This window comes from Pseudomonas sp. LBUM1648, from assembly GCF_059716145.1.
In genome coordinates this window covers 1-113394 of sequence record NZ_CP166808.1, presented here as the reverse complement: position 1 = coordinate 113394, position 113394 = coordinate 1, and the positions used below count along the sequence as shown (strand labels likewise).

General features: G+C 59.6%; 110 protein-coding genes (1 of these 110 only partly in view). 56 read left to right on the top strand and 54 right to left on the bottom strand.

Features of this window, described 5'->3' with window-relative positions:
* The 3 genes from ACA043_RS00550 to trpB all read right to left on the bottom strand — a co-directional run.
* Positions 1–172: the 5' end (the start) of an anti-virulence regulator CigR family protein gene (locus tag ACA043_RS00550; RefSeq protein ID WP_497658419.1), read on the bottom strand. Its footprint begins 284 nt before the window's first position; only the first 172 of its 456 coding nucleotides appear in the window; its start codon is at positions 170–172; its stop codon lies beyond the left edge, outside the window.
* A 122-nt stretch (positions 173–294) separates the two neighbouring features.
* A complete protein-coding gene (gene trpA, locus ACA043_RS00545) occupies positions 295–1107 on the bottom strand; it encodes a tryptophan synthase subunit alpha (protein ID WP_187680752.1) in 813 nt (270 codons plus the stop codon).
* The gene (gene trpB, locus ACA043_RS00540; protein WP_187680751.1) at positions 1107–2339 is read right to left on the bottom strand and encodes a tryptophan synthase subunit beta; all 1233 of its coding nucleotides are present in this window, start codon (positions 2337–2339) and stop codon (positions 1107–1109) included. The genes trpA and trpB overlap by 1 nt, the downstream gene beginning before the upstream one ends.
* A 113-nt stretch (positions 2340–2452) precedes the next feature.
* Between trpB and ACA043_RS00535 the strand changes: the two genes are divergently transcribed.
* Entirely contained in the window at positions 2453–3370 is a 918-nt protein-coding gene (locus ACA043_RS00535; RefSeq protein ID WP_497615842.1) for a LysR family transcriptional regulator, read from the top strand.
* Here ACA043_RS00535 and ACA043_RS00530 read toward each other — a convergent pair.
* Positions 3343–3669, bottom strand: a complete 327-nt coding sequence (locus tag ACA043_RS00530; RefSeq protein ID WP_042556998.1) for an ElaB/YgaM/YqjD family protein — start codon at positions 3667–3669, stop codon at positions 3343–3345. The genes ACA043_RS00535 and ACA043_RS00530 overlap by 28 nt on opposite strands.
* A 156-nt stretch (positions 3670–3825) precedes the next feature.
* On the opposite strand from ACA043_RS00530, the gene ACA043_RS00525 reads away from it, so the two are divergent.
* Positions 3826–4041: a dodecin gene (locus ACA043_RS00525; protein ID WP_003187305.1), complete on the top strand. Its 216-nt coding sequence runs from the start codon at positions 3826–3828 to the stop codon at positions 4039–4041.
* Positions 4042–4169: 128 nt separating this feature from the next.
* Positions 4170–4394 carry a DUF1161 domain-containing protein gene (locus tag ACA043_RS00520; RefSeq protein ID WP_401270763.1) on the top strand — a complete coding sequence of 75 codons (225 nt, stop codon included), beginning with the start codon at positions 4170–4172 and terminating at the stop codon, positions 4392–4394.
* Positions 4395–4472: 78 nt separating this feature from the next.
* On the opposite strand, the gene ACA043_RS00515 is transcribed toward ACA043_RS00520, so the two are convergent.
* Positions 4473–5474 carry an LLM class flavin-dependent oxidoreductase gene (locus tag ACA043_RS00515; RefSeq protein ID WP_187680748.1) on the bottom strand — a complete coding sequence of 334 codons (1002 nt, stop codon included), beginning with the start codon at positions 5472–5474 and terminating at the stop codon, positions 4473–4475.
* 241 nt (positions 5475–5715) lie between these two features.
* Here ACA043_RS00515 and ACA043_RS00510 point away from each other — a divergent pair, with 241 nt between their 5' ends.
* The gene (locus ACA043_RS00510) at positions 5716–6147 is read left to right on the top strand and encodes an OsmC family protein (RefSeq protein WP_401270766.1); all 432 of its coding nucleotides are present in this window, start codon (positions 5716–5718) and stop codon (positions 6145–6147) included.
* Positions 6148–6407: 260 nt separating this feature from the next.
* Positions 6408–6665 carry a DUF1161 domain-containing protein gene (locus tag ACA043_RS00505; RefSeq protein ID WP_489881407.1) on the top strand — a complete coding sequence of 86 codons (258 nt, stop codon included), beginning with the start codon at positions 6408–6410 and terminating at the stop codon, positions 6663–6665.
* Positions 6666–6671: 6 nt separating this feature from the next.
* On the opposite strand, the gene ACA043_RS00500 is transcribed toward ACA043_RS00505, so the two are convergent.
* Both ACA043_RS00500 and ACA043_RS00495 read right to left on the bottom strand, forming a co-directional pair.
* Complete coding sequence (locus tag ACA043_RS00500; protein ID WP_497658418.1) at positions 6672–7091, bottom strand: PA0061/PA0062 family lipoprotein; 420 nt, start codon at positions 7089–7091, stop codon at positions 6672–6674.
* Positions 7092–7131: 40 nt separating this feature from the next.
* Positions 7132–7554 (bottom strand): PA0061/PA0062 family lipoprotein, encoded by a 423-nt coding sequence (locus ACA043_RS00495; RefSeq protein WP_497615836.1) that lies wholly within the window; start codon positions 7552–7554, stop codon positions 7132–7134.
* A 58-nt stretch (positions 7555–7612) separates the two neighbouring features.
* On the opposite strand from ACA043_RS00495, the gene ACA043_RS00490 reads away from it, so the two are divergent.
* On the top strand, positions 7613–8689 hold the full coding sequence (locus ACA043_RS00490) for an aminopeptidase (protein WP_497658417.1): 1077 nt from the start codon (positions 7613–7615) through the stop codon (positions 8687–8689).
* Positions 8690–8744: 55 nt separating this feature from the next.
* Here the strand turns inward: ACA043_RS00490 and ACA043_RS00485 are convergent, their stop codons facing one another.
* Positions 8745–9395, bottom strand: coding sequence for an HAD family hydrolase (locus ACA043_RS00485; protein WP_401270776.1), 651 nt, complete (start codon positions 9393–9395; stop codon positions 8745–8747).
* Positions 9396–9423: 28 nt separating this feature from the next.
* Complete coding sequence (locus ACA043_RS00480) at positions 9424–9969, bottom strand: gamma carbonic anhydrase family protein (RefSeq protein ID WP_187680741.1); 546 nt, start codon at positions 9967–9969, stop codon at positions 9424–9426.
* 89 nt (positions 9970–10058) lie between these two features.
* Here ACA043_RS00480 and prlC point away from each other — a divergent pair, with 89 nt between their 5' ends.
* The 3 genes from prlC (at position 10059) to ACA043_RS00465 (ending at position 14539) form a co-directional block, all read left to right on the top strand.
* Complete coding sequence (gene prlC / locus ACA043_RS00475; protein WP_497658416.1) at positions 10059–12110, top strand: oligopeptidase A; 2052 nt, start codon at positions 10059–10061, stop codon at positions 12108–12110.
* A complete protein-coding gene (locus ACA043_RS00470; RefSeq protein WP_489881412.1) occupies positions 12107–12397 on the top strand; it encodes a YheV family putative zinc ribbon protein in 291 nt (96 codons plus the stop codon). Before prlC ends, ACA043_RS00470 begins: the two co-directional genes overlap by 4 nt.
* A gap of 111 nt (positions 12398–12508) precedes the next feature.
* Positions 12509–14539, top strand: coding sequence for a M3 family metallopeptidase (locus tag ACA043_RS00465; protein WP_497658415.1), 2031 nt, complete (start codon positions 12509–12511; stop codon positions 14537–14539).
* Between the two features lie 9 nt (positions 14540–14548).
* Here the strand turns inward: ACA043_RS00465 and ACA043_RS00460 are convergent, their stop codons facing one another.
* Complete coding sequence (locus ACA043_RS00460) at positions 14549–15193, bottom strand: dual specificity protein phosphatase family protein (RefSeq protein WP_401270785.1); 645 nt, start codon at positions 15191–15193, stop codon at positions 14549–14551.
* A 303-nt stretch (positions 15194–15496) separates the two neighbouring features.
* Between ACA043_RS00460 and ACA043_RS00455 the strand changes: the two genes are divergently transcribed.
* Genes ACA043_RS00455 through ACA043_RS00445 form a run of 3 tightly spaced genes read left to right on the top strand, consistent with a single transcriptional unit; the run spans position 15497 to position 19345 of the window.
* Positions 15497–16243: a gluconate 2-dehydrogenase subunit 3 family protein gene (locus ACA043_RS00455; RefSeq protein WP_497658414.1), complete on the top strand. Its 747-nt coding sequence runs from the start codon at positions 15497–15499 to the stop codon at positions 16241–16243.
* A gap of 3 nt (positions 16244–16246) precedes the next feature.
* Entirely contained in the window at positions 16247–18031 is a 1785-nt protein-coding gene (locus tag ACA043_RS00450; protein WP_497658413.1) for a GMC family oxidoreductase, read from the top strand.
* Between the two features lie 12 nt (positions 18032–18043).
* A complete protein-coding gene (locus ACA043_RS00445; protein WP_401270792.1) occupies positions 18044–19345 on the top strand; it encodes a c-type cytochrome in 1302 nt (433 codons plus the stop codon).
* Positions 19346–19398: 53 nt separating this feature from the next.
* Here ACA043_RS00445 and ACA043_RS00440 read toward each other — a convergent pair whose 3' ends face one another.
* Positions 19399–19641, bottom strand: a complete 243-nt coding sequence (locus ACA043_RS00440; RefSeq protein WP_401270794.1) for a hypothetical protein — start codon at positions 19639–19641, stop codon at positions 19399–19401.
* Between the two features lie 285 nt (positions 19642–19926).
* Between ACA043_RS00440 and ACA043_RS00435 the strand changes: the two genes are divergently transcribed.
* The 4 genes from ACA043_RS00435 to ACA043_RS00420 all read left to right on the top strand — a co-directional run bounded on the left by ACA043_RS00435 (position 19927) and on the right by ACA043_RS00420 (position 24209).
* On the top strand, positions 19927–20472 hold the full coding sequence (locus ACA043_RS00435; RefSeq protein ID WP_497658412.1) for a hypothetical protein: 546 nt from the start codon (positions 19927–19929) through the stop codon (positions 20470–20472).
* A gap of 101 nt (positions 20473–20573) precedes the next feature.
* Positions 20574–21626 (top strand): PA0069 family radical SAM protein, encoded by a 1053-nt coding sequence (locus ACA043_RS00430; protein WP_401270799.1) that lies wholly within the window; start codon positions 20574–20576, stop codon positions 21624–21626.
* Positions 21627–21863: 237 nt separating this feature from the next.
* Entirely contained in the window at positions 21864–22592 is a 729-nt protein-coding gene (locus ACA043_RS00425) for a carbonic anhydrase (RefSeq protein WP_187680730.1), read from the top strand.
* Positions 22593–22682: 90 nt separating this feature from the next.
* Complete coding sequence (locus tag ACA043_RS00420; protein ID WP_401270802.1) at positions 22683–24209, top strand: SulP family inorganic anion transporter; 1527 nt, start codon at positions 22683–22685, stop codon at positions 24207–24209.
* Between the two features lie 72 nt (positions 24210–24281).
* On the opposite strand, the gene ACA043_RS00415 is transcribed toward ACA043_RS00420, so the two are convergent.
* Positions 24282–24932, bottom strand: coding sequence for a hypothetical protein (locus tag ACA043_RS00415; RefSeq protein WP_401270804.1), 651 nt, complete (start codon positions 24930–24932; stop codon positions 24282–24284).
* A 369-nt stretch (positions 24933–25301) separates the two neighbouring features.
* On the opposite strand from ACA043_RS00415, the gene coxB reads away from it, so the two are divergent.
* The 4 genes from coxB (at position 25302) to ACA043_RS00395 (ending at position 29608) form a co-directional block, all read left to right on the top strand.
* On the top strand, positions 25302–26429 hold the full coding sequence (gene coxB, locus ACA043_RS00410; protein WP_489881419.1) for a cytochrome c oxidase subunit II: 1128 nt from the start codon (positions 25302–25304) through the stop codon (positions 26427–26429).
* 82 nt (positions 26430–26511) lie between these two features.
* Entirely contained in the window at positions 26512–28098 is a 1587-nt protein-coding gene (ctaD, locus tag ACA043_RS00405; protein WP_042556974.1) for a cytochrome c oxidase subunit I, read from the top strand.
* Positions 28099–28143: 45 nt separating this feature from the next.
* Entirely contained in the window at positions 28144–28695 is a 552-nt protein-coding gene (locus tag ACA043_RS00400) for a cytochrome c oxidase assembly protein (protein WP_497658411.1), read from the top strand.
* 25 nt (positions 28696–28720) lie between these two features.
* A complete protein-coding gene (locus ACA043_RS00395) occupies positions 28721–29608 on the top strand; it encodes a cytochrome c oxidase subunit 3 (protein ID WP_187680726.1) in 888 nt (295 codons plus the stop codon).
* Positions 29609–29615: 7 nt separating this feature from the next.
* Here the strand turns inward: ACA043_RS00395 and ACA043_RS00390 are convergent, their stop codons facing one another.
* Positions 29616–29819, bottom strand: coding sequence for a twin transmembrane helix small protein (locus ACA043_RS00390; RefSeq protein WP_003220344.1), 204 nt, complete (start codon positions 29817–29819; stop codon positions 29616–29618).
* Between the two features lie 70 nt (positions 29820–29889).
* Between ACA043_RS00390 and ACA043_RS00385 the strand changes: the two genes are divergently transcribed.
* Genes ACA043_RS00385 through ACA043_RS00365 form a run of 5 tightly spaced genes read left to right on the top strand, consistent with a single transcriptional unit; the run spans position 29890 to position 33798 of the window.
* Positions 29890–30630, top strand: coding sequence for an SURF1 family protein (locus tag ACA043_RS00385; RefSeq protein ID WP_401268312.1), 741 nt, complete (start codon positions 29890–29892; stop codon positions 30628–30630).
* Positions 30596–31189, top strand: a complete 594-nt coding sequence (locus ACA043_RS00380; protein ID WP_489881421.1) for a PA_0111/PP_0108 family redox-active disulfide protein — start codon at positions 30596–30598, stop codon at positions 31187–31189. The genes ACA043_RS00385 and ACA043_RS00380 overlap by 35 nt, the downstream gene beginning before the upstream one ends.
* A 10-nt stretch (positions 31190–31199) precedes the next feature.
* On the top strand, positions 31200–32279 hold the full coding sequence (locus tag ACA043_RS00375) for a COX15/CtaA family protein (RefSeq protein ID WP_401268306.1): 1080 nt from the start codon (positions 31200–31202) through the stop codon (positions 32277–32279).
* Positions 32267–33166: a heme o synthase gene (cyoE, locus tag ACA043_RS00370; protein ID WP_497658410.1), complete on the top strand. Its 900-nt coding sequence runs from the start codon at positions 32267–32269 to the stop codon at positions 33164–33166. Before ACA043_RS00375 ends, cyoE begins: the two co-directional genes overlap by 13 nt.
* The gene (locus tag ACA043_RS00365) at positions 33163–33798 is read left to right on the top strand and encodes an SCO family protein (protein ID WP_497658409.1); all 636 of its coding nucleotides are present in this window, start codon (positions 33163–33165) and stop codon (positions 33796–33798) included. Before cyoE ends, ACA043_RS00365 begins: the two co-directional genes overlap by 4 nt.
* A gap of 241 nt (positions 33799–34039) precedes the next feature.
* Here the strand turns inward: ACA043_RS00365 and ACA043_RS00360 are convergent, their stop codons facing one another.
* The 3 genes from ACA043_RS00360 to ACA043_RS00350 all read right to left on the bottom strand — a co-directional run bounded on the left by ACA043_RS00360 (position 34040) and on the right by ACA043_RS00350 (position 36568).
* Positions 34040–34810 (bottom strand): MetQ/NlpA family ABC transporter substrate-binding protein, encoded by a 771-nt coding sequence (locus ACA043_RS00360; RefSeq protein ID WP_497658408.1) that lies wholly within the window; start codon positions 34808–34810, stop codon positions 34040–34042.
* A gap of 76 nt (positions 34811–34886) precedes the next feature.
* Positions 34887–35561 (bottom strand): methionine ABC transporter permease, encoded by a 675-nt coding sequence (locus tag ACA043_RS00355; protein ID WP_187677300.1) that lies wholly within the window; start codon positions 35559–35561, stop codon positions 34887–34889.
* On the bottom strand, positions 35561–36568 hold the full coding sequence (locus ACA043_RS00350) for a methionine ABC transporter ATP-binding protein (RefSeq protein ID WP_187677299.1): 1008 nt from the start codon (positions 36566–36568) through the stop codon (positions 35561–35563). The genes ACA043_RS00355 and ACA043_RS00350 overlap by 1 nt, the downstream gene beginning before the upstream one ends.
* A 259-nt stretch (positions 36569–36827) precedes the next feature.
* Between ACA043_RS00350 and katE the strand changes: the two genes are divergently transcribed.
* Positions 36828–38969: a catalase HPII gene (gene katE / locus ACA043_RS00345; RefSeq protein WP_497658407.1), complete on the top strand. Its 2142-nt coding sequence runs from the start codon at positions 36828–36830 to the stop codon at positions 38967–38969.
* Positions 38970–39044: 75 nt separating this feature from the next.
* Here the strand turns inward: katE and ACA043_RS00340 are convergent, their stop codons facing one another.
* Genes ACA043_RS00340 through ACA043_RS00325 form a run of 4 tightly spaced genes read right to left on the bottom strand, consistent with a single transcriptional unit; the run spans position 39045 to position 41844 of the window.
* The gene (locus ACA043_RS00340; protein ID WP_497658406.1) at positions 39045–39758 is read right to left on the bottom strand and encodes a PA5502 family lipoprotein; all 714 of its coding nucleotides are present in this window, start codon (positions 39756–39758) and stop codon (positions 39045–39047) included.
* A 37-nt stretch (positions 39759–39795) separates the two neighbouring features.
* Positions 39796–40584, bottom strand: coding sequence for a zinc ABC transporter permease subunit ZnuB (gene znuB / locus ACA043_RS00335; RefSeq protein ID WP_346608834.1), 789 nt, complete (start codon positions 40582–40584; stop codon positions 39796–39798).
* Complete coding sequence (znuC, locus tag ACA043_RS00330) at positions 40577–41362, bottom strand: zinc ABC transporter ATP-binding protein ZnuC (RefSeq protein WP_401268292.1); 786 nt, start codon at positions 41360–41362, stop codon at positions 40577–40579. Before znuC ends, znuB begins: the two co-directional genes overlap by 8 nt.
* The gene (locus tag ACA043_RS00325; protein ID WP_007911760.1) at positions 41362–41844 is read right to left on the bottom strand and encodes a Fur family transcriptional regulator; all 483 of its coding nucleotides are present in this window, start codon (positions 41842–41844) and stop codon (positions 41362–41364) included. The genes znuC and ACA043_RS00325 overlap by 1 nt, the downstream gene beginning before the upstream one ends.
* Before the next feature lie 66 nt (positions 41845–41910).
* On the opposite strand from ACA043_RS00325, the gene ACA043_RS00320 reads away from it, so the two are divergent.
* Positions 41911–42831, top strand: coding sequence for a zinc ABC transporter substrate-binding protein (locus ACA043_RS00320; protein WP_187677295.1), 921 nt, complete (start codon positions 41911–41913; stop codon positions 42829–42831).
* A 90-nt stretch (positions 42832–42921) separates the two neighbouring features.
* Here the strand turns inward: ACA043_RS00320 and ACA043_RS00315 are convergent, their stop codons facing one another.
* Both ACA043_RS00315 and ACA043_RS00310 read right to left on the bottom strand, forming a co-directional pair.
* The gene (locus ACA043_RS00315) at positions 42922–43875 is read right to left on the bottom strand and encodes a homoserine kinase (RefSeq protein ID WP_497658405.1); all 954 of its coding nucleotides are present in this window, start codon (positions 43873–43875) and stop codon (positions 42922–42924) included.
* 60 nt (positions 43876–43935) lie between these two features.
* Positions 43936–44226 carry a DUF2782 domain-containing protein gene (locus ACA043_RS00310; RefSeq protein ID WP_187677293.1) on the bottom strand — a complete coding sequence of 97 codons (291 nt, stop codon included), beginning with the start codon at positions 44224–44226 and terminating at the stop codon, positions 43936–43938.
* A gap of 74 nt (positions 44227–44300) precedes the next feature.
* Between ACA043_RS00310 and polA the strand changes: the two genes are divergently transcribed.
* Entirely contained in the window at positions 44301–47105 is a 2805-nt protein-coding gene (polA, locus tag ACA043_RS00305; RefSeq protein WP_497615801.1) for a DNA polymerase I, read from the top strand.
* Between the two features lie 283 nt (positions 47106–47388).
* Here polA and yihA read toward each other — a convergent pair whose 3' ends face one another.
* The gene (gene yihA, locus ACA043_RS00300; RefSeq protein ID WP_401268283.1) at positions 47389–48045 is read right to left on the bottom strand and encodes a ribosome biogenesis GTP-binding protein YihA/YsxC; all 657 of its coding nucleotides are present in this window, start codon (positions 48043–48045) and stop codon (positions 47389–47391) included.
* A 217-nt stretch (positions 48046–48262) separates the two neighbouring features.
* Here yihA and ACA043_RS00295 point away from each other — a divergent pair, with 217 nt between their 5' ends.
* The 7 genes from ACA043_RS00295 to ACA043_RS00265 all read left to right on the top strand — a co-directional run bounded on the left by ACA043_RS00295 (position 48263) and on the right by ACA043_RS00265 (position 55557).
* Entirely contained in the window at positions 48263–48535 is a 273-nt protein-coding gene (locus tag ACA043_RS00295) for a c-type cytochrome (RefSeq protein ID WP_497658404.1), read from the top strand.
* 32 nt (positions 48536–48567) lie between these two features.
* On the top strand, positions 48568–49179 hold the full coding sequence (locus ACA043_RS00290; protein ID WP_187677289.1) for a c-type cytochrome: 612 nt from the start codon (positions 48568–48570) through the stop codon (positions 49177–49179).
* A 200-nt stretch (positions 49180–49379) separates the two neighbouring features.
* The gene (locus ACA043_RS00285; protein ID WP_497658403.1) at positions 49380–50021 is read left to right on the top strand and encodes a thiol:disulfide interchange protein DsbA/DsbL; all 642 of its coding nucleotides are present in this window, start codon (positions 49380–49382) and stop codon (positions 50019–50021) included.
* Positions 50022–50035: 14 nt separating this feature from the next.
* Positions 50036–50914, top strand: a complete 879-nt coding sequence (locus ACA043_RS00280) for an endonuclease/exonuclease/phosphatase family protein (RefSeq protein WP_497615796.1) — start codon at positions 50036–50038, stop codon at positions 50912–50914.
* Entirely contained in the window at positions 50911–52983 is a 2073-nt protein-coding gene (locus ACA043_RS00275; protein ID WP_497658402.1) for a GGDEF domain-containing protein, read from the top strand. The genes ACA043_RS00280 and ACA043_RS00275 overlap by 4 nt, the downstream gene beginning before the upstream one ends.
* Positions 52984–53084: 101 nt before the next feature.
* Complete coding sequence (locus ACA043_RS00270) at positions 53085–53867, top strand: N-acetylmuramoyl-L-alanine amidase (RefSeq protein WP_401268273.1); 783 nt, start codon at positions 53085–53087, stop codon at positions 53865–53867.
* 73 nt (positions 53868–53940) lie between these two features.
* Positions 53941–55557, top strand: coding sequence for an EAL domain-containing protein (locus ACA043_RS00265; RefSeq protein ID WP_187677284.1), 1617 nt, complete (start codon positions 53941–53943; stop codon positions 55555–55557).
* On the opposite strand, the gene ACA043_RS00260 is transcribed toward ACA043_RS00265, so the two are convergent.
* Together ACA043_RS00260 and algB are read right to left on the bottom strand one after the other, a co-directional pair.
* The gene (locus ACA043_RS00260) at positions 55554–57344 is read right to left on the bottom strand and encodes a KinB sensor domain-containing domain (RefSeq protein ID WP_497658401.1); all 1791 of its coding nucleotides are present in this window, start codon (positions 57342–57344) and stop codon (positions 55554–55556) included. The two genes, ACA043_RS00265 and ACA043_RS00260, sit on opposite strands and share 4 nt — an antisense overlap.
* Before the next feature lie 10 nt (positions 57345–57354).
* Positions 57355–58701 carry a sigma-54-dependent response regulator transcription factor AlgB gene (gene algB, locus ACA043_RS00255; RefSeq protein ID WP_305440665.1) on the bottom strand — a complete coding sequence of 449 codons (1347 nt, stop codon included), beginning with the start codon at positions 58699–58701 and terminating at the stop codon, positions 57355–57357.
* 427 nt (positions 58702–59128) lie between these two features.
* Between algB and ACA043_RS00250 the strand changes: the two genes are divergently transcribed.
* The 5 genes from ACA043_RS00250 to ACA043_RS00230 all read left to right on the top strand — a co-directional run bounded on the left by ACA043_RS00250 (position 59129) and on the right by ACA043_RS00230 (position 63615).
* The gene (locus tag ACA043_RS00250; protein WP_497658400.1) at positions 59129–59413 is read left to right on the top strand and encodes a hypothetical protein; all 285 of its coding nucleotides are present in this window, start codon (positions 59129–59131) and stop codon (positions 59411–59413) included.
* A gap of 72 nt (positions 59414–59485) precedes the next feature.
* Positions 59486–59650: a DUF1328 domain-containing protein gene (locus ACA043_RS00245; RefSeq protein WP_003177151.1), complete on the top strand. Its 165-nt coding sequence runs from the start codon at positions 59486–59488 to the stop codon at positions 59648–59650.
* Positions 59651–59652: 2 nt separating this feature from the next.
* A complete protein-coding gene (locus tag ACA043_RS00240; protein ID WP_187677280.1) occupies positions 59653–60117 on the top strand; it encodes an inhibitor of vertebrate lysozyme family protein in 465 nt (154 codons plus the stop codon).
* A 707-nt stretch (positions 60118–60824) separates the two neighbouring features.
* Complete coding sequence (gene gltP / locus ACA043_RS00235; RefSeq protein WP_305440660.1) at positions 60825–62156, top strand: glutamate/aspartate:proton symporter GltP; 1332 nt, start codon at positions 60825–60827, stop codon at positions 62154–62156.
* 229 nt (positions 62157–62385) lie between these two features.
* Positions 62386–63615, top strand: a complete 1230-nt coding sequence (locus ACA043_RS00230; protein WP_497658399.1) for a nucleoside recognition domain-containing protein — start codon at positions 62386–62388, stop codon at positions 63613–63615.
* 121 nt (positions 63616–63736) lie between these two features.
* Here ACA043_RS00230 and ACA043_RS00225 read toward each other — a convergent pair whose 3' ends face one another.
* From ACA043_RS00225 to ACA043_RS00180, 10 genes are all read right to left on the bottom strand, one after another.
* A complete protein-coding gene (locus ACA043_RS00225; RefSeq protein ID WP_497658398.1) occupies positions 63737–64366 on the bottom strand; it encodes an ABC-type transport auxiliary lipoprotein family protein in 630 nt (209 codons plus the stop codon).
* Positions 64363–65301: an MlaD family protein gene (locus ACA043_RS00220; protein WP_497658397.1), complete on the bottom strand. Its 939-nt coding sequence runs from the start codon at positions 65299–65301 to the stop codon at positions 64363–64365. The genes ACA043_RS00225 and ACA043_RS00220 overlap by 4 nt, the downstream gene beginning before the upstream one ends.
* 1 nt (position 65302) lies before the next feature.
* Positions 65303–66106, bottom strand: coding sequence for an ABC transporter ATP-binding protein (locus ACA043_RS00215; RefSeq protein WP_187677275.1), 804 nt, complete (start codon positions 66104–66106; stop codon positions 65303–65305).
* The gene (locus ACA043_RS00210; protein ID WP_187677274.1) at positions 66103–67251 is read right to left on the bottom strand and encodes an ABC transporter permease; all 1149 of its coding nucleotides are present in this window, start codon (positions 67249–67251) and stop codon (positions 66103–66105) included. The genes ACA043_RS00215 and ACA043_RS00210 overlap by 4 nt, the downstream gene beginning before the upstream one ends.
* A gap of 54 nt (positions 67252–67305) precedes the next feature.
* Positions 67306–68334: a DUF5924 family protein gene (locus tag ACA043_RS00205; RefSeq protein ID WP_401268261.1), complete on the bottom strand. Its 1029-nt coding sequence runs from the start codon at positions 68332–68334 to the stop codon at positions 67306–67308.
* A 194-nt stretch (positions 68335–68528) separates the two neighbouring features.
* Complete coding sequence (locus ACA043_RS00200; RefSeq protein WP_497658396.1) at positions 68529–69923, bottom strand: M16 family metallopeptidase; 1395 nt, start codon at positions 69921–69923, stop codon at positions 68529–68531.
* Positions 69924–70104: 181 nt separating this feature from the next.
* Positions 70105–71763 carry a Na/Pi cotransporter family protein gene (locus ACA043_RS00195; RefSeq protein ID WP_187677271.1) on the bottom strand — a complete coding sequence of 553 codons (1659 nt, stop codon included), beginning with the start codon at positions 71761–71763 and terminating at the stop codon, positions 70105–70107.
* Positions 71764–72092: 329 nt separating this feature from the next.
* Complete coding sequence (locus tag ACA043_RS00190; protein ID WP_187677270.1) at positions 72093–72860, bottom strand: TerC family protein; 768 nt, start codon at positions 72858–72860, stop codon at positions 72093–72095.
* 85 nt (positions 72861–72945) lie between these two features.
* Positions 72946–74253, bottom strand: a complete 1308-nt coding sequence (locus ACA043_RS00185; RefSeq protein ID WP_401268255.1) for a CitMHS family transporter — start codon at positions 74251–74253, stop codon at positions 72946–72948.
* Positions 74254–74655: 402 nt separating this feature from the next.
* Positions 74656–74982 carry a DOPA 4,5-dioxygenase family protein gene (locus ACA043_RS00180; protein WP_497658395.1) on the bottom strand — a complete coding sequence of 109 codons (327 nt, stop codon included), beginning with the start codon at positions 74980–74982 and terminating at the stop codon, positions 74656–74658.
* 83 nt (positions 74983–75065) lie between these two features.
* Between ACA043_RS00180 and ACA043_RS00175 the strand changes: the two genes are divergently transcribed.
* Positions 75066–75728: an NAD(P)-dependent oxidoreductase gene (locus ACA043_RS00175; RefSeq protein WP_187677264.1), complete on the top strand. Its 663-nt coding sequence runs from the start codon at positions 75066–75068 to the stop codon at positions 75726–75728.
* A 4-nt stretch (positions 75729–75732) separates the two neighbouring features.
* Here the strand turns inward: ACA043_RS00175 and ACA043_RS00170 are convergent, their stop codons facing one another.
* A complete protein-coding gene (locus ACA043_RS00170) occupies positions 75733–76683 on the bottom strand; it encodes a choline sulfate utilization transcriptional regulator (RefSeq protein WP_401268251.1) in 951 nt (316 codons plus the stop codon).
* A gap of 114 nt (positions 76684–76797) precedes the next feature.
* On the opposite strand from ACA043_RS00170, the gene betC reads away from it, so the two are divergent.
* From betC to ACA043_RS00150, 4 genes are all read left to right on the top strand, one after another.
* Positions 76798–78312 (top strand): choline-sulfatase, encoded by a 1515-nt coding sequence (betC, locus tag ACA043_RS00165; RefSeq protein ID WP_497658394.1) that lies wholly within the window; start codon positions 76798–76800, stop codon positions 78310–78312.
* A 16-nt stretch (positions 78313–78328) separates the two neighbouring features.
* Positions 78329–79249, top strand: a complete 921-nt coding sequence (gene choX / locus ACA043_RS00160) for a choline ABC transporter substrate-binding protein (protein WP_497658393.1) — start codon at positions 78329–78331, stop codon at positions 79247–79249.
* 198 nt (positions 79250–79447) lie between these two features.
* Positions 79448–81016, top strand: a complete 1569-nt coding sequence (locus tag ACA043_RS00155; RefSeq protein WP_187677260.1) for a SulP family inorganic anion transporter — start codon at positions 79448–79450, stop codon at positions 81014–81016.
* Between the two features lie 263 nt (positions 81017–81279).
* Complete coding sequence (locus ACA043_RS00150; protein WP_497657778.1) at positions 81280–82251, top strand: IS110 family RNA-guided transposase; 972 nt, start codon at positions 81280–81282, stop codon at positions 82249–82251.
* A gap of 72 nt (positions 82252–82323) precedes the next feature.
* Here ACA043_RS00150 and aroE read toward each other — a convergent pair whose 3' ends face one another.
* Together aroE and hemF are read right to left on the bottom strand one after the other, a co-directional pair.
* A complete protein-coding gene (gene aroE, locus ACA043_RS00145; protein ID WP_187677259.1) occupies positions 82324–83142 on the bottom strand; it encodes a shikimate dehydrogenase in 819 nt (272 codons plus the stop codon).
* Positions 83143–83155: 13 nt separating this feature from the next.
* Complete coding sequence (hemF, locus tag ACA043_RS00140) at positions 83156–84070, bottom strand: oxygen-dependent coproporphyrinogen oxidase (RefSeq protein ID WP_489880145.1); 915 nt, start codon at positions 84068–84070, stop codon at positions 83156–83158.
* A gap of 162 nt (positions 84071–84232) precedes the next feature.
* On the opposite strand from hemF, the gene ACA043_RS00135 reads away from it, so the two are divergent.
* Positions 84233–85210 carry an NADPH:quinone reductase gene (locus ACA043_RS00135; RefSeq protein ID WP_187677257.1) on the top strand — a complete coding sequence of 326 codons (978 nt, stop codon included), beginning with the start codon at positions 84233–84235 and terminating at the stop codon, positions 85208–85210.
* A 7-nt stretch (positions 85211–85217) separates the two neighbouring features.
* Here the strand turns inward: ACA043_RS00135 and ACA043_RS00130 are convergent, their stop codons facing one another.
* From ACA043_RS00130 to ACA043_RS00095, 8 genes are all read right to left on the bottom strand, one after another.
* Positions 85218–86549, bottom strand: a complete 1332-nt coding sequence (locus tag ACA043_RS00130; RefSeq protein ID WP_497658392.1) for a phenylacetate--CoA ligase family protein — start codon at positions 86547–86549, stop codon at positions 85218–85220.
* Positions 86506–87774: an aminotransferase class I/II-fold pyridoxal phosphate-dependent enzyme gene (locus ACA043_RS00125; protein WP_497658391.1), complete on the bottom strand. Its 1269-nt coding sequence runs from the start codon at positions 87772–87774 to the stop codon at positions 86506–86508. Before ACA043_RS00125 ends, ACA043_RS00130 begins: the two co-directional genes overlap by 44 nt.
* On the bottom strand, positions 87771–88865 hold the full coding sequence (locus ACA043_RS00120; RefSeq protein WP_497658390.1) for a DUF3419 family protein: 1095 nt from the start codon (positions 88863–88865) through the stop codon (positions 87771–87773). The genes ACA043_RS00125 and ACA043_RS00120 overlap by 4 nt, the downstream gene beginning before the upstream one ends.
* Positions 88866–88907: 42 nt before the next feature.
* Positions 88908–89642, bottom strand: coding sequence for an iron-containing redox enzyme family protein (locus tag ACA043_RS00115; protein WP_497615760.1), 735 nt, complete (start codon positions 89640–89642; stop codon positions 88908–88910).
* Positions 89620–90288, bottom strand: coding sequence for a GNAT family N-acetyltransferase (locus ACA043_RS00110; protein WP_497615758.1), 669 nt, complete (start codon positions 90286–90288; stop codon positions 89620–89622). The genes ACA043_RS00115 and ACA043_RS00110 overlap by 23 nt, the downstream gene beginning before the upstream one ends.
* A gap of 272 nt (positions 90289–90560) precedes the next feature.
* On the bottom strand, positions 90561–91118 hold the full coding sequence (gene tsaC / locus ACA043_RS00105; RefSeq protein WP_187677252.1) for an L-threonylcarbamoyladenylate synthase type 1 TsaC: 558 nt from the start codon (positions 91116–91118) through the stop codon (positions 90561–90563).
* Between the two features lie 55 nt (positions 91119–91173).
* On the bottom strand, positions 91174–92274 hold the full coding sequence (gene dprA / locus ACA043_RS00100; protein WP_497658389.1) for a DNA-processing protein DprA: 1101 nt from the start codon (positions 92272–92274) through the stop codon (positions 91174–91176).
* 80 nt (positions 92275–92354) lie between these two features.
* Positions 92355–93380 (bottom strand): LysM peptidoglycan-binding domain-containing protein, encoded by a 1026-nt coding sequence (locus tag ACA043_RS00095; RefSeq protein WP_497658388.1) that lies wholly within the window; start codon positions 93378–93380, stop codon positions 92355–92357.
* Between the two features lie 159 nt (positions 93381–93539).
* Between ACA043_RS00095 and def the strand changes: the two genes are divergently transcribed.
* The 5 genes from def to ACA043_RS00070 all read left to right on the top strand — a co-directional run bounded on the left by def (position 93540) and on the right by ACA043_RS00070 (position 98229).
* On the top strand, positions 93540–94046 hold the full coding sequence (gene def / locus ACA043_RS00090; protein WP_187677249.1) for a peptide deformylase: 507 nt from the start codon (positions 93540–93542) through the stop codon (positions 94044–94046).
* Between the two features lie 56 nt (positions 94047–94102).
* Entirely contained in the window at positions 94103–95062 is a 960-nt protein-coding gene (gene fmt / locus ACA043_RS00085; protein WP_401268225.1) for a methionyl-tRNA formyltransferase, read from the top strand.
* Positions 95059–96369: a 16S rRNA (cytosine(967)-C(5))-methyltransferase RsmB gene (gene rsmB / locus ACA043_RS00080; protein WP_497658387.1), complete on the top strand. Its 1311-nt coding sequence runs from the start codon at positions 95059–95061 to the stop codon at positions 96367–96369. The genes fmt and rsmB overlap by 4 nt, the downstream gene beginning before the upstream one ends.
* A gap of 22 nt (positions 96370–96391) precedes the next feature.
* On the top strand, positions 96392–97768 hold the full coding sequence (trkA, locus tag ACA043_RS00075) for a Trk system potassium transporter TrkA (RefSeq protein ID WP_497615755.1): 1377 nt from the start codon (positions 96392–96394) through the stop codon (positions 97766–97768).
* Between the two features lie 146 nt (positions 97769–97914).
* Positions 97915–98229, top strand: a complete 315-nt coding sequence (locus ACA043_RS00070; protein WP_401268222.1) for a tetratricopeptide repeat protein — start codon at positions 97915–97917, stop codon at positions 98227–98229.
* Between the two features lies 1 nt (position 98230).
* Here ACA043_RS00070 and ACA043_RS00065 read toward each other — a convergent pair whose 3' ends face one another.
* The 3 genes from ACA043_RS00065 to ACA043_RS00055 all read right to left on the bottom strand — a co-directional run bounded on the left by ACA043_RS00065 (position 98231) and on the right by ACA043_RS00055 (position 100040).
* The gene (locus tag ACA043_RS00065; protein WP_401268220.1) at positions 98231–98470 is read right to left on the bottom strand and encodes a PilZ domain-containing protein; all 240 of its coding nucleotides are present in this window, start codon (positions 98468–98470) and stop codon (positions 98231–98233) included.
* Positions 98471–98553: 83 nt separating this feature from the next.
* Positions 98554–99441: a lysophospholipid acyltransferase gene (locus ACA043_RS00060; protein ID WP_305440626.1), complete on the bottom strand. Its 888-nt coding sequence runs from the start codon at positions 99439–99441 to the stop codon at positions 98554–98556.
* 41 nt (positions 99442–99482) lie between these two features.
* A complete protein-coding gene (locus tag ACA043_RS00055; RefSeq protein WP_034152197.1) occupies positions 99483–100040 on the bottom strand; it encodes a DNA-3-methyladenine glycosylase I in 558 nt (185 codons plus the stop codon).
* Between the two features lie 81 nt (positions 100041–100121).
* Here ACA043_RS00055 and glyQ point away from each other — a divergent pair, with 81 nt between their 5' ends.
* From glyQ to ACA043_RS00035, 4 genes are all read left to right on the top strand, one after another.
* On the top strand, positions 100122–101075 hold the full coding sequence (gene glyQ, locus ACA043_RS00050; RefSeq protein ID WP_034152298.1) for a glycine--tRNA ligase subunit alpha: 954 nt from the start codon (positions 100122–100124) through the stop codon (positions 101073–101075).
* On the top strand, positions 101072–103126 hold the full coding sequence (glyS, locus tag ACA043_RS00045; RefSeq protein WP_497658386.1) for a glycine--tRNA ligase subunit beta: 2055 nt from the start codon (positions 101072–101074) through the stop codon (positions 103124–103126). Before glyQ ends, glyS begins: the two co-directional genes overlap by 4 nt.
* Before the next feature lie 4 nt (positions 103127–103130).
* Positions 103131–103670 carry a D-glycero-beta-D-manno-heptose 1,7-bisphosphate 7-phosphatase gene (gmhB, locus tag ACA043_RS00040; RefSeq protein WP_305440623.1) on the top strand — a complete coding sequence of 180 codons (540 nt, stop codon included), beginning with the start codon at positions 103131–103133 and terminating at the stop codon, positions 103668–103670.
* Between the two features lie 83 nt (positions 103671–103753).
* A complete protein-coding gene (locus ACA043_RS00035) occupies positions 103754–104533 on the top strand; it encodes a lysophospholipid acyltransferase family protein (RefSeq protein ID WP_401272136.1) in 780 nt (259 codons plus the stop codon).
* Positions 104534–104701: 168 nt separating this feature from the next.
* Here the strand turns inward: ACA043_RS00035 and ACA043_RS00030 are convergent, their stop codons facing one another.
* On the bottom strand, positions 104702–106234 hold the full coding sequence (locus ACA043_RS00030) for a sensor histidine kinase (RefSeq protein ID WP_401272135.1): 1533 nt from the start codon (positions 106232–106234) through the stop codon (positions 104702–104704).
* 167 nt (positions 106235–106401) lie between these two features.
* Here ACA043_RS00030 and ACA043_RS00025 point away from each other — a divergent pair, with 167 nt between their 5' ends.
* Positions 106402–107121 (top strand): response regulator transcription factor, encoded by a 720-nt coding sequence (locus tag ACA043_RS00025; protein ID WP_187677238.1) that lies wholly within the window; start codon positions 106402–106404, stop codon positions 107119–107121.
* 65 nt (positions 107122–107186) lie between these two features.
* On the opposite strand, the gene gyrB is transcribed toward ACA043_RS00025, so the two are convergent.
* Genes gyrB through dnaA form a run of 4 tightly spaced genes read right to left on the bottom strand, consistent with a single transcriptional unit; the run spans position 107187 to position 113394 of the window.
* Positions 107187–109604 (bottom strand): DNA topoisomerase (ATP-hydrolyzing) subunit B, encoded by a 2418-nt coding sequence (gene gyrB, locus ACA043_RS00020; RefSeq protein WP_187677237.1) that lies wholly within the window; start codon positions 109602–109604, stop codon positions 107187–107189.
* A gap of 5 nt (positions 109605–109609) precedes the next feature.
* A complete protein-coding gene (gene recF, locus ACA043_RS00015; RefSeq protein WP_007911886.1) occupies positions 109610–110713 on the bottom strand; it encodes a DNA replication/repair protein RecF in 1104 nt (367 codons plus the stop codon).
* Positions 110714–110727: 14 nt separating this feature from the next.
* A complete protein-coding gene (gene dnaN / locus ACA043_RS00010) occupies positions 110728–111831 on the bottom strand; it encodes a DNA polymerase III subunit beta (protein ID WP_007911887.1) in 1104 nt (367 codons plus the stop codon).
* A 39-nt stretch (positions 111832–111870) separates the two neighbouring features.
* A complete protein-coding gene (gene dnaA, locus ACA043_RS00005; RefSeq protein ID WP_187677235.1) occupies positions 111871–113394 on the bottom strand; it encodes a chromosomal replication initiator protein DnaA in 1524 nt (507 codons plus the stop codon).

Sequence of the window (113394 nt, the reverse complement as noted above, 5' to 3'; positions counted from 1 at the left end):
CGTTCTGCGGGCCACGGTGATCGTCACCGCGATTGTCCCCGCGGTTATCGTAGTGACCCTGTTGCGAGCCGCCGCGGTCATGATCATCGCGCTGATCGGCACTGGCCAGCAGCGGAGTCGCGCTGATCATCAGCACCCCCAATCCGGCAACCAGACGTTTCGGCATTTTCATTCGGTCTTTCCTCACTGCACTGACAGCAAAAAGGGCTTCAGAACGTAGTCCTGAAGCCCTCGATCTTGCTCATTTAGTCTGTGCCGCGAGGTGCTAATTCCTCTGTGTCAGGAACTTTACCTTCAGCTGACGCGGGCCTTACGCACGCCTTCGGACAAGGCCGAGCAAAGGCTCAACACACCGTCGATGGCCTGATCCGGCGTGGTCGCGTTGGCGATGTGATCGATCAGAGCCGACCCCACCACCACACCGTCGGCCAAGCGTGCGATGGACGCCGCTTGCTCCGGTGTACGGATGCCGAAGCCGATGCTGATCGGCAGATCGGTATGACGGCGCAGGCGAGTAACCGCTTCTTCGACGTGCTCCAGGGTCGCAGCACCTGCACCGGTCACACCGGCCACTGATACGTAGTAAACAAAACCGGAACTGCCGTTGAGCACCTTCGGCAGACGTGCGTCGTCGGTGGTCGGCGTGGTCAGGCGAATGAAATCCAGACCGGCAGCCTGGGCCGGGTCGCACAGTTCTTCGTTGTGCTCTGGCGGCATGTCGACCACGATCAGGCCATCAACGCCGGCCTCTTTCGCGTCGGCAATAAAGCTCGGCACGCCATACATGTGGATCGGGTTGAAGTAGCCCATCAGCACCAGCGGGGTATCGCTGTTGTCTTCACGGAATTCGCGAACCATTTGCAGGGTTTTCGCCAGATTCTGCTTGGCACCCAGCGCACGGATGTTCGCCAGTTGAATCGCCGGGCCGTCGGCCATCGGGTCGGTGAACGGCATGCCCAGTTCGATCACGTCGGCACCGGCTTTCGGCAAGCCCTTGAGGATCGCCAGCGAAGTGTCGTAGTCCGGATCACCGGCAGTGACGAAGGTCACCAGCGCGGCACGATTCTGCTCTTTGAGTTCGGCAAAACGGGTTTGCAGGCGGCTCATCAGTGTTTCTCCTGCTTCGACTGTTCCATGTGGTGCATCACGGTCTGCATGTCTTTGTCGCCACGGCCGGAGAGGTTGACCACCATCAGGTGATCCTTCGGCAGTTTCGGTGCGCGTTTGAAAACCTCAGCCAGGGCGTGGGCGCTTTCCAGTGCCGGAATGATCCCTTCCAGGCGGCAGCATTTGTGGAACGCTTCGAGGGCTTCGTCGTCAGTCACTGAGGTGTACTGGACGCGGCCGATGTCATGCAACCAGGCGTGTTCAGGGCCGATGCCCGGGTAGTCGAGACCGGCGGAAATCGAGTGGGCGTCGATGATCTGGCCATCGTCGTCCTGCAACAGGAAGGTGCGGTTGCCGTGCAACACACCCGGCACACCGCCGTTGAGGCTGGCCGCGTGCTTGCCGGTTTCGATGCCGTAGCCGGCGGCTTCAACGCCGATGATTTCAACGCTTTTGTCGTCGAGGAACGGGTGGAACAGGCCCATGGCGTTGGAACCACCGCCGATGCACGCCACCAGGCTGTCCGGCAGACGACCTTCCTGAGCTTGCAACTGGTCACGGGTTTCCTTGCCGATCACGGCCTGGAAGTCGCGAACCATTGCCGGATACGGGTGCGGGCCAGCTACGGTGCCGATCAGGTAGAAAGTGCTGTCGACGTTGGTTACCCAGTCACGCAGCGCTTCGTTCATCGCATCTTTCAGGGTGCCGGTGCCGGCAACCACCGGGATCACTTCGGCGCCCAGCAGCTTCATGCGGAACACGTTGGCCTGCTGACGCTCGATGTCGGTAGTGCCCATGTAGATCACGCAATCGAGACCGAAACGCGCAGCCACGGTGGCGGTCGCCACGCCGTGCATGCCGGCGCCGGTTTCGGCGATGATGCGTTTTTTGCCCATGCGCCGTGCCAGCAGAATCTGGCCGATGCAGTTGTTGATCTTGTGCGCGCCGGTATGGTTCAGCTCTTCGCGCTTGAGGTAGATCTTGGCGCCACCGCAGAATTCGGTCAGGCGCTCGGCGAAGTACAGCGGGCTCGGACGTCCGACATAGTCACGCTGGAAGTAGGCCAATTCTTCTTTGAATGCCGGATCTTCCTGGGCCGTTTCGTATTCGCGGGCCAGATCGAGGATCAACGGCATCAGGGTTTCAGCCACGTAGCGGCCACCGAACGAACCGAACAGGCCGTTGGCGTCAGGGCCGTTACGCAGATCGGAATTGTGCGAAGTCTGGGTCATGATTTGCTCCAGGTGAATTCGGTCAAAAGACAATGACGCCTACTCTACCCCTGACCTTCTAGACTGAAAACCGATAAGATCGCCGCAACCTGTCAGGAAAACTCACAGATACCATGAGCCACGACCTTCCCCCGTTGAACGCTTTGCGCGCCTTTGAAGCAACCGCGCGGCTGAACAGCGTCAGTCAGGCTGCCGAGCAGCTGCACGTTACCCACGGTGCAGTGAGTCGCCAGCTCAAAGTGCTGGAAGAACACCTTGGCGTCAGCCTGTTCATCAAGGATGGGCGCGGCTTGAAACTCACAGATGCCGGTGTGCGCTTACGCGATGCCAGCGGCGAAGCGTTCGACCGGTTGCGCAGTGTTTGTGCGGAGCTGACGCAAACCACCGCCAATGCGCCGTTCGTGCTCGGCTGCTCTGGAAGCTTGCTGGCGCGCTGGTTTATTCCGCGATTGGGGCGTTTGAATGCCGATCTGCCGGACTTGCGCCTGCACCTCTCGGCCGGTGAAGGCGATCTTGATCCGAGGCGTCCGGGGCTGGATGCGCTGCTGCTGTTCGCTGAACCGCCATGGCCGGCGGATATGCAGGTGTATGAACTGGCTGCCGAACGCATCGGCCCAGTGCTGAGCCCGCTGTTCAGCGGCTATCAACGCCTGCAAACGGCATCTGCCGAGGCGTTGCTCGATGAGCCGCTACTGCACACGACATCCCGTCCGCAAGCCTGGCCAAGCTGGGCACAGCAAAACCACCTCGACGCAAAAGCGTTGAAGCTCGGGCAAGGTTTTGAGCATTTGTATTATCTGTTGGAGGCAGCAGTTGCGGGACTTGGCGTGGCAATCGCGCCGGAGCCGCTGGTTACCGAGGATTTGAAGGCGGGTCGCCTGGTTGCGCCGTGGGGCTTCTGTGAAACCCCGGCGCAACTGGCGTTGTGGCTACCCAAGCGCGCCGCAGATGGGCGCGCCCGGCAACTGGCGCAATGGCTCAAGAATGAGCTGCGCCAGAGCGATCACTCGCCGCGCTTGAACAGCAAGTAAGCCGCGAGCAGACCCAGTGCACCGACCGCCACACCGGCAGTCGTCCATGGATGTTCCTGAGCGTAATCGCGGGTGGCGATCCCGGTCTCACGGGTTTTCACTTTGACTTCTTCATAGGCATCGCTGAGCAGGTGACGCGAATGTTTCAGCGCACTTTCAGCATTGCTTTTCAGCGCCTTGAGGGTTTTGCGCGACTCGTCGGAAGCATCGTCTTTGAGGCCTTCCAACGACTTGAGCAGACTCTCGATCTCCGCTTCCATGCTTTGCAATGAGGCTTTACGTAAAGAGGTGTTGGCCATGGTGGCTCTCCTGCATTGGTGATGAGTGGCGTGTGTTGATTGGGACTTCAGCGGTTTGAGAAAGTGCAGAAAATCTGAACTTCGCCTGCGCAGCAGCGCCGAAATCAACAGAGCAATTCACTGCTAGTCTCAATTCCACACGCCAAGGAGATCGCCATGAGTGACCATCACACGTACAAGAAAGTCGAACTGGTCGGTTCGTCCGCCACCAGCATCGAAGACGCCATCAACAACGCGTTGGCTGAAGCCAACAAGAGCATCAAGCACCTTGAATGGTTTGAAGTGACCGAGACCCGTGGCCACATCAAGGACGGCAAGGCAGCGCACTTTCAAGTGACTTTGAAAGTCGGGTTCCGCATCGCCAGTAGCTGAGTTTGGTCTACGCTTCTGAACTTGCGCGCTGGCCGAGTGCCATAGGAATGGCAAAGCGCTACAGGGTGGGCGCATCGGGTGGATGACCCGATGCCCGCCTCCTTTAATCCGACCAGGGAGTGCAACCGATGAAGAAGTTCATATTGGCAGTAGGTTTGTTGAGCCTTGCGGGTGGTGCGTTTGCTGCCGGCAAGCCTTGTGAAGAGTTGAAAAGCGAGATTGCGGCGAAGCTGGATGCCAAGAGCGTTTCCGGGTATTCGCTGGAGATTGTTGATAAAGGCGCAGCGGCTGGCGACAAGGTTGTTGGCACCTGCGAGGGCGGCACCAAGGAAATCGTCTACAAGCGCGGTTGATAGGGCCTGAAATGCAAAAGCCGACGTGAATGCGTCGGCTTTTTTGTGGCTGATGATTTTTCCAATTCAGGGGTTGAGTCAGCCCTTCATCACCTGCGCCAGCAACTCGTAGGAATGCACGCGATCAGCGTGTTCATACAAATCGCTGGTGAATATCAGCTCATCCGCCTGAGTCTGTTCAACCAGCACCTCCAGCTTGGCGCGGATCTTCTGCGGACTGCCGACCATCGCCAGACCGAGGAAGTCACCTACCGCCTCACGCTCATGGGGCAGCCACAGGCCGTCCATGGTTTTCACGGGCGGACGTTGCACCAGGCTTTGCCCACGCATCAACGCGAGAATGCGCTGGTACACCGAGGTCGCCAGGTAATCCGCTTGTTCATCGGTATCGGCCGCCACCAGCGGCACACCGAGCATCACATACGGCTTGTCCAACACCGCCGACGGCTTGAAGTGATTGCGATAGACACGGATTGCCTCGTGCATGAAGCGCGGTGCGAAGTGTGAGGCGAAGGCGTAAGGCAAACCGCGTTCACCGGCCAGTTGGGCACTGAACAGGCTGGAACCGAGCAGCCAGATCGGCACATTGGTGCCGGTGCCGGGCATCGCGATTACCCGCTGATCCGGGGTGCGCGGGCCGAGAAAGCGCGCCAGCTCGGCAACGTCCTCGGGGAAATCATCGGCACTGCCGGAACGCTCACGACGCAGGGCGCGGGCGGTCATTTGATCGGAACCCGGCGCGCGGCCCAGACCTAGATCGATCCGCCCCGGATACAGGCTTTCAAGGGTGCCGAACTGCTCGGCGATCACCAGCGGCGCGTGGTTGGGCAACATCACACCACCGGAACCGACGCGGATGGTCGACGTACCACCGGCCAGATAACCCAGCAGCACCGAGGTCGCGGAACTGGCGATGCCGTCCATGTTGTGGTGCTCAGCGACCCAGAACCGCGTGTAGCCGAATTTCTCGACATGCTGCGCCAGGTCCAGCGAGTTGCGCAGTGACTGCGCCGGGCTGCCGTTTTCGCGCACTGGCACCAGATCGAGGGTGGAAAATTTAACGTCTGAGAGTTGCTTCATAAACCTGCTTCTCCGAGTGAGGAGGCAGGTTTTTCTTGCGAACGAAAACCTGCCGAATCCATAAGCGTGTTTTGTGCAATGTGGGCATATACCCGAATTTCAATAGCACAGGCGAAATTTCCTACTAAAAAAGTCAACCATTCAGATGAGCTGAACTTTGTTCCGGCGTCTATCCTCAGAAGCCTTGTAAGCAAAAACCACGACGGCGCGGCGTTCCGCACCAGATCTTGAGGAGGCAGACATGGCTATTGTTAAGAAAGCATCCGCACATTGGGCAGGTGATCTGAAAACCGGCATCGGCTCGATCTCCACCGAGACCGGCGTCCTCAGAGAAGCCCCCTACGGCTTCAAGGCCCGCTTCGAGGGCGGCAAAGGCACCAACCCCGAAGAACTGATCGGCGCTGCGCATGCCGGCTGTTTCTCCATGGCGTTTTCGATGATTCTCGGCGATGCAGGCCTGACAGCCGACAGCATCGACACCAACGCCGAAGTCACGCTTGATCAGGTTGACGGTGGTTTCGCGATCACTGCAGTGAAGCTGATCCTCAAAGCGAAAATTCCGGGGGCGACTCAGGCGCAGTTTGAAGAGCTGAGCAACAAGGCCAAGGAAGGGTGCCCGGTATCCAAGGTTTTGAATGCCAAGATCACCCTTGAGGCTTCGCTGGTCGGCTGAGTCATCGCTGACCGGGTCTGACGCTATCGCGAGCAGGCTCACTCCTACATTTGATCTCCAGCGGGCACATTGATTGTGAACAACCGAGATTCCCTGTAGGAGTGAGCTTGCTCGCAATAGCCATCTAAGCGTCACCAAAAATCTGAAACCGAAAACACGAGTTGTGAGCGAAGTCAGAACCCGCTCTGGCAAAGTGTGGTCGAATAAGTGACAGCAGCTTCAGCGCACGCCCGTGCGCGCTGCCTCAAGGAGCTACATTGATGAAACGTATTGGCTTGGCGATCCTCTGCAGTGCACTGGCCACATCGGTTCTTGCCGCGCCCGACGCGCCGGGCGCCATCAAACACTGCGAAGAACTCAAGAACGAAATCGAAGTCAAGATTCAAGCGAATGCCGTGCCCTCCTACACCTTGGAAATAGTTTCCAAAGTAGAAGCGGACAAGCACGACGTAGCTATGGTCGTGGGTACCTGCGACAACGGCACAAAAGCGATCATCTATCAGAAAAACGATCGCTGATATTGCTCAGGGCACGCAGTTGACCTGCCGTTCCTCGGCAACGATCTGCCCCTGGCGATTGATCAACCGGGCACTCGGCGTAAACGCCAGTGAGCGAGCTTCGAGCCGGTAACGCTGCCCGGCCTCGAAATGATCGTAGCGCACTCTCATGTAACACAGCCGCTCCTGCGGATCAGTGTCCATGCCCTGACCACCGCCGAATATCTCGAAATCAAAACGCACCGTCAGCTCATGACTACCCGGCGCGACTTGAAAGAAGCGGCCATCCTGCAAGCGCACATTGTCCAGCCGTTCGGCCATCAGCACCTTGCCGCCCGGCGTGGGCATGGCGAAGTCGACCCAGGCTTTGCCGGGGTCCGCCGCCGGCATCGGGCTCTGGCAACCGGCAACCACACTTGCAGCGAGCAACAGCGTCAACCTGCGCATGATCAATGTCCCTTGGATTGGACAACCAGCATAACGCCGATCAGGTCTTCTGACAGCCTGCCGGCGTGCCCTGCCCCACGACCTTGCGCTGCTCGTCATACAGCTTGGCCCATGGGCGGAATCCGATACTGCCGGCCTGCAACTGATAACGCTGGCCAGCGTTGAAATCCTTGAATTTGACGCTCAACTGGCAATCGCGCCATAGCGGCTCGGCATCGGGGCCGATATTGGTCGCGTCAACCGGAAACTGATAGCGCACCTTCAGTTCATGGCTGCCCGGCTGCACCTCGAAGTAACGTTTGTCGACAGCAGCCTTGCTGTCGACCTGCAGCGCTTGCAGCGCCGTGTCCTGTTGCCTGGCATTCAGATCGATCCAGGCTTGCGAAGGGTCTGGATCGGGCATTCCGAATCCGGCACAACCGGCCAGCGTCAGCAGGCCTCCTGTCAGCATCAACATGCGCATAGCGAAGCTCCAATGGGCGGGATAGTCTTGCGGGCAGACTTTCCAGGGGTTTCTTATTTTGATCAGGCCGCTTCCAAGCCATCGGTTACTTGATCGCGTTTTTCGGATTTTGTTTCCGGGTGTGATGCTTTTGTTGCTCAACGGTTGTTCCAGCGTCAGCTATTACAGCCAGTTGGCCGGTGGTCAGTTGCAATTACTGGGGGCGCGGGAACCGGTGGCCGAGGTGATTGCCGACCCGAATCGCGATGCGAAACTGCGCACGCGTCTGGCCCAGTCGCAAAAGGCCCGGGCCTTCGCCAGCGAGCACCTGCATCTACCGGATAACCAGAGCTATCGCTTGTACGCCGACATTGGCCGGCCGTTTGTGGTGTGGAACGTATTCGCCACCCAGGAATTTTCCCTGACCCCGCAAAACCATTGCTTCCCGATTGCCGGGTGCGTGGCTTATCGCGGCTACTACAGCCAAAGCGCGGCGCGGGGCGAAGCGGCGATTCAGCGCCTGCAAGGGATGGACGTGTCGATGGGTGGCGTCGAGGCCTATTCGACGCTGGGCTGGTTCAACGATCCGATCCTCAACTCGATGATGGGCTGGGGCGACGAACGCCTGGCCACGCTGATCTTTCATGAATTGGCCCATCAACGCGTCTATGTGAAGGACGACACTGAGTTCAACGAGTCCTTCGCCACGTTTGTTGAGCAGGAAGGCACGCGGCAGTGGCGCGCGTTTCGTGGGTTGCCTCCGGATACCGATTCCAAGCTCAAGCAGCGTGATCAGTTCATCGAGTTGGTGCTGAATACGCGTTCACGCCTGGAAAAACTCTATGCCCAGCCGCTGCCCGTCGAGCATATGCGTGAGCGCAAAGCGGCAGAGTTCGAGCAGTTTCGCCGGGATTATCGGCTGATGCGAGACGGCCAGTGGGCCGGGGACAAACGTTATGACGCTTGGGTCAATGCGCCGCTGAACAATGCGCGGCTGTTGCCGTTTGGGCTGTATGACCAATGGGTGCCGGCGTTTGCTGCTTTGTTCAGGCAGGTTGGGGGGGATTGGCTGAGGTTTTATGCTGAGGTCGAGCGGTTAGGGGGGCTCCCTGTCGCGGAGCGCAAAGCGGCATTGAAAGCGCTCGCAGAGCGCTAAGTCCGTCAGTGACCGAACTGGCCTCATCGCTGGCAAGCCAGCGATGGCGTACTGATTAGCGCCGCATAAATGCCTGATGCAACTCGGCCAGCGTTTCAAAGTGGAAGGTAGGCGCTTCGGCATTCAACTCTTCAAAACTGCCAAACCCATACCCCACCGCAGCCGCATCCAGCCCGTTGCTGCGCGCGCCGATCAGGTCATGCTTGCGATCGCCAATCATCAGCGTATTCGCCGGATCCAGTCCTTCCTCGGCCACCAGATGAGCAATCAGTTCAACCTTGTTGGTCCGCGTGCCATCCAGCTCACTGCCGTAAATCACCTTGAAGTGACGGGCAAAATCGAAGTGCCGGGCAATCTCACGGGCAAACACCCACGGCTTGGACGTCGCGATATACAACTGCCGCCCTTGCCCGCTGAGGGTTTCCAGCAACGGCGTAACACCCTCGAACACTTGGTTCTCATACAGACCGGTGACCCTGAAGCGCTCACGATAGAAATTCACCGCCTCCCACGCTTTGGCCTCGTCAAACCCATAAAACTGCATGAACGCCTGCAACAGCGGTGGGCCGATGAAATGTTCCAGTTTGGTCAGATCCGGCTCGTCGATGCCGAGTTTGCCCAAGGCGAACTGGATGGAACGGGTGATGCCCTCACGCGGGTCAGTCAGGGTGCCATCGAGGTCGAACAGTACGGTCTGGTAATGCATGAGAAATCCTGAGCAGGTGTAAGTCGATTCAGAGCTGGTCGTAGCCTTCGGCCAGGTGCAGGTCCTTGAGCTTCACGTAGTTCGCCGCGCTGTAGGTGAAGAAGGCGTTTTCCTTTTCGGTCAGCGCACGGACCTGTTTCACCGGGCTGCCCACGTACAGAAAACCGCTTTCCAGGCGTTTGCCCGGCGGCACCAGGCTGCCGGCGCCGATGATCACATCGTCCTCGACCACCGCGCCGTCCATGACGATGCTGCCCATGCCGATCAGCACGCGACTGCCAACCGTGCAGCCATGGAGCATGACTTTATGGGCGATGGTCACGTCGTCGCCGATCAACAGCGGGAAGCCGTCCGGGTTGAACGGGCCGGCGTGGGTGATGTGCAACACGCAGCCGTCCTGCACGCTGGTACGCGCACCGATGCGGATGCGGTGCATGTCGCCACGAATGACTGTCAGCGGCCAGACGGAGCTGTCTTCGCCGATTTCGACGTCGCCGATCACCACCGCCGAGGCGTCGACAAACGCGCCTTTGCGCAACTGCGGGGTGTGATTCTGGTACTTGCGAAGGGGCAAGATTAGTTCTCTCTCTGTCGCCGATAGCTGCGGTGAGTGTCGATTGTAATTAAGATGGGCGCATGTTTCTTCCAGCCAAGGTGCCAACCGTGAGCGTGAACAACCCTCTTCTGCAGTCCTACGACCTGCCGCCGTTCTCCACGATCCGTGCCGAGCACGTGCTGCCAGCGATCGAAACCATCCTCGCCGACAACCGCGCCGCCATCGCCGACATCCTCAAGAGCCAAGGCCAGACCCCTACCTGGGCCGGCCTGGTGCTGGCGATGGACGAACTCAATGACCGTCTCGGTGCCGCATGGAGCCCAGTGAGCCACCTCAACGCCGTGTGCAACAGTGCCGAACTGCGTGAAGCCTACGAGTCGTGCCTGCCGGCCCTGAGCGCCTACTCCACCGAGATGGGCCAGAACCGCGAACTGTTCCAGGCTTATGAAGCACTGGCCAACAGCCCGGAAGCCGCCGGTTTCGATGTGGCGCAAAAAACCATTCTGGAACACGCCCTGCGCGATTTCCGTCTGTCGGGTATCGACCTGCCGGAAGCCGAACAGAAACGCTACGCCGAAGTGCAAAGCAAGCTGTCCGAACTGGGCAGCCGTTTCTCTAACCAACTGCTCGACGCCACCCAGGCCTGGACCAAGCACGTCACCGACGAAGCCGCCCTCGCCGGCCTGACCGATTCGGCCAAGGCGCAAATGGCCGCCGCTGCACAGGCCAAAGGCCTTGATGGTTGGCTGATCAGCCTGGAATTCCCGAGCTACTTCGCGGTGATGACCTACGCTCAAGACCGTGCGCTGCGCGAAGAAGTCTACGCCGCCTACTGCACCCGCGCCTCGGATCAAGGCCCGAATGCCGGTCAGAACGACAACAGCCCGGTGATGGAAGAGATCCTCGACCTGCGTCAGGAACTGGCCAAGCTGTTGGGCTTCACCAGTTTCTCCGAGCTGAGCCTGGCGACCAAAATGGCCGAGTCCAGCGATCAGGTGCTGAGCTTCCTGCGTGATCTGGCCAAGCGCAGCAAACCGTTCGCCGCGCAGGACCTGCAACAGCTGCGCGCTTACGCCGCCGAACAGGGCTGCACCGATCTGCAAAGCTGGGACAGCGGTTTCTACGGTGAAAAACTCCGCGAACAACGCTACAGCGTCGCCCAGGAAACCCTGCGCGCCTACTTCCCGATCGACAAAGTGCTGGGCGGTTTGTTCGCCATCGTCCAGCGTCTGTACGGCATCGAAATCGCCGAGCAGAAAGGCTTCGACACCTGGCACCCGGATGTCCGCCTGTTCGAAATCAAGGAAAACGGCCAGCACGTCGGCCGCTTCTTCTTCGACCTGTATGCCCGCGCCAACAAGCGTGGCGGTGCGTGGATGGACGGCGCCCGCGACCGCCGCCGCACTGCCGAAGGCGTGCTGCAAAGTCCGGTGGCCAATCTGGTGTGCAACTTCACCCCGGCCGACAGTGGCAAGCCTGCGCTGCTGACCCACGACGAAGTCACCACCCTGTTCCACGAATTCGGTCATGGCCTGCATCACCTGCTGACCCGCGTTGATCACGTCGGTGTTTCGGGCATCAACGGCGTGGCGTGGGACGCGGTCGAGCTGCCGAGCCAGTTCATGGAAAACTGGTGCTGGGAGCCGGAAGGTCTGGCGCTGATTTCCGGTCATTACGAAACCGGCGAGCCGCTGCCACAGGATCTTCTGGAAAAAATGCTCGCGGCGAAGAACTTCCAGTCCGGCCTGATGATGGTGCGTCAGCTGGAATTCTCGCTGTTCGACTTCGAACTGCACGCCACACACGGCGATGGCCGCAGCGTGTTGCAGGTGCTCGAAGGCGTACGTGACGAGGTTTCGGTGATGCGCCCACCGGCCTACAACCGCTTCCCGAACAGCTTCGCGCACATCTTTGCCGGCGGTTACGCTGCGGGTTACTACAGCTACAAGTGGGCGGAAGTGCTGTCGGCCGATGCGTTTTCGAAGTTCGAAGAGGACGGCGTGCTCAACGCTGAAACCGGTCGCGCGTTCCGCGAAGCGATTCTGGCTCGCGGCGGTTCGCAGGCGCCGATGGTGTTGTTCGTCGACTTCCGTGGTCGCGAGCCGTCGATTGACGCACTCTTGCGCCACAGCGGCCTCAGTGAGGACGCGGCAGCATGAGCGAGGGGCCTGTGATTACCAAAAGACGTTTTATCGCCGGGGCGGTCTGCCCGGCGTGCAGCGAGCCGGACAAGCTGATGATGTGGAACGAGGACACCGTGCCGCACCGCGAATGCGTGGCCTGCGGTTACTCCGACACGCTGAACGAGCAAGGGCTGTCGGTTCCGAAAGAGCTGGGCACGCGGGTCAACACCAGCGCGCTCAAGCCACCGCCGGACAAGAAGGTTCAGGCGGTGCAGTTCTTCCCCAACCCCAAGCTTGCGAAAAAGCCTGACCCGCAACAATGAGTCACTGCCACCTTCCGTCGCTAAGCGGTGGAAGGTGGTAACTATCTACCGCCCATCTCCCGCTCTTCCTCTTTAGGCTGGCCCTTTCAGCCACGCCTCAAGGAAGACGCCATGCCTGACACCAATCCGCTGTTACAAAACTGGACTCTGCCCCCGTGGTCGGCGATTCGCGCCGAGCATCTGCTTCCGGCCATCAACGTGATCGTTGCCGAAAACCGCCAGATCATTGCGCAGGTGATCGCCAGCCAGACCGAACATCCTGGCTGGGACGATCTGGTGGTTGCCATTGATGAGGCCGATGCTCGTCTGGATGAAGCCATAGGCGTCATTGAAACCCTCTCGACCGTCAAACCCGATGATATCGACTGGCTCAGGGAAAGCGCGTTGTGCAGCCTTGTCGCGGCCCAGTACACGGCCGACAAGGCCGCTAACCTGGCGCTCTACCGTGTTTATCAACGTCTGGCGAAGAGTTCGGTGGCGGCGAGTTTCGATGGTCAGCGCAAAGCCTCGTTGGCGAAGATTCTGCGCAAATTCCGCTTGTCCGGTATCGAACTACCGCCTGCACAGCAGCAGAAACTCACCCGCCTGAACCGCGACATCAAAAGTATGGAGCAACTGTTTAGAAGCAATCTGGAGCTGGCAAACGCCGCATGGAGCAAGCGCATTGACGACGTCGCGCAGCTTGAAGGCTTGTCTGCCGCGGCAAAGGCGCGTCTGGCCCTCAATGCCAAACAGGCAGGACACGACGGCTGGCTGCTCACGCTGGATCAAAACACCTACCGGCAAATCCTGACCCATGCACAGGACCGGGCGCTGCGGGAGGCGTATTTCACTGCCTGGCTTTCCCGGGCGTCCGACCAGGGCCCCCGGGCGGACAAACTCGATAACGATCCGGTGCTGACCGTACTGGTCGCCTTGCGTCACGAGAAAGCCCGGGTATTGGGTTTCGAGAATTACGTCCAGTTACGCCTCGAAAATCGCATGGCATCGTCTCCTGAGCAGGTCGCTGCCTTTTTGCGTCAGCAAGTGGCTTTGAATAAACCGGCATTGCTGCGCGATACCCAGGCCCTGAAAGCGTTCGCACACACGCTGGGGATTGCGCACGTACAGGCGTGGGATGAAGACTTTCTTGCCGAGCAACTGCGCGTTCAGCAATTGAACGGTGCGCTGAAAGGCTTGCGGCAATACTTCCCGCTTGATGGCACCTTGCGTCGGCTCTGTCAGTTCAGCGAGCGCCTGTTCGGGATCCGCATCGTCGAACAGACGACGTTCAGCCACTGGCACGAAAATGTAAGGCTCTTTGAGGTCAGCGAGCACGGGCAGGTGATCGGGTATATCTACTTTGATCCCTATCACCGTGAAGAGGACGCCGACTACGCGTTCACCACTGTCCTGCGCATTCGCCGAATCAATGCCGAGGGGCGGCCATCGCTGCCGATCGCCCGTCTTTATAGCAACTTCACGGCTGCCACCGACGAGCATCCCTGCCTGCTCTCTCACGAAAATCTGCGGGTGCTGTTCCACGAATTCGGCCACTGTCTGCAGCATGTTCTGACGCGATCGCCCCATCGCAACCTGGCGGGTATTTCCCAACTGGGGCGTGATACCGCCGAATTCGCCGGGCAGTTGTTCGAACACTTTTGCCTGTCGCCCTCGTTTCTGTTGTGGCTGGCGGCTCATTACCAGAGTGGCGAACAGCTGACTGAGGCTCGGGTCAACACCGCGCTGGCGGCCATTGGTGCCCACACCAGTCGCACAACCGCTATGTTGCTGATGACGGCACTGTTCGATCTGCAATTACATTGCAGTCACGGCGATAGCCGCAGCATCGAACAAGTGTTCAAGGATGTGCAGCGTGAAGTTCCTCACCTGCAACTGTCGGGATATCACCGTTTCGCCAATGGTTTTGACTACCTGGTGACCGGTTATGAGGCATCGGTCTATGCCTACAAGTGGTCTGGCGTATTGGCCACCGAAGTGTTCGAACGGTTTCAGCGTGATGGGGTGTTTGACCTGCAAACGGGTCGGGATTTTCGCGATGCGTTCTTCGCCCCCGGCGACTCACGCTCGTTACTGAAAGCGCTGGAAACCTTTCTAGACCGGCCGATCAACGCAGCGCTATTTGCGGCCACGACCGATTGAGTGGGTCGATCATTTCAAATTGACCGTCTGGAACCAGCTCTTCATCGAACAAGTTGCGAACGCGCTGGTACTGCAATCGCCGTTAGCCAGCGCGGTGCGCAACTTGTCGACATCGGCCTGCATCACGTAACGCACGCTGTCGCGAAAGTGCCCGCTCTCACCAAACCCGCCCTGGGTCATCTCGCTCAACGCGTCCTCTTTGCTCCAGCCCTGCACCACCACGCGGTACATCGCGGCCATCAGACCGGTGCGATCGGAGCCGTGTTTGCAATGCATCAACACCGGGCCATTGGCTTCGGCGCTCTCGATGGCGCGCAAGGTCTTGAGCACGTCGCTGTCGTCGACGTGGTTGGTGCGATACGGCAACTGCACCTGATTGATGCCCGGCTCGGACAGCCAATTGGTGTCGGCTTCCGGCAGGAAGTTGATCACAGTGGCCACCTTGAGATTCTTCAGCAACGGCACCACACCGCCATCAGGTAATGCGCTGCGGTAGAGGGTTGGCGACATCTGGAACAGGTTGTATTGCACTTCAACCGGTTGCGCCCACTCAGGCGGACGGGACGTCGGACTGTCAGCCGCCTGGGCGGGGATCAAGTGCAGCAGGGCAACAAGCGATAAACACAAAGCAGGGAAAAGGCGCATTCGGGGCATGCTGGGTTGACCGTATCGAGATGGTTCAGTGATAGCACGCAGCTTCGCAGCCTGCCGGTCAAAGCCCCGTGAGCCGGCTGTCAAAGAATCGTGAACCCGCGCTGTTACAGCGGACCGGCAAGCAAAATTTCAGTCTTTTTACGCTGAATCGATTCAACCGGATGCTTAGCCTGCTACCATTTGTCACATCATGTTGCAGATGCGCCCCCCTTTTCCGGGTCAACCGGCCACGTCGCGACGACAAATCCTGAAACCGTTCTCAGAAACGGCTGACAACCATCAATGCCTGATGAGGTGCCCCCCATGTCTGATGCAGATCGAGACAACCCGCGGCGTGAGTTTTTGCGCAAATCCCTGACCCTGATTCCAGTGGTGACCCTGGCGGGTACCGGTCTGGGCAGCAGCGTGCTGCAAGCAGCGCCTGAAGCCGCACCGGCCAAACCTGCCGCGCAACCGGCTCGCGGCGACGCAGGCGTTTATCAGCCGAGCTATTTCACCGCAGAAGAATGGGCATTCATCAATTCTGCCGTGGCGCAATTGATTCCCAACGATGCCCAAGGCCCGGGTGCGCTTGAAGCCGGCGTGCCGGAATACATCGACCGTCAGATGAACACCCCGTATGCCGCCGGTGCCCTTTGGTACATGCAGGGTCCGTTCAACACCGACGCCGCACCGGAGATGGGCTGGCAGAGCAAACTGGTGCCAAAAGAGATCTATCGCCTTGGCATCGCCGCCACGGATCAGTGGACCAAATCCCTCAACGGTAAAACATTTGCCGAGCAAGACAGCGCTACCCGAGACGATTTGCTCAAGCAACTCGAAGCCGGAAAACCGCCGTTCGATAGCGTCCCGGCGAAGATTTTCTTCAATCTGCTGCTGCAAAACACCAAGGAAGGGTTCTTCTGCGATCCGATCCACGGCGGCAATAAAGGCATGGTCGGCTGGACCATGATCGGCTTCCCCGGCGCCCGCGCCGATTTCATGGATTGGGTGGAACGCAACGAGCAATACCCCTTCCCGGCAGTTTCGATTCGCGGCGAGAGGGCTTAAGGCATGGCAACGGTAATGAAGAAGGTCGACGCAGTTATCGTCGGGTTCGGCTGGACCGGCGCGATCATGGCCAAGGAGCTGACCGAAGCGGGTCTTAACGTGCTGGCGCTGGAGCGCGGGCCGATGCAGGACACCTACCCCGACGGCAACTATCCGCAGGTGATCGACGAACTCACCTACAGCGTGCGCAAAAAACTTTTCCAGGACATTTCCAAAGAGACCGTCACCATTCGCCACAGCGTTAACGATATCGCTTTGCCGAACCGCCAATTGGGCGCGTTCCTGCCGGGCAACGGCGTCGGCGGTGCAGGGCTGCACTGGTCGGGCGTGCACTTTCGCGTCGACCCGATCGAGTTGCGTATGCGCAGCCACTACGAAGAACGCTACGGCAAAAGCTTCATCCCCAAGGACATGACCATCCAGGACTTCGGTGTCAGCTATGAAGAACTGGAGCCGTTCTTCGATTACGCCGAAAAAGTCTTCGGCACCTCGGGTCAGGCATGGACGGTGAAGGGGCAACTCGTAGGTCAGGGCAAGGGCGGCAACCCCTACGCACCGGATCGCTCGAACCACTTCCCGTTGGAAGCGCAGAAAAACACCGTTTCCGCACAGCTGTTCGGTAAAGCGGCCACAGAGGTTGGTTACAAACCCTACAACCTGCCTTCGGCGAATACTTCAGGGCCGTACACCAATCCCTACGGCGCACAGATGGGCCCGTGCAACTTCTGCGGATTTTGCAGCGGTTACGTTTGCTACATGTATTCCAAGGCTTCGCCAAACGTGAACATTCTGCCGGCGCTCAAGCCTTTGCCGAATTTCGAGCTGCGGCCCAACTCGCATGTATTGCGGGTCAACCTCGACAGCAGCAAAACCAAAGCCACCGGCGTGACTTACATCGACGGACAGGGCCGCGAGATCAAGCAACCGGCGGATCTGGTGATTCTCGGCGCCTTCCAGTTGCACAACGTGCGGCTGATGCTGCTCTCCGGGATCGGCAAGCCCTACGACCCGATCAGCGGCGAAGGTGTGGTCGGGCGTAACTTCGCCTACCAGAACATGGCGACCATAAAAGCGTTCTTCGACAAGGACACCCACACCAACAACTTCATCGGTGCCGGTGGCAACGGTGTGGCGCTGGATGACTTCAACGCCGATAACTTCGACCACGGCCCGCACGGCTTCGTCGGTGGCTCGCCGATGTGGGTCAACCAGGCTGGCAGCCGGCCGATTGCCGGCACTTCCAACCCACCGGGCACTCCGGCCTGGGGCAGTGCGTGGAAACGCGCGACCGCCGATTACTACACCCATCAGGTATCGATGGACGCTCACGGCGCGCATCAATCCTACAGAGGCAACTACCTCGATCTCGATCCGGTGTACCGCGATGCCTACGGCTTGCCGCTGCTGCGGATGACGTTCGACTGGCAGGAAAACGACATCAAGATGAACCGCTTCATGGTCGAGAAAATGGGCAAAGTCGCCGAAGCAATGAGCCCGAAAGCCATTGCGGTGATCGGCAAGAAAGTCGGCGACCACTTCAACACCGCGTCGTACCAGACCACCCACCTCAACGGTGGCGCGATCATGGGCACCGACCCGAAAACCAGCGCTCTGAACCGCTACTTGCAGAGCTGGGACGTGCACAACGTGTTCGTGCCGGGGGCATCGGCGTTCCCGCAGGGCCTGGGCTACAACCCGACAGGGCTGGTGGCTGCGCTGACTTACTGGTCGGCGAAAGCGATCCGTGAGCAATACCTGAAAAACCCCGGCCCGCTGGTTCAGGCTTAAGGAGCGATGACCATGAAGAGTTTTGTTATCGCGACCCTGGCCCTGCTGGGCAGCGCTACTTTGCAAGCGGCCGAAGTTGATCAGTCCTTGATCAAACAGGGCGAATACCTCGCCCGCGCCGGCGACTGTGTGGCTTGTCACACCGCGAAGGACGGCAAGCCTTTCGCCGGTGGACTGCCGATGGAAACCCCGATTGGCACGATCTACTCGACCAACATCACCCCGGATAAAACCGGCGTCGGTGATTACAGCTTCGAGGACTTCGATCAGGCCGTGCGTCACGGCGTCGCCAAAAACGGTAGTACGTTGTACCCGGCAATGCCGTATCCGTCCTACGCCCGTGTCAGCGAAGGCGACATGAAAGCGTTGTACGCGTACTTCATGCGAGGCGTTGAACCGGTGGCGCAGGAGAACAAGGCCAGCGACATCCCGTGGCCGTTGAGCATGCGCTGGCCGTTGATGGGCTGGCGCTGGATGTTTGCGCCGAAGGTCGAGGACTACAAGGCCACGTCAGAAGATCCGGTCATTGATCGTGGGGCTTATCTGGTGGAAGGCCTCGGACATTGCGGCGCCTGTCATACGCCACGTGCCCTGACCATGCAGGAAAAATCCTTGAGTGCAGCGGATGGTAAAAACTTCCTGGCCGGCAGCGCGCCGCTGGAAGGCTGGATCGCCAAGAGTCTGCGCGGTGACCACAAGGACGGCCTGGGTAGCTGGAGTGAAGAGCAACTGGTGCAATTCCTCAAGACCGGTCGCAGCGACCGTAGCGCAGTGTTCGGCGGCATGAGCGATGTGGTCACCCACAGCATGCAATACATGACCGACGCCGACCTGACCGCGATTGCCCGCTATCTCAAGTCGTTGCCAGCGACTGATCCGAACGATCAGCCGCACCAGTACGACGAAAAAGTCGCCAAGGCCCTGTGGAACGGTGACGACAGTCAGCGCGGCGCAGCGGTGTACATCGACAACTGCGCGGCGTGCCACCGCACGGACGGCCACGGCTATACGCGGGTATTCCCGGCGCTGGCAGGCAATCCGGTGCTGCAATCAGATGACCCGACTTCGTTGATTCACATTGTGCTCAAGGGCGGGACTTTGCCAGCGACGCACACGGCGCCTTCGACCTTCACCATGCCAGCGTATGCATGGCGCCTGTCGGATCAGGAAGTCGCAGATGTGGTGAGTTTTATTCGCGGCAGTTGGGGTAACAAGGGCGCTCCAGTGAAAGCAGCCGATGTTGCCAATCTGCGCAAGAACGATATGCAGACCACTTCCGGCGATGACCTGGGGCAAGTCACTTCGCATAACTGACGCTTGAATATCGCTGACATGGCACGAAGGCTTGTGCTGTGTCAGCGAGCCAATCAACGCTTGGGCTGAAAGCCCTTGAATTGCGCAAAGGCATCCGCCAACTGCAAGTAAAGCTTCTTGTCGTGTTTATCGATGTCGCCATCGCCGTCAGCATCGACGGCGTCTTCGGAAATCAAGTCATAACGACCGTTACCTTGCGACGAAGAAGCGAACAACGAGTAGTCGTAATCCATCATTTCCGTCGCGTCTTCATCGTAGTGATAGAACGCGACCTCCGGATTTCCATCTTGGTCCATATCCGCGATTTCGAGCAATATCCTGATCGTCATAAATAAAATCTCTGTCCGTTGATTACGCCAGGATCACCGGCAAAGTTGCCGCACGCTCCTCAGGCTAAATCCAAAGCATGAACACATCTACTGTCATACCTGACAGGGTGTATAAGCAGACAGTGCTGACTGTCTTGCTGTCGATATATACACCCTGTCAACTATGACAGTAGACATTTATTGACGGCAGTTCTAATTTCAAAGGCGTGACTACTACACTTTTAATATTGAGTATGGCAGGGAGCGGACATTATGAATTACGCTGTGTTATATGAGTTCAAGGATATCAAGGGAGATCATCACGCCGAAGCGATCATCTCCCGATACAACGATGGATATGCGCCGGGCAGTAAACCCAACGTAGTTGTCACAGTTGAATACAACACGGTCAGTAAAAAATATGAAACCGTCGAAGGGTATGACGATGTCGAGGGAGATGGCGACCTTGATGAAGATGACCAGTCTTATTACACCCTCGCCGCTGATATGGCCTCTGCTATTGCAGGTTTAAGCAAGCAGGATGAGGGCCGGCGCTATAAGAGCATGCTGGTGTCTTTCGATAATAACGGCAGCCCGGCTGCACCGCCCGATGTCAAAATTGGACTGTTCAATGTTTCAAATCCCGGTTTGAGCCAGCCTGACTTTACTGTCACAGCGACAGATTATAGAAACGGCCTGTATAACAAGGTTTCAAATACTGTAGATGCCAACGGCGATAACCGCATTGATCTTGACGATCAACTTGCATTCAAGAGGATCGCAAATTCTTTTGCCTCAATGAAAGGGTTCAAAGCCTGAACTGACTGACAACTCTATTATCTTGCTTATCGCCCAACGGCACTGGCGGGTTACCCATTTCCACGATACTGTACGGACATACAGCATCGTGGAATTTCATTATGGCCATCCCTGACCGTGGTCGCGGCACCGCCAGCAACCCGCACAACCGCTTCGCACCGAGCCGCTCGGTTGCCGAAGACGACGGCTGGTATCAGGAAGTGCCCGAGACCCAGGGCACCGAGGTGATGATCGAAACGGCGAAGACGATCATCACCCGCAACACCTCGCCGGATCTGCCGTTCGACCGCTCTATCAACCCCTATCGTGGCTGCGAACATGGCTGCATCTATTGCTACGCGCGGCCCAGCCACGCCTATTGGGACATGTCGCCGGGGCTCGATTTCGAAACGAAGCTGATCGCCAAGACCAACGCTGCCCAAGTGCTGGAAGAACAGCTCGGGAAAAAAGGCTATCAATGCGCGCCGATCAATCTCGGTTCCAACACCGATCCGTATCAGCCGATCGAACGCGAACACAAGATCACCCGCCAGATCCTCGAAGTGCTGCTGCGTTATCGGCACCCGGTGACCATTGTCACCAAGGGCTCGTTGATCCTGCGCGACCTCGACTTGCTCACCGAACTGGCGCAACAGCGGCTGGTGGCGGTGATGATCAGCCTGACCACACTGGACGATGAACTCAAACGTATCCTCGAACCCCGCGCCGCTGCGCCCAAGGCGCGCTTGCGGGCAATCCGGGTGATGCGTGAAGCGGGAGTTCCGGTGGGAGTGCTGTGTTCACCGATGATTCCGATGATCAACGACAGCGAGATAGAAAGCCTGCTGACCGAGGCCCAAGCCGCCGGCGCGCAAAGTGCGGCCTACATGATGCTGCGCCTGCCGCTGGAAGTGGCACCGCTGTTCGAGGAATGGCTGCAAGCGCATTATCCGCAACGCGCAGCGCATGTGTTGAGCCTGGTCCGACAAAGCCGTGGCGGCGAGCTCTACGACAGCCGTTTCGGCGCGAGGATGCGAGGTGAAGGGCCGTTTGCAGATCTGCTGGCGCAGAGGTTTGCCAAAGCCATCAAGCGTCTGGGCCTTAATCATCGCGAGAGCTACAACCTCGATTGCACAGCCTTCTGTCCGCCGGGTCGCCAGATGTCGTTGATTTAGCGACAATTGGCCTATGGTTGAGTGGTCGGAACCCTTCCGTCGAAACTGCCAGTCACGTTTTTTGTGACCTGGAACACACGTTCTAGAGCGCTTGATTCAGTTTGAGTTAAGTTTCGACGGCTACCTTGTTCATCGAGTGACTGACGGGTCGGGATGACTCGGATGTTTTAAACAGCCACTGGCTTCATACCGGAATACCGGGGCATGACTCCCTGAATCCGCCTAAGAGGATGAATCATGAGTGACAAGGATAAACAGCCGTTGGCTGCGTCGGCGCAAGCCCCTGTGGCGGAATCCGCCGATGCAGCGCTGCGTCAGATCGTAGACGGCTTTTTGCATTTTCATCATGAGGTCTTCCCGCAGCAGGAAGAACTCTTCAAGAAACTCGCCACGGCCCAGTCGCCAAAAGCGATGTTCATCACCTGCGCCGACTCGCGCATCGTGCCCGAACTGATCACCCAGAGTTCGCCTGGCGATCTGTTCGTGACCCGTAACGTCGGCAACGTTGTACCGCCCTACGGCCAGATGAACGGCGGCGTTTCCACTGCGATCGAATACGCGGTGCTGGCGCTCGGCGTGCAGCACATCATCATCTGCGGCCACTCGGATTGCGGCGCCATGCGCGCGGTGCTCAACCCCGACAGCCTGGAAAAAATGCCGACGGTCAAAGCCTGGTTGCGCCACGCCGAAGTGGCCAAAACCATGGTGCATGAAAACTGTAACTGCGCCGACGAAAAAGAAAGCATGCCGATCCTCACTGAGGAAAACGTCATCGCCCAATTGCAGCACTTGCGTACCCATCCTTCGGTAGCCTCGCGCATGGCGAACGGTCATCTGTTCATCCATGGCTGGGTCTACAACATCGAAACCAGCGAAATCAAAGCTTACGACGCGGATCAGGGCTGCTTCCTGCCGCTCGACGGCAGCCATCCGATTCCGGTGGCGACGCCCAAAGCGCGCTTCTAAATCTTCCTAACAATCTGTGTGGTTTGACGCCGGCCGCTGTTTCAGCGGCCCGGCCTCGCCACGCCTGAAGAAAGCTTCGGGAGAGTCATCATGCGTGCTGCTCAATTAAAAGCGGTGTTGCCACGGGAGCTGCTCGCTTCGGTGGTTGTATTTCTGGTCGCCCTGCCGCTGTGCATGGGCATTGCGATTGCGTCAGGGTTGCCGCCAGCCAAAGGTCTGATCACCGGGATCATCGGCGGTCTGGTAGTCGGTTGGCTGGCGGGTTCGCCGTTGCAGGTCAGCGGGCCGGCAGCGGGTCTGGCAGTGTTGGTGTTTGAACTGGTGCGCCAGCACGGCATCGAGATGCTCGGGCCGATTCTGCTGCTGGCCGGTTTCCTGCAACTGGTGGCCGGGCGACTGAAGCTCGGTTGCTGGTTTCGGGTCACAGCGCCAGCGGTGGTCTACGGCATGCTGGCCGGGATCGGCGTGTTGATTGTGCTCTCACAAATCCATGTGATGCTCGACGCCTCACCAAAGCCCTCTGGGCTGGATAACCTCACAGCGTTCCCCGCTGCGGTGGCGCAAGCCTTGCCGTCGTTTGGCTGGCAGGCCGGTCTGCTCGGGCTGGCGACTATTGCGGTGATGTGGCTGTGGGAGAAATTCCGTCCGCATTCCCTGCGCTTTATTCCCGGCGCATTGCTGGGTGTGGGTCTGGCGACGGGTGCCAGTCTGATGCTGGCGTTGCAGGTTAAACGCGTCGAGGTGCCGGCCAATCTGGCAGAAGCCATCGATTGGCTGAAACCGGCGGATCTGCTCAGTCTGGCGGACCCGACGCTGCTGATCGCTGCGTTTGCCGTGGCGTTTATCGCCAGCGCCGAAACCCTGTTGTCGGCGGCGGCGGTGGATCGCATGCACAGCGGCGTGCGTTCGGACTTCGACCGTGAACTGTCGGCACAAGGCGTCGGCAACATGCTTTGCGGCCTGGTCGGCGCGTTGCCGATGACCGGGGTAATCGTGCGCAGTTCGGCCAACGTCCAGGCCGGTGCGACCACGCGCTATTCGACAATCTTCCATGGCCTGTGGCTGCTGGCGTTCGTGCTGTTGCTGTCGAGCGTGCTGCAAAGCATTCCGGTGGCGAGTTTGGCGGGTGTGCTGGTGTATACCGGTTTCAAACTGGTGGATCTCAAGGCGTTTCGCGGGCTGGGTCGTTATGGCCGGATGCCGATGTTCACTTACGCCGCGACGGCGCTGGCGATCATCTTCACCGACCTGTTGACCGGCGTGCTGATCGGCTTCGGCCTGACCTTGCTGAAACTGGCGTTCAAGGCTTCGCGCTTGAAGATCAGCTTGATCGATCTGCCGCAGGACGGCGAGATGGAGTTGCGTCTGGTGGGGGCGGCGACGTTCCTCAAGGTGCCGGCGCTGACGCAGGTGCTGAACACGATTCCAATGGGCACCACGGTGCATGTGCCGCTCAATAACCTGAGCTACATCGACCATTCGTGTCTGGAGTTGCTGGAAGAGTGGGGCCGGGCGAATGCGGCGAAGGGGTCGAAGCTGTTGATTGAGTCGCGAGGGTTGAAGCGCAGGCTTGAAGGGCGGATTCGGACTACCACCGGGATCGGCGCGGCCGGCTAAATTTTCCCGCCTGAACACAACACCTGTGGGAGCTGGCTTGCCAGCTCCCACAGGTGTTGAGGTGTTTCTGGGTTAAGCAGCCGGTTGATCCAGCTCCAGACCCACACCCAATCGACGGCCCATGCACGGCCAGCGTTTCCACGCCGCACCGGTGTCGGGGCTGCTGAGTTTTTCGCGGTAGGCCTCTACCGACTCCAGCGCAAAACTCTCTTCGTTGAGCATCTCGTCGATGGCGTGATGCACCGCTTCGTCCAGTTGGTTGGCAAACTCCTCACCGATCAATTGGTGAGCAATCAGATTGGCGACCGTCATGTCCAAGGGGATCAGTGGCTGGCCGAAATGCTTGATGTACAGGTCGTTGACCTCTTCGACAAAACGGTGCGCCAGGTAGGCTTCGTCCAGCAGGCTGTCCAGGCCAACGTGCCCGGCCATGATTACCGGCGGCTGGAGGAAATACTGCTCGGCGATTTTCAGCACCGGTTTGATCTGCGATTCGATTCCCGCTTCCCTGGCGACTTCATTGGCTGCATCCAGCAGGTCTGGCACTTCATCGATGTAGGCGGCGACAAAACGCGTCAGCACGCCTTTGGCGTCGGCTTCCGGCAATTGGATCGCCGGGTGTAAATGAGGCAGCTTGCTTTCCAGCTGACGGGTCAGCAGGCCGGTGTCTTTCTCGTGCTGTTGGGCGGTTTGGATCTGCTCGCGCAATGCGGCGGTGTTCATGAAAACTCCAGGGAACAAGGCAATGAAATAGGGAAGACATAAGTTAGCTGGCTTACGAAAAATGCTAAGACGCATTTGTCATAATTATTTCATCCTTGATGCGCCTGCGTTATATCGATTTACCACCTCTCGTCTGCATCCTTCTCCATTCGTGCCCTTGAACGCAAGTCTCGGCTGTTTCAGTTCATTTACGTCCTCACATTGCAATTTCCAGTCGCTGTCTATACTCGCCATTGAATGGAGTTAGCTGATGACGCCCGACTGCACCCGCAGCAAGGCCCGGCGATTCAAGTTCGTAGTCTGATGCAGCCGCTCCCTTGCCGCAGGCGAAAGCCGGCGGGATAACAAGAACGATAAGGGGAACCCGCAATGATGCGACATCCACACGTCTGGATGGGCCTCCTGTTGTGGTCGATTTTCAGCCAGGCCAATGCGGCCTGGACTGTGAATATGGCGCCTGGAGCGACTGAAATCAGTCACGCAGTATTCGACCTGCACATGACCATTTTCTGGATCTGTGTGGTGATCGGGATCATCGTCTTCGGCGCCATGTTCTGGTCGATGATGGTGCACCGCCGTTCAACCGGGCAGGTCGCCGCAAAATTCCACGAAAGCACCACCGTCGAAATTCTCTGGACCGTCGTCCCGCTGCTGATTCTGGTGGCGATGGCCGTTCCGGCGACCGCCACCCTGATCAAGATGTACGACGCCAGTGAGCCGGATATCGATATCCAGGTCACCGGCTATCAGTGGAAGTGGCACTACAAATACCTGGGCCAGGACGTCGAGTTCTTCAGCAACCTGGCCACGCCCGCCGAGCAGATCCACAACAAGGAAGCCAAGGGCGAACACTACCTGCTTGAGGTCGACAAGCCGCTGGTGCTGCCGACCGGCGCCAAGGTGCGCTTCCTCGTGACCTCCGCTGACGTGATCCATTCCTGGTGGGTGCCGGCCTTCGCGGTCAAACGCGATGCGATTCCGGGGTTCGTCAACGAAGCCTGGACCCGTGTCGACAAACCCGGCATCTACCGTGGCCAGTGCGCCGAACTGTGCGGCAAGGATCACGGCTTCATGCCGATTGTGGTCGAGGTCAAGGAAAAGGCCGATTACGAAACATGGCTGGCCGAACGCAAGGCCGAAGCCGCCCAGCTCAAAGAGCTGACCAGCAAGGAATGGACCCTCGACGAGCTCAAAGAGCGCGGCGACAAGGTCTATCACACCGCTTGCGTCGCCTGTCACCAAGCCGAAGGCCAGGGCCTGCCGCCGATGTTCCCGGCGCTCAAGGGCTCGAAAATCGCCACCGGACCGATCAAGGATCACCTGAACATTGTCCTCCACGGCAAGCCCGGCACCGCCATGGCGGCGTTCGGCAAACAGTTGTCGGAAGTCGATATCGCAGCGGTCGTGACCTATGAACGTAACGCCTGGGGCAACAACAAGGGCGACATGGTCACGCCAAAAGAAGTGCTGGAGCTGAAACAGGCGGAAAGCAAATGAGCCGGTCTATTGCGTACTTCGTGAACCAGTCGGGGCTCCGTACCCCGGCCTGCCCAGCCCACTCACTTGAAGGAGACCGGCCATGAGCGCTGTCATCGATGACCACGGTCATGCCGACCACGCCCACGGTCCCGCCAAAGGCCTGATGCGCTGGGTGCTGACCACCAACCACAAGGACATCGGCACGCTGTACCTGTGGTTTGCATTCTGCATGTTCCTGCTCGGCGGCTCGTTCGCCATGGTGATCCGCGCCGAGTTGTTCCAGCCCGGTTTGCAGATCGTCGAGCCGGCGTTCTTCAACCAGATGACCACCATGCACGGTCTGGTGATGGTGTTCGGTGCGGTGATGCCGGCGTTCGTCGGCCTCGCCAACTGGATGATCCCGTTGATGATCGGCGCGCCGGACATGGCCCTGCCGCGCATGAACAACTTCAGCTTCTGGCTGCTGCCGGCGGCGTTCCTGCTGTTGGTCTCGACCCTGTTCAGCCCCGGTGGCGGGCCGAATTTCGGCTGGACGTTCTACGCGCCGTTGTCGACGACTTATGCGCCGGAAAGCGTGACGTTCTTCATCTTCGCCATCCACTTGATGGGGATCAGCTCGATCATGGGCGCGATCAACGTGGTCGCGACCATCCTCAACCTGCGCGCCCCCGGCATGACGTTGATGAAAATGCCGCTGTTCGTCTGGACCTGGCTGATCACCGCGTTCCTGCTGATAGCGGTGATGCCGGTGCTGGCCGGGTGCGTGACGATGATGCTGATGGACATCCACTTCGGCACCAGTTTCTTCAGTGCCGCCGGTGGCGGTGACCCGGTGCTGTTCCAGCATGTGTTCTGGTTCTTCGGCCACCCCGAGGTGTACATCATGATCCTGCCGGCGTTCGGCGCCGTCAGCTCGATCATCCCGACCTTCTCGCGCAAACCGCTGTTCGGCTACACCTCGATGGTCTACGCCACCGCGAGCATTGCGTTCCTGTCGTTCATTGTCTGGGCGCACCACATGTTCGTGGTCGGCATTCCGTTGGTGGGCGAGCTGTTCTTCATGTACGCCACGCTACTGATCGCCGTGCCCACCGGGGTCAAGGTGTTCAACTGGGCGAGCACCATGTGGCAAGGCTCGCTGACCTTCGAGACGCCGATGCTGTTTGCCGTAGCGTTCGTGATCCTGTTCTCCATCGGCGGGTTCTCCGGGCTGATGCTGGCCATCGCCCCGGCGGACTTCCAGTATCAGGACACCTATTTCGTGGTCGCGCACTTCCACTATGTGCTGGTGCCGGGGGCCATCTTCGGGATCTTCGCCTCGGCCTATTACTGGCTGCCGAAGTGGACCGGCCACATGTACGACGAAACCCTCGGCAAGCTGCATTTCTGGCTGTCGTTCATCGGTATGAACATGGCCTTCTTCCCGATGCACTTCGTGGGCCTTGCGGGGATGCCGCGGCGGATTCCGGACTACAACCTGCAGTTCGCCGACTTCAATATGGTCTCCTCGATCGGCGCGTTCATGTTCGGCGCCACGCAGATCTTCTTCCTGTTCATCGTGATCAAGACCATCCGAGGCGGCGAGCCGGCACCGGCCAAACCGTGGGATGGCGCCGAAGGTCTGGAATGGAGCGTGCCGTCACCGGCGCCGTATCACACCTTTACTACGCCGCCGGAAGTGAAATGAACAATTTCTGCCCTGCACAAATGACTGTGGGAGAGGCTGAAAATCATGGCTGACTCGATCTCGCTGAAAAAACTCGTCACCCGCCTGCTCGCGGTGGTAGTGGCGATGTTTGTCTTCGGGTTTGCCCTGGTGCCGATCTACGACGTGATGTGCAAAGCCTTCGGCATCAATGGCAAGCCCGGTGGGCAGTACGAGGGCGAGCAGGTGGTCGACACCTCCCGCCAGGTGCGCGTGCAGTTTTTGTCGACCAACACCGCTGACATGCCGTGGGACTTCTACCCAAAGCACGACGAGCTGACGGCCAACCCCGGCGCGGTGAACGAGATGATCTTCATCGCCCGCAACCCCACCGACAAACCGATGAGTGCGCAAGCCGTGCCGAGCATCGCGCCAAGCAATGCGGCGGCGTATTTCCACAAGACCGAATGCTTTTGCTTTACCCAGCAGGTGCTGCAGCCCGGTCAGCAGATCGAGATGCCGGTGCGTTTCATTGTTGACCGCGACATGCCCAAGGATGTGAAGCACCTGACGCTGTCCTACACGCTGTTCGATATCACCGCCCGACATCCACCGGTGGCTGTAAACACTGGCGGTTAAGCGTGCCCGATAAGGAGAACAATAAATGGCAACTCATGAGCACTATTACGTTCCGGCCCAGAGCAAATGGCCGATCATCGCCACGATCGGCATGCTCGTCACCGTGTACGGCCTGGCCGTCTGGTTCAACGATCTGAAGGCAGCGCGCCCGGAATCCCACGGCCCGCTGATCTTTTTCATCGGCGGCCTGCTGGTGGCGTACATGCTGTTCGGCTGGTTCGGCACGGTGATCAAGGAAAGTCGCGCGGGACTCTACAGCGCGCAGCTTGATCGCTCGTTTCGCTGGGGCATGAGCTGGTTCATCTTTTCCGAGGTGATGTTCTTCGTCGCTTTCTTCGGTGCGCTGTTCTACGTGCGGCACATTTCCGGCCCGGCACTCGGAGGTGAAGGCCCAAAAGGGGTCGCGCACATGCTTTGGCCAAATTTTCAGTTCACCTGGCCGCTGCTGAACACGCCGGATCCGAAACTGTTCCCGCCGGCCAAAGACGTTATCAGCCCGTGGGGTCTGCCGCTGATCAACACGATTCTGCTGGTCAGCTCCAGCGTGACCATCACCATTGCCCACCATGCGCTGAAGAAAGGCCATCGCGGCGCGCTGAAAATCTGGCTGGCGATCACCGTGCTGCTGGGCTGCGCATTCCTCGGCTTCCAGGCCGAAGAATACATTCACGCTTATAAGGAGCTGGGCCTGACCCTGGGTTCGGGCATCTACGGCGCGACGTTCTTCATGCTCACCGGTTTCCACGGCGCCCACGTGACCATCGGCACGATCATTCTGTTTGTGATGCTGATGCGGATCATGAAGGGCCACTTCGACAACGAACACCAGTTCGGCTTCGAAGCGGCGAGCTGGTATTGGCACTTCGTCGACGTGGTGTGGATCGGCTTGTTCATCTTCGTTTACGTGCTCTGAACCTGGATCACCAAGGCGCGTGCGACACCAGTTGGCCGCTGTAAAAGCCCCAGGCGATCAAGCCGACGGTGGCAGCGGCCAATGCCACCCGAACACTCAAGGCGATGACCAGACGATTGGAACTGCTGTCGTCCTTGACCAGGAAAAACAGGCCGCTGAACAGGCTTATCACCGTGGCAATCAGCAGCAGGACGATGGCTGCTTTGAGCATGGGAAGACTCCGGGGGACAGGCGATGCACTTGAGTATAGCGATCGCGATGCCTGACTTTATGGCGATGCCATGAAGCGCTTTCGCCCGGGCGTCGTACCGACGGTTGTCGTGGCATTGTTGCTGCCGCTGTTGGTGTCGTTGGGCTTCTGGCAATTGAGCCGGGGGGCGGAGAAAACCGCCCTGCTCGCCAGTTACGCCGAGCGCCGCGCCGCTGAACCGATGGCCAGCAGCGAGTTGCTCAATAGTGCTGAGCCGGCCTATCGCCGCGTGCGTCTTTCCGGCCAGTTCGACGCCGCTCACAGCCTGCTGCTCGACAACAGCCAGCGCAACGGCAAGGTCGGCGTCGAGTTGCTGCAACCGTTTCAGGATCAACGCACCGGCCTGTGGCTGCTGGTCAATCGCGGCTGGCTGCCGTGGCCGGATCGACGCGTGCCGCCGCAATTCACCACGCCTTCCGAGGCGCTGAATATCGATGCCTGGGTCTACGTCGCCCCCGGCGCGACCTTCCAGCTTCACGCCGACCCGGCCAGCAGCACCTGGCCGCAAACCATCACCGCCGTCGATCCGGCCAAGTTGTGGAAATCCCTCGAGCGCGACGGCTTCGCCTACGAATTACGCGCCGAACCCGGCCCGGCGAGCTATCAGGCCGACTGGCCGGTGGTGGCGATGGGTCCGGAAAAACACCTCGGTTACGCCGTGCAGTGGTTCGCCATGGCCACCGCCCTGTTCGGTCTCTACGTCTACTTAGGCTTGCACAACGCAAAGGAGAAACACCATGGGAACGGCCATGAATCCACCCAGCATGTCTGAAGCCAAAGCCCCGGCCAGTCGGCGTCGCGGACGTCTTCAGTTGCTGCTGATCGTGCTCGGCGTGGTCGGCCCGATGATCCTCGCCACCGGCATGTACAAATTGCAGTTCTGGGTGCCGGATGGCCGCAGTTATCACGGAGAACTGATCGGCAACGGCCAGACACGCGCCGAGCTGGGTGTGCAGGCGGATGAAGTGCGCTGGCAGATGCTGGTGACGGCGCCCAAGGATTGCGCAGTGGACTGCCAGCAGCTTGTTTACCTCGCGCGGCAGATCCAGATCGGCCTCGGCCGTGAAGCCGGGCGCGCCAGCCACGCCCTCGCCGCTGCGCAACCTTTGAGCGCCGACTACCAAGCCAAACTCACCCGCGAATATCCGCAGTTGCAACGCTATCCGCTGGACGCCGCCACGTTCAGCAAGACAACGGGCGACCAGACCACGCCGCAACTGTGGATCATCGACCCCCACGGCAACCTCGTGCTGCGTTACGACCCGAATGTGAAGGGCAAGGATCTGCTCAACGACCTGCGCCACCTGCTGAAACTGTCGAATATCGGATAAGGGCATCGTCATGGCCAAACCTGGATTTCGCCTCGCGCTGTTTGCCACCTTGCTGGCACTGATTGTGGTGCTGCTCGGCGCCTACACCCGCCTGACCCACGCCGGCCTCGGTTGCCCGGACTGGCCGGGCTGCTACGGGTTTATCAGCGTGCCGAAAAGCGAAGCCCAACTGGCCCATGCCGAGCTGCATTTCCCCGACGCGCCGGTGGAGACGCACAAGGGCTGGAACGAGATGATCCACCGCTACTTCGCCGGCGCCCTCGGCCTGCTCATCTCGGTGTTGGCCGGGCGCGCGTGGGTCAATCGTCGCCATCCCGGGCAGCCATTGAAGCTGCCGCTGTTTCTGCTGGCGGTGGTGTTCGCCCAAGCGGCGTTCGGCATGTGGACGGTGACGCTCAAGCTCTGGCCGCAAGTGGTCACCGGGCATTTGCTTGGCGGCTTTGCGACCTTGAGCCTGTTGTTTCTGCTGACATTGAGATTGTCCGGCGTGCTGCCGGCGCTGACCGTGCCCAAACGCTTGCAGTACTGGGCGACGGCAGGACTGCTGCTGGTGATCGGCCAGATCGCTCTAGGTGGCTGGGTCAGTTCCAACTACGCCGCGGTGGCCTGCATCGATTTCCCCACCTGCCACGGCCAATGGCTGCCGCCTGCCGACTTTGCCAACGGCTTTCACCTGACCCAACACATCGGCCCCAATTACCTCGGCGGACAACTCGACAGCGATGCCCGCACAGCGATTCACCTGACCCACCGCATCGGCGCATTGCTGGTGACGCTGGTGCTGCTCGGTCTGGCCTGGCAACTGAAAGTGGTCGGCATGACCCGGCTGGCCGGTTTGGTGCTGATTGCCCTCGGCGCACAAATCACTCTCGGCATCAGCAACGTGATTTTCCATCTGCCGCTGCCGGTTGCCGTGGCGCACAACGCTGGCGGCGCGGCGCTGCTGCTGACCCTGGTGCTGGTCAATTATCACGCGCGCACCAGCCTGGTCCGGGTCAGACAACCAGTACTCGCTCGCTGGCGCTTCAGCCCGCGTAAACACTCCGCCGCGCCCATAACAATAAAAGGAGAAACGCCATGGCGATTCTGATCGGCGAACGCCCCACTCAGGCGATCTGGCGTGACTATCTGGAGCTGACCAAACCGAAAGTCGTGGTGCTGATGCTCATCACCTCGCTGGTCGGCATGTTCCTCGCGACCCGCGCCGGGGTGCCGTGGACGGTGCTGGTGTTCGGCAATCTGGGCATCGCGCTGTGTGCCGGTGGCGCGGCGGCGGTCAACCATGTGGTGGATCGGCGCATCGATGCAGTCATGGCGCGCACCCATAAGCGGCCGCTGGCAGAGGGCCGGGTTTCGCCTGCTGCGGCGTTGACCTTTGCGCTGGCGCTGGCGTTGCTCGGTCAGGCCTTGCTGCTGACCTTCACCAATCCGCTGACCGCGTGGCTGACCCTAGCCTCCCTGCTCGGCTACGCAGTGATCTACACCGGCTTCCTCAAACGCGCGACGCCGCAGAACATCGTCATCGGCGGTCTTGCCGGCGCCGCGCCGCCGCTGCTCGGCTGGACCGCCGCCACCGGCCATGTCAGCGCCGAACCGTTGCTGCTGGTGCTGATCATCTTCGCCTGGACCCCGCCGCACTTCTGGGCGCTGGCGATCCATCGCAAGGAGGAATATGCCAAGGCCGACATCCCGATGTTGCCGGTCACCCACGGCGAGCACTACACCAAAGTGCACATTCTGCTGTACACCTTCGCGCTGCTGGCGGTGAGCCTGCTGCCGTACGTGATCCACATGAGCGGCGTGCTGTATCTGTTTTGTGCGCTGGTGCTAGGCGCAAGGTTTCTGCAATGGGCCGTGGTGCTGTACCGTGGCACTCGGCCGCACGCGGCGATCAACACCTTCAAGTACTCTATTTGGTACTTGTTCCTGTTGTTCATTGCCCTGCTCGTAGACCACTACTTACTGTTGAACCTATGACTCGAACCCAGAAAACCGTCTTCATCCTCGTCGCCGTGATCGCGCTGATCCTGGGACTGACCGTCAACAAAGTACTGAGTGGCAAAGGCCAGGGCGACCCCACCGCGCTGATCGACGCCGGCATCATCCTGCTGCCGCAGAGCCGCACGCTGCCAAGCGTGAAGATGACTGATCAGGATGGCAAACCGGTCGCCATCGACGAGTTGAAAGGCAAGTGGAGCCTGCTGTTCTTCGGCTACACGTTCTGCCCGGACATCTGCCCGACCACACTCGCGCAACTGCGCCAGATCAAGAGCGAGTTGCCGAAGGATGCTGCGGATAAGTTGCAGATCGTGCTGGTCAGCGTCGACCCGAACCGGGACAACCCGAAACAGTTGAAGCAGTATCTGGGTTACTTCGATCCGCAGTTCATCGGCCTGACGCCGACCTCGATTGAAGAGCTGCAGAAGGTGGCCAATGCAGTGAGTATTCCGTTTATTCCGGCGGATACCAGCAAGCCGAATTACACGGTTGACCACAGTGGGAATCTGGCGGTGATCGGGCCGGACGGGACGCAGCGTGGGTTTATCCGGGCGCCGTTGAATAACGCCAAACTGGTGGCGCAACTCCCGGTAATGCTTAACCGCAAGTAAGTCACCACAGCAAGCACCGGGAAACCTTTGTGGCGAGGGGATTTATCCCCGATGGGCTGCGCAGCGGCCCCAAACACGGCATTCGCGCACTCACTGATGCACTGCATTCAGGGGTACTGGGACGGCTGCGCCGTCCATCGGGGATAAATCCCCTCGCCACAAATGCGGTGCTACGAGAGCGGTATTTCAGGCAAAAAAAGGGACGCACATGGCGTCCCCTTCTTCGTTAAAGCAACCAGGATCAGAACGCCGGCAATACCGCACCTTTGTACTTCTCGGTGATGAATTGCTTCACTTCCGGGCTGTGCAGGGCAGCGGCCAGTTTCTTCATCGCGTCGCTGTCCTTGTTGTCCGCACGGGACACCAGGATGTTCACGTATGGCGAGTCGTTACCTTCAATCACCAGCGCATCCTTGGACGGATCGAGCTTGGCTTCCAGCGCGTAGTTGGTGTTGATCAGCGCCAGATCGACCTGGGTCAGCACGCGCGGGATGGTCGCGGCTTCCAGTTCACGGATTTTCAGGTCTTTCGGGTTCTGCGCGATGTCTTTGACGGTCGACAGAATGTTGTTCGGCTCCTTCAGGGTGATCACGCCAGCCTTGGCCAGCAGCAACAGCGCACGGCCGCCGTTGGTGGCGTCGTTCGGGATCACCACGTTGGCACCGCTTGGCAGGTTTTTCAGATCCTTGATCTTGCTGGAATAGGCGCCCAGTGGCTCCAGGTGCACGCCGGTCACGGCCACCAGGCTGGTGCCCTTGGCCTTGTTGAACTCATCGAGGTACGGCTGGTGCTGGAAGAAGTTGGCGTCCAGACGCTTTTCGGCAACCTGTACGTTCGGCTGAATGTAGTCGGTGAAGACCTTGACCTTCAGATCCACGCCTTCTTTGGCCAGTGCCGGCTTCACGAACTCGAGGATTTCCGCGTGCGGCACCGGGGTGGCGGCAACGGTCAGGGTTTCGGCGTGTGCCGAAAACGCAGCAACAGCAGCGAAAGCAGCGATCAGTTTTTTCATTCAGCTAACTCCTTTTTGGGCGCCCGTCAGGCGCCTGCCAGCGAATGGCCGGCTCATTCTTGAATATCAAACCGGTTTATTTACGCGAGAAATGCACGACCAGTCTGTCACCTACCATTTGCAGCACTTGCACCAGAATCAACAGCAGCACCACGGTGACGATCATCACGTCAGTCTGGAAACGCTGGTAGCCGAAGCGGATCGCCAGGTCACCCAGACCACCGGCGCCGACCACTCCGGCCATCGCCGTGTAGGACACCAGTGTAATCGCCGTCACCGTAATCGCCGCGAAGATGCCCGGACGGGCTTCCGGCAGCAACGCGTTCATGATGATTTGCCGAGTGGTCGCGCCCATCGACTGGGTCGCTTCGATGATGCCGCGATCGACTTCACGCAGCGCAGTCTCGACCAGACGCGCGAAGAACGGCGTGGCACCCACCACCAGCGGCGGAATCGCACCGGCCACGCCCAGCGACGTGCCGGTGATCAGCACGGTGAACGGGATCATCACGATCAACAGAATAATGAACGGCAGCGACCGCAGGATGTTCACCGCCAGCGACATGAACGCGTAGAGGGCACGGTTTTCCAGCAACTGGCGCGGACTGCAGAGAAACAGCAGCACGCCCAGCGGCAGGCCGAGCAAAACGGTGAACAACAGCGAGCCACCTAGCATCAGCATGGTGTCGCCCGTCGCCAGCCAGATTTCAAACCAGTCGATGTTTTCGAAGAACGTCTTGAGCAGTTCCATTAACGGAGCACCTCCATGTGAACGTCCGCGGCGGTGAAGCGGGCGAACGCCGCTTCCATGTCGCCACCGGTGACGGCGAGGGTCAATTGCCCGTACGGAATGTCTTTGATGCGGTCGATGCGACCAGCAAGGATGCTGTAGTCGACACCGGTTTCCCGGGCGACGGTACCGAGCAACGGCGCGTAGGTCGCTTCGCCCTGGAAAGTCAGACGCACGATACGACCCGGCACGTGAGCGAAGTCATCGCGCTGTTCGCTTTCGTCGATCTGCTCGCTCTCCTGGACGAAACGCTTGGTGGTCGGGTGCTTCGGATGCAGGAACACATCGGCCACCGAACCTTGCTCGACGATCACGCCGGCATCCATCACGCCCACCTGATCGCACACACGGCGGATCACATCCATCTCGTGGGTGATCAGGACGATGGTCAGTTTCAGCTCGCGGTTGATCTCGGCCAACAGTTGCAGGACCGACGCGGTGGTCTGCGGGTCGAGGGCGCTGGTGGCTTCGTCACACAGCAGAATCTTTGGCTTGGTCGCCAGGGCGCGGGCGATGCCGACGCGCTGCTTCTGGCCACCGGACAACTGCGCCGGGTATTTCTTGGCGTGGTCGGACAGACCGACGCGCGCCAGCAACTCGGCGACGCGCTTGTCGATTTCGCTGCTCGACAGCTCGCCGGCCAGGGTCAGCGGCAACGCAACGTTGTCAGCCACAGTCTTGGACGCGAGCAGGTTGAAGTGCTGGAAGATCATCCCGACTTGCTGGCGGAAACGGCGCAGGCCGTTGGCATCCAGCGCGGTGACTTCTTCGCCGTCGACGATGATTTTGCCGCCACTGGATTCTTCCAGGCGATTGATCAGACGCAGCAGGGTACTTTTTCCCGCACCGGAATGGCCGATCAGGCCGAAAACCTGACCGTTCTCGATCGAGAGGTTGGTCGGGTGCAGGGCGGGGATGTCCTTACCGGCGACGCGGTAAGTCTTGTGGACGTTTTGAAACTCGATCACGTAGCGAACCTTGTGGGGCGCGTTAGAAAAGGATCAGCGGTTAGCCGGGCGCGCATTTTAGCCTGTCCGTATAGAGGTTCTTAGCATTTATTTCTCAATTAACCTTCGATTTGGCAATAACAAGATCAAAGGTCATAAAAAAGGAACGCCGGTTCCTTCTCGTCAGTCACTAGTTAAGCGACTTGAAACCCTGGGTAACCGTGCCCGGAAACGCTCAAGAGTCCCCGTTGAAAGGGGTCAAACGAGGAGTTTACGTCTGATGAGTACCAAGAAACCCGCCTCCGGCAAAAGTGAACTGGCTGGAACCGACACCCCGGATCGCGCCAACACCAATAGCAAACTCGACAGTCTGGAGAAATTTCGCTCCGACGCCACCGGCCAGGCCCTGCGCACCAACCAGGGCGTGAAAATCGCCGACAACCAGAACACCCTCAAGGCCGGCCCCCGCGGGCCTTCGCTGCTGGAAGACTTCATCATGCGTGAAAAGATCACGCACTTTGACCATGAGCGAATCCCGGAGCGCATCGTCCACGCCCGTGGCACCGGCGCCCATGGTTTCTTCCAGGCTTACGAGAATCATGCGGCGCTGACCAAGGCCGGATTCCTCCAGGATCCGGGGAAAAAGACCCCGGTGTTCGTGCGCTTTTCCACCGTGCAGGGGCCACGCGGCTCCGGCGACACGGTGCGTGACGTGCGCGGCTTCGCCGTAAAGTTCTTCACCGACGAAGGCAACTTCGATCTGGTCGGCAACAACATGCCGGTGTTCTTCATTCAGGATGCGATCAAGTTTCCCGATTTCGTCCATGCGGTAAAACCCGAGCCGCACAATGAAATCCCTACCGGCGGATCGGCCCACGACACGTTCTGGGACTTCGTTTCGCTGGTGCCGGAATCGGCGCATATGGTCATCTGGGCGATGTCCGACCGGGCGATCCCGAAAAGCCTGCGCAGCATGCAAGGCTTCGGTGTGCACACCTTCCGCCTGGTCAACGCCGAGGGTAAATCGCGCTTCGTCAAATTCCACTGGCGCCCTACCGCCGGCACTTGCTCGCTGGTGTGGGACGAGGCTCAGAAGCTCGCTGGTAAAGACACCGACTACCACCGTCGCGATCTCTGGGAAGCCATCGAGATGGGCGACTACCCGGAATGGGAGTTGGGTGTGCAAATCATCGAAGAAGAAAACGAGCACGACTTCGATTTCGATATCCTCGACCCGACCAAGCTGATCCCCGAAGAAATCGTGCCGATCACGCCGCTGGGCAAAATGACCCTGAACCGCAATCCCGACAATTACTTTGCCGAGACTGAACAGGTTGCGTTCTGCCCGGGCCATATCGTCCCGGGGATCGACTTCTCCAATGACCCATTGCTGCAAGGTCGACTGTTTTCCTACACCGATACGCAAATCAGCCGACTCGGCGGGCCGAACTTCCATGAGTTGCCAATCAACCGCCCGGTCGCGCCGTTCCATAACGGCCAGCGCGATGCGCAGCACCGTACGGTGATCGACAAGGGCCGTGCGTCCTACGAGCCGAACTCGATTGATGGCGGCTGGCCGAAAGAAACCCCGCCGGCCGCGCAGGACGGCGGTTTCGAGACGTACCCGGAACGCATCGACGCCGCCAAGATTCGCCAGCGCAGCGAGTCGTTCAGTGACCACTTCTCCCAGGCACGGCTGTTCTTCAACAGCATGAGCGCGCACGAGAAAGAACACATCATCGCCGCCTACAGCTTTGAGCTGGGCAAGGTAGAACGAGAGTTCATCCGCGCGCGGGAAGTGAACGAGATTCTGGCCAATATCGATCTGGAACTGGCCAAACGCGTGGCGGACAACCTGGGCCTGCCGGCGCCCACCAAAGGCACGGTCGAGGTACGCAAAACGTCCTTTGATCATTCGCCGTCGCTGAGTCAGGCCAATTTGTTGCCGGAAAACATCAAGACGCGAAAAGTCGCGATTCTTGCTGCCAACGGCGTCGATGGTGCGGCGATTGATGCGATGAAGAAAGCTTTGGCCGCTGAAGGGGCGCACGCCAAGTTGCTCGGCCCGACGTCGGCACCAGTGAAGACCGCCGATGGCAAAAGCCTGCCGGTGGATGCGTCGATGGAAGGCATGCCTTCGGTGATCTTCGATGCGGTGTTCGTGCCAGGTGGCGCGGCGTCGATCAAGGCGTTGAGCGGTGATGGTGTGGCGTTGCATTACCTGCTGGAGGCGTACAAGCATCTGAAGGCGATTGCCTTGCAGGGTGAAGCGAAGCAAATGCTGGATGTGTTGAAGCTGGAGGCGGACGCCGGGCTGTTGGAGGGCAAGGATGTCACGGCGCTGACCAAGCCTTTCTTCGCCGCGATCGGGCAACACCGGGTTTGGGCTCGGGAGCCTAAGGCGAAAGCCGTTCCGGCCTAAAGGACGCTTTCGCGAGCAGGCTGACTCCCACAAGTTCACGCTGTACCTGTGGGAGTGAGCCTGCTCGCGAAGCTTTTAGGGTTTACGCGGACTCAAAACCATCTGCGCCGGCACAGTGCGCAAAATCTGCTTCTCGATCTTCAGATCAAAATCCGGATTCAATTTCTTCACCCGCTTGGTCAGCAAATTGGCCAGCCATGGGTAATCATCGGTGCGGGGTGCCTGGATGCTCACGGCACACTCGTAATTCACTACATCAGCGGCGATCGCATCCAGTTGCCGACGAAGTTTATGGCTATCGGCGATATTCAACGCAACGGTGGTGCTTTCGGCGGTCGGATCGATCACCTTGGCTTTTGGCTTGGCTTCTGCCGCCAGCAGTGCGGCTTCGGCCTTCTCAAGCTCAGCCTTGCGCGCTTCGGTAATGGCACCGTTCACACCACCGGTCAGCGCCGGGGCCTTTGGCATCAATACGCGCGCACGGCTCAACGCGGTAGCAGCAGCGTTTACATCACCCTTCTGCAGGACGATCTGGCTACGGCGCAAATAGGCTTCGGCCAATTGCCGCTGATATTGCTCAAGGGATTGATCGTTGGGGGTTTCGGCCTGCAAGGCGGCCAATTGATCTTCGGCCGTGGCCAGTTCGCTGCTGGCCAGGCTTTGCTCCAGCTGTGCGATGGCCGTAGCCCGCGCATCGGGGACTTCGGCCACCGGCGGCGTGCTTTGGCAGGCGCCCAGCAGCACTGAAAATGCGACAAGGAGCAGATAACGGGAGGCGAACGGCTTCATTCCTGCGACTCTCTAATTGCGCAAAAAGCGAGCAAGTCTACACCCCTCGACGGGGCAGAACAAAACTCAGCAGAAACAGTGCGGCCGCCGTCACAACGATTGACGGCCCGGCCGGGGTGTCCTTGAACCACGACAACGCCAGTCCGCCACACACGGCGAGCATGCCCAGCAGGCTCGCGCCCAGTGCCATCTGCTCCGGCGACCGGGCGTGACGCTGTGCCGCAGCCGCCGGGATGATCAACAGCGACGTAATCAGTAACACACCGACGATTTTCATCGCCACGGCGATCACCACTGCAATCAACAGCATCAGCGCCATGCGCAGACCGGCGACCGGCAGGCCTTCGACCTTGGCCAGCTCTTCATGCACGGTGATCGCCAGCAATGGCCGCCACAGCGCCACCAGCAACACCAGCACCGCCGCGCTGCCGCCGAGGATCCACGCCAGATCAGTCGGGCTGATCGCCAGCAGGTCGCCGAACAGATAGGCCATCAGGTCGATCCGCACTTCATGCATGAAGCTTAGTACTACAAGTCCGAGAGAGAGGGTGCTCGGTGCGAGAATTCCCAAAAGCGTGTCAGACGCTAGCGGCTGACGCTGTTGCAAGGTCACCAGCAGCACCGCCAGCAGCAGACAGCCGACCGTGACCGCGACCGTAGGACTGACATCCAGCAGAAAACCCAGCGCCACACCGAGCAATGCGGCGTGGGACAAGGTATCGCCGAAATAGGCCATGCGCCGCCAGACCACAAACGAGCCGAGCGGCCCTGCAACCACCGCCAGCGCCAAACCTGCAAGCAGGGCATACAACAGAAAATCAGCCATGCTTGCAGTTGTCTCCATGAACATGGGGTTGGCCCGCAACAGGGCCTTTGACCACCGAACCGTGCAGGTCGTGGGCGTGGTCATGATGGTGGTGATAAATCGCCAGGCTCTGGGCGTTCTTGCCGAACAGTTCGACGAACGCCGGGTCGCCGCTGACTTGCTCGGGATGCCCGGAGCAGCAAACGTGGCGATTGAGACAAACCACCTGATCGGTAGTGCTCATCACCAGATGCAGGTCGTGAGAGACCATCAACACGCCGCAACCGTGGCGGTCGCGCAGACGGGTGATCAGGCTGTACAACTCGGCTTGGCCGGCCACGTCGACACCCTGTACCGGCTCGTCGAGCACCAGCAATTCCGGCTCGCGCAACAGTGCCCGGGCCAGTAGCACGCGCTGCATTTCACCGCCGGAAACGCTCTGCACCGGGCTGTCGATGACGTGCTCGGCACCGACTTCTTTCAATGCCGCCAGCGCACGCGGACGATCAACGCCCGGCACCAGCCGCAGAAAGCGCAGCACCGAGAGCGGTAAGGTCGGATCAACATGAAGTTTTTGCGGCATGTAGCCGACGCGCAGTTTCGGTTTGCGCCAGACGCTGCCGCTGTTCGGTTTCAACAGCCCGAGTACGGCGCGCACCAGCGTGGTCTTGCCGGCGCCGTTGGGGCCGATCAGGGTGACGATCTGCCCCGGCTCGACGCTCAGCTCGATGTTGTCCAGCACGGTCTGCCCGGCAAACGTGACGGCGACCTGCTCCAGACGGATCAGCGCGTTGCTCATCAAGCCCCCTGGCAACCAGAGCAGAGGCCGACCACTTCAACGGTCTGCGCCTCAACGATGAAGCCGACATCCTTGGCGCTGTTGATGATCGCGTCACTGATCACTTTTTGTTCAAGCTCAATGGCAGCATGGCAATCGCGGCAGATCAGGAACTGGCCCTGATGCGCGTGTTCCGGATGAACACAGCCGACGAAGGCGTTGAGCGAGGAGATGCGATGCACCAGGCCGTTTTCCAGGAGGAAATCCAGCGCGCGGTAGACGGTCGGCGGCGCGGCGCGGCGACCGTCCTGCTCGCTGAGTACGGCGAGGATGTCGTAGGCACCCAGCGGCTTGTGGCTCTGCCACACCAGTTCCAGCACCCGGCGGCGCAACGCGGTCAGGCGCAAACCTTTCTGGGCGCACAAGGTATCGGCCTCGGACAAAGCGCTGTGTACGCAATGAGAGTGGTCGTGGGGACGGCTGGCAATCGGTGTAATAGGCATGGGCGGCGACGAGTTTTGATAGAGACGTTATTATGTTACCCGTTCTCGCCTCCTTGAGTGGTCATCGTGTCCCGACTTTTTTCTGTTTTTGTGGCTTTTGTCGCCAGTTTTCTGCTGATCGGTTCAGCCCAGGCCGAGGTCAAAGTCCTCACCAGCATCAAACCGCTACAGCTTATTGCCGCTGCCGTGCAGGACGGCGTAGCGATTCCCGAAGTGCTGCTGCCGCCGGGTGCCTCACCGCATAACTACGCGCTGCGCCCATCCGACGTACGGAAGGTGCAATCGGTTGATCTGCTCTACTGGATCGGCCCGGACATGGAAGGTTTCCTGCCGCGCGTGCTGAAGGGTCGTACGCTGCCGAGCGTCGCCGTGCAGGATCTGCCGGGCCTGAAATTGCGCCACTTCGCAGAAGACAGCCATTCCCACGCTGAAGAGGCTGACGATCATGATCACGATCACCGCCCGGGCACGCTGGATGCGCATCTGTGGCTATCGCCGGTCAACGCGCGGGTAATTGCCGACAAAATGGCCGCTGACCTGAGCGCCGCCGACCCAGCGAATGCCGAGCGCTACCAGAGCAACGCCAAGGCTTTCGACGAACGCCTGGATGCGTTGGATCTGCGCCTGAAGAAACGACTGACCAGTGTCGAAGGCAAACCGTACTTCGTGTTTCACGAGGCTTTCGATTACTTCGAAGAGGCTTACGGCCTGAACCACACCGGAGTGTTCAGCGTGGCCGCAGAGGTGCAACCGGGCGCGCAGCATGTGGCGGCGATGCGTAAGCGTTTGCAGGAAGTGGGCAAGACTTGCGTGTTCAGCGAACCGCCGCTGCGCCCGCGTCTGGCGGAAACCCTGGTGGCCGGGTTGCCAGTGAAATTGGCAGAGCTGGATGCGCTGGGCGGTTACACCCCGGCGACCGCTCAGGGTTATGAACAAGTGCTGGAAAAGCTGGGTAACGATCTGGCAGGTTGCCTGGAGTCGTTGTAACTCCAGCATCGGTGTTGCCCCATTCGCGAGCAGGCTCGCTCCCACATGGATCACTAAAATCCTGTGGGAGCGAGCCTGCTCGCGAAGCTTTTAAAGGGCGAAAGGCAACGGCGTATTAACCTGCTGCCGCTGCGCCAACCGCTGCTCAAACTCCTTCGGATCGTGAATTAGCACGTCCTGCCCGGCAAACTGCTCAGCCGCGATCAACCGCGACAGCCAGAACCGCACACAAGCCACGCGCAGCATGGTCGGCCACAACTCTGCTTCTACCGCCGTGAACGGACGCAGCGCCGCATAGGCACCGAGGAATGCCCGGGCACGCGGGCCGTCGATCAAGCCGTCATTGTCCGAGCACCAGTCGTTCAAGGCAATCGCCACGTCATAGAGCATCGGCCCCGAGCAGGCGTTGTAGAAATCGATCAGCCCGGTCAGGTGCGTACCTTCGAACATCGCGTTGTCGCGGAAGAGGTCGGCGTGGATGTTGGCCCGTGGCAGTGCGAGAATTTTCTCTTTCTGCCGGGTGATTTCATCCAGCGCTTTTTGCAGCAACGCGCGCGACTCATCGCTCAGGTGCGAGAGAAACTCCGTGCCCTCCTCCAGCATCCAGTCCAGGCCACGATCGGTCTTGCGCTTGATCATGTGCTCGCCCTGGGTCGCCAGATGCAGATGCGCCTGCAACTCGCCAATCTGCGCGCAATGCTGGGCGTTAGCGACCTTGATGTGCTTGCCGGCCAAACGTGGCTGCAGCAGCGCCGGTTTGCCTTTCAGTTCACGCAACGCCACGCCGTCGGTGGTGCGCAGAGCATAAGGCACAGGCAGATCGGCTTCGTGCAGCACGTCGAGCAGGTCGATGAAGAACGGCATTTCCTGCACCGGACCGCGTTCGACCAGGGTCAGGACGAACTCGCCCTGCTCCAGACTGATAAAAAAATTGGTGTTTTCGCTGCCGGCGGCGATCCCCTGGAAATCAAGCAGACGGCCAAGCCCGTAAGGGGCGAGAAAAGTTTCCAGCTCGGGCCGAGCCAGGGGAGTGAACACAGACATGGTTAAAAACTGCTCAGTTCGGGCGCCGCTATAAAAGCGGCGCCGATTAAAATTAAGAGACTACTTCCATTCGAAAATCTTCCACGACGGAATCAGCATATCTGGCTGATCCGAACGGATGAAATTGGCATCCGTCCCGTCGGCACGCACCAGAAAATAAGGCGGCGCGCCCTTTACCGTGACCTTGATCGCATACAGGAAACCGTTTTGCCGGTACTCCTGAATCGTCTTGTCGCCTTCCGTGCGAATGGTGACTTCCGGATCCCCCGTTGGCGCATCATCCGCCGCCATCGCGGCCAATGGTGAGGCAGCAATCAAACTGACCAGCAGCAAGCGATTTAACGTACGCATGATAACCTTGTCCCTTTGTCGTCAACGGTCCCGCTATTCTAGCGCCGGGCCCGCCGAAAAGGTTGATTCTGCTCATGAGCCAAGCCCCCCTCGTCCTGGTGGACGGTTCGTCTTACCTGTACCGCGCTTTCCACGCCCTGCCTCCTTTGACCACCTCCAAAGGCCTGCCGACCGGCGCGGTCAAGGGCGTGCTGAACATGCTCAAGAGTCTGCGCAAGCAGTACCCGGACAGCCCGTTCGCCGTGGTTTTCGACGCCAAGGGCGGGACATTTCGCGATGAGATGTACGCCGAATACAAGGCCAACCGCCCCAGCATGCCCGACGACATGCGCGTGCAGATCGAGCCGCTGCACCAGAGCGTGATCGCCCTCGGCTTCCCGCTGCTGTGCGTGGAAGGCGTCGAGGCCGACGATGTGATCGGCACACTGGCGCGCAGCAGCGCGGCTGCTGATCGCCCGGTGATCATCTCCACCGGCGACAAGGACATGGCGCAATTGGTCGACGGCCACATTACCTTGGTCAACACCATGTCCGGTAGCTCGATGGACGTGGAGGGCGTGAAGGAGAAATTCGGCGTCGCACCCGAGCAGATCATCGATTATCTGGCCCTGATGGGCGACTCTTCCGACAACATCCCGGGTGTTCCCGGCATCGGCCCGAAGACCGCGTCCGGCCTGTTGGTCGGCGTCAACGGCGGCCTGACCGAGTTGTACGCGAATCTCGACATCGTCCCGACCCTGCCGATTCGCGGCGCCAAGACCCTGCCGGCCAAGCTCGAAGAGCACAAGGAGATGGCGTTCCTCTCCTACCAATTGGCGACCATCAAGGTCGACGTGCCGCTCGACGTAGAACTCGACGATCTGCAAATGGGCGCGGAAGACCCGGCCAAGCTCTACGAGTTGTACACCCTGCTGGAATTCAAAAGCTGGATCAATGATCTGGATCGCGACGCCAAGCGCCTGGAACTGAGCGCTGCCGCCGCGCCTGCACCAGCAGGCGACCTGTTCAGCGCGCCAGAAGCCGAAGCGCCAGCCGCCCCCGCTGAAGCCGCCTATGAAACCATCCTCGATCAGGCCCGCTTCGACGTCTGGCTGGAAAAGCTCAAGAACGCCAAGTTGTTCGCCTTCGACACCGAAACCACCGGCATCGACGCGCAGCAGGCGCAACTGGTCGGTCTGTCGTTCGCCGTGCAGGCCAACGAAGCAGCCTACATTCCGCTGACTCACTCCTACATCGGCGTGCCGGAGCAACTGGATCGCGACACCGTGCTGCGCGCGCTCAAGCCGATTCTGGAAGACCCGACCAAGCTCAAGGTCGGCCAGCACGCCAAGTTCGACATGAACATTCTGGCCAACTGCGCCATCGGCGGCGATCAGAACGAAGGCATCACCGTGCGCGGCATCGCTTTCGACACCATGCTTGAGTCCTACGTGCTCAACTCCACCGCCACCCGCCACGACATGGACAGCCTGGCGCAGAAGTACCTGGATCACACCACCGTGAGTTTCCAGGACATTGCCGGCAAAGGCGCCAAGCAGCTGACTTTCGACCAGATCGCTCTGGAACAGGCCGGGCCATATGCCGCTGAAGATGCCGACATCACTTTGCGTCTGCATCAAACCCTGTTCGAAAAACTCAGCGCGATCCCGAGCCTGGCCAGCGTGCTCACCGACATCGAAATCCCGCTGGTGCCAGTGCTGGCGCGGATAGAGCGTCAGGGTGCGTTCGTCGACGCCGAGCTGCTGGGCATCCAGAGCATCGAACTGGGCAACAAGATGGTGGCACTGGAGCGCGAAGCGTTCGAGATCGCCGGCGAAGAATTCAACCTTGGCTCGCCCAAGCAACTGGGCGTGATTCTCTACGAGAAACTCGGCCTGCCGGTTTTGAAAAAAACTGCCAAGGGCCAACCGTCCACCGCCGAAGAAGTGCTGGCGAAACTGGCCGAAGACGATCATCGCTTGCCGAAAGTGCTGATGGAGCACCGGTCGATGAGCAAGCTGAAAAGCACTTACACCGATCGCCTGCCGGAGCAGATCAACCCGCGTACCGGGCGCATTCACACCTCGTACCATCAGGCCGTGGCATCGACCGGTCGCTTGTCCTCCAGCGATCCAAACCTGCAGAACATTCCGGTGCGTACCGCTGAAGGTCGGCGCATCCGTCAGGCCTTCGTCGCGCCAAAGGGTTACAAACTGCTGGCGGCGGACTATTCGCAGATCGAACTGCGGATCATGGCGCACCTGTCCAAGGACGAAGGCCTGATGAATGCCTTCCGCAACAATCTGGATGTACACACCGCGACCGCCGCTGAAGTGTTCAAGGTCGAACTCAACGAGGTGACCTCCGACCAGCGCCGTGGCGCCAAGGCGATCAACTTCGGGCTGATCTATGGCATGGGCGCGCAGAAGCTCGGCAAGGACATCGGCGTCGACACCAAAACGGCCAAGGCCTACATCGATACCTACTTCGCTCGTTACCCGGGCGTGCGCGAGTACATGGATCGCACCCGCGCCCAGGCGGCGGATCAGGGCTACGTAGAAACGTTCTTCGGTCGTCGCCTGTACCTGCCGGAGATCAACTCCAACAAGCCGCAGGAACGCGCCGCCGCCGAACGCACGGCGATCAACGCGCCGATGCAGGGCACCGCAGCAGACATCATCAAGAAAGCCATGGTGGCGGTGGATAACTGGCTGGCGACGTCCGGGCTGGACGCCAAAGTCATCCTGCAGGTGCACGATGAACTGGTGCTGGAGGTTCGCGAGGATCTGGTCGAGCAGGTCAGCGTCGAGATTCGTCAGCACATGAGCGAAGCAGCCAAGCTGGATGTGCCGCTGCTGGTGGAAGTCGGCGTGGGCAACAACTGGGATGAGGCTCACTGAGCCATTTGAAGGCGGTTTTGCCGCGGCGTGGCGTCGCGGCAAAAACCTCGAAAAGCGCTTAGTCAGAAAAGCTCTTGGGGTTATTCCAAAGCTTTTTGAAAAAAATCTGAACTAATCTTGCAGACCACTACTCAGAGTTACTGAATGGCTGGTGAAGCCCTTCGATGCTCCTATGTTGTGTTAAGTGTTGGCAGATATCTGAACCCCGCCCTAGCGGTTCGGAACTTGAACCCCGGAACTTCTCCCTCCCCATATGAAGTCCGGGGCTTTTTTTGCCTGCGATTTACTCAGCAGGCAGCTCTCCAGGCAATTCTGAGCCCTTGTCAGCCAGTTCCATCCAGCCTGCCAATACAGTGTAGGCGTCTTCCAGCCCCATGCGTTTCGGCGCGGAGAACAGCTGGATCGTCACCAGATCACCCCACCCCTTGCGAATTTCCGACTGCACTTTGAGCAGCGTGTTCTTGGCTGCGCCATAAGTCAGCTTGTCCGCTTTGGTCAGCAGGATGTGCATCGGCATGCCGGCCGCAACGGCCCAGTCGAGCATCAGCAGGTCGAAGTCGGTCATTGGATGACGGATGTCCATCATCAGAATCAACCCCTTCAAACTCTCGCGGCCACCGAGGTAAGCCTCAAGGTGACGCTGCCAGTGCATCTTCAGCGGGATCGGTACTTTTGCATAACCGTAGCCCGGCAGGTCGACCAGACGACGATCATCGTCTAGCTTGAAGAAGTTCAACAGCTGTGTGCGACCCGGGGTTTTCGAGGTCCGCGCCAGGCTGGCGTGAGTCAGGGTGTTCAGGGCGCTGGATTTGCCGGCGTTGGAACGACCGGCGAAGGCCACTTCAAAGCCTTCGTCGTCGGGACACTGATCGACTTTGGCCGCACTGAGCATAAACGTGGACTGTTGGCACAGGCCGAGGATGGGATTTTTGAGCTGCATGGGATTTCCGATGTGGGCGGCGCCGGGAATGGGCGCGGAACGCGGTGTCGCTTCCGTTTCAGTGACGCCAGTATATAATGCCGCAGATTTTGTGTGTGCTTTGTCCCAGCGAAGGATGAAGTACACGAGAGCGACAGACCTTGATTGCGCATTAGAACGCAAAACGCTCTCAACCCTGAAAAGGTCGTTTCAATGGCTGCTGGCTACCGGAGTCTTGATGCCGCTTTACAGCGCACAGGCTACACAGGATCCGGAAGCCGTGTACAACCGTGTTTGTAGTGCCTGTCATTCCGGCCAACTGCCCATGGCGCCCGAAAGAGGCGATGAGGCAGCCTGGACGCCGAGGTTGGCGAAGGGTATGGGGACGCTGGTACAACACGTGACCCAGGGTTTCAAGGCGATGCCGCCGCGTGGTTTGTGCATGGACTGCAGTGCCGAGGATTACCAGGCCATCATCCTTTGGATGAGCGCGAGTAAGCCCGGTCCATAACTCTTAACCCTTAGCCGTAGTTGGATTAGCTGATGAACAAATTGATCGTGAGTCTGCTGTTGACCGTGGGAATCTCAGGTTTCGCCCATGCTGCAGGTGATGCAGCAGCCGGCCAGGCAAAAGTTGCCGTATGCGGAGCCTGTCATGGCCCGGACGGGAACAGCATGGCGCCAAATTTTCCAAAACTGGCCGGCCAGGGTGAACGCTACCTGACCAAGCAACTGCACGATATCAAGTCGGGCAAACGCGTCGTTCTGGAAATGACCGGGCTGTTGACCAACCTGAGCGATCAGGATCTGGCTGACATGGCCGCGTACTTCGCCAGCCAGAAAGGCAGCGTCGGCGCCGCCGATCCGAAGCTGGTCGCACGCGGTGAAGCGCTGTTCCGGGGCGGCAACCTGACCAAGGGTCTGCCAGCCTGTACAGGTTGCCATTCGCCGAACGGTACCGGCAACGCCGCCGCCGGTTTCCCGCATCTGGGTGGCCAACACGCTCAATACATCGCCAAACAGCTGACCGATTTCCGCAAGGAAGAAGGCGGCCGCACCAACGACGGCGACACCATGACCATGCAGACCATCGCCAAACGCCTGAGCGACGAAGACATTGCAGCGGTCTCCAGTTACATTCAAGGTCTGCACTAAGGGCCCCGGATCAAGCGTTTCAGGCGATGGACATCTCTTGCAACGTTAACGCTCGATTAATCCGTCGCAGCAAGTATAAAAAGGGTGGCTTTGGCCGCCCTTTTTTGTGGCCGCTGCCGTTACACTACAGAACTCATGCCCGCCAGGACCTGTCTGAAAACAGGTCGCGCGAGGCGACCAAAATTGTCCAGGAGTAAAGCATGCGTAATCTGATCATCAGCGCCGCCCTCGTCGCTGCCAGCCTGTTCGGCGTGACCGCGCAGGCCGCTGAAGCCCCTGCCGCACCTTATGTTGAACTGGCTAATCCGGTGCCAGTGGCAGAGCCTGGCAAGATCGAAGTGGTCGAGCTGTTCTGGTACGGCTGCCCGCACTGCTACGCCTTTGAGCCGGTGATCAACCCATGGGTCGAAAAACTGCCTAAAGATGTGAATTTCGTGCGCATTCCTGCCATGTTCGGCGGCCCTTGGGACGCTCACGGCCAGATGTTCCTGACGCTGGAAGCCATGGGTGTCGAGCACAAGGTTCACGCTGCGGTTTTCGAAGCCATCCAGAAACAACACAAAAAGCTGACCGACAAGAACGACATGGCTGACTTCCTCGCCACCCAAGGCGTCGACAAGGACAAGTTCCTGGCCACGTTCAACTCTTTCGCCATCAAAGGCAAGATCGCAAAAGCCAAAGAACTGGCCAAGAAGTATGAAATCACTGGCGTTCCAACCATGATCGTCAACGGCAAGTACCGCTTCGATATCGGCTCCGCCGGCGGTGCCGAACAGGCTCTGAAACTGGCCGACCAACTGGTCGCCAAAGAGCGCGCGACCAACAAGGCTGCTGCCAACTAAGCGCGGCAACCGCCATGCGCCGCTGGAAGACCGAACGCACCGTTGGCCTGCATGATCCGCAGGTCAACGAGCATCACCTGGCATCTACGGGCCTGCCCGCAGACCAGCGTCTGCGCTTGCTCAGTTTCAACATCCAGGTCGGTATCAGCACCGAGCGTTATCGGCATTACCTGACCCGTAGCTGGCAGCATTTGCTGCCGCACACCGGGCGCTCAGGCAATTTGCAGAAGATTGGCGACCTGCTCGGCGACTTCGATCTGGTCGCCCTGCAGGAAGCCGACGGCGGCAGCCTGCGCTCAGGCTATGTCAATCAAGTCGAACACCTGGCTCATCTCGGAGCCTTCCCCTACTGGTATCAACAACTCAATCGCAACCTCGGTCGACTGGCCCAGCACAGCAACGGCGTGCTCAGTCGTCTGCGCCCGTGGGCGATTGAAGATCACCCGCTGCCCGGCCCGAAAGGTCGCGGGGCAATTCTGCTGCGCTTCGGCGAAGGGCCGGAAGCACTGGTGGTGGTGATGATGCACCTGGCCCTCGGCGCACGAGTGCGCAGCCTGCAACTGGCTTACATTCGTGACCTGATCAGTGGCTATAAACATCAAGTGTTGATGGGCGACATGAACACCCATGCCAGCGATCTGCTACAGCATTCTCCGTTACGCGATCTCGGCTTGCTGGCCCCGCAAGTGGAAGCGACATTCCCCAGCTGGCGCCCTCAGCGCTGCCTTGATCATATTTTGCTCAGCCCGACCCTGACCCTGGAAAAGGTCGAAGTGCTGGCCCAACCCATTTCCGATCACCTGCCGGTCGCGGTAGAGATTCGTCTGCCGGGTTCGCTCACGGCCGATGCATTGCCCGCGTTGAGCCCTGCCCCTCGCGGAACCCCTGAATGAGCGACGACGCCCAGCGCTGGAAAGAGAAGTACCTCAAAAGCATCGAACAACAGGACAAGCTCGAACGTCGCTGGGCCGCACGGCTCGATTTGCTTCGCCGAGGCCTGGTGCGCAGCACGCTGGCGGCCGAAGGCACCGACCGAGTGGTTGATCAATGCATGAAAGAGATGCGCGACGTAGTGCGCACCGACGACATGGACGCCGGCCTCGCCGCCCTGTTGCCACGCCTGGAAAAAGCCGTGCTCGATTCCGAGCAGCGCCGCGAGACCCGCATTGATCAGGTCAGCACTGCGCTGACTTCGCTGGTGGCACAATTGCAGGCGTTGCCACTGCCGCGGGAGGTCGCCCAGCCACTGAAGAAGTTTGCCAAGCAACTGGATGGTCGCGTCGGACAAGCGCGGGAAATGCCGCTACTGCTGAGTGAACTGAGCGGTTTGCAGGGCAAGGCGTTGAGTCAGTTGGAGACGCCGGCAGAGCCAGGACGCCCGGGGTTGTTGCAGCGGCTGTTTGGCACTCGTGAAAGTGAGGAGGCGACGACTCCGGTTGCTCCTGCGCCTGAGCAGGCCGCCCCCGTCGAGCAACCGCACGCCGCGCCTGAACCTGAATCCGAACCGGTGCAAGCCGCCCCAGCCCCCATCGCTGCGCCAACAGTGGTCGCTCCGGCGATCAAAGAAGCTGCGCCCGTTGCAGCCATCGAGGCGACAACCGCTGCGGCTCCGCTTCAAGCCGAACCCGACGTGGTCGCTTTCGTTCCGCCCAAGGTCTTCTCCGAATCGGTCCTCGCTCCGACGGAAGCAGAAGCCATCGAGCCAGCGGTTACAGCACCAGCCCCCGTTCCGGCTCCGGCTCCAGTGCCACCCGCGGCCTTCAACCCCGACGAGTTGATTCATCCTGGCGATCCAGCACCGCTGATCCTCGACAGCCTGCCCCTGCCCGAACCTATTGCTCAGGCACTGGCTGCCATCGACCCGGAGCAAGCCGAGCACGACATTCTTTTCGCCTTGCCGGATTCCCCGGAGCCGTCCTATAGCTCCGTGGCCAAACACATCGAGGACACGCTGATCGGTCTGCTCGACGACCTGACGCTGCCAGAACGCCACCGTCCGCAAGCCGAGGCCATGCGCGAACGGCTGAAACACGGCTTGAACTGGTACGAACTGATCCCGATCCTCGACGATCTCGCAACATTGATGCTGGCCATCACCGACAGCGGCCAGCACGAATTCGAAGCCTACTTGCAGCAACTCAACGAACGCCTCGAAGCGTTTCAGAGCAACCTGCAAGCCGCCAGCGAAGGCCATGCCGACAACAGCTCGGCAGCGCGGGCGATGGACACGCAGATCCGCGAGCAAGTCGACGGTTTGCAGACCAGCGTGCAGGAAGCAGCGGATCTGGATGACCTCAAGCAGGTGCTGGAGAACCATCTGGAAGGCTTGCTCGGCACCATGGATCAACACCAGAAACAGCGCGACGCCCGTGAGCAGGAAGTGGCGGCGCGGCTCAAAGGTCTGTCCGAACGCGTGGCGCACATGGAGCAAGAGGCACAGGGCTTCCGCGAGCACCTTGAAGAACAGCGCCAGAAAGCCCTCATCGACCCGCTCACCGGCCTGCCAAACCGCGCGGCCTGGAGCGAACGGCTTGAGCATGAGATCAAGCAGTGGCAGCAACACGGCAACACCCTGAGCCTGGCGATGCTCGACCTTGATCACTTCAAGCGGATCAATGACAACTATGGCCACCTGGCTGGCGACAAAGTGCTGAAGATCATCGCAACCGTGCTGCGCAAACGCCTGCGCGGGTCAGATTTCATTGCCCGTTTCGGCGGCGAAGAGTTCGTCCTGCTGCTACCGGCGACCCCGCCAGCGGTCGGAGCGAAACTGCTGGAAACCCTGCGTGCAGCGATCGAAGCCTGCCCGTTCCACTTCAAAGGCGAACGGGTGACGATCACGATTTCCATGGGACTGGCGACGTTCAGATCGGGAGAACACAGTGATCTGGTGTTGAAAAGAGCCGATCAGGCGCTTTATCGCGCAAAAAATGCAGGGCGCAATCGCGTCGAGCTGGGCTGAGCAAATTGTTCCATTTTGTTTAAATCCGCCCGCTGACCGTCTTCACGCAAGGCAGTACGTTACACTGTTGCATTACTGTCTTGTGCGTACAGCCTTCTGCCATGAAATTCTTTGCCCTCCTCGCGTCTCTTCTTGTTCTGGCCGGTTGCGCCAGCGGTCCGCGTTATGACACCAGCCATCCTTCAGTCAATTACGACAGCCGCATCCAGTTCGTGGTCGTGCATTACACCTCGACTTCGCTGGAGCGTTCGCTGCAACTGTTGACCCATGGTGAAGTCAGCAGCCATTACCTGATCGGCGACGACAAGAGCGCTACCGTCTACAAGTTGATGGACGAAAACCAGCGCGCCTGGCATGCCGGTGAAAGCCAGTGGCAGGGCCGCACGTGGCTGAACTCAAGCTCGATCGGCATCGAAATCGTCAACCCCGGCTTCAAGGACACCCCTACCGGGCGCCTTTGGTATCCGTACAGCGAGGCGCAGATTCAATCGCTGATCGTCCTGCTCAAGGACATCAGCAAGCGCAACGGCATCAGCCCACGGCACATCATTGGTCACAGCGACATCGCTCCATTGCGCAAGCTTGATCCGGGCCCGCTGTTCCCGTGGAAGCGTCTCGCAGCCGAAGGCTTGGGCATATGGCCCAACGAGCAAGCCGTGGCACGCCAGCAAACGCTGTTCAACAACAGCGAACTGCCGAGTATCAGTTGGTTCCAGGGGCAATTGGCGCGTCTTGGTTACGACACGCCGCAGACCGGCGAACTGGACGTCGCAACGCGCCACGTCCTCGCGGCCTTCCAGATGCACTTCCGCCCTTCGCGCTTCGACGGCACGCCGGACGCACAAACGGCTGCGCTGCTGCTGGTACTCAATCAGACAAAATAATGACGCCCGCCCGACGGTCAGGGCGAAATTGCAATCAGCAGCTATAACTCATTGGTAATTCTTCGGATATTCCATGATGGTTGCTACCCGAGAGACGCTGCGTAGCTGGTTTTATCGCCCCTGGTTTTTGGCGATGATCGCGGCTGTCCTCAGTACCAGCCTGTTGATCGCCGGCGGGATGTTCTTGGCGATGCGTCAGGTCGAGCAAAGTGAAAGCCAGGAAATGAACGCCCAGGGCGAGCGTTTCCTCGCCCGTCTCGAGCAGCTGTTCGGCCAATTGCGCGAAAGTCTTGATGATCTCGAAGCCCAGCCTTTGCGCAGTTGCGATGACGAAATGATCGCCACGCTGCAGCAGGTCACCTTTAACTATCGCTTTGTCTATGAAGCGGCCTACATGGACGCCTCGCGGATCTGTTCCAACCGCCCTCGTCAGGAAGGCTTGTCGGTGGTCCGCGCACCGGACATCAGAGGCCCGACTTACAGCTATTGGCTGAACACCACCACCGAACCCGATGAGAACCGCGCCGCGCTGATGCTCGGCCGCGGCAATTTTCGCGTGGCCACCTCGCGCGGGCATTTGACCGACATGGTCGACCTGTCACCCGGCAGCAGCCTGTTAGTGGTGCTGGATCATGGCACCCGCGCGATTCCGGTGCTGGGCAAGGCGCAGGCATGGCCACCGACCGAACACTGGCCGCCGAAAAGCCAGGACGCCTTGCAAGTCACCCAGACGCGGCTGATCTATCGCATGCCCACCGCCACCCCGGAATACCAACTGGTACTGATCACGCCGCGCACCGGCATGCACATTCCCGCTATCTGGTGGTGGATGATTCCGGCCTGTCTGTTGCTCGGCGCGTTCGTCGGCTTCTTCGTGTTTTTACTGGTGCGCCAGCGTCAGTCATTGGACGCCGAGCTGCACGGCGCCATCCGCCGTGGCGAATTGCAGGTGCTCTATCAACCGATCTTCGACCTCGACACTCGCAACTGCGTAGGTGCCGAGGCCCTGCTGCGCTGGCGCCGTCCGGACGGCACGCTGACCAGCCCCGACCTGTTCATTCCACTGGCAGAAAACACCGGGCAGATCCGGCAGATGACCGACTTCGTTCTCCAACGCTTGCTGGAGCAATTGGGGCCGGTGCTGCGTGCCAACCCGCAGTTGTATATCTCGGTCAACCTCGCTGCCTGTGACGTGATGGTGCCGCGCATCGGCCAGGTCATGGCGCGTCTGCTGACCCTGCACAGAGTGGCGGCCAAGCAGATTGCGTTCGAGGTCACCGAACGTGGCCTGATTGATGTGGTGGTGGCGAAGGAAAACCTGCAAGCATTGCGAGATGTCGGCCATCAGGTATTGATCGACGACTTCGGCACGGGATATTGCAGCCTCGCCTACCTGCAAACACTGCCGGTGGACTGCCTGAAAATCGACAAGGCGTTCATCGACGCACTCGGCCATGACGCTGCCAGCAGCGGCGTCGCGCCACACATCATTCATATGGCGCAGGCGCTGGATTTGAAGGTGATTGCCGAAGGGATCGAACTCGAATCACAAGCCCAATTGCTCAGCAGCGAGGGCGTGAAGTTCGGTCAGGGCTGGCTGTTTGCGCACGCCCTGAGCGCGGTACAGTTCATTGAACTGATCACCCGTGGGCGACGGCTCGCCGGTCGCCGAATGGATGACGAAGCTTAAACGGCCAACGCCATATAGAACTGAGTCCCCTGCCCCGGCCGCGAATAAACCCCCATCCGTCCGCCATGCAGCTGGACGATTTCCTTGCATAGCGCCAGCCCAAGCCCGGCGCCACCCTTCTTGCGTCCAACCTGGACGAACGGCTCGAAAATTCGCCCTTGCTGGCCGTAGGCAATGCCTTCGCCGTTGTCTTCGACGCTGATGATCACTCGCTCGCCGTGGCGACGCGCCTGCAAGCGAATCTGACCGTCGCGGGCGGTGTGGCGCAGGGCGTTATCGATCAGGTTGTCGAGCACTCGATCCAGTTGCGCTTGATCCGCCTGCAAGCGCGGCAGCGGGCCCTGTACCTCTACCATCAATGCGATGCCTTTTTCCGCGGCCGTGTCGGCAAAGCGCAGTTGCGCCTGCTCCAGCAAATCTTCGATGGAGCACGGTGCCAGTGTCAGTTTCTGCAGGCCATTCTGGTAGCGCGAGAAGTTGAGCAAGTCGTTGATCAACTGCATCAAGCGCTGCATCTCTTCGTTGACGGTGTCGAGCAGGTCCGCCTCACGAGAATCCGCCGCAAACTTCGCCCGCTCACGGAACAGGCCGAACGCCATGTGCATACCAGTGACTGGCGTGCGCAGCTCATGGGAGGCACGTAATACGAATTCGCTGCGCACCCGCTCGAAGGCACGCTGCTCAGTGACATCGTGCAGAACCATCACCGCCCCCAGAATATGCCCCTGGGTATGGCTCACCGGGGTCAGGCTGTAAGTCAGCAGGCGAGATTCGCCGTCGACCTCAATGCTCAAATCTTCCGGTGCTCGTTCGAGGGTGCCGCCGCGCAACACCAGTTGCAGTTGCGCATCCAGCTCAGGTCGCCCAAGTGCGCTGCCCAGGCCTTGCCCGAGACGGTCATCGTCCCAGCCCAACTGGCGCTGGGCGACCGGGTTGAGATGCTCCAAGTGGCCCTCGCGGTCGATCATCAGCAAGCCGTCATCGATGCTGTCGAGCACGGCCTGTAAGCGTTGTTGACCGGCCATCAACTCATCGACGTTAGTCGCCTGATGCTCACGCAAGGCTTCGGCCATCAGCCCGAACCGCTTGGTCAGCAGATTCATTTCCATCGCTGAGGAAATCGGCAGGGTCACTTCAAAGTTGCCTTGGCCGATATTGTCCGCCGCCCGCGCCAGCGCCTCGATCGGTGCGCCGAAACGCCGGGCAATGCCTTGGGCCGTGACGAAACCGATGATCAACACCGCCAGCCCCACAAGCCCAAGCAGGCCGGCGACCAACAGCGCCCGCTCGCGGGCATCTCGCTGGACGGCGTTGATATTGTCGAGCGCATGCTTGTGCTCGGCGATCAGTCCGTTGCGCAAGGTATTGAAGCGCTCGCGGAAGTCCGCATTGCTCATCATCGTCTTGGCAGGGTCACGGGACAGGTCGAACGCCTGCAGGAAATTCAGATAATCTTTTTTGGCCTGACTGAAACCATACAACTGACCATCGCCCTCCTTTTCCTGGGCGATGCCTTCGTCGAGCAACTGGAAATAATGCTGCCTGGACGCTTCGAACGCCAGGGGATCAGGCTTTTCCGCCAGCATGATGATCAGTTGATCACCCAGCGTCTGCCGCAGCTTGAGGCCCAGATCAAGGGTGGCGAAGTTACTGCGCACCCGCTCTTCCTGAGTTCCAGCCATCTGCATCACGCTGACCAGCCCGAGCAACAGCCCGAGCAAAGCCACGGTGATCAGTGCGGAAATGCTCAGGAACAAGCGGGTCCGCAACTTCATCGCCAGTTTCATCGTCGGGCGCTCACAGGTTGTACTGCTTGCGCTTGCGATACAGGGTCGAGGCATCAATGCCGAGGGTTTTCGCCGCTTGATCCAGCGTGCCGGCGGTGGCCAGAACGGCGCCGATATGCGCTTTTTCCAACTCGTCCAGGCTCAGCGCCGCGCCGACCCTTGGCGCATTGCTGGCGGGTTGCTCGGCCATGCCCAAATGGCTGATTTCCACGCGCTCCTGCGGGCAGATGATGCTTGCGCGCTCAACCACGTTGCGCAACTCGCGGATGTTGCCCGGCCAGCGATAGCCGAGCAGCGCCTCACGGGCTTCGTCGCTGAACCCCCGAGCCGGACGTGCGTACTCTTTAACGAAGCGGGCAAGAAAGCGGTCGGCCAGGGTCAAAATATCTTCGCTGCGCTCGCGCAACGGCGGCAAGTGCAAGGTGATGACGTTGAGGCGATAGAGCAGGTCTTCACGGAAACGCCCGTCGCGCACCATGTCTTCAAGATTGAGGTTGGTCGCCGCCAGAATCCGCACGTCGGCGCGGCGGGTCACCGGGTCGCCTACCCGCTCGTATTCCTTGTCCTGAATGAAGCGCAGCAACTTTGGTTGCAACGTCAGGGGAAAATCGCCGATCTCGTCGAGAAACAGCGTACCGCCGTCGGCCTGATTGACGCGACCCAAAGTACTTTCGCTGGCACCGGTAAACGCACCGCGACTGTGACCGAACAGCTCACTTTCCATCAGCTCGGCGGTCAGCGACGGGCAATTGATGGTCACGCAGGATTTCTTCTCGCGCTTGCTCCAGCCGTGAATCGCCCGGGCCAGTTCACCTTTACCGGTGCCGGACTCGCCGAGAATAAGAATGTTGGCGTCAGTGCTCGCCACCTGCCGCGCAGTCTCCAGCACGACTTTCATCGCCGGGCTGTGAGAATCGAGGCCGTCCTTCGGCTTGCGGATTTCGCCTTCGAGGGCTTCAAGACGTGCCGAGAGTTGGCGCACTTCCAGTTGCTTGGCGGTCGCCAGGCGCAATTGATCCGGGCTGCACGGCTTGACCAGATAGTCGGCGGCGCCAGCCTGAATGGCATCCACGGCGGTATCGACAGCCGAATGCGCGGTGACGATCACCACGCGCATCCACGGCGCCTGAATGCGCATTTGCGCCAGCACATCGAGGCCGTTGTCTTCGCCCAAGCGCAAATCAAGGAAGCACAGATCAAAGACCTGGCGTTGCAGCAGTGCGTCGGCCTGGGCCGCGCTGTTGGCAGTGGCGACCGTATAGCCTTCATCTTCGAGGCAATAACGGAAGGTTCGCAGGATGGCGGATTCGTCGTCCACCAGCAGAATGCGGCCTTGATGCTCAGTGGCAGATTCCATTTTTCCTACGCTCCATAGTGATTGGTCTTGGGTTAGTCCCGGAAAAATCGGGCAAGTTGCATGGTTGATTCTGAACGATGCCAGCCATAGGAGGGTAGCTCTCTCCTGCCTTTACGGCTAATACACTGATTTTGTTGATTTTTTAAACAATCATCGATTTGCAGGGGATTCCCTGCGTACTTTTCTGACATCCGCGCCCTGCTCTCAATTCCATAAGAATGAAATCTCCTACGAAATAATCGTGCATTGCGCACGATCCTAGGAGCCCCATCGTGCAGGATGCGTCGTAATTCATTTTTATAGCACTCATAACCAATTGATTTTATTGAATATTTTCCAAATAAAAAATTGGCATGCAGCCTGCAATATCTCTTTCAGCCCGGGCAGATCAGAACTGCCCCAACCGAATAAGAGTGAGGAACCCAGGATGACTCGCCAACGTGCCGCCCAAGTGCGTATCTCGCCACTGCATATCCAGCAAGGCCTGTTCGGCGTTCTTGCCCTGTTGATCACCCTGATCGCGTGCCAGCAATACCTGAGCTGGGAAAACAGCCAGAAGGCTGAGCCGCTGATCTCGATGCAACACAGCACGCAGAAGCACTTCAGCGCCGTCAGCATTAGCCAGGCAGAGAGCGCCTCGATGCGCATGATGGATGTTGATCAGGCGCAGCCAATGGATCAGATGCCACGTGAAGAGCGCTGGGTTTTCTAACTGTTAAACAGATTCGGGCGCGATGCGCCGGAACACGCCACACCCCTAAATAGAGAAGTAAGGAGAATCACCATGTTGAGCTGGGCAATTACATTCTTGATCATTGCCATCATCGCTGCAGTACTGGGCTTCGGTGGTATCGCGGGCACCGCCACGGGTATCGCCAAGATTCTCTTTGTCGTGTTCCTGGTGATGTTCATCGCTTCCTTCTTCTTTGGCCGTCGCGGCCGAGGTTAACGATGATTGCGTTAAAGACATTGGCAGCCGCCCTGCTTCTGGGCGGTAGTGCCATGGCGATGGCGGCCAACGACGGCCAGACGCGAGTCAACGAACTCTTGAGTTCCGACCCGCAATACCGGGAAACCTGGGAAGGCGTGGTAAAGAAGGAAGAACGCTTGCCGGAATGGGTGATGAACCTGTCCGGCACGCCTGACCAGCAAATGAATGCCGTGACTGAAGATGGCGACCAGTATCTGGTTGGGCCGCTCTGTGAAAATGCAGACAAATGCCTGAACCACCGCTTGATCGTCGCGTTCAGTTTCGACAAGAAAGATGCCTACGCCATGCTCGTCGATGTGCCCGAAGGTCTGCCGGCTGACAAGTCGCCAACGCGACATGCCACCTACCGCTTCCTCGGCAAACCCGACCAGGGCATGCAGGATCTTTTGATGGAAACTCTGAAGAAAGATCCGAAGTGGTATTGATGCGAGTTTGAACATGAGGGCAGCCCCCCCGCTGCCCTCCATTGTGCCCACCCGAGGAAGGCCGGCGCATGACCAAGGGGCCGGGACGTTCTGACTGTTACAGGGTCGGAGTGACCTACGGGTACAGGGAGTGCCTGCGCAAGGGCCGGGTCAGGGTAAAAGCTGCGTCGCAGGTTCGCCGATCCACAGTGGCTCGACGGACTTGCGCTGAGCTTTCAATCAGGCAGAACATTGATCTAGAGCGTCCTGCTCATCCTTTTATCGCTCACACTGCGCGCGAAAACATTTCGCGGTGTTTCCTGGCGACCGTATATCGCGAAAACATGTTTCCAACCAGTAGGACTTCTAGTCTCGAAATGTAGGCTTTTTCCGAAAATTTCCGTCGAAATTACTCGTTCAAAAAACAACCAATCTGCGCTGTGATGGCCGGTTCACGGCACTTATGCCGGCTGAAATGTCGCAATCGAACCGGTTGGGACGCCAGTTTCGTTAAAAAAAGCTCATGCCGATTCGGCATAGGGTAGGCGTTTACGGCATTAGACGGCGCAACCTTGCATCGGAATAGTTGCGCCTTTTTTCGCCTGCCGAAGAGCCGTAAACACGCGCTTTGGGGCACCTTATACGGAGGCAGATGCACAGACTTTTCCGCTAAAAAGCGTTCCAGTTCCTGCATCTGCCTGAGTCAAACGCAAGTAAGGGTAAAGATAATGAAGAAGGCAAAACTCAGCCTCGCCTGGCAGATCCTCATCGGTCTGGTTCTAGGGATTGCAATTGGTGCGTTGCTCAACCATTTCAGTGCCGAGAAGGCCTGGTGGATCAGCAACGTCCTGCAACCGGCAGGCGATATCTTTATCCGTCTGATCAAGATGATCGTGATCCCGATCGTCATCTCTTCCCTGATCGTCGGCATCGCTGGCGTGGGCGACGCCAAGAAGCTCGGGCGTATCGGCCTGAAGACGATCATCTATTTCGAAATCGTCACCACCATCGCCATTATTGTTGGCCTGGTTCTGGCGAACGTGTTCCATCCGGGTGCCGGCATCGACATGAGCACGCTGGGTACAGTGGATATCTCCAAGTACCAGGCGACCGCCGCCGAAGTGCAGCATGAACACGCGTTCATCGAGACCATCCTCAACCTGATCCCGTCGAACATCTTCGCGGCCATGGCTCGCGGCGAAATGCTGCCGATCATCTTCTTTTCCGTGCTGTTCGGTCTCGGTCTGTCGAGCCTACAGTCGGATCTGCGCGAGCCGCTGGTGAAGATGTTCCAGGGCGTCTCGGAAAGCATGTTCAAAGTCACCCACATGATCATGAACTACGCCCCGATCGGCGTATTCGCACTGATCGCGGTGACTGTCGCCAACTTCGGCTTCGCCTCGCTGCTGCCGCTGGCCAAACTGGTGATCCTGGTTTACGTCGCCATCGCCTTCTTCGCCTTTGTGGTGCTGGGCCTGATCGCCAAGCTGTTCGGTTTCTCGGTGATCAAGCTGATGCGCATCTTCAAGGATGAGCTGGTGCTGGCTTACTCCACCGCTTCCTCGGAAACCGTGCTGCCGCGCGTGATCGAGAAGATGGAAGCCTACGGCGCGCCGAAAGCCATCTGCAGCTTCGTGGTACCAACCGGTTACTCGTTCAACCTCGACGGTTCGACCCTGTACCAGTCCATCGCCGCCATCTTCATTGCCCAGCTGTACGGCATCGACCTGTCGATCAGCCAGCAACTGCTGCTGGTGCTGACCCTGATGGTCACCTCCAAAGGCATCGCCGGTGTACCGGGCGTGTCCTTCGTGGTGCTGCTGGCCACCTTGGGCAGCGTGGGTATTCCGCTGGAAGGCCTGGCATTCATCGCCGGTGTCGACCGCATCATGGACATGGCACGTACAGCCCTGAACGTGATCGGCAACGCTTTGGCCGTGCTGGTTATCGCGCGCTGGGAAGGCATGTACGACGACGCCAAGGGCGAGCGCTACTGGAACTCCCTGCCGCACTGGCGCAGCAAGGAAAAACTGCCGGCCGGCGAGATTTCCAAGAACTGATTGCTGAACCCTGTGGGATTGGCTTTTCTGTGGGAGCGAGCCTGCTCGCGAAGCGGTATGTCATCACGCATTGATGTGACTGACCGGACGCTTTCGCGAGCAGGCTCGCTCCCACAGGGGATGTGAGCAAGACACAAGAGATGCACAGACAAACCCCGGACAAAATCCGGGGTTTGTCGTTTCTGGCGACCCCGCTATCATTCGCCGCATCTTCCGGGGGATTTGACTGATGCTTAATGGCCTGTGGCTTGGCTTCTTTGTCGTGGCAGCAATTTCTGCGCTGGTGCAGTGGCTGATCGGCGGTAACGCCGGAATCTTCGCGGCGATGGTGGAAAGCATTTTTGCCATGGCCAAGCTGTCGGTCGAGGTCATGGTGCTGCTGTTCGGCACCCTCACCTTGTGGCTGGGCTTTCTGCGCATTGCCGAGAAGGCCGGGATCGTCGACTGGCTGGCCAAGGCTCTCGGCCCGCTGTTCCTGCGGCTGATGCCGGAAGTGCCGGCCGGTCACCCGGCGATCGGCCTGATCACCCTGAACTTCGCCGCCAATGGCCTGGGCCTGGACAACGCCGCCACGCCGATTGGCCTCAAGGCCATGAAGGCGCTGCAAGAGCTCAACCCCAGCGCCACCATCGCCAGCAACGCGCAGATCCTCTTCCTGGTGCTCAACGCTTCCTCCCTGACCCTGCTGCCGGTGACGATCTTCATGTACCGCGCCCAGCAAGGTGCACCGGATCCGACTCTGGTGTTCCTGCCGATCCTGCTCGCGACCAGTTGCTCGACGCTAGTGGGCCTGCTGTCGGTCGCCTTCATGCAGCGTCTGCGCCTGTGGGACCCGGTGGTGCTGGCCTATCTGATTCCCGGCGCGCTGATCCTCGGTGGCTTCATGGCGCTGCTGGCGACGATGTCGGCCACCGCGTTGGCGGGTCTTTCGTCGATCCTCGGCAATCTCACGTTGTTCGGGCTGATCATGCTGTTTCTGGTGATAGGCGCCTTGCGCAAGGTGAAGGTTTACGAGGCATTCGTCGAGGGTGCGAAAGAGGGCTTCGACGTCGCCAAAAACCTGCTGCCGTATCTGGTCGCAATGCTCTGTGCCATTGGCGTGCTACGCGCCTCCGGGGCACTGGATTTTGGTCTGGACGGGATTCGCCATCTGGTCGAATGGGCCGGTTGGGACACGCGGTTTGTCGATGCGCTGCCGACGGCGATGGTCAAACCATTCTCCGGCAGCGCTGCGCGGGCGATGCTGATTGAAACGATGAAAACCTCCGGCGTGGACAGCTTCCCGGCGCTGGTGGCGGCGACGATTCAGGGCAGTACCGAGACCACGTTCTATGTGCTGGCCGTTTACTTTGGAGCGGTGGGGATTCAGCGGGCGCGGCATGCGGTGGGGTGTGCGTTGCTGGCGGAGTTGGCGGGCGTGATTGGCGCGATTGGCGTGTGCTACTGGTTCTTCGGCTGATCACAGATCAAAACTGTAGGAGTGAGCCTGCTCGCGATAACTTGCTGACAGCCACTAATGATGGTGACTGACAAACCGCCATCGCCAGCAGGCTGGCTCCTACATTGGTTTTGTGTGGGGCTTAAGGTCTGGGTTGTGGTGCGAGTTTCTGCCCTTGATCTACCGCCCACGCCACGACCTTCGCGGTCAGGCGATCACTGGCCTGGCCAAACCCGGCCACCACCGCTGGCACCTGCACATCGCTCAACGGTTGACGCTCTTCAAAGCGGCGGCTGGCCAGAATCCGCTGGTCATAGCCACGCACCAGCAACGCATCGACTCGCACCACGACGCTGGCCTGCGTCCCCTGATATTCAGTCTGAAACGCCTGCAAATTCCCGCCCAGCTCCAGATCCGCGGCAAAGTTGCTGTCATCGGTACTCAGCAACGTCACCCGGCCATCACGCGCGAAGCCGTCCAGCAACCGATTACGCACCAGCACCGGGGCCGGATCGCTCCAGCGCGAAGCCTTGTAGCTGCTGATCACGTCACCCTGTGGAATCACCGCAATACTCGGCCGGTTCAACGCTTCGCTGGCCTGCAACTTGTTCAGGCGCAGCGACCACTGCTGCGGCGCCGCCGAACTGGCCGAGGCGGGTGCTTGTGCGCTCGGCAGACGGTAAACGTCCGATGGCTCCGACTTGGGCAAGATTGAGCACGCGCTGATCAAGGTAACGCCAGCGGCGAGGAGGGCGAGGCGAGTCAGCTTCATGGCGTGAACTCCTTGTTCTTGTCACTGCCCAGCAGGTAACCGCTGGGGTTGGCCTCCAGGCGTTGGGAAATGGCACGCAGCGACGTCAGGGTTTCGCGCAGTTCGCGGATCGCCGGGGCGAGGCCATTGAGGCCCTGCATGCCGTTGTCGAGGGAGTTCTGGTTCTTGCTCAGCAGGCCGTTGATGGTCGCACTGCTCTGTTCGAGCGACTTCATCGCCTGCTCGGCACTGCCGAGGGCTTGCTTGCCCTGATCATTGAGCAGGCCGTTGGCGTTGCGCATCAGCAGTGAGGTCTGTTCGAGCATGTTGCCGGCCTGTTTGCCGACCGTCGCCAGTTGCTGCATGGCCTGGCGCAAGTCGCCGCGCTGATCGTTGATCGAGCCGGTGGTCTGTTCCAAGTGGGCGAGGGTGTTGCTGACGCGTTCGACGTTTTCGGCGGAGAACATGTGGTTGGCGTTATTGAGCAGGGCACTGATGCCGGTCATCAAGTCGTTGCTGTCGTTGAGCAGGCGCGAAATCGGCGAAGGCGAGGCGACAATGGTCGGCAGGTTGCCGTCATGCCCTCTGAGTTGCGGGCTTTCTGGCGTACCGCCGCTGAGCTGGATGATCGACGTACCGGTGATCCCGGTCAGCGCCAGTTTCGCCAGGGTGTCTTCCTTGATCGGGGTGTCGCCACCCAGACGAATCCGCGCCAGCACCCGGCGCGGGTCCTGTGGATCGAGGCGCAGGCTGACCACGTCGCCGACCTTGATCCCGCTGTACTGCACCGAACTGCCCTTGGACAGACCGCTGACCGCCTCGTTGAAGACGATTTCGTAATCCTTGAACTCGGTGTCGACGCTGGACTTGGCCAGGAACAGACCGAAGAGCAGGGCGCCGGCCACCACGATGACGGTGAACAGGCCAATCAACACATGATGGGCTCGGGTTTCCATGTCAGACCTCGTTAAGCAATTTGGCGGCGTCCAGCGCCGAGCGGCCGCGCGGGCCGTGGAAGTATTCGTGAATCCACGCGTCATCCGTTTCCGAAACGACATCGATGGGACCCGCGACCAGCACTTTTTTCTGCGCCAGCACCGCCACGCGGTCGGTGATGGTGTAGAGCGTGTCGAGGTCGTGGGTCACCAGAAACACGCTAAGGCCCAACGCGTCGCGCAGGGTCAGGATCAATTGATCGAACTGCGCCGCGCCGATCGGATCGAGGCCGGCGGTGGGTTCGTCGAGAAACAGGATGTCCGGATCCAGGGCCAAGGCCCGCGCCAATGCGGCGCGCTTGATCATGCCGCCGGACAGCGACGACGGGTATTTGTCCGCCGCCGACAGCGGCAACCCGGCCAGCGCCAGTTTGACCGCGGCCAGATGCTCGGCATCGTGGCGGCTCAGGCCGGCGTGCTCGATCAGGGGCAGGGCGACGTTCTCGGTCACCGTCAGCGAGGAAAACAGCGCGCCTTTCTGGAACAGCACGCCAAAGCGCCGCTCGACCAGTGAGCGCTCGTGCTCGGACAGGCTTGGCAGGTTCTGGCCGAATACTTTGACGTTGCCTTCGCTGGGCCGGCGCAGGCCAACGATGCTGCGCAACAGAACCGACTTGCCGCTGCCGGAACCGCCGACCACGGCGAGGATTTCGCCTTTGTACAAATCCAGATCGAGGTTTTCGTGCACGCTCTGGCTGCCAAAGCGATTGCACAGACCACGGACTTCGATCACCGCCTCGGCGGGCGCGCGGGGTAGACGACTCACCAGCCCATCTCCATAAAGAACAGCGCGGCCACCGCATCAAGCACGATCACCACGAAAATCGACTGCACCACGGCGGAGGTGGTGTGGGCGCCGACCGATTCTGCGCTGCCGCTGACCTTGAAGCCTTCCAGGCAACCGATCGCGGCGATCAGGAAGGCGAAGATCGGCGCTTTGACCAGCCCGACCAGGAAATGCTGAATGCCGATGTCCGATTGCAGCAGCGACAGAAACATCGCCGGCGAAATATCCAGCGACACCGCGCAGACCACGCCGCCACCGACGATGCCCGAGAGCATCGCCAGAAACGTCAGCATCGGCAACGCCACCAGCATCGCCAGCACCCGTGGCACTACCAGCAACTCCATGGGGTCGAGGCCGAGGGTGCGGATCGCGTCGATTTCTTCGTTGGCCTTCATCGAGCCGATCTGCGCGGTGAACGCACTGGCGGTGCGCCCGGCCATCAGGATCGCCGTCAACAACACGCCGAACTCACGCAGGAACGAGAAGCCCACCAGATCCACGGTAAAAATCGTCGCGCCGAAACTGGCCAGCACCGTCGCGCCGAGAAACGCCACCACCGCGCCGACCAGAAAGGTCAGCAACGCCACGATGGGCGCGGCGTCGAGACCGGTCTGTTCGATGTGCGCGATCATCGGCGTGATCCGCCAGCGCTTGGGCCGGAACAGGTTGCGGGCGATGGTTTCCAGAATCAGCCCGACGAAGCCGAGCAGTTGCAGGGTGTCTTGCCAGATCGTGTCGACGGCGCGGCCGATGCGCGTCAGCAACTGCACGCTGACGCTGACTTCCGGTTCCTTGATCGGCACGCAGAAATCGGTCAGCGACTGATACACGGTTTGCAGCAGCGCGCGATCAGCAGAGGAAATCGTGCAATCGGGATGTTCGGCGGATTTGCCGAGGCGTTCGGAACCGAGCAGTTCCACCAGCAACGAGGCGCCAGCGGTATCGAGGGCACCGAGGCCGTTCAGATCAATCGGCGTGCTGGCGTCGTATTGGCCGTGGAGCTTTTCGCTCAGTTGCTTGAGGTCGGCGTAATGGGCGAGCGTCCAGTCCCCGGTAACCCGCAGGCGGGCAGGGGTGATCGACGTGTCCAGTTGGGCACTGCCTGTCATTGAACGGCTGGTCATAAGCTCCGTGCTTTTCGGCTAAATACGCTGGCATACGTAATAGCACGAACCTGACTACTTTTCTTTGACCGCTGTGCTGTCCGTCACTTCAAACCGCAGCACGCCGATCACTTGGCCATCCTCGGTCAGTACTCGAACCTGCCACTTGCCTGCCGGATTGCCGGGGAAATTCTGCTTGTGCGTCCACGCCCGGTAGCCTTCCTTGCGCCCGCCATGGATGTCGAGAGCGATGCGATCGACCTCTTTGCCGTTGAACTGCCAGACGTGATAAATCCGCTCATCCAGGCCGCGCGGCGCGTTGATCGCGGTGTAGGCGTAGAGCCCGCCGTTGCGAATCTGTTCGGCACTGACCTCGTCGAGGCTGGCGCCGGGGGTGCGATCCTGCATCTGCGTACTGATCGCCACGTCGCTCATCCACAGCGTCGCCGGCGGCACCCAGGAACGCAGGACCCAGCCAACGCCGCCGATGCCCACCGTGATGCACAGAATCGCCAGCGCGTTGCGCACCGTGCGGATCGGGAAGATTGACGCCAGGCTCGGGAACGACAACACCACTGCGGTGCCCAGCGCCCATTTGAAACTCTGCGAAGTGGTCAGGTGCATGATCACCGGCAATGCAGTGAGCAGTGCGGCGAACAGGGTCAGGGTATGCAGCGCGAGAAACGCCCAGCGTCGCGGCGCCAGCCATTTGTAGTAGAGCGGATCGATCACCGAAATCAGTGCGGCGATGCTCAACAGCCCGGTGAAAATCAACTGGCCGCTGTTCCACGTCGTGGTGATGAAGAAGAACGGCAGGACAAAAAACAGGCTTTCCTGATGGATCATCTGCGTCGCGTAACGCAGCAGCGGCTGGGGAATTTCCCGTTTGAAAATCCGCGTGAACAGCTTGGTCAGGCTGTTTTCCAGCATCAGCCAGATCCAGCTCAGCAGCATGATCGTGGTGATCCAGCTCGCCAGGCCCTGTTGCCGGTCGACCAGGATGAAACTGCCGACCCCGGAGATGAAACCACCAAGCGCAATGACCCCGGGATAGCGCTTCATCAGTTCGAGAATGCGCTGGATCAGCAGGGTCAGTTTTGGCATTTTGGGGAGTCACGACACTGTAGGAAAAAACCCGGAAAGGTTACCGCCACATAACCCCTGTGGCGAGGGGATTTATCCCCGATCGGCGGCGCAGCCGTCGCAAATCCGGTGAATGCGGTTTGCCTCAATGAACGGGGTTCCTGTGTTTGGGGCTGCTGCGCAGCCCATCGGGGATAAATCCCCTCACCACAGGGTTATTGGTTGCCCACAGATTTTCGGCGGTGGTGCAAACGCCAGCCAGTCAGAATCAGCAGCAACACGCCCAGCCCACCCGCACTCAGCCACAACACCTGATCATCACTGATCAACGGCTTCTCGATCCGCAGATACCCCGGTTGCAACAGTAATTCACGCATGGCCTTGTTCGCCGCGTCCAGCGTCACGCCCTGCAGCTCGCGGGCGGGGTTGGCGAAACGGCCGTCCTCATAGTCACCCAGCGCGCTCCAGTAATAATCGGCCAGCGCGCTGTTGCCTTGCACCGCCCAGGCCTGATGGGCGATGGCAGCTTGTTTGATGCGGGCGAAGGTGTCCGGATCGAGGCCGTTTTTCAGCAGATCGGCCTTGAGGGTTTCCAGCACCTGGATGGCTTCGTCAACGTCATCGCGATCCAGATCAGCATTCAGGCTCATGAAGCCGACGCCACCAAACACTTCGCGCTCGGCCCACGGCCCATAAGACAAACCGTGGTTCAGGCGTATCTGTCGATACAGCGCCCAGTCGAGGTAGTCCTTGAGGATGTCGAAGGTCTGGTCGTACTGATCGTCCAGCACCGGTTCCGGCACCAGCCAGTGCAGCTTGGCGCTGTCGCCGATAAAACCACGGGTGAGGGTGCGTTCATGGGCAGCGCTGGAGCGGATGTCCGGCAGCGGGCGATGTTCGCTCGGTTCAACCGCGTCGAGCGCCCCCCAGGTGCGTTCCAGATAGGCCGGCAGCAATTTGTCGAGTTCGCCGACGACGATCAGGCTCATGTTGTTCGGCGCGTACCAGGCCTTGCGCACCTTCTCCAGTTGCTCTTGGGTCAGGTGATCAACCTCCGCGCGTTGCGGACATTTCAGGCCCAGTTCGACCGCCAGTTGATTGCTCGCGGTGTGGCCCAGATCCTGACGGTCGAGAAAGCGTTGCAGCTTGGTGTAGTGACCGCCGTCCTCACGCTCGACCACACGTTTGGCGGCGTTGATTGCGTTGTCGTCGATGCGGGTCTGGGTCAGCAGATCCAGCAGCAGGTCGAGCACTTTGCGCTGGTTCTTCGCCGGGGCTTCGATGACGAACGTGGTGTCGGCGTTGCTGGTGAAGGCGTTCCACTCGCCACCGAGCGCCTGCATGCGTTCTTCGAGGCCGCCTTCGCCCGTGGCGTCGATGCCGCTGAACAGCAGGTGTTCGAGCAGGTGCGGCAGCTCCTTTTCGTCGCAGTCAAAATCGTCGAGGCCGACACCCACCACCAGCCGGATCGCCACATGCCCGCGTTCGGTGCCGGGCTTGAGCAGCAACTGCAAACCGTTGGGCAATGCATAGCCTTCGACCTGAAAACGATCCAGGGCGAAGGAGGGGAATGAACCGAGCAACAGACAGGCGAACAACAGGCAACGCATAACAGGCTTCCATACGGCTGATTTGGAGATCCGTGTCGCTATTCAGGCCGCCCTTCGCGAGCAGGTCGAATCGTCGCACCGTCGCTCCCACAAGGGAACGTGTTTCAAAGGTGGGAGCGAGCCTGCTCGCGAAGGTCTTAAGGCTGAATCAAAGTTACTGACTAAACCCAGCCCCAGACGTTCAAGGCGAATGCGTAATGTCGCTCATATCATCCGCCGCCAACGCCCCGGTATCCGCCGTTTCCAACACCACATACGCGCTGCCGCAAAACAGCGAATTGAGCCGTCTCATATCTGCAATCAACTCCAGATGCAGCGAACTGGTTTCAATACTCTGCACGATTTTGCGTTGCAAACGGCTGACATGCGCATGGGCCAAACGCCGTTCCTGCGCGCGAAAGCGCCGTTTCTCGCGCAACAACTGGCGAGCGCTTTCGCGGTCGCTGCTGAGAAATACCGACAGACCCAAACGCAGGTTGGCGATGAGTTGCTGATGCAAGACGGCCAAATCCTCCAGCCCCTCTTCGGAAAACGAACGACGCTGCGAAGTCTTCTGCTGCTGAATCTTGCGCAGCATGCGTTCGATCAGGTCACTGGCCAGTTTCAGGTTGATCACCAGTTCGATGATTTCCGCCCAGCGCCGGCTGTCGTGCTCGCCTAGGTCCTCGCGGGGCATCTGTGCCAGATACAGCTTGATCGCGCTGCACAGCGACTCGATGTCATCGGTCAGCCGACGGATTTCCTGGGTGACGGCAGTTTGTTTGCCGCGCAGTACGTCGAGGGTGGCGTCGAGCATGTTGTCGAGCAGATCGCCCACGCGTAGGGTTTCCCGCGCGGCATTGGCCAAGGCCAGGCTGGGCGTGACCAGCGCGGTCGCGTCGAGATGACGGGGTTTGGCCGTGCCGTTGACCTCCGGGCGCTCCGGCAGCAGCCAGGCGCAAAGCCGCGCCATCGGCCCGACACTCGGCAGCAGGATCAGGCAGCGCGCAGTGTTGTAGAGCAGGTGGAAGCCGATGACCATTTCCTGCGGACTGAAATCGAGGCTGTCGATCCAGTGCACCAGCGGATCGAGCACCGGGATGATCAATAAGAGGCCGATCAGCTTGTACAACAGACTGCCCAGCGCCACTTGCCGGCCCGCCGCGTTCTGCATGCTGGTGCTCATGAACGCCAGAATGCCGCTGCCGATATTCGCGCCGATCACCAGACCGATCGCCACCGGCAGGCTGATCACCGCAGCCCCGGCCAGCGTCGCGGTGAGCAGCACGGCGGCAAGGCTGGAATAGGAAATCATCGCGAACAACGCACCGACCAAGGCGTCGAGGAGGATGTCGCCTGTCAGAGAAGCAAAAATCACTTTCACGCCTTGAGCGTGGGTGATTGGTGCAGCCGCTTCGACGATCAATTGCAGCGCGAGAATGATCAGCCCCAAACCGATGCTGACCCGGCCCATCTGCCCGAGCCGCGTCTGTTTGCGCGACAGAAAGAAAATCACCCCGAGGAAAATCAGCAGTGGCGACAGCCACGACAAATCGAACGTCAGCACTCGCGCCATCAGCGCCGTACCGACGTCGGCACCGAGCATGGTCGCCAGCGCCGGGGTCAGCGCCATCAAGCCTTGGCCGACGAAGGAGGTGACGAGCATGGCGGTGGCGTTGCTGCTCTGCACCATCGCGGTCACGACGATACCGGCGACGAACGCGAGCCAGCGCTTGGACATGTTCTGGCCGATCACATGGCGCAGATTGGTGCCGTACACCCGCAGGATGCCGGTTCGGACGATGTGCGTGCCCCAGATCAGCAGGGCGACGGCAGAAAGAAGATTGAGCAGGGTGAGCATGCAGACCCCCTGTAATAGCAGCGCCCCAGAGGAGCAAGTTGACGGTACCGCGCGGTTTCTACGTTCTGATACTTAAGCTGTAGTTGGCTAACGGTCTGGGCGCCAGCATTGCACAGCTAAAGTGCTGATTGAAACAAAAGTGTCATGAAAATGGGTTCATGCACCCACTTGAATCCAACATATTTCCCGAATGTTGCCCAAAACAAATGTGGGAGCGAGCCTGCTCGCGAAAGCGGTGCATCAGCCAACATTGTTGTCGACTGACACTCCGTTTTCGCGAGCAGGCTCGCTCCCACAGGGGGGGTATTGCGTGCGCCTGGACTACCGGATTACTGCCCCGGAATGTCCTTGCGCAGTTTCACCGGATCCTGCTGCTGTTTCTTCTTCGCCATCGCCCCGCGCAGTTTGATGTTGATCGCTTCAACCGCCAGCGAGAACGCCATCGCGAAGTAGACGTAGCCTTTTGGCACATGCACGTCGAACGACTCGGCAATCAGCACGGTACCGACCACCAGCAGGAACGACAGCGCCAGCATTTTCAGCGACGGGTGCTTGTCGATGAATTCGCTGATCGTGCCCGCCGCGAGCATCATCACCAGCACCGCAACGATGATCGCTGCAACCATGACCGGTACGTGCGAGACCATGCCGACAGCGGTGATCACCGAGTCCAGCGAGAACACGATATCGATGATCGCGATCTGGATGATGGTGTAGAGGAAGTTGCCGCCCTTGCCGCCTGGCGTTTCTTCGCTTTCGTCTTCGCCTTCCAGTGCGTGGTACATCTCTTGCGAGCTCTTCCACAGCAGGAACAGACCACCGAAGAACAGGATCAGGTCGCGGCCGGAGATGCCTTGGCCGAAGACCACGAACAGGTCCGCGGTGAGGCGCATGACCCAGGTAATCGACAGCAGCAACAGGATCCGCGTGATCATGGCCAGCGCCAGACCGAAAATCCGGGTGCGCTGCTGCATGTGTTTAGGCATGCGGCTGACCAGGATCGAAATCATGATGATGTTATCGATGCCGAGGACGATTTCCAGGGCGGTCAGGGTAAAGAAGGCAACCCAGATTTCAGGGTTGGTCAGCCATTCCATGTGTATTCCTTTGAGCGATTGTTAAACCGAAAAAGGTCCGGGCTTCAAACAGCGAAGCCAGGACCCGCAACGGTGAGTCTTGGGCTTATAGAGTGCTGAACACCGGGAAAGTCCCCAACAGCAGCGCAGCAATCAGAATGCATATACAAACCAGGATCGCCCATTTCAGGGTGAAACGCTGGTGGTCACCAAAATCAATACCGGCCAGAGCCACCAACAGATAGGTCGATGGCACCAACGGGCTCAGCAAGTGCACGGGTTGACCGACGATCGAGGCACGAGCCATTTCCACCGCGGTAATCCCGTAGTGGCTGGCAGCCTCGGCCAACACCGGCAACACGCCATAGTAGAACGCATCGTTGGACATGAAGAAGGTGAACGGCATGCTCACCAGCGCCGTGATTACGGCCAGGTACGGGCCAAGGAAATCAGGGATCACCGCCAACAGGCTCTTCGACATCGCATCGACCATGCCGGTGCCCGACAGGATACCGGTGAAGATACCCGCCGCAAAGATCAGCCCGACCACTGCCAGCACACTACCGGCGTGAGCCGCGACGCGATCCTTCTGCATTTGCAGGCAAGGATAGTTGACGATCATTGCAATACTGAACGCCACCATGAACAACACCGGCAGCGGCAACAGGCCGGCGATCAAGGTGCACATGAGACCGAAGGTCAGCGCGCCGTTGAACCAGATCAATTTAGGACGACGGGCATCCGGGAACTGCGAGACGCTGATTTCGCTGTGATCGATATCGTCGCCCACCAGGTGCAACTCACCCAGACGCGCACGTTCACGCTTGCCGTAGAAGTAGGCAATGATCAAGATCGCCACCACACCGGCGCCCATGGCCGGAATCATCGGCACGAAGATGTCCGACGGATCGACATGCAGCGCACTGGCAGCTCGGGCGGTCGGGCCACCCCACGGGGTCATGTTCATCACGCCACCGGCGAGGATGATCAGGCCGGCCATGATTCGCGGGCTCATGCCGATGCGGCTGTACAGAGGCAGCATGGCGGCCACGCAGATCATGTAAGTGGTCGCGCCGTCACCATCGAGGGAAACGACGAGCGCCAGAACGGCGGTGCCGACCGAAACTTTCAGCGGATCGCCCTTGACCAGCTTGAGGATCTTGCGCACGGCCGGGTCGAACAGGCCGGAGTCGATCATCAGGGCGAAGTAGAGAATGGCGAACATCAGCATCACGCCAGTTGGCGCCAGCTTGGTGATGCCTTCGAGCATCATCGGGCCGATCTTCGGCGCGAAACCACCGAACAGGGCAAACAGGATCGGGATGATGATCAAAGCGATCAGCGCGGACAGGCGCTTGGTCATGATCAGGAACATGAACGTGATGACCATGGCGAAGCCAAGGAAAGTCAGCATGGGAATACTCCAGGCGTAGCGCGGCTAGTTGATTGAGCGGATCGTGGGGATCAGCGCAGAACGGGAAGCACGAGACGTACGGGCGGAGTGACAGCGCGGAGGCGGGCTACAGAGGACATCAGAATCACCATTGTTGTTGTTAATTGGGCCGGGCGAGCGAGCAATCACACGCGTTGGCCAACCGGTCTGTTGCCGGAAGTAAGGCGATCCTAATGGGGCAACCTTTCAGCTACCTTTCGCTGATGAAAGCTATGAATGAACGGTCAACCGGCCGTCGGAAGCGGCTGGAGTCAATGAAAACGGGGAGCGGAACGAAAAATCAGGCGAAGACGCTGTAATCGCAGACACATACGCTTTCAGTTCGGCGCGGCCCCGCCCAGGGTCACGAACAAGCGCTGCTGATCAAAAAACAGCCAGATTCAGCGGTCGCAGTGCGCCCATCCAGATCGCATGCTCGGTGTGGTCGAGCAAGTCATCACCGGTGTCCGGGTGCAGGAACACCACCAACCCTTTGCGATTGAGTGCCAGCCACGGCAGCACGTCGCCGATCAGCTCCGGGGCGAAGGCCAACTGACAGCTCCAGTCCGGATGCGGGCCGACCGGGCGTTCGTGGACGCGGCCCATTTTCAATGGAAACAACTGCGCGGCTTGCTCGCACAAGGCTCGCGCCTGATCAATCGTGCCGGCGTCGAAATAGACGTGGGCGTGGTAGCCCTTGATCGCTTGCATCGGAAAGCCTCGCAAATCGGTTCGAACCCTCGGCGTTGCGCGTATGTCACACGCTTTACAAGGGAAAACAAAAGGGATCAGCCATGAAAAATGCCGAAACCCCGGTGGTAAAAGTGGTGCTCTATGGTGCCATGAGTAGCCTGGGCGGCGCGTTGATGGCTGAGTTGCTGCGCCGCCAGCACGAAGTCATCGCCATTCTCGACGACCTCACGGCGCTCGCGCCACGTCCGGGTTTGCGCACCAAGAGCGGTGATCTGTTTGATATCGAACGGGTCAATCAAAGCGTAGCGGGGAGTTCAGCGGTGATCTGCCTGCTGGATGCGCCGGGTTTGCCGTTCAGCAGTGATCACGTGGAAAAGTCCGTTGTATTGGGGCCGGTTGAACAGGTGCTGGCCGTCGACGCACTGGTCGATGGGCTGCAATTGGCCAATGTCGCGCGATTGTTTCTGGTGGGTGATTTCGCCGTCCTCGACGAGCCGGAGCTGGACGATCGCCTGCAACGTCACGCCGCCGAAGAAATCCGCGAAGCCCTGCAAAGCAGCCCGCTGCACTGGACGCTGGTCAATGCGCCCCACGGCGTGGCCGGATTGACGATCGAGCATTTCAGCCAGGTCGGCGGCAATCTCGAGCCCGGTCTGGCCGAACCGCTGGAACGCTTGAATCGCGTGGCGGTGGGGATTGCCGATGAGCTGCGGCTGAATCTGCATGTGGGCCAGCATGTGAATTTTGTCGCGACGACCGAATGAATACTTAAACGGCAATCGATGGGAGGGTCAGTCCGGCTAGCGACTCAGCGCTGCCGGCCTGCTCCGCCATCAACCAGTCGACAAACTGTTGAATCAACGCACCACGACGTTTGCGCTGGGGCAGCACCACGTAGTAACCCAGCCGCGACAGGGTGGTTTCGGCAATCGGGCGGCACAGCAAACCCTGAGTCAGCAAGTTATCCACAAGGTGACGCCAACCGATAGCCACACCTTGGCCGCCAATCGCCGCTTGAATCAACAATGTGTAATTGTCGAACCGCAACTGCCCCGGCGCTGGCGGTGTACTGATGCCAAGTTCACGGAACAGCCCGCTCCAGTCAAACCAGTTACTGCTGTTTTCACCGCGCAGATGCAGTAACGGAAACTCCAGCAGCGATTGAGCCGGCAAGGGCAGGGCCCGCTCCTTGAGCAACTGCGGGCTGCAAACCGGAAACACTTCCTCGCTGAACAGCCAATGACTTTCGCCCTGTTTAAAACGCCCGTCGCCAAACAGGATCGCCACATCGATGTCGGTGCGCAGCATGTTGTGATTACGCTCGCTGGTGACCAGGCTGACGTCGACCTGCGGATTGGCTTCGTGGAAGCGGTGCAAACGCGGCATCAGCCAGTAGGCAGCGAAGGCGAAGTCGGTGGCGACTTGCAGCACTTCGTGTTGCTGTTGTGCGCTGATCGCGCTCAATCCGGCGTCGATATTCTGCAAACCGAGCTGAACCTGCTCAAACAGGATCGTGCCGACCTCGGTCAATTCGATGCCGCGATAGATGCGGTCAAACAATCGCGTGCCGAGTTGATCTTCCAGCCGTTTGATCTGCTGACTGATCGCCGGTTGCGTGGTGCCAAGCTCTACCGCAGCAGCGGTGAAACTGCGATGCCGGGCTGCCGCTTCAAAGGCACGCAGCAGGTCGAGCGACAGATCACCCAGGGCTTCATACATAAGCTGTGCTTATCCTAGTCATTGCCCGGCGCGGGCTTTACCGGTTAGAGCATGGACTCCATGCTCGGTCGCAGCAATGTCGCATAAATATTCACTATGGAATGCCGCGATCACATGAAGCGCAAGAATATTCTTTTCATCATGGCCGATCAGATGGCCGCGCCAATCTTGCCTATCTATGGCCCGTCGCCGATCAAACTGCCGAATCTTTCGCGCCTCGCCGCCCAAGGCGTGGTGTTCGATGCCGCTTACTGCAACAGCCCGTTATGTGCACCGTCGCGCTTCACCCTGGTCAGCGGCCAGTTGCCGAGCAAGATCGGCGCCTACGACAACGCCGCCGATTTCCCTGCCGATGTTCCGACCTATGCCCATTACCTGCGCCGTCTCGGCTACCGCACCGCGCTGTCGGGGAAGATGCATTTCTGCGGCCCGGACCAGTTGCACGGCTACGAAGAACGCCTGACCAGCGACATTTATCCGGCCGACTATGGCTGGGCGGTGAACTGGGATGAGCCGGACGTGCGGCCGACCTGGTATCACAACATGTCCTCGGTGCTGCAAGCCGGGCCGTGCGTGCGTACCAACCAACTCGATTTCGATGAAGAAGTGGTGTTCAAGGCGCAGCAATACTTGTTCGACCACATCCGCGAGGACGGCGACCAGCCGTTCTGCCTGACCGTATCGATGACTCACCCACACGACCCGTACACGATTCCCAAGGCGTTCTGGGATTTGTACGACGATGGTGATATCCCGTTGCCTACAACGCCGGATCAACACGAACTCGATCCACACTCACAACGCCTGCTCAAGGTCTACGACCTGTGGGATAAACCGCTGCCTGTGGATAAGATTCGCGATGCGCGCCGCGCGTACTTCGGCGCGTGCAGCTATATCGACGCCAACGTCGGCAAACTCCTGCAAACCCTCGAAGAAACGGGCCTCATCGATGACACCATCATCGTTTTCTCCGGCGATCACGGCGACATGCTTGGCGAGAAAGGCCTCTGGTACAAAATGCACTGGTACGAGATGGCTGCCCGCGTGCCCCTGTTGATAAGTGCTCCGGGCCAGTTCAGTGCGGGCCGAGTCAGCGCCGCCGTATCCACCGCCGACCTGCTGCCAACCTTCGTTGAACTGGCCGGCGGCACGCTGGAACCGGGTTTGCCGCTGGACGGCCTTTCGCTGGTGCCGCATCTGCAAGGGCAGGGCGGGCATGACGAAGTGTTCGGCGAATACATGGCCGAAGGCACGATCAGCCCGTTGATGATGATCCGTCGTGGCGCGTACAAATTTATCTACAGTGAAAGCGACCCTTGCCTACTCTTTGACGTAGCCAACGACCCGCGAGAACTGGAAGAACTCAGCCAATCGCCGCAACATCGCCAGCTGTTCGACGATTTTCTCGCCGATGCGCGGGCCAAATGGGACATCCCGTCTATTCATCGGGAAGTGCTCGCCAGCCAGCGCCGCCGTCGTTTTGTTGCCGATGCGTTGACCATCGGCAAGCTGAAGAGCTGGGATCACCAGCCGCTGGTGGACGCCAGTCAGCAGTACATGCGCAACCACATCGATCTCGACGATCTGGAACGCAAGGCCCGTTATCCACAACCCTGCCAAAACCAATAATGTTAAGGGGAAGTCCATGCGCAAGTTATCCACAGTACTGACGGTCAGCCTGCTGGCTCTGGGCAGCGCCTCGGCATTTGCCGAGCAAAGCTGCGAAACGGTGAAGATGGCCGACCCCGGCTGGAGCGACATCGCCGCGACCAACGCCATTACCGGGTTTCTGCTGGATGGCATGGGCTACAAGGCCAAGGTCGACACCCTCGCGGTGCCGATCACCTTTGGCGGGCTGAAAGATGGCCAGGTGGATGTGTTTCTCGGCAACTGGATGCCGGCGCAGCAGGGCTTTTACGATAAATTCGTCGCCACTGGCGATGTCACGCAATTGGCGAAAAACCTCGACGGCACCGAGTTCACCCTCGCCGTGCCGGATTACGTGTGGGACGCGGGTGTGCATACCTTTGCCGACCTGAACAAATACGCCGATAAATTCGACAAGAAGATTTACGGCATTGGTTCCGGCGCGCCAGCGAACATCTCGCTGCAAGACATCATCAAGAAAAACGACTTCGACCTCGGCCAGTGGAAGCTGATCGAATCCAGTGAACAGGCGATGCTCGCCGAAGTCTCGCGGGCGGTGAAGAAACAGAAGTTCGTCACCTTCCTCGGCTGGACCCCGCACCCGATGAACGTGCAGTTGAAAATGCATTACCTCAAGGGCGGCGAAAAGTACTTTGGCGACACCGGCAGCGTATTCACCCTGACGCGCAAGGGCTACGCCGAGGCGTGTCCGAACGTGGGTAAATTGTTGACCAATCTTTCGTTCACTCAGGAGATGGAGAACAGCATCATGGCCGAAGTGGTGAACAAGAAAGTCAGCAATGCCGAGGCGGCGAAGGCGTGGATCAAGGCGAATCCGGCGGTGTTGGACAAGTGGCTGGATGGGGTGAAAACGGTGGATGGGAAGGAAGCGCTGACCGCCGTGAAAGCCAAGCTCTGACTCACCACTTACCTGTGGCGAGGGGATTTATCCCCGATGGGTCGCGCAGCGGCCCAAAACGCGAACTCACGGTATGTCAGATCCCATCGTGAATACCGGTTTCACGACTGCTGCGCAGCCGGTCGGGGATAAATCCCCTCGCCACAATTGTCGGACGGTACTGATAACCTTGCAAAAACTCATCATCCGCGAGGCCCCATGGCTTTCCCCAGTCGCCGCTCACTTTTCCCTTTTCTGAACTGGCTCCCCCGGCAAACCCGTGCCAGCGTCGGACGGGATCTGATCGTCGGGCTCAGCGGTGCGATTCTCGCGTTACCCCAGTCGATTGCCTACGCGCTGATCGCCGGTCTCCCACCTGAGTACGGTCTCTATGCCGCGATCATCCCGGTGTTGATCGCCTGCCTGTGGGGCTCGTCGTGGCATCTGATCTGCGGGCCGACGGCGGCGATTTCGATCGTGTTGTACGCCAGCGTGAGTCCGCTGGCCGTTCCAGCTTCACAGGACTACATCACCCTGATTCTGTTGCTGACATTCCTTGCAGGGATTTTCCAGTGGCTGCTGGGCTTGCTGCGCTTCGGCGCGCTGGTGAATTTCGTCTCGCATTCGGTAGTGCTCGGTTTCACCTTGGGCGCAGCAGTGGTCATTGCCATTGGGCAGTTACCCAATCTGTTGGGCCTGGATCTGCCGGCAAAAGCCACAGCGCTGGACAGTCTTATGGATCTGTTGCAGCACCTCGGGGCTGTGGATAAACCCTCCGTGCTGCTCGGCGTTGCCACGGTCGTGGTTGGCGTGGTGCTGAAACAGTTGCTGCCACGCTGGCCGACCCTGTTGATAACTCTCGTGCTGGCGAGTCTGCTGGTTTGGCTGTGGCCGGCAATGTTCGGCCATGTGCACCTGGTCAGTGCATTTGTCGGGCGCTTGCCACCGTTCAGCGGACTACCACTGGATCTGGATTTGATCCTGCGCCTACTGCCAAGTGCAGTGGCGGTGGGCATGCTCGGGCTGGTCACCAGCCTGTCGATTGCCCGTTCGATTGCCGCGCGTTCGCAGCAGTTGCTCGATGCCAATCAGGAAGTCCGCGCGCAGGGCTTGTCGAATATGGTCGGGGCATTCTTTTCCGGATCGTTGTCCGCCGGCTCGTTTACCCGCTCGGGCCTGAGTTACGAGGCAGGCGCGTGCTCACCGCTGGCTGGGGTGTTTTCGGCGATCTGGGTCGCGCTTTTCGCGATTTTTGGTGCCGGGCTGATTGCGCACATTCCGATCCCGGCCATGGCTGGGAGCATTCTGCTGATCGCATGGGGGCTGGTGGATCATCGCGGCATTCGCGCGTTGCTGCGGGTCAGCCGCGCCGAATTCGTGGTCATGGCGCTGACCTGTCTGGCCACGCTATTACTGGAATTACAGACGGCGATCTACGCCGGGGTGCTGGCGTCGCTGTTCTTCTACCTCAAACGCACCTCGCAACCGCGTGTGCAGCATTGGCGTGATGGCGAAGACGATGTGCTGCGGGTCGGCGGCTCGATCTTCTTCGGCGCCAGCCATTACCTGCAAGTGCGTTTGCAACGCATGCACGGCGCGCGGGTGGTGATCGAGGCGCAGCAGATCAACTTCATCGACTATTCAGGGGTGGAGATGTTGCACCAGGAAGCGCGGCGCTTATTGCGCCAGGATCGTAGCCTGACCTTGCGTGGCGCGCGGCCGCAAGTGGTAGAAGAGTTGAGAAAGCTTGAGGGGCCGGAGAAGTGTCCGATCCGGTTTGAGGATTGAAAAGATCGCAGCCTGCGGCAGCTCCTTGTATCTCGACTATCGCTCCGTCAGGAGCGATAGTTCTCGACTGATCATCGAGGGAGGGACTTGGAAGCCGTGCAGCTCCTTAGGCTTTTTGCCTGTGATGTAGATCGTGCTCCAGCCCTCCACACTCACTCGTATAGTTCGAACGGTATCTTGGGCCCGTCTCTGGCGAGAGCCCGCATTCGCAAGGTTGGACAGAGTGCAGTGATGATCGAAAACGGATTAATGGAGAAACGGTCATGTCCAATTTCGTCGGCGTCGATGTCGCTAAAAATACCTTTGATATCGCCACTCACCTGCCAAACGGCAAGCACAAAACCAAGGCCAAACTGGCTAACGACTCAAAAGGTTTCAAAGAGTTTGACGCCTGGCTGAACAAGCAGGTCGAGCCTACAGCTCTGATCGTGATGGAAGCCACCAGCGTTTATCACCTGGAACTTGCCGAGTTCGTCTACAACAAGGGTTACCGGGTCTGCGTCGTCAATCCGGCTACGACCCACGCTTACGCCGACAGCGAGCTGCGCCGGATCAAAACCGACAAAAGCGACGCCAAATTGATCGCTGACTTTGCTCGGGAAAAGGCTGAAAAGCTTCAGCTTTGGGCTCCAGAGCCGCTGAAATATCGTCAGCTAAAGGCGATGGTACGTCGCTTGGATGACCTTCAGGAAATGGAGCAAATGGAGCTCAATCGCCTGGATGTATCCGACGAAAAGGTCAAAGACTCGATCAACTCTGTGCTGCGTCACATCGAGAAAGAGATCGTTGAAACTCACAAATCAATCAAAAAACACATCGACGATGATCCAGACATGCGCCAAATGCGCGACTTGATCGTGACCATCGACGGTATCGGCCAGAAAACCCTTGAGCGGCTGCTGGCCGAGTTGGGCGACCTGCGTAAATATGACGACCCTCGCAAGCTGGTCGCTGCCGCCGGGTTGAACCCAAAGCTGCAGGACTCGGGAAAATTCAAAGGCAGAACAGTGATTTCGAGGATCGGATCGGCTCGCGTTCGGGCGGGTCTATACATGCCTGGGTTGGTTGCACTGAAGCACAACAAGGCAATCATCGCCATGAAGGACCGCTTGAAGGCCAACGGCAAGGCCCCCAAGCAAATCATCTGTGCAGCGATGCGCAAACTCCTACATTTTGTCTACGCCGTTCTTAAATCGGGCCAGCCATTTGACCCGAAAATTGCCCTTGCCCGATGAGGGGCAAGACGGTATCTACATGGGATTTGTGTTCACTCTGTAGGAGCTGCCGCAGGCTGCGATCTTTTGCTTTCAGGCTAACTGCCGACGCAACTCAGCCAGGACGGGCGCTGTATCGGGGCGCACGCCGCGCCACAAAAAGAACGCCTCGGCCGCCTGCTCCGCCAACATCCCCAAGCCATCCATCGACACCGCCGCGCCATGCTCGGTGGCCCAGCGGCAGAACGCGGTCGGCTCCTTGCCGTACATCATGTCGTAGCACAGGGTTTTGCCCGGCTCGATCAGGCTTGGCGCAATCGGCGGCACTTCACCGGTAAGGCTGGCGGAAGTGGCGTTGATGATCACGTCCACCGGCTCGCGTAACCAGTCGAAACCACTGGCTGACACCGGCCCCAGATCGCAGAACAATTCGGCCAGCAACTCAGCTTTTTCCACCGTGCGGTTGGCGATGATCACCGATGCCGGTTTCTCTGCCAGCAAAGGCTCCAACACCCCACGCACCGCGCCACCGGCGCCGAGCAGCAGAATGCGCTTGCCGGTCAGGTTGAACCCGGCATTCACCGTAAGATCGCGCACCAGCCCGGCGCCGTCGGTGTTGTCACCGAGCAGCAAACCATCGGCCAGTTTGCTCAAGGTATTCACTGCACCGGCACGCTGTGCGCGGGCGGTCAGGCTGTTGGCCAGGCGATAGGCATCTTCTTTGAACGGCACGGTGACATTGGCGCCGCGACCCTGCTGGAAAAACGCCGTGGCGCAGCCGGTGAAATCGTCGAGCGGCGCCAGCAGGGTGCTGTAGTCGAGACTCTGCCCGGTCTGTTCGGCAAAAAGTTTGTGAATCATCGGCGACTTGCTGTGGCCGATCGGGTTACCGAAAACAACGTAACGATCCATCACAACTCCTCGTTCAGGCCTGGGCCAGCCAGTCGCGGTCTTGCAGGAAGTACTCGGTCAGGCGTGCCTCTTCGCTGCCAGGCTCGGCTTTCCAGTCGTAGGCCCAGCGCACTTGCGGCGGCAGCGACATGAGGATCGACTCGGTACGCCCGCCCGATTGCAGGCCAAACAGCGTGCCACGATCGTAAACCAGGTTGAACTCGACGTAACGGCCACGGCGGAATTCCTGGAACTCACGCTGTTTGGCGGTGAACGCATCGTTCTTGCGCCGCTGCACGATCGGCAGGTAAGCGTCGATGTACGCATCGCCAATGGCGCGCATGAAAGCGAAGCTGGTGTCGAAGTCCCACTCGTTCAGGTCGTCGAAGAACAGCCCGCCGATGCCGCGCGGTTCGTGGCGATGTTTGATGTGGAAATAGGTGTCGCACCAGGCTTTATAGCGCGAGTAGACGTCCGGACCGAACGGCGCACAAGCCTGCTCGGCGACGCGGTGCCAATGGATGCAGTCTTCTTCGTTGCCGTAATACGGGGTCAGGTCGAAGCCACCACCGAACCACCAGACCGGCTCTTCACCTTCCTTCTCGGCGATGAAAAAGCGCACGTTGGCGTGGGACGTCGGCACATGCGGGTTGTGTGGGTGGATCACCAGCGACACGCCGAGGGCTTCGAAGCCGCGACCCGCCAGTTCCGGGCGATGGGCGCTGGCTGACGGCGGCAGACCGCTACCGAAGACGTGGGAAAAGTTGACGCCGCCCTTTTCGATCAGCGTGCCGTTCTCGATCACGCGGGTGCGACCGCCACCGCCGGCCGGCCGGGCCCAGGCGTCTTCGACGAAGCGCGTGCCGCCGTCCTCGTTTTCGAGTGCGGTGCAGATGCGGTCTTGCAGGTCGAGCAGATAGGCCTTTACGGCGTCGGTGCGGGTCGTCATGGCTTCACCTTGATCGGGGCATCACTACGCGGCGCCCCGCAGGCGGGGGGCGGCGCAAATGGGCGCGTAGCATACCACCGCAGACCCGCGCGCCGCAGTTGACGAAGATCAAGCATGGGAGTTGGATAGGGGGCTTACAAAAGACCCAAGGAGAGCAGGCAGATGGCAAAGCGTATCCAGTTCCGCGCCCACGGCGGCCCCGAAGTGCTCGAATATGTTGACTACCAACCTGCGGAGCCAGGCCCACAGCAGGTTCGGGTGAGCAACAAAGCGATCGGCTTGAATTTCATCGACACCTATTACCGCAGCGGCCTCTACGCACCGCCAGCCTTGCCGTCCGGCTTGGGCGCAGAAGGTGCGGGCATCGTTGACGCCGTTGGCAGCGAAGTAACCCGGTTCAAGGTCGGGGATCGCGTCGCTTACGGTAGCGGCCCGTTGGGCGCCTACAGTGAACTGCACGTTTTGCCCGAGGCAAATCTGGTGCACTTACCCGACCAAATCAGTTTCGAAACCGCTGCCGGAGTGATGCTCAAGGGTCTGACCGTGCAGTACCTGCTGCGCCAGACTTATGAGCTCAAGGGTGGCGAAACCATTCTGTTCCACGCCGCTGCCGGCGGCGTCGGTTCGCTGGCCTGCCAATGGGCCAAGGCCTTGGGTGTGAAGCTGATCGGCACCGTCAGCTCGAAAGAAAAAGCCGAGTTGGCGAAAGCCAACGGTGCTTGGGCCACCATCGATTACAGCCACGAAAACGTCGCGCAACGCGTACTGGAGCTGACCGACGGCAAGAAGGTCCCGGTGGTATATGACGGTGTCGGCAAGGACACTTGGCTGACTTCGCTCGACAGCGTGTCGCCGCGTGGTCTGGTGGTGAGTTTCGGCAATGCCTCCGGCGCCGTGGATGGCGTCAATCTGGGGATTCTCTCGGCCAAAGGCTCGTTGTACGTGACCAGGCCGACCCTGGCGACCTACGCCAACAACGCCGAAAACCTGCAGCGCATGGCCGATGAGCTGTTCGAGATGATCATCAGCGGCAAGCTCAAGGTCGATATCAGCCAGCGTTATCCGCTGGCTGAAGCGGCGAAGGCACAAACCGAGCTGTCGGCACGGCGCACCACCGGATCCACCATCCTGCTGCCGTGATACCACGCTACTCCCGTGAATCCGGGGTAGCGTCCACCTCAAAAAAAAACGGCGTCTTGCCGGCGGAGGTTGTTTCGAAGCCACTGCGGGCAAGACGCTGCACCCTCAATCCCAGTACTCCGGGCAGCCTGAGCAAAGTACTCGCTTGCGCTTCGTTATGCAACGCCTGTTCGATGACGGCTTCTGCACTGGCTGGCAACTTGTCCTGAGCAATGACCAGACGCATGCGTGCCCCGTTGGCCTGTCGATTGATTTGTACCTGAACATCGTTAGCGTCCAAGTCGGGCAACGCTTGGGCGATTACGCTCATGACCTGTCGCTGCGTAATGATCGCGCCACCCAGTTTGCTCGACGTCTCGACCCGCCCCTCAAGCTCCAGCACCGGCAAATTACTACCACACGCGCAATTCGATTCCTGAAGCAGAATTCGCCCACGATCACCAATCCGATAACGCAACAGCGGCACATGATCGGGCAGCAGCGACGTCAGCAGAAACTCCCCGCTTTCGCCTTCGGCCACTGCTTGCAGGGTCAATGGGTCAACGACTTCGGTCAGCATCGCATCGGCGTGCAGATGATAAAAACCATGCTCCAGGTGTGCGCACTGAAAGCCGATGGGGCCGGTCTCCGTAGAGCTGTAGCCCAGCGACCGCACTCTGATTTCAGGCCAGTCCCGAGCCAATTGCTCGCGCAGCGGTTTGCTGCAGGGTTCCCCGATGTAATAGAGCCATCTCAGACTGGTCAACTGTGTGGCATCGATATCGTCATGGTTGAACAGCGCCGCCGCGAAGGAGGGAGTGCAAATCAGCGCATCGGCCGCTTGTGACTGAATCAGCCCGGCAATCCGCGTAACGCCCATCAGCGATCCGGCGGGCAACAACCGAGCACCGATGTGCTGGACGATGGCCGCGGCGTACTGAAAAGCGCCTTGCATTTCACCGGCAGTCAGGCAGTTAACGACAACAGCTGGATGTTCGTTCGCGCCCCCAAACATCCGCGCCCCCAGCAGCACGATACTGGCGTTGAATGCCCAGGAATGGGTGATGTGTTTGCGGTTGCCGGTGCTGCCTCCCGAAGTCAGGGTCAGTCCGCCACCCGGTGCACGATGCGAAGCCTCACCAAGTACGGAGAACAGCACACCACCGTGCTCGTCCTCGACGGCTTGAATCGGCAGCCGATGCAAATCCTCCGAGCTCTGCACGTGCAGGATCTGCGGACACAGCGCACAGAACCACGGCAGTGACCGTGCATGGGCCAATTTGCGTGTAAAAGCCTGGTTTGCATGGCTCATCGGATCATCGCCCATCGCCACTTCCTCTTTGACGAATACCCAACTCATCGAAACCGCCATTAACGGCATTGGCCAGGCACGCCAACTGGGCCTGACTATGATTGGCACTGATCGCCAGACGCAGAATCGCCTCGCCCTTGGCCACCACCGGAAACAACGCGGTGGTGACGGCAATCGCTTGCCGCCGCAGGTACAGCGCCAGACTGATCGCGTCACGCTCGGCACCGACACGCACGAAACGGATGGGCGAGGCGACTTCATGGTTGCCAAGAACCGGTCCGAGCAAATCGTCGATCAGGGCAACATTTCGCCACAGGGCGGCTTGCAGCTCGCCCAGCTCTGGCGAAAGATGGATTTTTCCGGAGGCGACTGCCGCACCAACCCCGCCCATCGACAATGGCCCGCCGAAGGTATAGGTCGACGCATGGCGCCTTATCATCTCGGCATCGTCCGCCGTGAGCACGGTGATCGCCCCACCGGTTGCCCCAAACGCCTTGGACAGCGAGGACAGAAGGATCAAGCGTCCGCGCAAGCGCTCATCGCCACTGGCAAGGGCATAACCACCCCCCGCCACACCGTAGATCGAAGTGCCGTGGGCGTCATCCGCATACAGATAACCTTCAAAGCGCTCCGCCAGTTGCAACAGTCGATTGATCGGATACACGCCGCGCATCGAACCGATGCTGTCGGTCAGGATGATCGGTGTATTGCCAGCCGCTACTGCCGCCGAACACGCCTGTTCGACTTGCTCCATATCCCTGCAATCGCACCGCTGTACGGGGCCAAACTGCCAAAGAATCCCTTGCAGCACTTGCATTGAAGCGTGGGCCGCCCGGTCGACGATCCAGCTCGGGGCACGGCGCAACGGATAGGACGGCAACTCACCGGATCCCAATAAGGGTAGACAGCCCAGATGTGCACTGCCCACCGAGTTGAAGGTGACCGCGTGCCCCTGGAATATCCGGTTCAACTGTTCGTCTAGTTCACGCATTGGCGGCAACAGTGCCCGGGTTCGTGCGGCGGCGAACTGCACGCCGAAGGTTTCGACGGCGTCCACGGCGCCTTGAATCAGGCGGGGATCGCACTCAAGCCCCAGATAGGAGCATGAGAGAAACTCGGTGAGCCGCTCGCCACTGCTCAACTTGATCTCCTTGCCTTCGCGTTGTGCCAGCTTCAGGCCGTTGAGCCCGGCATCGAACAACTGTTGCTGATCTTCACGCGCCTGCCGAATACGGTTTTTGAGCCAATTGACGGTGGGTTGCTGAGTGCTCATCGAGATACCTGCAAAGGTGATGTCCGGCGATAGACCTGCACACGCCAGAGCTGGGTTCTTTCTCGTGCAATCGCTTTCTGGTAGTCGGCGGTGATATCGCCGAAGCCTGAACAATCGGGCTGGACGACGTGCAAATGGCCACGTATGACCGTCAGCGCCTCTTCGGCCAGGGACGGGCGTAACCGCTGCAAGACACTCGCACCGTCAGCTTCGGGCATGAAAGAAGGGACGTCCGAGAGCGAGACGAAATCGACCTCCGAAAGCGTGGCAACACAGTCGAGAATGTCGGCCTGTACCACCCGCAGCTCGCACTGTTGAAGCGCCTCACGGGCACGCTTGAAAATCTTCGGGGTGCACTCCAGCGGAAAACCTTGTGGGTAGCGCAGTTCACCGAAAAACAGCATTTGCAGAAAGAAGCTCTCGCGCACCACCTGAGTGGTGAACAAGGCGTGAAAAATCTCCAGGTATGCCGCGCGGGAACTGATGCCCAGGTTATTGGGCGGGAACGAGCCTTTGTAGAGCAGGGAATTGAGTACCGCTGCGTTGCCCAACAGCGCGATCACAGCCTTCCAGCGTTTGAGGGGAAAGCGGGTCTGGTAATACTCGATTTGCTCGCCAAGGTCGCGACAGTGGAAAACTTCACGACCTGCCTTGCCGGTAAACAGTCGGTTGACCTTCGCCAATCGCTGCAGGGTCTGCTCGAAGGCTCCCATGTAGATCGGCGCTTGCCAGTGACGGGACTGGAACAACTCGGTCAACCAGTGGCGATCGGCCTGCGGCAAATCCAGATGCCGAAATATGGACTGGCGTCGCTTGGTCGAACTGTCTGTCCGGTAACCCATGAATGCCATGAACGACGCGTGATCGGTCTGTTCCAGCAAGGCGAATCGCAGCCGGGTAAATGCCAGTTGCGGCGCGCTGATATCGGTGCAGGTCATACGCGCCGGACTGCGGGCCAGCAACGGTAAAAGCCGCCCGCCACTCCCGGCGATACCCACCACATGTCTGGCGTGCTTGGGGAGGATTGCATATTCGAGCGCTGTGTCTTCATCCCCCAGCGCATAGTTCAACCGCTGGAAATAGTCAGCCATGCCTGCCTCCTTCCCTCGGTTCTGACACTCGACGTGAAGTCTTCATGAGTTATCCAGGGCATGGAGGAAGTCATAACGGGGCGCATGGCCGTTTTGCCAAGCCTCATACTGCTCATAAACGGCTTCGAGCATGTTGCCGGTCAGCCGCAAGCTGGTTTCCATTACATTGGCAATGGCATCCCAGTCGTGCTGATTTTTGCAAGTACGCTGCAGGATGAGTTTGATTTCATTGAAGTGCTCGACATCGATGTCGGAATGCGCAACGAAGAACGTCAACTGAGCCGGTTTTAGCGCCAGGATTTCGCTCAGGTTATTGATCAACGGGGTGATGAATTGATAGGCATTTTCTGCCCAATAACTGTATCCCAGGCGTTGTAGTGGATTACCGGTAAAGGATATCCAATACAAATAAGCAATCAGTACTTCGGTTGCCGGAAGCGCAGACGGGATCTCGAACTTTTCATTTTTCAGGCCAAGACTCATGACATCATGCAGTGCCATTTTCTCATGGCCAACTTCTTGCGCCGCATGTTCAAAACAGAACTTTGCATAAACCGGATTATCGGCATGGCGCACACCCACCAATCCCTGATTTCGCGCATTGTGTGCAGTGTAGTGAAAGGTTTCTATCATGTAGATCGCATATAACGCCTTGGTAACACTACCCTCGCGTATGGCTTTTACCAATCGCGAGTTATCCAGGATATCGGCCCACAATTGTTCGATGCGTTTATCAAGCAGGATCAACTGTTGTTCAAAGCTGATGAGCGTATTCATCGTGGTTCTCCGGGGTGTTGAAGGGGGTGTGATCAGGGTGTTGAACAGCGGCAAGGATTTGCTGCCACTGCGCTGACAGCAGCCAGTAGTCGCCGCGAGCGCGTTGTTCGATATGAAGGGCGTCGGAGGTGATAGGGGTCAGGCCGAATCGCTGGAACAGTCGCCGTTGTGGCGATCGGCAGAGGGCGGTGACGCCTTGATACCCATGCCTGATCGCCCACTCGGTGGCCGCCGCCAGCAGGCTGTTGATCGGAACAGCCAGGTGGCTTCGCGAGAGAGTGATCAACCGGCTGAACTCGACGTGGCGCGACAGCATCACGGTGGGAGAAACATGCTGGTGCGCCAGTGAGGCCCATTCGAACGGCGATGGCGTCACTCTCAATACCGCCACCAGCTGCTCGTGTTGATACAGCAGAAAGTGGGTACTTCGCGCCGTCACCGCCAGCCTCGTTTCAAGCAATCTGGCTCTGGATGTCAGCATGTAATGTTGCAGTCGAAGACGAAATTGCCGACCAATAAACCGTTCGAACTCCCGCGTATCTGATCCCGCTTCAAGAATAACGACCCGGCAATCTTCATGGCGACTTCTGAACGTTGCCTGAAGTGCCTGCAGATAATCCGTTAGTTGTAAATCCGTAGTATCCATTCTTTCTCCGCAGACGTTAACTTATCGAAGTTTTCTGAGCGCATTGAAATGATGGATGCTTTTAGAAATATCGCCACTGCGCGACTTCTGATAATTACGTGGGAAAAGTTACTGAATCTGTGTACTTACTGATTGGTCTGACACACGAAGGAAAAATACAAACAGTTGAATGTTGTAAGTTGATCGTTGTTTGAAGGATAAATCGCAGGCAAAAGTAGTACTTCTCGCCATAAAAGCCGAGAAGTACTCAATACATGAAGTCAGGAGTGACGTCAGTCGGGACGAATAACGTTGCCGGAGGCCAGATCACGGATGACGCTGGGGTTCTTGCGCCCACCCAACTCCCCACCCAGCACCAGATCGATCTGCCCGCGGAAATACTGCTCGACCCGCAACCGTGTGCGCGCTGCCGGACGGCCTTGTGGATTGGCTGAGGTCGAAATCAACGGACCGACCATCGAGCACAAGTCACGCACCTGAGGATGATCGCTGACGCGCAGCGCCACCGTGTCATGCACCCCAGTGACCCACTCCGGCAGCAGATTCTGATGCGGCACCAGCCAGGTATTCGGCCCAGGCCAGGTGCTGGCCATACGGTCGATCCACTCTTGCGGGAAGTCTTCGAACAAGAAATCGAACTGGCGAATGTTGTCGGCAACCAGAATCAGGCCCTTGTCGACCGAGCGATTCTTGATCGCCAGCAACCGATCCACCGCCTCTTCATTCCACGGGTCGCAACCCAGCCCCCAGACGGCTTCGGTTGGATAGGCAATCACCGCCCCGGCGCGAATCTCTCGCGCGGCTTGTTGCACACGCCAACTGTTGACCATGAAAAAACTCTCCGCAAACAGGTTTCGCGCAGTTTACCGATCTTCCTTGTAAAACCTAGCTCACACGCGCAAACCAGCGGCCGTTTTCGCACACCGCACGGCCGTCCATTTCCAGTTCGGTCAGCGCCGCCAGCACTTTGGGCAACGCCCAGCCGCAGCTGTCGGCCAAGGCTTCACTGGTATGCGGCGCAGCGTGGAGCAGGGCAAGTAAGGGATGATCCGCTTGCGGTGTGCCTGTGGATAACGGCACCTGCTGCCAGCCACGCAGGGCTTCGAGAATGTGTTCGATGGTTTCCACCAACACCGCGCCGTCGCGAATCAACTGGTGACAACCGCGCGCACCGGGATGATGGATCGAGCCAGGGATCGCATACACCTCGCGCCCTTGTTCCGCCGCCAGCCGTGCAGTGATCAGCGAACCACTGGCGACGCTGGCCTCGACCACCAGCACGCCAAGGGATAAACCGCTGATGATCCGGTTGCGTCGCGGGAAGTTGCTCGCGCTGGGGCCGGCATCCAGCGGAAACTCCGAAAGCACCGCACTGCCGGAGGCAATCATCGCGTCGGCCAGCCGCCGATTGCGCTGTGGATAAAAGTTTTCCAGGCCCGTGCCCAACACTCCGACCGTCAGCCCGCCAACATCCAGCGCCGCTTGATGCGCAGCCGCATCAATGCCCAGCGCCAAGCCACTGGTGATGACAAAACCGGCCCCGGCCAGGCTACGGGAAAATGCGGCGGCGGTGTCCATTCCCGGACGTGAAGCACGACGGCTGCCGACCATCGCCAGCTGCGGCCTCTCGAGAATCAGGGGGTCACCCGCCACGAATAACAGCGGCGGAGGGTCGGGAATCTGCGCCAACAATGCCGGATAGTCCGCTTGATCCCACATCAACAAATGCTGACCCGGACGCTCTAGCCAGCGCATTGCGTGGCTGGCGCCGTCGCGAACGTCGGGACAGCGCCGTGCTTCGGCACACGCCGCTGGTAAACCCAGCGAGCGCCAGGCGCTGGCCGGCGCGCTGATGGCTTTGGATGCCGAGCCAAAGGCTTCGAGCAATTTCAGAAACCGCTTCGGGCCGATGTCCGGCAAGCGATGCAGGCGCAGGCGCGCTTCCAGTTCCGCAGGGGAAACCGGCGTATAGACAGACAGCGTCATGGATCATCCTTGATCGTTATAAGCCCCGAACCATTCGGAACAAGCTGTGGATAACTCTGTTGGTAACTTGTTAAGCACGCTTACGGATTTCGCACCTTGTCGAGCACCGCCAGCGAGCGTGAAGCGTTGAGGACCAAGCCGTAGCTGAGTTTGTCGTAGGTGCGAAAAACCATCAGCAGCCCGGCCCGTTCGTCGGGGATTTTAAGTGGTTGACCGGTCACCCGGTCGCGCACGGTTTCACCGGTTTTCATCACCACCAACACATTGCCTTCGGCCAGGCCGTCGCGTTTGCCCTTGTTCAACGTAACCACGTCCATCGCACCGATCTGCGTGACGCCGCGTGGGACATCGATGATCAGGCCATTGATGTCGGTGGTCGGAGCACTGGGCATGAAGGTCGAATTGATCGAGCGCTCTTCGCCGCTGAACAAGCGGTCGCCGAGGCGCACTTCCTGGGTGGTACGCTGCAGGGCGAGGGTGGCGACGTCGTCTTCGGTGGCAACGATTTCACCGCCGCCAATGTCGTCGGCGTTGATCCCCAGAAATTCCTTGGTTTGCGGATCGGTATAGACCTTGCCCTGACGGAAGATCCCGTAGACCGGTTGATTCGGATCGAAATAGCCACGGGCAAAGATCCGGTCGCCGGTGCCGCTGAGCACGCGTTCCGCGTCACCGGCGACGATGTAGGGCGCTTTGTCGAAATCCTCGACCTTGTCGACGATGCGGTTGCTCAGCAGAAAGCTGTTGATCGATTTCAGCGGAATACTCGGAATCGCCTCAGCCACCGGGCTGGTACGAATGCGTGGCGAGAGCTTGATGGTGCCGCGCGACTCGCCGCGATTGAGGGTCAGGCGCGGCTGGCCGTTGACGTAACTGAGCGTCAGCGTGTCGCCGGGATAGATCAGATTGGGGTTTTCGATCTGCGGGTTGGCCCGCCACAGTTGTGGCCATTGCCAAGGCTCGCGCAGGTATTTTCCGGAAATATCCCAGAGTGTATCCCCCGAAACCACCGTGTATTGCTGCGGAAAACCATCCCTGAGTTGCACTTGCCCTTGCACCGCGCCGGCCGAGGCCAACAGCAGCAGGGCGAGTAGTGTTTTCCTCATGCAGTGAATCCCTTTATCATGTGCGTTCGCGTGAACCGTCAGAGCCCCCGTGGCTCGCTTCTGCCAAATGCAGAAGCTACGCTTCACAACGGTAGCCTGCATCTTCGGACCTGCCAGGCCATCGATCCGACTTTACTCAATACGTGCAGCAATCAGCCTATGGCCATTTTAAACATCCTCGAATTTCCGGACCCGCGTCTGCGTACTATCGCCAAGCCTGTGGCTGTAGTGGACGCCGAAGTGCGTCAGTTGGTCGATGACATGTTTGAAACAATGTATGAAGCGCCGGGCATCGGCCTCGCCGCGACCCAGGTCAACGTGCACAAACGTATCGTCGTGATGGACCTTTCCGAAGACCGTACCGAGCCACGGGTGTTCATCAACCCCGAGTTCGAATCGCTGACTGACGAAATGGATCAGTACCAGGAAGGTTGCCTCTCGGTGCCGGGTTTCTACGAAAACGTCGACCGCCCGCAAAAGGTCAAGATCAAGGCGCTGGACCGCGACGGCAAGCCCTATGAACTGATCGCCGAAGGCCTGCTCGCGGTGTGCATCCAGCACGAATGCGACCACCTCAACGGCAAATTGTTCGTCGACTACCTGTCCACGCTCAAACGCGACCGGATCAAGAAGAAACTGGAAAAGCTGCATCGCCAGAACGCTTGATGCCCTCCTTCAAAGGCTTGCCGCGGCAAGCCTTTTTCTTTTTATGAGACTCCTTCATGACTGAGCCACTGCGCATCGTTTTTGCCGGCACCCCGGAATTCGCTGCCGAACACCTCAAGGCCCTGCTGAGCAGCCCTTACGAGATCGTTGCGGTCTACACCCAACCGGATCGTCCGGCCGGTCGCGGACAAAAACTGATGCCGAGCCCGGTTAAACAGCTGGCGCTGGAAAATAATATCCAGGTGTTGCAGCCGCCGACTTTGCGCAACGCTGACGCTCAGGCTGAACTCGCCGCACTGAAGCCGGACTTGATGGTGGTGGTCGCCTACGGCCTGATCCTGCCGCAAGTGGTGCTGGATATTCCGCGTCTGGGCTGCATCAACAGCCATGCCTCGTTGCTGCCACGCTGGCGCGGTGCGGCGCCGATCCAGCGTGCTGTCGAAGCGGGCGATGCCGAAAGCGGCGTGACCGTGATGCGCATGGAAGCGGGCCTCGACACCGGGCCGATGCTGCTCAAAGTCGTTACGCCGATCAGCGCCGACGACACCGGCGGCAGTCTCCACGACCGTCTCGCCGAAATGGGCCCGCCAGCCGTGGTGCAGGCGATTGCCGGTCTGGCTGCCGGAACGCTGGAGGGCGAAGTGCAGAACGACGAACTCGCCACCTACGCGCACAAACTGAACAAGGATGAGGCGCGCATCGACTGGAGCCGCCCAGCCGTTGAGCTGGAACGTCTGGTTCGCGCGTTCAATCCATGGCCGATTACCCACAGCACGCTCAATGGCGAAGCGCTGAAAGTGCTGGCGGCCAATCTCGCCGAAGGCAACGGCGCACCCGGTACCATCCTCAGCGCCAGCAAGGACGGCCTGATCGTCGCGTGCGGCGAGCAGGCGCTGTGCCTGACACGCCTGCAATTGCCCGGCGGCAAGGCACTGAACTTCAGTGACCTGTTCAACAGCCGTCGTGAGAAATTCGCCGTCGGCACCGTGCTAGGCGCAGTGGTGGACGCGCAATGAACCCGCGTCTGGCCGCCGCCAAGGCACTCGCCGCCGTACTCAGCGGCAAAGCCTCGCTCAACAGCTCTCTGCCGACACAACTGGACAAGGTTGAGGATCGCGATCGCGGCTTCACTCAGGATCTGGCGTTCGGCACCGCACGCTGGCAGCCACGTCTGTCGGCGCTAGCGGAAAAGCTCCTGCAGAAGCCGTTCAAGGCAGCCGACGCCGATGTCGAGGCGCTGCTGCTGGTCGGGCTCTACCAATTGCTCTACACCCGCGTGCCGGCCCACGCCGCCATCGGCGAAACCGTGGGTTGCGCCGACAAGTTGAAAAAGCCTTGGGCCAAGGGTCTGCTCAACGCCGTGCTGCGCAATGCCCAGCGCGAAAGCGAAACGATTTTCGCCGAGCTGGAACGCGATCCGGTGGTGCGCACCGCTCACCCGCGCTGGCTGCAAAAATCCCTCAAGGCCTTTTGGCCTGAGCAATGGGAAGCCATCTGCGCAGCCAACAACGCGCATCCGCCGATGATCCTGCGGGTCAACCGCCGCCATCACAACCGCGACGCCTACCTCGGTCTGCTGACCGAGGCCGGCATCGCAGCAACTCCGTGCGTCTATAGCCGCGACGGCATCATCCTCGAAGCCGCCACCGATGTGCGCAGCCTGCCGGGGTTCGCCGAGGGCTGGATCAGCGTGCAGGACGAAGCCGCGCAACTGGCCGCCGATCTGCTGGATCTGGCGCCAGGGCAGCGTGTGCTCGACGCCTGCTGCGCACCCGGCGGCAAGACCTGCCACATCCTCGAAGCCGAACCGGCGCTGGCCGGCGTGGTGGCGGTGGATCTGGAAGCCAAGCGTCTGGTTCGAGTGAAAGAAAACCTCGAGCGTCTGGGCCTGAGCGCCGAACTGATCGCCGCCGACGGTCGTGACATCGACAAATGGTGGGACGGCAAGCCGTTCCAGCGCATCCTGCTCGACGCGCCGTGCTCGGCCACCGGCGTCATCCGCCGCCACCCGGACATCAAGCTGACCCGCCAGGCCGACGACATCGCCGCCCTCGCGCAGCTGCAAGGCGAGTTGCTCGACGCGATGTGGAAAACCCTCGAAGTGGGCGGCATCCTGCTTTACGCCACCTGCTCGACTTTGCCGACCGAGAACACCGAAGTGATTGCCGCGTTCCTTGAGCGCACGCCGGGCGCACGGGAGCTGGACTTGGCAATCACCGCCGGGATCAAGCAGCCCCATGGTCGCCAATTGCTGGCCCAGCAGGGCGGGCACGACGGGTTCTACTACGCCAAGCTGATCAAGATCGCTGCCGCGCGCGGCTAAACGGATTCAACGGAGTGACTGGATGAAAATCATCATCCTCGGTGCAGGTCAGGTCGGCGGTTCGCTGGCCGAACACTTGGCGAGCGAAGCCAACGACATCACGGTGGTCGACACTGACAGCGAGCGCTTGCGCGACCTCGGCGACCGCCTCGACATCCGCACGGTGCAGGGTCGTGGCTCGCTGCCGTCGGTGCTGCGTCAGGCCGGCGCCGACGACGCCGACATGCTGGTGGCGGTGACCAACAGCGACGAAACCAACATGGTCGCCTGTCAGGTTGCGCACACGCTGTTCCATACCCCGACCAAGATTGCCCGGGTGCGCGAAGCCTCCTATCTCAACCGCGAAGAGCAGCTGTTCCAGAACGAAGCGATTCCGGTCGACGTGCTGATTAGCCCCGAGCAGGTGGTCACCAACTACATCAAGCGCCTGATCCAGCATCCCGGTGCCTTGCAGGTAATCGACTTCGCCGAAGGCAAGGCACAACTGGTGGCCGTGCGCGCCTATTACGGCGGGCCGCTGGTGGGCCAGCAACTGCGTCAGTTGCGCGAGCACATGCCGAACGTCGAAACCCGCGTCGCGGCGATTTTCCGCCGTGACCGGCCGATCCTGCCCCAGGGCGATACGGTGATCGAGGCCGATGACGAAGTCTTCTTCATCGCCGCCCGTGAGGATATTCGTGCGGTGATGAGCGAAATGCGCCGTCTCGATGAGACCTACAAACGCATCGTCATCGCTGGCGGCGGGCAGATCGGCGAGCGTCTGGCCGAGGCCATCGAAAGCCGTTATCAGGTGAAGATCATCGAGATGAACCCGGCACGCTGCCGCTATCTCTCCGACACCCTCGACAGCACCGTGGTATTGCAGGGCAGTGCGTCGGACCGCGACTTGCTGATGGAAGAGAACATCGCCGACGCCGATATCTTCCTTGCGCTGACCAACGATGACGAAGCCAACATCATGTCGTCGCTGCTGGCCAAACGGCTAGGGGCGAAGAAGGTGATGACCATCATCAACAACCCGGCTTACGTTGATCTGATTCAGGGCGGCGACATCGACATCGCCATTAGCCCGCAGCTGGCTACCATCGGCACCTTGCTGGCCCACGTGCGCCGTGGCGATATCGTCAGCGTGCACTCACTGCGCCGCGGGGCGGCGGAAGCCATTGAGGCGATTGCCCACGGTGATGCGAAGTCGAGCAAAGTGATCGGCAAGCCCATCGAGAAGATCGGCCTGCCACCGGGCACCACCATCGGCGCGGTGATTCGCAATGAACAGGTGATCATCGCCCACGACGACACAGTGATCGAAGCGGGTGACCATGTGATTCTGTTCCTTGTGGATAAAAAGCATATTCGTGATGTGGAGAAGCTGTTTCATGTGGGGTTGAGCTTCTTCTGAGGTTTGCGCTGATGGCACTGGCCCCTTCGCGAGCAGGCTCGCTCCCACATTTGGAATGCGTTTCCCCTGTGGGAGCGAGCCTGCTCGCGAAGGCGGTCTCAATAACCCCCATCAACACCTGACGCTTCCAAGAAAGGAATCCACCGATGCTCGAATCCCTGGAAAAAATGCTCGCCAAGGGTGTGGATAACTCCCTACTGCGCTTCGGCCTCGGCAAGGGTTATCTGGATTTGGGCGAAAACGCCAAGGCGGCCGAGCATTTCCAGCGCTGTGTCGGTTTCGATCCGAAGTATTCGGCAGCGTGGAAGCTGTTGGGCAAGGCGCAACTGGCGCAGGGTGATCACGCCGCTGCGCGGCAGGCATGGGAACAGGGTCTGGAAGCGGCCCGCGCCCATGGCGACAAGCAGGCCGAAAAGGAAATGGCGGTGTTTCTGAAGAAGCTCGATCGTCAGGCGCAATAATCTACAGGTAACGCAGGCCGATACCTTCGGCATCCACCGTCACCACTTCCATCCGCACTCGCGGCGCGCCTGTGGGTAAACCCTGCACCTGCCCGTAAACCACTGCGCCTTTGGGCAATGACGTCAGACCCGGATGCTGCACATACACCCCGGTGGGCGTCAGATTGCGCGTCTGCCCGAGGCATTCGCCGAAGCTGTCGTGGGTGATCTTGATGCGAAACGATTTGCGGTGTTCGGACATCTGCTGCGCCCTTGAATGAACGGTTGTGGATAACCTCGACGATGAGGTTATCCACAGATCATGCCAATCACATCTCTAACGCCTCAGTACCAGCGAGCTTCACCCGGCGGACGTTTCTTGAAGCGCTTCATGCTCCACATGTACTGGCTCGGATACGCCGCGACATAACGCTCGACGACTTTGCTCATGGCGGCGCAGGACGTCTCGGTATCGGTGCTGTACATCGCTTCCGGCGCGGCTTCAAGGATCACTTTGTAGCCGGAACCGTCGGGCAGGCGCAGCGCATGCAGGAACACGCCGACGGCTTTGCCACCGGCCAGCATGTTCGGCACGAACTTGCTCGTCAGCGCCTGCGTGGCGAAGAACGGCACGAAGATTCCGGCGGATTCGGCCGGTTCCGGGTCAGCCGGAATGCCCACTGCACCACCCTTGCGCACTTCCTTGATGACACTGAGGATGCCTTCCTTGGTCGACGCGGCAACTTTGTTGCCCAGTTGCACGCGTTGCTTGCGCAGCAATTCATCCACAGCCTTCAACTTTGGCGGACGGTAGAAAATGATCGGTTTGCACTGGCTGCAATAGAAGTGGTTGAGCACTTCCCAGTTGCCCAGGTGGCTGGTGATGCCGACAACGCCTTTGCCCGAAGCCAATGCGTCCTTGAGGATGTCGAGGCCTTCGACTTCGCGCACCAGATCGATGGAACGCTGCGCCGGCCAGATCCACGCGCAGGCGCTTTCGGTCAGGGACTTGCCGATGTCTTTGAGACTCTGACCGACCAGACGCTCACGTTCGGCCGGGTCCATCTGTGGAAAACATTTGGCGAGATTGATCCGCACCACGTCGCGGGAACGGTTGGGGGTTTTCCACATGATCCAGCCAATCGCCGAACCCACGGCCTGCACGGCCCGCCATGGCAACAGGGCAAACAGCCGCAGAGCGCCTACCAGCAAGGCGCCTTTAAACTTTTCCACAGGTCACTCCTGATCTTTGTGCTGTGCGCGAGGCGGGCATTCTAACCGCCGTTGGCGAGCTGCGCGTAGCGGTCGCAATCCTGCGTGTGATCCATGACCATGCCCGAGGCCTGCATCAACGCGTAGCAAATGGTCGGTCCGACGAACGTAAACCCGGCCTTTTTCAGGCCTTTGCTCATCGCCAGCGCTTCGGGGGTGATCGCCGGGACTTCGCTGCGATCCTTGAAATGATTGATGATCGGTTGGTCCCCGACAAACGACCAAAGAAACGCCACCGGGTCCTCCAGCGCCAGCCAGGCCTGGGCATTGCGCCGGGCGGCATTGAGTTTGAGGCGGTTACGGATGATGCCGGGGTCAAGCATCAATTCGTCGATTTCGGCGTCGCTCATCTGCGCCACGCGCTGCACGTCGAAGCCGAACAACACCTCGCGATAACGCTCGCGTTTGCGCAATACGGTGATCCAGGACAGCCCGGCCTGGAACCCTTCGAGCAAAAGCAACTCGAACAAACCCTGCGCATCGCGTAGCGGCGTGCCCCACTCCTGATCGTGATAAGCCATGTACAACGGATCTTCGGTACACCAAAAGCAGCGTGGCATAAGGCTCCAGGGGGCGTGCGCAGCAACGAATCGGGTATACTCCCGCTCTTTAAATCGCAGCCCAAGAAACAGGTGAATTTCGTGAGCCAGCCTACGCCAGCCGTGCGTACCTTCCAAGACTTGATCCTCGCGCTCCAGCAATACTGGGCCGAGCAAGGTTGTGTGGTACTTCAGCCCTACGATATGGAAGTAGGCGCCGGCACTTTCCACACTGCGACCTTCCTGCGCGCCATTGGCCCGGAAACCTGGAACGCCGCTTACGTGCAGCCAAGCCGCCGTCCGACTGATGGCCGTTACGGCGAAAACCCGAACCGTCTGCAGCACTACTATCAGTTTCAGGTCGTCCTGAAGCCGAACCCGGACAACTTCCAGGAACTGTACCTGGGCTCCCTCAAGCACGTCGGTCTGGACCCGCTGGTCCACGACATTCGCTTCGTCGAAGACAACTGGGAATCGCCGACCCTCGGCGCCTGGGGTCTGGGCTGGGAAGTCTGGCTCAACGGCATGGAAGTGACTCAGTTCACTTACTTCCAGCAAGCGGGCGGTATCGAGTGCTACCCGGTGACCGGCGAGATCACCTACGGTCTCGAGCGTCTGGCCATGTACCTGCAAGGCGTGGATTCGGTTTACGACCTGGTCTGGGCTGACGGCCCGATGGGCAAAGTGACTTACGGCGACGTGTTCCACCAGAACGAAGTGGAGCAGTCCACTTACAACTTCGAACACGCCAACGTCGACAAGCTGTTCGAACTGTTCGACTTCTATGAAGGCGAAGCCAAGCGCCTGATCGAGCTCGACCAGCCGCTGCCGTTGCCGAGCTACGAAATGGTGTTGAAGGCTTCGCACACCTTCAACCTGCTGGATGCGCGCCGGGCGATCTCGGTGACCGCGCGTCAGCAATACATTCTGCGCGTTCGCACCCTGGCGCGTTCCGTCGCCCAAGCCTACCTGCTGGCCCGCGCCAAGCTGGGCTTCCCGATGGCGACCCCGGACCTGCGTGACGAAGTACTGGCCAAGCTGGAGGCTGCACAATGAGTGCGCAAGATTTTCTGGTTGAACTGGGCACCGAAGAACTGCCACCCAAAGCCCTGAACACTTTGGCTGACGCGTTCCTCGCCGGTATCGACAAGGGCCTGCAAGCCGCCGGCCTGAGCTATGAGAGCAAAACCGTCTACGCGGCGCCGCGTCGTCTGGCTGTGCTGATTACTGCGCTGGCTACCCAGCAGCCGGATCGCAGCATCAACCTCGACGGCCCGCCACGTCAGGCGGCGTTCGACGCTGAAGGCAATCCGACGCAGGCAGCTCTTGGTTTTGCCAAGAAGTGCGGCGTCGAGCTGAGCGAAATCGACCAGAGCGGTCCGAAACTGCGCTACAGCCAGAGCATCGCCGGCAAACCGACCGCGAGCTTGCTGCCGACCATCGTCGAAGATTCGCTGAACGACTTGCCGATCCCGAAACGCATGCGTTGGGGTGCGCGTAAAGAAGAATTCGTGCGTCCGACCCAGTGGCTGGTGATGCTGCTCGGTGACCAGATCATCGACTGCACCATCCTCGCGCAGAAGGCTGGCCGTGACTCCCGTGGCCACCGCTTCCATCACCCGGAAAGCGTGCGCATCGGTTCGCCGTCGAGCTACCTGGCCGACCTGCGTGCTGCCTACGTTCTGGCTGACGCCAACGAGCGTCGCGAGATCATCAGCAAGCGCACCGAAGAGCTGGCCACCCGTCAGGAAGGCACAGCGATCGTTCCGCCGGCACTGCTCGACGAAGTGACCGCGCTGGTTGAATGGCCGGTGCCGCTGGTGTGCTCGTTCGAGGAACGCTTCCTCGACGTGCCGCAAGAAGCGCTGATCACCACCATGCAGGACAACCAGAAGTACTTCTGCCTATTGGATGCCGACGGCAAGTTGCTGCCACGTTTCATTACTGTGGCCAACATTGAGAGCAAAGATCCGCAGCAGATCATCGCCGGTAACGAGAAAGTGGTTCGCCCACGTCTGACCGACGCCGAGTTCTTCTTCAAGCAAGACAAGAAGCAGAAGCTCGAAGTGTTCAACGATCGCCTGAAAAACGTGGTCTTCCAGGAAAAACTCGGCAGCGTCTATGACAAGGCCGAGCGCGTATCGAAACTGGCGGCGTACATCGCCGCACGCATCGGCGGCAACGCTTCGTGGGCGGCCCGTGCAGGCTTGCTGTCGAAGTGCGATCTGGCCACCGAAATGGTCGGCGAGTTCCCGGAGATGCAAGGTGTCGCCGGCTACTACTACGCCCTCAATGACGGCGAGCCGGAAGACGTCGCGCTGGCGCTGAACGAGCAGTACATGCCGCGCGGTGCCGGTGCTGAACTGCCGGCGACCCTGACCGGTGCGGCCGTCGCTATCGCGGACAAGCTTGACACTCTGGTCGGCATCTTCGGTATCGGCATGCTGCCAACCGGCAGCAAAGACCCGTATGCCCTGCGCCGTGCGGCACTCGGCGTGCTTCGCATTCTGATCGAGAAACAACTGGATCTGGACCTGAACGACGCCGTGGCTTTCGCCGTGAATGCGTTCGGTGCCAAGGTCAAGGCTGCCGGCCTCGACGAGTCGGTGCTTGAGTTCATCTTCGATCGTCTGCGTGCGCGTTACGAAGACGAAGGCGTCGATGTGGCCACTTACCTGTCGGTACGTGCCCTGAAGCCGGGTTCGGCGCTGGACTTCGACCAGCGTGTGCAAGCGGTTCAAGCCTTCCGCAAACTGCCGGAAGCCGCAGCACTGGCGGCGGTGAACAAGCGTGTTTCGAACTTGCTGAGCAAGGTTGAAGGCTCGGTGCCGACCGTGGTTGAGGCCAAGTACTTCGACAACGCCAACGAGTTCTCGCTGTACTCGGCGATCCAGCAGGCCGATCAGGCTGTGCAGCCAATGGCGGCGGCGCGTCAGTACAACGAATCGCTGGCACGCCTGGCGGCATTGCGTGAGCCGGTCGACGCGTTCTTCGACGCGGTGATGGTCAATGCCGAAGACGCCAAGGTTCGGGCCAACCGTTACGCGCTGCTGGCGCGTCTGCGTGGCTTGTTCCTCGGTGTTGCCGACATCTCGCTGCTGGGTTGAGGGATTGCTGTTGAAACTGCTGATTCTCGATCGGGACGGAGTGATCAATTACGACTCCGACGCTTACATCAAGTCGGTGGAGGAGTGGATTCCTTTGCCCGGTTCGATCGAGGCGATTGCGCAGTTGAGCAAGGCCGGCTGGACGGTGGCTGTCGCCACCAACCAGTCGGGCATTGCTCGCGGCTACTACGACCTCGCTACCCTCGACGCCATGCACGCGCGCCTGCGCGAGTTGGTGGCGGAGCAGGGCGGTGAAGTCGGGCTGATCGTTTACTGCCCGCATGGGCCGGATGAAGGCTGCGATTGCCGCAAGCCGAAACCGGGCATGTTGAAAACCATCGCCGAGCATTACAACGTGGCGCTGACGAATGTCTGGTTCGTCGGCGACAGCCTTGGTGACCTGGAGGCCGCCAAAGCCGTCGATTCACAGCCAGTTTTGGTAAAGACCGGGAAAGGCGAAAAGACTCAGGGCAAAACCCTGCCGGTTGGCACTCTGATTTTTGACGATCTGGCGGCGATTGCCGCAGAACTTATCCACAACTAGAGTACTTCTGAAATTCCTGACCAGGGATTGATCGGGAGTGCGCTTGAACAGACGGGCATTGCCCCGTAACGGTAAACGTCGCCATGTCGATACTGCGGGCCTTCAGAATTTTCCTTTTTTATCTGCTGCTGGGCACCACGTCCTTGCTGTGGTGCAGCCTGAGCTTTTTCATCGCGCCCTTTCTGCCATTCAAGGCGCGCTATCGTTTTATCAACGTGTACTGGTGCCGTTGCGCCTTGTGGTTGACCAAGGTGTTCCTCGGTATCCGTTACGAAATCAAAGGCGCGGAAAACGTGCCTGACCGGCCCTGCGTGATTCAGTCGAACCACCAGAGCACTTGGGAGACGTTTTTTCTCTCCGCCTATTTCTCGCCTCTGAGCCAGGTGCTCAAGCGCGAATTGCTTTACGTGCCGTTCTTCGGCTGGGCCATGGCCATGCTGCGGCCGATTGCCATTGATCGCGACAACCCGAAAGCGGCGCTGAAACAAGTCGCTGCAAAGGGTGATGAACTGCTCAAGGACAACGTTTGGGTGCTGATCTTTCCGGAAGGTACGCGCGTTCCTTTTGGCACTGTCGGCAAGTTCTCGCGCAGTGGCAGCGCATTGGCAGTAAATGCGGCGCTTCCGGTCCTGCCGATTGCACACAATGCGGGCAAGTTCTGGCCGAAAGTCGGCTGGGGCAAGATGTCCGGAGTGATCACGGTGGTCATTGGTGAACCGATGTTCGCCGAAGGCACTGGCCCGCGTGCTATCGCCGAGCTGAACGACCGGGTGCAGGCCTGGAACGAGAAGACCCAGCGCGAAATGGGTTCACTGCCACCGGCCCCGCAAGCGCCGGCTGCGAGTGATCAGTTGGCTGTCTGAGATTTTGTGGATAACCTGTGTACGGTTTTGTTGAAAATGCCTGAATATTGATCTTAAGTAATTGATTTACTTATATATTTCTCAAGATCATAAAACACCGTAAAAGGTGCATAAGTTTTTTTCGGAAGTAAAAAAACCGGCTGATATAGCCGGTTTTTTTGTGCCTTATCAATCAGCGATCAAAGGCAACTCAAGCACGAACGTTGTGCCTTGATCGACCACGCTAAAGCACTCGATCCGGCCGCCATGATGATCGATCACGGCTTTAACCATCGACAATCCAAGGCCAACACCATCGATGCCGTGAGCCGAAGAAAAGCGCCGATACTGGGTGAACAAATCGGGGAGTTCTTCGGCGGCAATGCCTTTGCCCTGATCCCTAATCTCGCAGCGTAGCCATTCGTTGTGGCAAGTGACGCGCAGCTCAATCGCGGTATCGGCCGGGCTGTACTTGATGGCGTTTTCCAGCAAATTGAACAGTGCGCGGGTCAGCAATCCCTGGTCGGCCAGCACCAGCCGCTCCTGGGATTGCTCGTCCATGTCGTGGAGCAACTCGATACGTTGTTGTTGGGCGATGGGCAATGCCTGGTCCACCACGTCGAGGACCAGCATCGCAAACAGACTGGGCTGGAACTGATAGGCCTCGGATTCCGCCCGCGCCAACAGCACGAAGCCATCAGTCAAGGAAAGCGCGCGGCGCACCTGACGTTCAATCTGCTCGAACAGCGGAGAATCCGCGCCAGCCTGATGGCGGTGAACATCGAGCAGAGCGAGGATAGCCGAATGCGGCGCGCGCAGATCGTGGGACAGGAAGCGCAGTAAAACGCCACGTTGTTCCTCTGCGGCGCGTTCAGCGCTGAGGTCGGTCAGGCTCAGCAACCAACCGATTGGCGTGTCACCGTCCACCGGCAACAACGCGGCACGCTCCAGGCGCAGGCTGCGTTCCTTATGATCGCGAAACTCCAGCAGTGGCAGGGCGGACAATGTTGGGCGCGGCGCTGCCGACAACTCGGGATAACCGAGCTGTGCCAGTTGATCGAGAACATCGTCGCCCACCAGCGCCTGATCGAACAGAAGGCGAGCCTTGCGATTGCCCAACAGTATCCGTCCCTTGGGGTCACTGATCAGTGTGGCAACGGGCAAATACTCCAGACCGTCCGCGATGAACCGCCGGGTATCGCGGGTGCGGCTCATGGCTTGTTCGAGTGCCATGATTTGGCCCTGCAAGCGATCAGCGCCGGTAAATTGCGTGCGGCGGCGCTCGGGAAACACTTTCGGTTCGCTGTCGAGCCGCGCCAATTCCCAGCCGAAGTACGTCAGCACCACGCTGAGCCGGCGCCAGTTCCAGATCAGATAGCCAAACAGCATCCCCAGCACCGCTGGCGTCGGCGACCACCATAAGCGCATTTGCGCCAGGCCGGCGCTGGTAATCAACACGCACGCCATGCCAATCAGTGTCATCCAAAGTGCCAGACGCGGCCGCCACAGCAGTAGGCCCAGCACGCAAGCCACCATGCCCACCGAGAGTAGGGCACCCGCTGCCGGAGAAGCATCGGGCAAGTTTATCTGCGCGCGATAAGACAATAGGGCAGTCAGCGGCAACAGCACTAGACTTATCCACAACCACTCACGCACCAACTGGCGAAACAGTCGCTGCACCTGGCTCGGCTCGCGGCTTTCGTGCCGTCTGCGGTCATTCATGGGAAAAAGGGGTAGGGCGGGTGAATGGTTTCATAGGTCACAGGTCTGAGACATGACCCGAAGAATCATAGCGGACGTCGACCAACGGCGGGCTGCTTCCTTTCATAGCGATGGCCGAGCGACTAAGGTTGACGACCAACTGCCCCAGCAACAAGGAACCACCGCGTATGCGCGTTGCGATACTGGACGACGAACCCGCCGAGCTGCGCCGGGTCGAGCAGACCTTGCAACAGATGGCCGAGGTCGGAGAACAGCCATGGTCGCTGCACAGCTTCGAGCGCGGTGAAGACTTGCTGCGACAGCTGCGCCGGGAAACCTTCGATCTGCTGGTCCTCGACTGGCAACTGCCAGATCTCTCCGGACTGGCGTTGCTGCGCTGGACCCGCGAACACATGGAAGCGCCGCCTGCGGCGATCATGCTCACCAGCCGCGATGGCGAAAGCGATATCGTCCAGGCCCTCAACGCCGGCGCCGACGACTACGTCAGCAAACCGTTCCGGCCCAATGAACTGAAAGCCCGGGTCGCCGCAGTGCTGCGCCGGCACAGCCAGCCACGCACACCTGCTGCCGAAGTACTCACCTTCAATGACCTGACCTTCGACGATGCCGAATTGACCGTCACCCGTGAGGGCATACCGATCGTCATGACTGAGCGCGAGTATCGGCTGGCTCGGTGCCTGTTCAGCAATTTAGGGCGACCGCTGTCGCGCGATTACCTGTATGAGCGATTTTGGCCACATGAGGAAGTAGCCTCCTCAAGACCGCTGGATACGCATATCTATCGGTTGCGTAACAAGCTGGGGCTGACGGCGGATCGCGGTTGGCAGTTGCTGACGATTTACGGGTATGGGTATCGGTTGGAGAGTGTGACTTCAGCGGGCGAGTAAATAGCGGGTAATAAAAAAGGCCAACGCAATGCGTTGGCCTTTTTCGTTGGAGCCGCCGACCGGGATCAGAAATCCAGGTTGGATACCGCCAACGCATTGCTCTCGATGAACTCACGGCGAGGTTCGACCGCATCACCCATGAGGGTGTTGAAGATCTGGTCTGCGCCAATGGCGTCTTCGATGGTGACTTTCAGCATGCGACGCACGCTTGGGTCCATGGTGGTTTCCCACAGCTGATCCGGGTTCATCTCGCCCAGACCTTTGTATCGCTGAATGGTATGACGCTTGGTGCTTTCGGCCATCAGCCAGTCCAAAGCTTCCTTGAACTCGGTGACCGCTTTCTTGCGCTCGCCACGCTGGATGTACGCGCCTTCGTCGAGCAGGGTGCTCAGTTGAGCGCCGAGGGTGACGACGGTTTTGTAGTCGTTGCTGCCGAAGAAGTCGCGGTTGAAGGTGACGTAGTTCGACAGACCGTGGGAGATCAGTTCGACCTCTGGCAGCCACACGCCACGTTCACGATCTTCACGCAGGCTGGCCTTGTAGACCAGACCGGACTTCTCGTTGGTGCGCAGACGGACTTCGTACTGAGCCAGCCAATCTTGCATCGCTGCATGATCACCAAGCGTTTCCAGGCTGACGGCCGGCAGGTAGATGAAGTGTTCGGTCAGTTCCTGTGGGTACAGGCGTGACAGACGCTTGAGGGTCTTCATCACCATGCGGAAGTCATTCACCAGACGTTCCAGCGCTTCACCGGAAATGCCCGGGGCTTCGTCGTTCAGGTGCAGGCTCGCATCTTCCAGGGCCGACTGCGTCATGTACTCTTCCATGGCGTCGTCGTCTTTGATGTATTGCTCTTGCTTGCCTTTCTTGACCTTGTACAACGGCGGCTGGGCGATGTAGATGTAGCCGCGCTCGATCAGCTCTGGCAACTGACGGAAGAAGAAGGTCAGCAGCAGGGTACGGATGTGCGAACCGTCGACGTCAGCATCGGTCATGATGATGATGTTGTGATAACGCAGCTTGTCGATGTTGTACTCGTCGCGACCGATGCCACAGCCCAGTGCGGTGATCAGGGTGCCCACTTCCTGGGACGAGATCATCTTGTCGAAACGTGCTTTCTCGACGTTGAGGATCTTGCCCTTGAGCGGCAGGATGGCCTGGGTCTTGCGGTTACGTCCCTGCTTGGCAGAGCCGCCCGCGGAGTCACCTTCCACGAGGTACAGTTCGGACAGCGCAGGATCTTTTTCCTGGCAGTCAGCGAGCTTGCCCGGCAGGCCGGCGATGTCCAGCGCACCTTTGCGGCGGGTCATCTCACGGGCCTTGCGCGCGGCTTCACGGGCACGGGCGGCATCGATCATCTTGCCGACGACCAGCTTGGCTTCGTTAGGGTTCTCCAAGAGGAAGTCGGAGAAGTACTTGCCCATCTCCTGCTCGACCGCGGTCTTCACTTCGGAAGACACCAGCTTGTCTTTGGTCTGGGAGCTGAACTTCGGATCCGGCACTTTCACCGAGATGATCGCGGTCAGACCTTCACGGGCATCGTCACCGGTGGTGGCGACTTTGTGCTTCTTCGCCAGACCTTCCTGCTCGATGTAGTTGTTCAGGTTACGCGTCAGTGCCGAACGGAAGCCCACCAGGTGGGTACCGCCGTCGCGCTGCGGAATGTTGTTGGTGAAGCACAACAGGTTCTCGTTGAAGCTGTCGTTCCACTGCAGGGCGATTTCCACGCCGATGCCGTCTTCACGCTGGATGTTGAAGTGGAACACCTGGTTGACCGCAGTCTTGTTGGTGTTCAGGTATTCAACGAACGCACGCAGACCACCTTCGTACTTGAACAGCTCTTCCTTGCCGCTGCGCTCGTCCTTGAGGACGATGCCGACACCGGAGTTAAGGAAGGACAGTTCACGAATGCGCTTGGCCAGGATGTCCCAGCTGAAGTGGATATTCTTGAAGGTGTCAGCCGATGGCTTGAAGTGAATCTGGGTGCCGGTGGTTTCGCTGTCGCCAACGATGGCCATCGGTGCCTGAGGTACGCCGTGGATGTAGGTCTGTTCCCAGATCTTGCCGCTGCGGCGAACGGTCAGTACCAGCTCTTCGGACAACGCGTTCACTACCGACACACCTACACCGTGCAGACCGCCGGATACCTTGTAGGAGTTATCGTCGAACTTACCGCCAGCGTGGAGGACGGTCATGATGACCTCGGCGGCGGAAACGCCTTCCTCTTTGTGCACGTCTACCGGGATGCCACGGCCGTTATCTTTAACGGTGATGGACTCATCCGGGTGGATAATGATGCTGATGTCGTCGCAGTGGCCAGCGAGGGCTTCGTCGATCGAGTTGTCGACCACTTCGAACACCATGTGATGCAGACCGCTGCCATCGTCGGTGTCACCAATGTACATACCGGGACGTTTGCGTACGGCATCCAGGCCTTTCAGCACTTTAATGCTCGTTGAGTCGTACGTATTTTCTTCGCTCAATGCCTTCACTCCCGATGGTCGTGGGTCTGGGTGATACGGCCCTGTTCCACGTGGAACAAAGCGACTGGCGTTTCCGTCTGCCAGCCTTCCCTCAATAATTCGTGATCTACACAGGTGATAAACACCTGGCAGCGTAAGTCTTCCAGCAAACGGCACAGCGCACGGCGGTGGCTCTCGTCCAGTTCGGACGGCAAGTCATCCACAAGATAAATACACTGACCGCGTCGGGCCTGGCTCACCAGATGCCCTTGGGCAATCCGCAAGGCACAGACCACCAGCTTCTGCTGACCCCGGGACAAGATGTCCGCGGCGTTGTGTGCGCCCAATCTAAGACGCAAATCAGCTCGTTGTGGCCCAGCCTGGGTGTGACCCATCTGCTGATCCCGTTGCAGGGATCCGGCAAGTACGGCACTCAATTCGCGGTCTTTGTCCCAGCCTCGGTAATAGCTCAGCGTCAAACCTTCAAGCTCAACCAGTTCGCTCAAGGTTTGTTCAAAGACTGGTTTCAAGGCTTTGATGTAAGCGCGGCGGTATTCATCGATTTCAGCGCTGGCCTGGCACAGTTCCCTGTCCCAAACCGCTTGCGAAACGGCGTCAAGTGTACCATGCCGCAGCCAAGAGTTTCTCTGGCGCAGGGCCTTCTGCAAGCGCTGCCAAGTGGCCATGAACCTTGGTTCGACATGGAACACACCCCAGTCGAGAAATTGCCGGCGAATCTTCGGCGCGCCTTCCAGCAGACGGAAGCTGTCCGGATTGATCAACTGTAGCGGCAGAATCTCCGCTAGCTGTGCGGCGCTACGAGCGTTCTGGCCGTCAATGCGGATCTGGAACTCGCCCTGACGGTCGCGCGATATCCCCAACGCACTGTGCCCACCCTCGGCCAATTCGACCTGACCGAACACGGTGCAGGCGAGTTGCTCGTACTGAATGACCGGCAACAACCGCGTGCTACGAAACGAACGGGCAAGCCCCAGCAGATGAATGGCTTCCAGAACACTGGTTTTGCCGCTGCCGTTGGCGCCGTAAAGAATATTGATGCGGGGGGAGGGGGAGAAGGTCACCGGGTGCAGATTGCGCACCGCGGTGACCGAGACGCGACTTAGCGACATCTAGAGTCCGCTGATTACAGACGCATCGGCATAACAACATAAGCCGAGTCGTCATTGTCGGACTCTTGCACCAGCGCACTGCTGTTGGAGTCGGACAGGATCAGGCGAACCTGCTCGGTGGTCATCACGCCCAGCACGTCGAGCAAGTAGCTCACGTTGAAGCCGATTTCCAGGGAGCCACCGTTGTATTCAACACCTACTTCTTCTTCCGCTTCTTCCTGCTCCGGGTTGTTGGCCTGGATCTTCAACTGACCGCTTGCCAGTTGCAGACGGATGCCACGGTACTTCTCGTTGGACAGAATCGCAGTACGGCTGAACGCTTCACGCAGCGCCTGACGATCGCCAAGCACCAGCTTGTCGCCGCCCTTCGGCAGAACGCGCTCGTAGTCAGGGAATTTGCCGTCGACCAGTTTGGAGGTGAAAGTGAATTCGCCGGTGGTCGCGCGGATGTGGTGCTGACCCAGGACGATGCTGACATTACCGTCCGGCTCGGTGAGCAGACGCGCCAGCTCGAGAATACCTTTGCGCGGTACGATCACCTGGTGGCGATCCGGCTGACCGATATCGGCCTTCATCGAGCACATCGCCAGACGGTGACCATCGGTGGCCACTGCGCGGATGATGCCTTCCGAGACTTCCAGCAGCATGCCGTTGAGGTAGTAGCGCACGTCCTGCTGGGCCATGGCGAAGCTGGTGCGTTCGATCAGACGACGCAGTTTGCTTTGCTCCAGGCTGCAAGTCAGCGAGCCTGGGCCTTCTTCCACAGTCGGGAAATCGTTGGCCGGCAGGGTCGACAGTGTGAAGCGGCTACGGCCAGCCTTTACCACCAGCTTCTGCTCGTCGACCTTGATGTCGATCAGCGCATCGTTGGGCAGGCTCTTGCAGATGTCCATCAGCTTGCGCGCAGGCACGGTGATGGAACCTGTTTCAGCCGGCTCCTCAAGTTGCACACGACCGACCAGCTCGACCTCGAGGTCGGTACCGGTCAGCGACAATTGCTGGCCTTCGACAACCAGCAGCACGTTTGAGAGTACCGGCAAGGTCTGTCGGCGCTCGACGACGCCTGCGACCAGTTGCAGGGGTTTCAACAGGGCTTCGCGTTGAATGGTGAAATGCATGGTCTAGTCCCTTGCCTTAATAAGCTGCGCTGGTGTTCATCAAGTGGTCAGTGTACGCAGCAGGTTCTTGTAGTCCTCGCGGATGTCCGCGTCGGATTCCTTAAGTTCGTTGATCTTGCGGCAGGCGTGCAAAACAGTCGTGTGGTCGCGACCGCCAAACACATCGCCGATTTCCGGCAGGCTGTGGTTGGTCAGTTCCTTGGACAACGCCATGGCGACCTGACGCGGACGAGCGACCGAGCGCGAACGGCGCTTGGACAGCAGGTCGGAGATCTTGATCTTGTAGTACTCGGCGACAGTGCGCTGAATGTTATCCACAGAGACCAGTTTGTCCTGCAACGCCAACAAGTCTTTCAGGGATTCGCGAATCAACTCGATGGTGATGTCGCGGCCCATGAAGTGCGAGTGGGCGATCACGCGTTTCAGCGCGCCTTCCAGCTCACGGACGTTGGAGCGAATGCGCTGGGCAATGAAGAACGCCGCATCGTGTGGCAAGTCGACTTTGGCCTGGTCGGCCTTCTTCATCAAGATCGCTACGCGGGTTTCCAGCTCCGGCGGCTCGACGGCAACCGTCAGGCCCCAGCCGAAGCGGGATTTGAGGCGCTCTTCAAGGCCTTCGATTTCTTTCGGATAGCGGTCACTGGTGAGAATGACCTGCTGACCACCTTCAAGCAGGGCGTTGAAGGTGTGGAAAAACTCTTCCTGGGAACGCTCTTTGCGGGCGAAGAACTGAATGTCGTCGATCAGCAAAGCATCCACCGAACGGTAGAAACGCTTGAACTCATTGATTGCGTTCAGTTGCAGCGCCTTGACCATGTCGGCCACGAAACGCTCGGAATGCAGGTACACGACCTTGGCATTCGGGTTCTTCTTTAATAGATGGTTACCCACCGCGTGCATCAAGTGGGTTTTACCCAAGCCAACGCCACCATAAAGGAAGAGTGGGTTGTAGCCATGCTTGGGATTGTCCGCCACTTGCCAGGCCGCCGCGCGAGCGAGCTGGTTGGATTTACCTTCGACGAAATTCTCAAAGGTGAATGTGCGGTTCAGGTAACTGGTGTGCTTAAGCGCGCCTTCGACCTGCACGGTGCGCTGTTCGGCGCGCACCGGGGCCTGTTGCGAGGCGGCACCGGCCATCGGGTCGAAGCTGTCGCGAGATGGCTCTTCGCTGACTTCAGCGGTTTTCTGCGTGGAACGCTTGGCCGGAGCAGGCGCCGGGGCTGGCGCTGGCGTGTTCGCTGGCGCGGCATTGGCCTGAGCCTGGGAAGCTTGAGCAGCGGCCAACGGAGCATTCGGTGCTGCACGCGGCGCCGAGCTGCGCTTGCTGCCTATTAATAAGGAAAGCGCAGGCGCCATGCCGTTGCCGTGCTCATCCAGCAGTTCGAGGACGCGTCCCAGGTACTTTTCGTTGACCCAGTCCAGCACGAAACGGTTCGGTGCGTAGACGCGCAACTCGTCGCCTTCGGCTTCGACCTGTAGTGGACGGATCCAGGTGTTGAATTGTTGGGCAGGCAGCTCCTCGCGCAAAAGCTCCACGCACTGCTGCCAAAGTTCCACTGACAC

Bases quoted from the DNA above. Each gene is read 5' to 3' on its own strand.
- trpA (WP_187680752.1), bottom strand. From the start codon at position 1,107: ATGAGCCGCCTGCAAACCCGTTTTGCCGAACTCAAAGAGCAGAATCGT.
- trpB (WP_187680751.1), bottom strand. From the start codon at position 2,339: ATGACCCAGACTTCGCACAATTCCGATCTGCGTAACGGCCCTGACGCC.
- ACA043_RS00535 (WP_497615842.1), top strand. From the start codon at position 2,453: ATGAGCCACGACCTTCCCCCGTTGAACGCTTTGCGCGCCTTTGAAGCA.
- ACA043_RS00530 (WP_042556998.1), bottom strand. From the start codon at position 3,669: ATGGCCAACACCTCTTTACGTAAAGCCTCATTGCAAAGCATGGAAGCG.
- ACA043_RS00525 (WP_003187305.1), top strand. From the start codon at position 3,826: ATGAGTGACCATCACACGTACAAGAAAGTCGAACTGGTCGGTTCGTCC.
- ACA043_RS00520 (WP_401270763.1), top strand. From the start codon at position 4,170: ATGAAGAAGTTCATATTGGCAGTAGGTTTGTTGAGCCTTGCGGGTGGT.
- ACA043_RS00515 (WP_187680748.1), bottom strand. From the start codon at position 5,474: ATGAAGCAACTCTCAGACGTTAAATTTTCCACCCTCGATCTGGTGCCA.
- ACA043_RS00510 (WP_401270766.1), top strand. From the start codon at position 5,716: ATGGCTATTGTTAAGAAAGCATCCGCACATTGGGCAGGTGATCTGAAA.
- ACA043_RS00505 (WP_489881407.1), top strand. From the start codon at position 6,408: ATGAAACGTATTGGCTTGGCGATCCTCTGCAGTGCACTGGCCACATCG.
- ACA043_RS00500 (WP_497658418.1), bottom strand. From the start codon at position 7,091: ATGCGCAGGTTGACGCTGTTGCTCGCTGCAAGTGTGGTTGCCGGTTGC.
- ACA043_RS00495 (WP_497615836.1), bottom strand. From the start codon at position 7,554: ATGCGCATGTTGATGCTGACAGGAGGCCTGCTGACGCTGGCCGGTTGT.
- ACA043_RS00485 (WP_401270776.1), bottom strand. From the start codon at position 9,395: ATGCATTACCAGACCGTACTGTTCGACCTCGATGGCACCCTGACTGAC.
- ACA043_RS00470 (WP_489881412.1), top strand. From the start codon at position 12,107: ATGAGCGAGGGGCCTGTGATTACCAAAAGACGTTTTATCGCCGGGGCG.
- ACA043_RS00465 (WP_497658415.1), top strand. From the start codon at position 12,509: ATGCCTGACACCAATCCGCTGTTACAAAACTGGACTCTGCCCCCGTGG.
- ACA043_RS00460 (WP_401270785.1), bottom strand. From the start codon at position 15,193: ATGCCCCGAATGCGCCTTTTCCCTGCTTTGTGTTTATCGCTTGTTGCC.
- ACA043_RS00455 (WP_497658414.1), top strand. From the start codon at position 15,497: ATGTCTGATGCAGATCGAGACAACCCGCGGCGTGAGTTTTTGCGCAAA.
- ACA043_RS00450 (WP_497658413.1), top strand. From the start codon at position 16,247: ATGGCAACGGTAATGAAGAAGGTCGACGCAGTTATCGTCGGGTTCGGC.
- ACA043_RS00445 (WP_401270792.1), top strand. From the start codon at position 18,044: ATGAAGAGTTTTGTTATCGCGACCCTGGCCCTGCTGGGCAGCGCTACT.
- ACA043_RS00440 (WP_401270794.1), bottom strand. From the start codon at position 19,641: ATGGACCAAGATGGAAATCCGGAGGTCGCGTTCTATCACTACGATGAA.
- ACA043_RS00435 (WP_497658412.1), top strand. From the start codon at position 19,927: ATGAATTACGCTGTGTTATATGAGTTCAAGGATATCAAGGGAGATCAT.
- ACA043_RS00430 (WP_401270799.1), top strand. From the start codon at position 20,574: ATGGCCATCCCTGACCGTGGTCGCGGCACCGCCAGCAACCCGCACAAC.
- ACA043_RS00425 (WP_187680730.1), top strand. From the start codon at position 21,864: ATGAGTGACAAGGATAAACAGCCGTTGGCTGCGTCGGCGCAAGCCCCT.
- ACA043_RS00420 (WP_401270802.1), top strand. From the start codon at position 22,683: ATGCGTGCTGCTCAATTAAAAGCGGTGTTGCCACGGGAGCTGCTCGCT.
- ACA043_RS00415 (WP_401270804.1), bottom strand. From the start codon at position 24,932: ATGAACACCGCCGCATTGCGCGAGCAGATCCAAACCGCCCAACAGCAC.
- coxB (WP_489881419.1), top strand. From the start codon at position 25,302: ATGATGCGACATCCACACGTCTGGATGGGCCTCCTGTTGTGGTCGATT.
- ctaD (WP_042556974.1), top strand. From the start codon at position 26,512: ATGAGCGCTGTCATCGATGACCACGGTCATGCCGACCACGCCCACGGT.
- ACA043_RS00400 (WP_497658411.1), top strand. From the start codon at position 28,144: ATGGCTGACTCGATCTCGCTGAAAAAACTCGTCACCCGCCTGCTCGCG.
- ACA043_RS00395 (WP_187680726.1), top strand. From the start codon at position 28,721: ATGGCAACTCATGAGCACTATTACGTTCCGGCCCAGAGCAAATGGCCG.
- ACA043_RS00390 (WP_003220344.1), bottom strand. From the start codon at position 29,819: ATGCTCAAAGCAGCCATCGTCCTGCTGCTGATTGCCACGGTGATAAGC.
- ACA043_RS00385 (WP_401268312.1), top strand. From the start codon at position 29,890: ATGAAGCGCTTTCGCCCGGGCGTCGTACCGACGGTTGTCGTGGCATTG.
- ACA043_RS00380 (WP_489881421.1), top strand. From the start codon at position 30,596: ATGGGAACGGCCATGAATCCACCCAGCATGTCTGAAGCCAAAGCCCCG.
- ACA043_RS00375 (WP_401268306.1), top strand. From the start codon at position 31,200: ATGGCCAAACCTGGATTTCGCCTCGCGCTGTTTGCCACCTTGCTGGCA.
- cyoE (WP_497658410.1), top strand. From the start codon at position 32,267: ATGGCGATTCTGATCGGCGAACGCCCCACTCAGGCGATCTGGCGTGAC.
- ACA043_RS00365 (WP_497658409.1), top strand. From the start codon at position 33,163: ATGACTCGAACCCAGAAAACCGTCTTCATCCTCGTCGCCGTGATCGCG.
- ACA043_RS00360 (WP_497658408.1), bottom strand. From the start codon at position 34,810: ATGAAAAAACTGATCGCTGCTTTCGCTGCTGTTGCTGCGTTTTCGGCA.
- ACA043_RS00355 (WP_187677300.1), bottom strand. From the start codon at position 35,561: ATGGAACTGCTCAAGACGTTCTTCGAAAACATCGACTGGTTTGAAATC.
- katE (WP_497658407.1), top strand. From the start codon at position 36,828: ATGAGTACCAAGAAACCCGCCTCCGGCAAAAGTGAACTGGCTGGAACC.
- ACA043_RS00340 (WP_497658406.1), bottom strand. From the start codon at position 39,758: ATGAAGCCGTTCGCCTCCCGTTATCTGCTCCTTGTCGCATTTTCAGTG.
- znuB (WP_346608834.1), bottom strand. From the start codon at position 40,584: ATGGCTGATTTTCTGTTGTATGCCCTGCTTGCAGGTTTGGCGCTGGCG.
- znuC (WP_401268292.1), bottom strand. From the start codon at position 41,362: ATGAGCAACGCGCTGATCCGTCTGGAGCAGGTCGCCGTCACGTTTGCC.
- ACA043_RS00325 (WP_007911760.1), bottom strand. From the start codon at position 41,844: ATGCCTATTACACCGATTGCCAGCCGTCCCCACGACCACTCTCATTGC.
- ACA043_RS00315 (WP_497658405.1), bottom strand. From the start codon at position 43,875: ATGTCTGTGTTCACTCCCCTGGCTCGGCCCGAGCTGGAAACTTTTCTC.
- ACA043_RS00310 (WP_187677293.1), bottom strand. From the start codon at position 44,226: ATGCGTACGTTAAATCGCTTGCTGCTGGTCAGTTTGATTGCTGCCTCA.
- polA (WP_497615801.1), top strand. From the start codon at position 44,301: ATGAGCCAAGCCCCCCTCGTCCTGGTGGACGGTTCGTCTTACCTGTAC.
- yihA (WP_401268283.1), bottom strand. From the start codon at position 48,045: ATGCAGCTCAAAAATCCCATCCTCGGCCTGTGCCAACAGTCCACGTTT.
- ACA043_RS00295 (WP_497658404.1), top strand. From the start codon at position 48,263: ATGCCGCTTTACAGCGCACAGGCTACACAGGATCCGGAAGCCGTGTAC.
- ACA043_RS00290 (WP_187677289.1), top strand. From the start codon at position 48,568: ATGAACAAATTGATCGTGAGTCTGCTGTTGACCGTGGGAATCTCAGGT.
- ACA043_RS00285 (WP_497658403.1), top strand. From the start codon at position 49,380: ATGCGTAATCTGATCATCAGCGCCGCCCTCGTCGCTGCCAGCCTGTTC.
- ACA043_RS00280 (WP_497615796.1), top strand. From the start codon at position 50,036: ATGCGCCGCTGGAAGACCGAACGCACCGTTGGCCTGCATGATCCGCAG.
- ACA043_RS00275 (WP_497658402.1), top strand. From the start codon at position 50,911: ATGAGCGACGACGCCCAGCGCTGGAAAGAGAAGTACCTCAAAAGCATC.
- ACA043_RS00270 (WP_401268273.1), top strand. From the start codon at position 53,085: ATGAAATTCTTTGCCCTCCTCGCGTCTCTTCTTGTTCTGGCCGGTTGC.
- ACA043_RS00265 (WP_187677284.1), top strand. From the start codon at position 53,941: ATGATGGTTGCTACCCGAGAGACGCTGCGTAGCTGGTTTTATCGCCCC.
- ACA043_RS00260 (WP_497658401.1), bottom strand. From the start codon at position 57,344: ATGAAACTGGCGATGAAGTTGCGGACCCGCTTGTTCCTGAGCATTTCC.
- algB (WP_305440665.1), bottom strand. From the start codon at position 58,701: ATGGAATCTGCCACTGAGCATCAAGGCCGCATTCTGCTGGTGGACGAC.
- ACA043_RS00250 (WP_497658400.1), top strand. From the start codon at position 59,129: ATGACTCGCCAACGTGCCGCCCAAGTGCGTATCTCGCCACTGCATATC.
- ACA043_RS00245 (WP_003177151.1), top strand. From the start codon at position 59,486: ATGTTGAGCTGGGCAATTACATTCTTGATCATTGCCATCATCGCTGCA.
- ACA043_RS00240 (WP_187677280.1), top strand. From the start codon at position 59,653: ATGATTGCGTTAAAGACATTGGCAGCCGCCCTGCTTCTGGGCGGTAGT.
- gltP (WP_305440660.1), top strand. From the start codon at position 60,825: ATGAAGAAGGCAAAACTCAGCCTCGCCTGGCAGATCCTCATCGGTCTG.
- ACA043_RS00230 (WP_497658399.1), top strand. From the start codon at position 62,386: ATGCTTAATGGCCTGTGGCTTGGCTTCTTTGTCGTGGCAGCAATTTCT.
- ACA043_RS00225 (WP_497658398.1), bottom strand. From the start codon at position 64,366: ATGAAGCTGACTCGCCTCGCCCTCCTCGCCGCTGGCGTTACCTTGATC.
- ACA043_RS00220 (WP_497658397.1), bottom strand. From the start codon at position 65,301: ATGGAAACCCGAGCCCATCATGTGTTGATTGGCCTGTTCACCGTCATC.
- ACA043_RS00210 (WP_187677274.1), bottom strand. From the start codon at position 67,251: ATGACCAGCCGTTCAATGACAGGCAGTGCCCAACTGGACACGTCGATC.
- ACA043_RS00205 (WP_401268261.1), bottom strand. From the start codon at position 68,334: ATGCCAAAACTGACCCTGCTGATCCAGCGCATTCTCGAACTGATGAAG.
- ACA043_RS00200 (WP_497658396.1), bottom strand. From the start codon at position 69,923: ATGCGTTGCCTGTTGTTCGCCTGTCTGTTGCTCGGTTCATTCCCCTCC.
- ACA043_RS00195 (WP_187677271.1), bottom strand. From the start codon at position 71,763: ATGCTCACCCTGCTCAATCTTCTTTCTGCCGTCGCCCTGCTGATCTGG.
- ACA043_RS00190 (WP_187677270.1), bottom strand. From the start codon at position 72,860: ATGGAATGGCTGACCAACCCTGAAATCTGGGTTGCCTTCTTTACCCTG.
- ACA043_RS00185 (WP_401268255.1), bottom strand. From the start codon at position 74,253: ATGCTGACTTTCCTTGGCTTCGCCATGGTCATCACGTTCATGTTCCTG.
- ACA043_RS00180 (WP_497658395.1), bottom strand. From the start codon at position 74,982: ATGCAAGCGATCAAGGGCTACCACGCCCACGTCTATTTCGACGCCGGC.
- ACA043_RS00175 (WP_187677264.1), top strand. From the start codon at position 75,066: ATGAAAAATGCCGAAACCCCGGTGGTAAAAGTGGTGCTCTATGGTGCC.
- ACA043_RS00170 (WP_401268251.1), bottom strand. From the start codon at position 76,683: ATGTATGAAGCCCTGGGTGATCTGTCGCTCGACCTGCTGCGTGCCTTT.
- betC (WP_497658394.1), top strand. From the start codon at position 76,798: ATGAAGCGCAAGAATATTCTTTTCATCATGGCCGATCAGATGGCCGCG.
- choX (WP_497658393.1), top strand. From the start codon at position 78,329: ATGCGCAAGTTATCCACAGTACTGACGGTCAGCCTGCTGGCTCTGGGC.
- ACA043_RS00155 (WP_187677260.1), top strand. From the start codon at position 79,448: ATGGCTTTCCCCAGTCGCCGCTCACTTTTCCCTTTTCTGAACTGGCTC.
- ACA043_RS00150 (WP_497657778.1), top strand. From the start codon at position 81,280: ATGTCCAATTTCGTCGGCGTCGATGTCGCTAAAAATACCTTTGATATC.
- aroE (WP_187677259.1), bottom strand. From the start codon at position 83,142: ATGGATCGTTACGTTGTTTTCGGTAACCCGATCGGCCACAGCAAGTCG.
- hemF (WP_489880145.1), bottom strand. From the start codon at position 84,070: ATGACGACCCGCACCGACGCCGTAAAGGCCTATCTGCTCGACCTGCAA.
- ACA043_RS00135 (WP_187677257.1), top strand. From the start codon at position 84,233: ATGGCAAAGCGTATCCAGTTCCGCGCCCACGGCGGCCCCGAAGTGCTC.
- ACA043_RS00130 (WP_497658392.1), bottom strand. From the start codon at position 86,549: ATGAGTTGGGTATTCGTCAAAGAGGAAGTGGCGATGGGCGATGATCCG.
- ACA043_RS00125 (WP_497658391.1), bottom strand. From the start codon at position 87,774: ATGAGCACTCAGCAACCCACCGTCAATTGGCTCAAAAACCGTATTCGG.
- ACA043_RS00120 (WP_497658390.1), bottom strand. From the start codon at position 88,865: ATGGCTGACTATTTCCAGCGGTTGAACTATGCGCTGGGGGATGAAGAC.
- ACA043_RS00115 (WP_497615760.1), bottom strand. From the start codon at position 89,642: ATGAATACGCTCATCAGCTTTGAACAACAGTTGATCCTGCTTGATAAA.
- ACA043_RS00110 (WP_497615758.1), bottom strand. From the start codon at position 90,288: ATGGATACTACGGATTTACAACTAACGGATTATCTGCAGGCACTTCAG.
- tsaC (WP_187677252.1), bottom strand. From the start codon at position 91,118: ATGGTCAACAGTTGGCGTGTGCAACAAGCCGCGCGAGAGATTCGCGCC.
- dprA (WP_497658389.1), bottom strand. From the start codon at position 92,274: ATGACGCTGTCTGTCTATACGCCGGTTTCCCCTGCGGAACTGGAAGCG.
- ACA043_RS00095 (WP_497658388.1), bottom strand. From the start codon at position 93,380: ATGAGGAAAACACTACTCGCCCTGCTGCTGTTGGCCTCGGCCGGCGCG.
- def (WP_187677249.1), top strand. From the start codon at position 93,540: ATGGCCATTTTAAACATCCTCGAATTTCCGGACCCGCGTCTGCGTACT.
- fmt (WP_401268225.1), top strand. From the start codon at position 94,103: ATGACTGAGCCACTGCGCATCGTTTTTGCCGGCACCCCGGAATTCGCT.
- rsmB (WP_497658387.1), top strand. From the start codon at position 95,059: ATGAACCCGCGTCTGGCCGCCGCCAAGGCACTCGCCGCCGTACTCAGC.
- trkA (WP_497615755.1), top strand. From the start codon at position 96,392: ATGAAAATCATCATCCTCGGTGCAGGTCAGGTCGGCGGTTCGCTGGCC.
- ACA043_RS00070 (WP_401268222.1), top strand. From the start codon at position 97,915: ATGCTCGAATCCCTGGAAAAAATGCTCGCCAAGGGTGTGGATAACTCC.
- ACA043_RS00065 (WP_401268220.1), bottom strand. From the start codon at position 98,470: ATGTCCGAACACCGCAAATCGTTTCGCATCAAGATCACCCACGACAGC.
- ACA043_RS00055 (WP_034152197.1), bottom strand. From the start codon at position 100,040: ATGCCACGCTGCTTTTGGTGTACCGAAGATCCGTTGTACATGGCTTAT.
- glyS (WP_497658386.1), top strand. From the start codon at position 101,072: ATGAGTGCGCAAGATTTTCTGGTTGAACTGGGCACCGAAGAACTGCCA.
- ACA043_RS00035 (WP_401272136.1), top strand. From the start codon at position 103,754: ATGTCGATACTGCGGGCCTTCAGAATTTTCCTTTTTTATCTGCTGCTG.
- ACA043_RS00030 (WP_401272135.1), bottom strand. From the start codon at position 106,234: ATGAATGACCGCAGACGGCACGAAAGCCGCGAGCCGAGCCAGGTGCAG.
- ACA043_RS00025 (WP_187677238.1), top strand. From the start codon at position 106,402: ATGCGCGTTGCGATACTGGACGACGAACCCGCCGAGCTGCGCCGGGTC.
- recF (WP_007911886.1), bottom strand. From the start codon at position 110,713: ATGTCGCTAAGTCGCGTCTCGGTCACCGCGGTGCGCAATCTGCACCCG.
- dnaN (WP_007911887.1), bottom strand. From the start codon at position 111,831: ATGCATTTCACCATTCAACGCGAAGCCCTGTTGAAACCCCTGCAACTG.